Raw genomic sequence first — 115,343 nt, 5'->3', positions numbered from 1 at the left:
TCCCGACTCAACCTGCTGGAAAGTCAACAACCCTCTGGTTTTTAATAAGGAAATAAAAAGACGAATATTCAGCCGGACCCGAACTCCGGTATCGGAAAATAATGGCGGACAGGGGTAGTCCTTGCTTGGGTCCGGTGGATAGGGTGGATATATAGTATGAAACGGGCATTGGCCGCAGATTCCGCCAAGTTTTCGCCGGACGATGATGCAGTCTTGCGCTCCGGCCTCTACTTCATCATCACTGGATGAATGAAGCCTTCAGCATCAGCGTCACCGCCACACCGCTGGTCATCAGCCTCATGGAGGGGCAGTGCGAGGGCAGATTACTGACAAAAATTCATAAAAAGTGATGAGTGTCACATGATATGGCCACAAGCCTTGCTATGATGCGTGTGGGAGCGCTTGTCCAAAATGAATTTACTATGTGGTATTTGGAACATTCGTATGATGGAGTCTGAAATAGTGGTTGTCATAACAGAACAGCAGGAGATACAATGCCCCCAAGGTTGAGTACCGTGGGCTAGACTCTGTCCGGTTGTTTAGATTTATATAATTCGTCAATTTATGGGAGAAATACAATGGCTCTTACCGCCAATCAAGTACAGCAGGCTTATCTGGCCTATTTTGGGCGCCCTGCGGATGTTATCGGTCTGAACTACTGGGAAGGTCAAAGTCAGGCGGCCATGACTGCCGGTTTTGCAGCCAGTGCAGAATTCGCCAATATGTATGCAGGGATGAGCCCGGCTGCGCAAGTGGAACAGGTCTATCTGAATGTGCTTGGTCGCCAGGCTGATCCCGCCGGTTTGACCTACTGGGGTGTACAACTCACATCCGGTGCCCAGACAATCGGCAGTCTGGTCAGTGCCATCTATAACGCTGTGCTGAGCGAGGCCACAACCAGCACGGATTACGTCACGGTTGCCAACCGTTTGGCCTACGCCAATGCCTTCACGAGCGCCATGACCAACAGTACCCCTGATATCGTTGGTTACAGCGGATCATCAGCAGCATCCGCAGCACGTGCAGCGCTGACCAGCGCCGTTCCCAGTGGTTCCACGATAATGACCACCTTCAGCACAGTGGCTGCAGATGTGACCAGCGTGGTTGGTGCAGGCACACAAGCACAAGCGACGACATTCACGCTCACTACAGGTGTGGACACCATCACCCCATCGGGCAATAGCGTAATCAACGCAGCTCTGGATAACAATGCTGGAGCCCCTGCAACTACAGCGACACTGAGTGGTGCAGACTCGATTACTGCTACTGGCACGGGCAACACACTGAAGCTGACCGATGGCATTGCAACCGCATACGACACAATCCCTGTTGGCGCGACAATCTCCGGCGTTCAAACTATTACGCTGACGACTGCTGGTAATGCAGGCAATTTAGGTTCTACATCTTTTGATACGTCAGGCATTGCCGGTGTGACAACTGTGAGTGTGACTTCTGCAGGAACGCATGGCGATCAAATCAAGGCTGCAGCGACGACAAACATTACAGACATCTCTAATGGTACGGCGAACCAGGTAGTGACCGCAGGTGGCAACAATGTCACCGTAACTACGAGTGGTATCGTTGATGTCGGCTATACGAGTGGAAGCTTGGTTGGAGCAGCGGCTACAGCAGCAGCAGGTGCGGTTAACGTTACGGATACTGGTGCAGGTACTGCTGCGGTAGTGGCAACTGCTACAGTAACTGCTGGTACTGGCGCGATTACTGCTGGGACCGTTACAACTCCGGCTGGTCTAGGAGCTGCTGTATATATTCAGGCTGCCGGAGCTGTTACGGTTGCTTCTAAAGGTTATGTTACGGTGACTGGCGGTACAGCAGTTAGCGCGACTGCTTCTGGTGCAACATCCTACGCTACCCAGCAAGCGGATGTGACTGCATCGACCACAGCATCAGCGGCATCCGTCACGGCTACTACTGCCAAAACAAATGCTGGCTTGGTGCTGACGACAGCGGTAACTGGCTTGAACGCACTCAATACTACTCTGACGGATGCGGGAGCTACATCTACTCAGGCTACTGTGAATGCAGCAACTCTGGCTTCAGAAGTTGCTGGGTTCCTTACTCAGGCACAAAGGGCAACGATTGACAGTGCTTACTATACTGCGGCGAATGCTACCGGTGGAACTCAAGCGAAAGCTGATACTGCTGCAGTTGCCGCGTTGGCACCCATCGTTACGGCTGCAACCAATGCAAGTACATCTGCATCTAACGCGGCTACCTTGGCGCAAAATGCTGCCATTGCTGCTAGTAATGTTGTTACCACTGATGGTGCTGCTGCAAGCATTGTTTACACTGATACCACTAATACTGCACTGGCTAGTTTCTCAGCAACTGGAAACTATAAAGGCACTGTCGCTGTTACTGATGGTTCGACCCTCAGCAATACATTGACTTCTGTAACATTGAACAATGCAGGTGCTGCAACATTGATAGGCAATGCTTTGACCAATGTTTCGCTGTCCAATCAGGTTAATAACGTAACGATCCATAACACGACCATCGGCCACGCAGATACACTGACATTGAACACAGTGAACGGCAGCATCATCGCTGATGCAGCCGCCACCACGGTGAATATTGTCACGACCGATACGGCTGGCGACACCATCACTTTGACGGCAGGTCTCGCAACAGCTGTAAATATCTCCGGCACTGCTGGCGTGACTTTCACGGGTGATACGTTGGTGGCTGCTAATGCAGTTGTTACCGCTTCTGTTGGCGGCGACTCAATTACCTTGGCTGCTGGCCAGTCCTTTGTTGGTGGCGCTACTGGTGGTAACACCATCACAACTGCAGATGCAGCTGTTCAAACTGTTGCAGTGAATGCTGGAACTGGTGTAAATAACACGCTTTCCATCACAGCTGGTTCTGACTATGCGCTAGCACCTTCCAGTTCCACAACGGCACAATTGGCTTCTGCAGCCGAGTTTTCTAACTTTAATACCTTGGAAGTTACGGGAGCTATCGTAAACGTTGGAAACTTTACCAAATCAACCTTTACCGGTATCGATCTTGGTGCTGGCACAGAAATAATTAATGGATTGAATGCCACACAAGCCGGAAACGTAACTGCGCTGGGGAATGCTGTATTCACACTGGGTGTTACTGGCGCAACCAATCCTGGTCAGATCGATACTGTTCACGTTACTGCGAATGCGGGTGACAGCGGGGCAAGCACACTGACTCTTACACCAACATTGGCCGGTGTGGAAATTCTGCATCTGACTGCTGTTGATAACATTATTATTCCGTCTACGGCATTGATTACGGCTAATGATGGCGCCCTTACAAATATCAACATTGATGGGGCCGGTACAACCTCTATCACATTTGGAGTGTTTGCAGGTAACGTTAATACATCCATCAATGCAAGTGCCGCAACAGGTGCGGTGACGGTTGATGCATCTGCAGTTACAACCAATCCACTGAATATCACTGGCAGCACCACTGCGGCTAACACGATCACTGGTAATGCGGTTGCAGGGGACGTTCTGACCGGCGGTAATGCTGGCGATACCATTACAGCAGGTGCTGCTGCAACTATCACCGATGGCAATGGAACCAATACGATCGCTGGCAGCACCTTCGCTGACACCATCACTGTTGGCAATGGTGTTAATACCATCACGGCAGGTGCTGGTAGCACGATTACCGCAGGCAATGGTGACAACAGCATCACTGATGCTGGTATCACTGGTGTCAACACTGTTACGGTCGGCACAGGTTCCAACCTGATCGTTCTGGGCGGAGCAAGTACCGATACCACTGGTGTATACAACGTTACACTGGGAACGCATACCTCCACTACTGGGATTGATTCAATTTCGATTGGTAGTGCTGGTACCGCGTTCGCTACAGTGCCTAACTTGGTTGTTACGGGGGCTGTAGCGGGTGATCAAATTGTGTTTGCCAATGATACCAACGCCAATACAGTGCTTGCTGCAGTAACAGCAGGTTCAACGGCAGCCGCAACGATTACAGCAGTTGAATCTGCTGCGTCTGCAGCTGCTCATAATGTTGCGTACTCGGTTTTCGGTGGTAACACTTACGTGGCTGAGAGTTTGGCGACGGCAGTAGCAAGCGCGACCAATACAACAATGATTGAGTTGATTGGTACGCACACTGTTACAGCTGCGACGGGTCACGTTGTTATAGCCTAATCCCCCTCACCGGAGATGCCCACAGTTCACCGTGGGTTGAAACAAACACGAAAACCCCACCTTTCCAAAAGAGGGGTGGGGTTTTTCTCTAAAGGGATTAAGGGATTCTGATTAGTCCTTTTAGAGAAAAATATTCACAATAGGCATGATCCTTTGTACTATTTGTCGTATTCATACTGGAGAATAAGAACATGGGTGGAGCTACAGCAACAGCAACAGCATCAGATGTTGAAGACGCATATCTGGCTTACTTTGGCCGTCCTGCAGACCCGGAGGGCATGAACTATTGGCTTGGTAAGTCTATTGCAACCATGCAAGCTGGATTTGCTGCCAGCCAGGAATACCAGAATTTGTACGGAGGAATGACCAATAAACAGGTTGTGACCCAGGTTTACGCGAATCTGCTGGGGCGTGCCCCGGATGTTGGTGGGCTGGCCTATTGGGTGAACCAATTAAATACAGGTGCGGCAACGGTTAGTACGATTGTGATGCAAATGTGGGCGAATGCTCAAGGGGTTGATATTGCAACACTTGCTAATCGCTATGTTTATGCCATTCATTTTACGGAAGATCTGACTTCTCAATCACAGATAGAAGGTTACAGCGGAACGGCTGCAGCGAATGCAGCTCGTGTTGCGGTATCTCAGGTCCTCAACACGGCTTCATCCCTTGCCACTGCTGAATCCAATATGGCTCTGGATATACAAGCGGTGGACAAGGGAGAGTCACCTGTTGCACTGGCTGCGGCGAATGCGGCAGCAGCAGCAACTGCGGCGACTGCTGCGAGCAATCTGGCCTCCTACGGTTCAATTAACGGGGTGACGCAGACCAGTGCTGCCAATACATTTGCGCTGAGTAGCGGTGCCAACACTGTCAACATGGTGGTTGGATCTTCGGCGGTAACGGATACATTTACAGTAAATTCCGGCACTACTGGATTAATTATTAATGATTCCGGATCTGCGACAGGTGCGTTGACCATCGGCTGGGCGGGGACTCCTACAAGCCTTGCAACGGTGACCGTGAATGACTCCAGTGCGGCAGCGTTGACCCTTAACGCGGTCACTGACAACGCCATGACCAGCCTGACTCTGAATAATACTGGGACAAGCACACTGACCGCTTCAGGAATTACCTCTACGGCTCTGGCGACTTTGAATATCCAAGGGTCAGGAACAGTGATGGAAACTGCATTGAATTCATCCACAGCGGCCTTTACTGTGAACGACACTTCGTCTGTAGTTCAAACCGCCTCATTTTCTGACACTAGCCTGACCGATCTTACGTTGAACAACACTGGTGGCGCAACGTTAACCTTCGCAGAAAACGGCAGTTATGGTAACATTCAGGCCACAATCAACGCGACCAATTCAAGTTTGGTAGTAGTAGGTATGGCCGGAACGGTAAGTTCTGATGTTACCCACATCACCAACTTGGCTGCTACTGCGTCTCTCACGATTCAAGATAGCAATGGATCGGCTGGTGTTGATGTAGGTAATGTCACTACTACCCAGATTGGTGCGGCTGGGGCTAACATCCTTACCGTTAATATCGGCGGAGGTAGTACGGGTTACGCCCAAGCATATGTCAATAGCCTGACTGTAACTGGCGATGCAACGCTGACGATTAATACGGCTGTTGGATCCGGTAGTACAAATGCGAACGATATTATGTCACTGGTGGATGGTGGGGTGACGACGTTAAACATAACAGGGTCAGGTAGCTACGGTTTGGATATCGTTGCTATTACCGATACGGCGCTCACGACCATCAATATGGAAAGTATTGCTCCGGTGACTATTGGTGATGTTGCACTTGCTACTCTGAATATCACAGGTAGCACAACAGGATCCTACGACATTACTCTCACTGATACCCTTGCTGGTACCCTGACGATTGATGACTCAACTACGTCAACTGGTAATACTGATACGGTAGCGTTGGGTACTGGTTCAACAGTTACTGGCTTGACCGTCGATGACAGCAGTACTCAGGCTCTGACACTCACTGCCTTTACCGACAACTACCTGACCAATCTGACGCTGGACAACTCGGGTGGAGTTTTGCTGACCGCCTTGGGCGTGACAGACTCTTATGCGGGGGCTTTGACTGTTTCAGATGCTGGCTCAGGTGCCGTTACCCTAACTTCCCTGACGCTGAGCGGTGCGGGTAACCATACCGTTACTAATTCCGGAAATGGTACGCTGACGATTGGTACATTCAGTGATTCGACCGGCGCAAATACTCTGACGATAACCAACAGCGGAATATCGGGCAGTATTTTGGACTCGGCGGATACGACTACCGCGACCACAGTGACATTTGCTGGATCAAGCAGTGGGACGATCACTGAAACCAACATGACGGCCAACGCAGCAACGGCTATTAATCTGGTAAATGGCGTTACCGGCACCTTCGGTGATAGCAGTACCGCTGACATTACGGTTTCTGGTAGCACCGACAACTCAGTGATTAGTATTACCCTGAGCGGTGCCTCTGGCGCTAACACTGTTGCTGTAGGCACAGGGGCTGATTCGGTTACGTCAGGTGCTGCTGGATCTGGAGGAGTTGCAACCACTACTACCATCACTGATGGAACACATACTTCCACCACTGCCGCTCACGATACGTTCACCGCTTACGCGAGTAGCGGTACCATCGCTGCAAGCGGAGCAAGTTCCTCAGGTCTGTTTGTGGGTGAATCAATTCAGGGTGCTACTACTCCTTCGGCGGGTGTTGTAGCCAATGATAGAGTTATTTTCGGGGGTGACCCCACTGTATTAACAGTGGCTACTACCAGTACTACCGCCTACGCCAGTTTAAATGCATATCTTGATGCACTTGGTGTTTCTGGTACGACTGCACATACTGTATACAGTGATAACGCCGTTACTATTAATAGTTCTGTTTGTACGGTTTTAGTAGAAACTAACGCCACTTTTGCGGCAAATGCAGCAGTAACTGCGGGTGCGTTTACAGTAGTTCAACTTATTGGAACCGCTCATACCTTTACTGCTGGAACCACTGCTGGACATATCGTCATTACAGCCTGATATTTGTAAGGTTTACGGGGGATAACCGTCAAACTACCGGCAAAATCCCTTCCCACAATTCACCGTGGGTTGTATCAGATTTAGGCCCTGTCTCTCACAAGGAGGCGGGGTTTTTTCGACTTATGGCAGTCAAGACTGAGAGTTCAATATGGCAAAGATTACGATAGACAATACCGAATATGAATTCGATTCACTTTCAGATGAAGCCAAGGCACAATTATCCAGTCTGCAATTTGTGGATGCGGAAATGGAGCGATTGAAAGCGCAGATAGCGGTATTTCAGACAGCAAGGATGGCATATAGCAGGGCGTTGAAGGAAGCGTTGCCGACCATTCAGGGGGAAACGATTCAGTTTAATTGAGTGAAGTGGTAGGTACGCGGTCACTGAGCGGCGTTGTATTCAGGGAGGACTACCGTTATTTGGTGGAGACAAGCCGGTCCAAAGCAGGCCGGAAAAGAACTGTGACCAACCCTGACTTTAGCCAACCCGCAAAAAAACCCCGGCACTTAGCCGGGGTCGATGATGATGTGCCTATGTCTGAGTCACTCTGGTTTCGCTACTTTAAAATATAGCAACCCCATTTTCTTTGCAGATATGAAGTTTTGCGTTTTTTCCTGAAGAGTCGATGAATCTTGATTTCTCTCGGTTGGTGATGGCATTTCATATGACCTCCTGTGGATTGTTGATATGCGTCTGTTTTGAACGTATAGGGTTACCATCAAAGGAATCTGGCCCTATATGTCCGCAACTGACTTGAGATGATGCTGGCCGTTGTTTCTGGCCTGAGTTGTGTCCGTGATGGACTGATGGAGCCCTTGATCCCCCAAAAATGGGCGATCCAGTGCCTTGTTGTCCGTGATGGACGTGCGGACGATGAATCGTCCAATTTCTACCGGAGCCAACCGGTATGCGTAAATCAGCGGTGGGCCGCCAAGCCCGCCACTCCCACGGAACCCGCCAAGGTTCCAATCGATTTTGCTGCTCTCTGCACTCACCCTTTTCGGCGCTCAGGTGCCAACCTGAGGTGGTCTATTCGACCTCTCCCATGGATTTCGTCCATGAGATTTATTGCCTAATGGGCCCGCTTACGGTCTATCAGTGGACGACGGATCGTGACTCCGTTGCCGACAACGCTGCCAGCGCTGCCGAAACTGATCGAACGCTTTCGGTTAGGTTGTTTGTGTATCGCGACGACCAGAGTTCACCCGGATGGTCAAAGAACAATTTTCTGGCGCATCTCCAGAATTTCCAGGACCCGAAGGTGGTAAAGCGGTTCCTGTACGCCTTTGTTTCCGTTATATGGTGATTCGCAGGCATTCAGCCCTAGACCCAATTCATCGTCTCGCACATAGCACCATTTAACAGGTGCGTTGTCGGTTTAAGCTATCAATGCCGCAGGTGGGCTTCCAGGTGCGACCCTGTTCACCTCCTGCTGGCCCGATCCGTCCTGAGGCACTTGCCTCATCGAACCGACGCTGGCTTTTATCCAGCCTCATAGCCATCCCAGTGCGTACTGGTTATGCGGTTTCCACGCATCCCCAGACCCGGACTTGTACCGGGTATTCCACAACCAGGGCACCATAGCATTTCCTCCATGGTCCCGTTTCCCTACCGCACACCTCCTTCCGTTCGATAAGAACGGAGAAGACAGGGGCTGAAAGCAACGGTTTACTCTGCTCGCGCAGGATTACCCGGTACTCTCGCCCTCGCACCCACCGTGCCAGTTTCCCGGCAGTGGGCGCCAATGCAGAAATTCCGAAGTCTTGGCAGGACCTCGGCATGGGCTTGGCAGCCCTGACGCATTACGCGTCGTAGCAAAATCGAATGGCTGTGTCGGGTGGCGGCCCGACCGATGATCTCTGGAGTCAGAGAACACGGGTCGGGTCACCACCAAACAGGGAGCGGTGCCGCATTCGATTGCGCGTTGGTTCACCAGATATTGCGTTGCACGAAGGTGTAAGATTTGGGGGGAATTATTTTGTTGTCATCGTGGTCAAGGTGCCTCGGGGTCATGAAGCAGTGCCTGATCCCTCTCCGGTATTTTCTATCTGTTGTGAGATCTCTTCTCTCCCACCTTCATACCATGTCGCATTGGATTACGGCTATCAGGTTGATAAATCTGAATTGTTGTCATCGTATGGGCTCTTGATACGTTAAGTAGGTATCTGATTTATTTTGGGGAACACCCATGAAGATCTACGATGACATCACTCCGGCGCTGAAGGCTGTTTTGTTCCACTTCATTCGAGGCTATACCGTTTGGACCAGTTTCATCGTCCCCGCCGAGAAGGTGGGTGGCATCGCGGAGAAATGGGCCGAAGCCTATGGAACTCAACCCCACACCGCGAGAATCCCCTCGCTTTAGCCATGGGGAGGAAAGCGGGAATTTGATTTTGACTTAGATTCGCTTGTATTATACAAATAGCATCTATACGACCTTGTGGACGAATAGTTACTTTGTATCGACGATAGGCGGCGCACCGCTTGAAGTGGTTAAACAATATATCGAGCAGCAAAGGCACAAATGAAACGCACCGCCACGCCCACCTTTGTTCTCAGCATTCCCCTGGTTGTGAAACCCGGTGAAGACCGGATACTGATCGGGCGCATGGAGGCGGGTAGGCGTTTGTACAACGCCACTTTAGGCGAAGCACTTCGCCGCCATGGTTTGCTGAAACAGTCGAAAGACTGGCAATACACCCGAACAATCTCCGATAAGAAATTACGCGGCAGCGAGTTTCAGCGTCTCTCGAAAGAAGCAGGGTTCACGCCTGCGGCCATCATCACCTTTGCCCGTACCTGCAAAAATGAAGCGGGATGGAAAGACCGGCTTGGTTCTAACGTAACCCAGCGCATCGCGGAGCAGGTGTTCGCGGCCGTGCAGCAATACGCCTTTGGTAAACGCGGTCGCCCACGTTTTAAAGGTGCTTCCCGCCCCCTGCATTCGCTTGAGGCAACCACCAATGCGGCCAACATCATCTGGAAGCCTGAAACGGGCTGTATCGAGTTTGGCGACCTCACGCTACCGGCCTTGCTACCCTCCAAAACACAAGACCCGTATTTGCACCAAGCGCTCACCAATAAAACAAAGTATTGCCGCGTGCTGTGGCGCGTTGTTTCCGGCTCACGCCGCTGGTTTGTGCAACTCATGCAGGAAGGCATCGCCCCGGCCAAGCACGCCATTGCCGAAGGCTCGGTAGTCGGTCTGGACATCGGCCCGAGCACCATAGCGATAGTGGGCGATGATTCCGCCTCGCTGGTGAAATTCTGCGATACCGTCATTCAGCCATGGAAAGAAACGCGCCGCTTGCAGCGTGCCATGGACAGGTCTAAACGTGCCACGAACCCGCATTGCTTTAATGCGAACGGGACGTGGAAAAAAGGCCAGAAGTTCGCACCAAGCAAACGCTATACAGCAATCCGCACTGAGTATGCGGAAGTCGAACGCAAGTTGGCCGCCGAACGCAAACGCGCCCATGGTGAACTTGCCAACCAGATTCTCGGGCTGGGTAATGTTGTCCAGTCCGAAACCCTGTCTTACCTCGCCTTCCAGAAGAATTATGGCAAGAGCGTGAAAGTCAGAGCGCCAGGAATGTTTGTCGAACAATTGCGTCGCAAGGCTGAAAGTGCTGGCGGCAAGTTGATTGATTTGCACACCTGGTCGCTGAAAATGTCGCAGTACGACCACACCACCGGAGTTTTCACAAAGAAGCCGCTCAGTCAGCGGTGGCATGTGCTGGGGGATGGATCGGGAGTTGTGCAACGGGATGTGTATTCCGCATTCCTCGCACGCTGCGTTATGAGCAACACGCACCACCCATCCCATATTGAAACAATGTGGGCGGCTCAGAAACCTGTGCTGCTGCAAACGGGGTGGCTGCGTTCCGAACCTGCGAAGATCGAGCCTTCGGGCAAAATCACGGTGGCAACACCGTTAGAGCAGGTCGTTTGTGATAGAGGGTTTGCCGCTGGTCATGGCCTGGATGCTGTAGTCGCAAGACGAGAGCCAGGAGACCCCAGCGGGTTCGCCCTTAGAACCCCCTGTCTTTAGACATGGGGAGGTTTAGTAACTGGCATGATATACACTAATGACATTATACATGTCTAATAAGATAAAGTAAATGTATGGATGTACAATCCTTAAAAATAATCACGTCCCTCAAAACAGCGCGTACAGCGTTGGGTTGGACGCAGCAAGCACTTGCCGAGAAATCTGGCGTGGCGTTGGTCACGATAGCCCGGATGGAGTCTGGAATGATGTCACCTCGTTTATCTACATTGTCTAAGCTTAAGACAGTCCTCGCTGACGCTGGGGTCAGGATCGTTGACGAGTCGCCTGCGGGTGGTTTCAGTCTGTTTGTTGACGGCAAGGTTTTCGAGACAGAATCTGTGGTCACGAACAAATAATATCCTTTATCGACCTTGTCGCGTAGTTACACGACTAATTTTAGAAGTTTTGAATAATGGACATAGCTGCGCTTCTTTATTATAATATTAAGTATATTTCTATAATAAAGACGGTAATGGAGGCGCTAAATTATGAAACCCTTTAATTCAAGAGCTGGCAAAACTGTTCCGCAAGGGACGGGGTATCTTGCCTATGTGACAGCACCGCTGCCGCCTAATCCGCCAGTTTTATTTGATGCAGAGATGATAAGGATTCTTTCTGAGGCTGATCTTGCATTGGGGCAACTATCTGGTATCTCATCCTTGCTGCCCAATCCTGATCTTTTTGTGGCGATGTACGTCAAGAAGGAAGCTGTGCTGAGCTCGCAAATCGAGGGGATACAATGTACGCTTGACGAAGTGTTGCAGCACGAAAAGGACGCCGAGGGGGTGCGTACCAAGGCTATCGGTGAGGTTGTCAATTATGTGAACGCCATGAATTACGGTATCAAGCGCCTCGAAACCCTGCCGCTTTCATTACGCCTCATTCGCGAAATCCACGGACATCTGCTGCATGGTGTGCGAGGTGAGCATAAAGACCCAGGTGAATTTCGCCGTACCCAAAATTGGATCGGGCCACAAGGCTGCACTTTGGCTACTGCAACATTTGTTCCACCACCTGTGCCAGACATGATGGAATCGCTGGCAAACTTGGAATTGTTTTTACATGACAGGACGAGCATGCCGCTGACAGTTCAATGTGCGCTCATTCATGCTCAATTCGAGACCATACACCCCTTCCTCGATGGTAATGGGCGTGTTGGGAGATTGATGGTTTCATTGTTGCTTCATGAGCGAAGTGTGCTTAAACAACCTCTGCTCTATATTAGTCTCTTTTTGAAAGAGAATAGGGCAGAGTATTATGACCGGCTCATGGACGTTCGTAGGAATGGCAATTGGGAGGGCTGGGTCAAATTCTTTCTAACCGGGATCGCGCAAGTCAGTAATGAAGCAGCTGTTACCGCTCAGCGGATCGTCAAGTTTCGGGAGGAAACGATGATTAAAGCACGGGCATTTGGGAAAAACGAGTTAGCGCTGGTCGACTTGCTGTTCGAGTATCCAATCATCGACATCAGAACAGCAGAACGATTATTGGATTGCACCTATGTCACAGCATCAACCTCATTACAGAACCTTGCAAAGGATGGTTGTGTGAAAGAGGTAACGGGTCAGAAGCGGAATAGGCTTTACAAGTTTGTGGGCTACCTTGATCTTTTTGAGCCAGAAGCACGGATTGACCGTTTAGATCATGCCTAAAAGCGACAGCAACTTCAGACTTCCTGATCTAGCAGGATGTGAGTTTGGCACCTCATACCAATTTGTAAATCATTCTTGCACCTGATTCGGGATGACAAAAAGCGAGCTGCGTTAATTCTTCAAGGAGGCTCGCAATCGCCTTGTCATGAGCAGGATTTGCCATCCGATGAATTTTGATGGTCAGTGTCTGTGCGGCATCATCAGGCTCAATGTCACCAGAAGACACGAATAACTCCCGCACCAGCGCTCGCGCTTCGTCTTCCTTTTTCAAGTGACGTCGCAATATCGCTACCAGGGCGGTCTCAGCGCGGTAGGCGATCATTTTTACCACATCGGTCAGCATTTTATTCAACGGCAACAACTGAGTTACTCTCAACTCCTCGGGCAAACTGTCCAGCGTTACTTTTCGGGGCATATCCCGTCGCTCGGCACGAAGTCGTGCCAGTTCAATCTGCACGGTCTGAAGTGCTTCGACGGATTCGGCTTTTTTCTGAATATCCACGCTGTCCATCAGGGTGTGTCTGGTCAGTTCTGCCTGAAGTTTCCTCTCGGCTTGATGTGCTTTTTTGACCTGTTTGTCGAGTTCGCGCCATGTGGGGTTGATAGTCAATAAGGTGCCAGGAAGACTTTCCGCGCCATACTCAACAAGTCCATCAATATCATAGTGTTCCATCATGTAGCCGAAGAAGTTTTCCTGGCACCACCGGGAGAACATACGGCCCGCAATGACCCCATTTCCCAGATGCTGCGCGCTGGTGATGATGGCCGTCTGATGCCCCGTCAAGGTCAGACGACGCACTTCGGTGACCGGCATTGAGTCCTTGCCTGAAACCAGCAGGGTTTCCCGCATGGCCAGTTTCATTCGCGTACTGCCACCGCCCTGTGTCATGGCCTGCCCCTGAGGCGAAGCAATAAACTCTCTCAACACTTCGGGGTTCCCATCCAGACCTTCCGGCGCTGGCGTCAATGGTGGCTGACAGAATTCATCCTGACTCCGGTATGGCAGACCCTGCGCGGTCGTTTTCTCCCCCCGGTGGAAGCCCATTCTCTGCCCGGTGAATTACTGCATCGTTGCTCTGCACGCACAGCGACCAAGAGCACTCTTCTGCAGGATTCGATGACCCAGGTAATGCGCTGGCTGGCTCCTCTGAGCACGCTCACTGAGGATCAATAAATGAGGGGCCTCGTCACGCACAAGATGGCGCTAGCCAGGGGGGCCCTTCCGGCATAGGCTTCGCAACTCGGGCGTTGTGCCCGAATTCATGCGAAGGAAATTCATTCATGCCCATCCCAAACGAAACCAGTGCCCGGGATCGATGGTCCCGGCTACGCCTGCTGATCATCGGTCAACTGCTGGCCGCTCCTCCGCCACGCGGGGAATTGAAGTCACGCCTGCTCGATTTGAGTCGCCAGACCTGGCGTCATCCGATTCATGGGGGTGAGATACGTTTCGGCGTCTCCACCCTCGAACGCTGGCTGGCACGGGCACGGCAAAGCCCGGATCCTGCCACCTTCCTGGCCACCGTCCCGCGTCTTGATGCGGGCTCTGTCCGTGTCATCAGCGAACCCTTGGCTCAGGCCATACGCACCCAGTATGCGGATCGTCCCAAATGGAACATCCAGTTGCATTACGACAACCTCAGACTGGTGTTTGGTGCCAACGAGTTCCCATCCTACGCCACCGTATTACGCTTCTTCCGCGCCCAAGGGTTATGGCGGGTGCGTGATCCACGCGGTGGTCCCCAGCGCACTGCCGTCCCGGATGGGACCCGTGAAGTCCGCAGTTTCGAAGCCACCCATGTCGGGGCCCTGTTTCATCTGGATGGGCATCAAGGGTCTCTCAAGGTCCTGAACCGGCAGGGCGAATGGATCACCCCAATCGCTCTGGGCGTGATCGACGATCATTCGCGCCTGATCTGCCACCTGCAATGGTACGCCCACGAGAACACCGAGTGCCTGGTGCACTGCGTCTCCCAAGCCCTGCAGCGACGGGGTTCACCCAGAACGATTTATAGTGATAATGGCTCCGCCATGATCTCCGGCGAATTCACTGCCGGCCTGCATCATTTGGGCATTCTGGCGCTCAACACGCGCCCGCGCAGCGCCTGGATGAATGGCAAGCAGGAGACCCTCTGGAATCGGGTGGAAAGTCGTCTGATGGCCATGCTTGATGCGATTCCCAATCTGACCCTGGCTCAACTCAACGAAGCCTCCTTTGCCTGGGTCGAACACGAGTATCAAGTCAGCCCGCACCGGGAACTGAACGGTGCCACCCCCATGCAACGTTTCATTGCCAGTCCCAGTGTCCTGCGCGAGTGCCCGGATTCAGAAACCTTGCGGCGTCACTTTCGAATCGAGGTCACCCGGAAGCAACGCCAGAGCGATGGCACCGTGTCTCTCGATGGCAGGCGTTTCGAGATTCCCCAAGCCTTCGGGCATCTGCGCGAACTGACGCTACGCTACGCTCGCTGGGACCGTAACCAGGCCGACATCGTTGATCCCCGTAGCGGCGTCATTCAAGCCACCATCTATCCTCTGGACAAGACCCGCCATGGGGATGGGCGAAGACGCCAGATCATCCAGCCGACCCCGGATACACTTCTCAAGAGCGCGCAGAGTGCGGCCACGCCCTCTGATCCCCAAGCCCCCCTGATGCGCCATCTGCTGGCACAGTTTGCGGCCACCGGATTACCTCCTGCCTATCTGGAATTAGACGACGCCTCGCCCGCCCAGGAAACCCACCCATGAACCGCCTTCTGTTGACCCCGTTTGGTTTGAAATGGAATCCCTTCAATACCGAATTACCCACCGAAGCCCTCTATCTGTCCCCCAAGATCAATGACTTCTTCTGGTGCATCGAACAGGTCCATGTGCGGGAAGGCGGCTTCGCTCTGATCCAGGGAGACCCGGGTACCGGCAAGAGTGTGGCATTACGGGCCTTGGCCGAACGCCTGGAACGTCAAACCGATCTCACGGTAGGAATTCTGAATCACCCCCAGAGCAACCTCGGGGATTTCTACCGCGAACTGGCCGAGGTCTTCGGCGTCACGCTCAAACCCTGCAACCGCTGGGGCGGATTCAAGATCCTGCGGGAGCGCTGGATCAGTCACCTCGAAGCCACCCGGACCCGCTGTTGTCTGCTCATTGATGAGGCCCAGGAAATGAGCCCGAAGACCTTACTGGAGTTACGCCTGTTGGCTTCAGCACGGTTTGACTCACAACCCCTGTTGGCCGTCGTACTGGCGGGCGATGCCCGCCTGAACGAGGCTCTGACCCGGGAAGAACTGTTGCCGCTGGGTACCCGTATCCGGGTTCGCCTGACTCTGGACTACGCCACGCGGGAAGAATTGGCCGCTTGCCTGGATCACCTGCTCGACAGCGCCGGAGCTCCCACTCTGATGAGCCCGAGCCTCAAACATACCTTGTGCGAACGAGCCGGGGGAAACTATCGGCTCCTGACCAACCTGGCTGCACAACTCCTGGCTGTGGCCGCACAACGCCAACTACCCGTACTGGATGACAAACTCTACCTGGAGGTGTTTGCCTCCCCCAATTCCACCACCCACTCAACCCGGCGCAACTCCCGGGCCCGCTAATGACCCAAAGGAAAATCATGACCAAGAGAAAGTTGATCTTCACCTCGCGCCGTAACAAGCGTCCACCCACCGCCATCCTCGACATTGAACTTCCGGAACTCTCCAATGAGGCCGCAGCGGCGCTGGCCGATGTTCTGGTGCAGTTGTATCACCGCTTTGAAGCAGCCTACTACGCCCAGATCCTGAGCCATCATGCCGACCAACTCATTCCTCCAGAAAAGCCGTTCGCAGGGATGGCGCGCAGCGCCACCTCGCAAAACGCCGCTTTCGGCTATCGTCCCAATGTAACCGAAGAACTGTTCTGAACTTCGCACTCTCAGCCGGGCAGCCCCTCTGGGTCAGCCCGGCCCCCCCCTTCCTGAGGATGGGAACAAAATCCCTGGCTCCCGGAAAACCCTCAAACAATTTGCACCACTCAGCACCGCATAAGCACTGCGGTCGTTCACCACCCCATCGCAATCCCTCAACCCTCACATTTGCGTGACGGTCACAATATTGCTCAGTCAAATCCACCATCAGATTTATGCGGATTCTGACAGCCGTCTACAACCCATCACAGAGCGTGCAAATCAAACCATCAATCATCTTGATTCCGCTCAGGGGGCAGAGATCCAGATAGGTGACGAAGAGGTGCTGATTCGATTTACCAAGGAAGCCTTGCTGGCAGCAGGGCAGGGGATTACGTCGGGCTCCAAAAGGACTAACCTCGACGATTGATTTCTGGATTGCCCCGGTTCCCTTGTCATTATTGACTGTGCTACAATGTGGCCCACGAAGCATGATTAAGGGGTATCACCATGTCTGCCAATGCCGTTGTACGCGCCCGAATTGACGAACACATCAAGGAAGAGGCCTCCGTTGTCCTGGAGGCGATGGGGCTCACTGTGTCTGATGCTTTCCGTATCATGCTGACCCGAGTGGCCCACGACAAGGCTTTGCCGTTCGAGCCCTTGATTCCGAATGCCGAAACCATTGCCGCCATGAAGGAGGCGAGGCGCGGAAAATTGCAATCATTTAACTCCGTTGATGACCTGATGGCGGATCTGAATGCGGAAGATTGAGCAAACCGGACAGTTTAGGCGCGATTACAAGCGAGAGTGTTGTGCAGTACGAGGTGCGGACGCTTATCGTGAGGTTGATCCGGCATGGCTGGACGTTGTCTTATTGTTATTTGCCAGCTTTTGGCTGAGCTGTCGGCGCTCCAGCAACGCGAGACTCAGGCGTTCTTGCGTGGTGCGTTCTTCGTCATGCATAACCGCTTCTTTAATCGCATCATCTACGGCGCGGCGGATCTCAGCGTAGCTGAGCCCCTCGGCTTTAGCGGCCAGTACCTTAAGCGGGAACGGTTTAGGTACGAAACCGCCCAAACGCGAGCGAATTAGTTCGCCCGCCTGCGCCACTGTCGGGAGGTGATATTCGATCATGTCGTCGAAACGACGGAATAAGGCGTGGTCTAGAATTTCCGGATGGTTGGTTGCGGCGATGATGAGACTGTTCGACTCGTCGTGCTCGATCATCTGCAGAAAGCTGTTGAGCACACGCCTAATCTCGCCGACATCGTTGGCTAGCCCTCGCTGCGATCCGATCGCATCGAACTCATCAAAGAAATAGACCCCACGCACCTCGGCAATCGCATCGAAAACCTGACGCAGCTTCGCAGCGGTCTCGCCCATGAATTTGGTGATAAGCGCGTCCAACCGCACCAGGAACAAAGGAACGCCCAGCTCGCCGGCCAGCACCGATGCCGTCATCGTTTTGCCCGTACCGGGAGGCCCCACCAAAAGCAATTTGCGACGCGGCGACAGGCCATGCTCACGAATACGCGCGAACAGGCGCTGCTCCTTCAAGATGCGGTGCAGTTGCTCCGATGCCTGCACATCAAGCACCATGTCCGCAAGCCGATTCTTTGGGTAAGTTACACCGAGCAGATTGGCGAGTTCGCCGCGCGGTCGGGCAAGTGGAACCAGCTTGCCTGGTTCGCCCGGTACCACACGGGCCTTCGCTGCATCGATCATATCGCGCAGTTCTTCCGCCAGTTTTCCGTGCCCGACCTTGGCTTCGTGGGCGGCCACTTGCATGGCGACGGAATAAAACTGACCGTCATCCCGGCTGATATGGGACTTCACCAGAGCTTTCAATTGTTCCGCGCTAGCCATGCCGTCCCTCCCTTGAAGTATGTGCGGAAGCACGTCCGAGGAGACTCTCCCCGTCGATGCCAAGCAGCGAGCCCTTCATGCGGCCACCGTAATGCCGGCGGAATCGGTGCAGCGTGCAGGTCGAATTACTATCTCGACGTGCTGGTCGAGCGATACGAGCGCCTGCATTAGACGCTCAAGGGAAATGTTCTGGAGCTTATAGCGCCGAACCTGGGACACCTTGGGCTGCGTCATACCGATGATGGCGGCTACTTCGGTCTGGCTGAGGTCGCGCTGGTCGATTAGGTCATTGATCTTGACAGCGAGCACGGCCTTCGCGGACAACTCTTCTCCGCCGTCGATCCCCAGATCGACAAGCACGTTGTCCGTCCCTGTATGGTTTTCGCTGCTTCGCATCATGATCTCCGGCTTAACCCACGTGAGGCAACCATATATTTTGGCCGCGTTCAGAGCAATTGGCGCTCTTCTTTCTGTGAATTATATCCGTCCGGGTATAGCCTGACAAGCATAACGTGATTAAACATATGCAGGCGCGGACAACCTTGTTTTTTGCTTTTCTGGTCTTGTACAGATTGACCGCGAGGTATTCATCGAACTGCTCGTCGAACCGGTCAAGGGGGAATGCATTGATGACCTGCTGATCCTCAGTCAATATCAATCGCTCGATGATCTGCCGCTGGGTCGTCCCCTTATGCCGGGCCAGGCGTGCCAGTGCCAAGGCACACCCGGTAGATACCCAGGTATTGATCCGACGCTCACCGTTGCCGTCTACTCCCGCATAGGGACGCTTTGACCGGTATTGTGCCTGCCTTTGTGCGGAATCTTTGGCCATTTCCATCTCCGTTACTGCGTAACCGGTTTCTCTTGAACGGCTGGATGACCCTCCTGATGACCGTCATCCATGACCGTTGCTTGTCACCTCTTCCTGCGCTGCGTGGTGACATTGGGGGTGGCAAACACCTCGAGATAGAGTTTCTCGTCCAGTTGGGGCAGGTTTCTGCGGGCTCCCGCAGAGAGCAGTTCTGCGGCCATGCTGGTCAAGATTCGGTAGTTCCCGGCGGCATGGTCGCAGAGCGTATGACACAGACCCTGCGTCATCAGTCCGGGATTTCCCGCCTCGGTGAGCAAGTGTTCAAGGAACGATCCCAGTTCTTCCCGACTGGCATATTCCGTTACATAGCGACAGCGGATACGGCTGCCCAGGGGGATGAGGTCTTCACTCCTCAACCGTTCCGGGAGCCGGGCATCACCCGCCAGGATAATCCCCAGCAACGGCAATGAATCAAACTTGGCACTGGACATCAGACGCAGTTCACTCAGAACCTGGGGACCCATCTCCTGAGCCTCATCGATGATCAATATCGGGCGCTGACGGCAGGAGTCCAGATAGGTGAGCCAACGTTCCCGCAAGGCCTTGAATCCCCCCCAGCGATTGCTTGGGGTCAGGGTTACTCCGAAGATATCTCCCATTTCGCGATAGAAATCACCCAACTGGCTTTGTGGATGGCTGATGGTGCCCACAATGATGTCCGGCAGTTGCTCCAATCGACCGGCAATATGGCGCAGCAGAACACTCTTTCAGGTTCCGGGTTCACCGTGCACCATGGCAAAGCCTCCTTCCTGAATCAGTACATTCTCGATCCGCCAGCAGAAGTCGGCCATGCGTGGGGGGAGGTACAGTGCGCGTGTGGGAATCTCCTGCGAGAAGGGGTTCCATTTGAGCCCATACAGGGACAGGATTTGAGGGTTCATGGTTGCTCCTCCTCCGTGGGAAGGTAGGCCGGGGGCAAACCAGAAGCAGCGTACTCGGCCATCAACTCCCGCAGCAAGGGAGCCATGCCCGTGGCCGGGGCTGACGACAGGGAGGGCCCGGGGGATTCGAACCGACGCCGGTTCCCCGACGCATTGGCAGTGTTGTTCAGGGGGTGAATGGCACAGAGTATCTGATCATTGCGTGGATCCATCATGTCCACCCGACTGAGGTCCCAGCGGGCATAGCGCAGATGAACTGTCTCGAGGTTGCGATAGCGTGAAGGAATTTCAAAACGCTGTCCTTCCAGCATGAGGGTCCCATCACAGCGGCGTTGTTTTCTGGAAACTTTCAGGCGAAAGGCACATTCAAGTTCTTCAGCAGAGGGACTGGGTCTGCCGACCTGAGGAGCCTGCAAGTACCGTTCCATGGGAGTACAACGAATCTCACTGTGGAGAGTCCGGTTGTATTCCTGTTCTACCCAGGCCTGAGTGGCCAGATTCTCCCGTTGTTCGAGCCGTTCCTGTGCGGCCAGAGCTCCGGGGGTCTGTCGTTTGGGGCGGTGGGCGCGAAACAACCCGCGTGATCTGAGGAAGCGCCGGATGGTGGGATAGGAGGGAACTTCCAGAGTGTTTTCCCGGTTTTGGCTGATCAGGTTGTCATGGTGCAACTTGACGGTCCAGCCGGGATGTTCCTGATACTGACCTACCAGTTGTTCGCGGACTTCCAGGGCCAGACAGGGGAAGGTCCCAAAGTGACTGCCCGGACGATTCTTCAATACCCCGACGGGGTCGTCTTCCCGACGGGCACGGTAATACCAGCGCTCGATGGTGGACAGTCCGAATCGAACGGGGAGACCAGTCACGGGATGGGCCCAGGTTCTGCTGGCCAGTTCGTTGAGTTTGCCGGAGAGTTCTCCATCGGCTGGCGGGGATGCAAACAAGGGACCGATGATGGCAAAGCGCAACTGCGCCCAGCGATCACGGTGGTTTGGATCGTTCGGTTTCAAGGCCAATCTCCTGATGACGCGGTGCCGGTGGCAACCAAGCGTTGGAGATGAGGTTAATGAAGAACCCTGGATGTTAATAGATGCATCTTCTGCGTGTGTGACTCAACCCTCACTGATCATGATCATGGGGCCGATGGTGATCGGCTTCAGAAAGCGCAGACAGGCCACTGTTTGTTCCGTGTCCGATCCGCCAAAAGACTGGCAAAGTGACAGCGGGAATGCTGCCGGATCAGGGAGCGGCATGAAACGCCCACGGGCCTCCCGCCAGAACGAGGTGGAAGGGAATGTCTTGCGCCAGAATGAACGCCAGCGATGCAAGGTACGCAGAGACACTCCTGTGCTGGCCAATACCCTGGAGAACCAGGCATGGATGCGCCCCCGGCAGCAGGAAGCAAGAACCACCACCAAGCCAACATACACCTTGCGTCCAATGACCACTCCGGTCTGCACTCTCCCCGCTCGCATTCCTTCACCACCCCCTACTTCTTTACGGTGGCGTATTACGAGAAAAAATAGCCGGTGGATCGCGATTTAGTGCGGGAGACAACACCCCGGGGCTTTCTGGGATAGTACGCCCGATGCAACTTCTCGCCACAATGGGGGCAGCCCTTTGCCAGGGTCTCCTGTGCCAATTCGGCATCAAACTCCTGCAGGCGCGAAAAAAGAGTGGGATCGGAAAAAAGAATGTGAGACACTTTGGATAGTCTTTATTGGTTGGGAAACCAAAGACTCGCTCAAACGGGGGTTGGAAATCAACCCCCGTGAGGGCGTCACCCCCCTCAACCCTCATCCAAAATGATCACCAAACCCTGAAAATCCATCAAAATAACTGATCACACTCAGAGGTGGCTTCTCCATCATTGTCGATGAGGGTACTTTAGCGGGTTTGCTGCATACTCATGAAACCATGCTGACAAAAAAAGGTGATTGAATATAGATTTTCATCTTTGTGTCTGAGGCTAGAAGACGCGAGGATTAATTATCGGAGTAATTGATATAAGTCATCCAATGGATTACACTGCTCATATGTATCAGACTATTGCCGAGTTATCTGCTTTTTCGTCGGCGGCGCAGTCGCTCTTGTCAGAGGATGAGCGCCGTGAGTTGATCAGTTATCTGGCACAAGAACCAAAAGCGGGTGTACTCATACAGGGGACTGGGGGCGTGCGGAAATTACGCTGGGCCAAAGGCAATCGAGGGAAGAGTGCCGGGGTACGGGTGATTTACTATTTTTACGATGAACGGATTCCCCTGTATCTCTTGACGGTATTTGGTAAGAATGATCGTGCCAATTTGAGTCAGGCAGAACGCAACGGTCTGAAGAATTTAGTGGATCAACTGGTATCAGTTGCTTTTGGAGAATAATCATGGAGACTGCATTCGATAAAATCAGAATTGGCCTGGAGCAAGCTATCGGTCATGCGAGCGGGAAAGATGTTTCAGGCGTTGTGTTACATCGCATAGCAGTTCCTGATGTCAAAGCGATTCGCCAGATGACAGGGTTGACGCAAATGGAATTTGCAGCCCGTTGTCGTATCAGCCTATATACCCTACGTCACTGGGAACGCGGTGATCGTAAGCCACACGGACCTGCTGTTGCTTTGCTCAATCTCGTCGCTCAGGATCCGGTATTTGTTATGTCCAGTTTGGTCAATGCTCGATAAAATGTCATCAGCAACTTGAAATTGGGCCAAAAGCAGCAGTTTGAAATTGGAAGTCAAGTCGGCTAAGGGGGGGTGATATTTATTGTGACTGTCACATAATCCAGATTCACCGAACCCTCAACTTTCCGATTCTTTCAGTGATATCGTCGCTGTAACTTTATGATCATGTTTTGCGAGGTGGGGCTTTGCCCCATCCCTGCGAACTGCTTTTCCTCTGGGAGGGCATGGTCATGGCTACGGGCTATCGCTTCAAGTGCCTAAATTGCCACAAGTTATTCCGTCCTGATCCACGCAATCGTCGACACCAAAAGTACTGCTCGAGGAAGGTTATACCGGTAGCCTGACCCTGGTGCGTGACCATGTCCGCCAAACCCGCCCCGTCCAGCGTCCGGTCTACCTCAAACTCCATTTCAGCCCCGGTGAATGTGCCCAGGTCGACTGGGGTGAATTCTCCACCATCGCCGTCGGTAATACCCGCCGTCGCCTCTCCTTCTTCGTCATGGTCCTGGCCTACAGTCGCATGACCTACATCGAATTCACTGTCTCCCAAACCATGGAGCATTTCCTCGCCTGCCACGAACACGCTTTCCAGGCCTTTGGTGGGGTCCCTACCAGAATCATGGTGGATAACCTCAAGTCAGCCGTCCTCAGTCGCCTCGTCGGCGAGGCCCCTGTCCTCAACCCCAAGTACCTCGATTTCTCCCGCCACTACGGCTTCGATATCACGGCCTGTAATGTAGCAAAGGGAAATGAAAAGGGGCCGCGTCGAGTCCGGCGTTGGCTATGTCAAGAAGAATTTCCTCAATGGCCGTGAACTCAAGGATTTCCAACTCATCAACCCGGCCGCCAAACTCTGGCTCGATACCATCGCCAATGTCCGTTGTCATGGCGAGACACGACAACGCCCCCTGTGATCTGTTCATTGAAGAGAAACCACACCTACGCCCGCTCAATTCCAATCCTTACGACTATGCCCGCACCCTCAGTTTGGTGGCCAACAGTCAGTTCCGCTTTACCGTCGACACCAACCACTACTCCGTTCCCGCTGATTATGCACACCGCCGTCTGACCATCAAGGCCCATCCTGATCGCCTGTGTGCCTATTACGACGGACAACTCATCGCCCGTCATGTCCGCTGCTATGACCGGCATCAGGACATCGAACAACCGGATCACGCCAAGGTCCTGCTGAACCAGCGTCAGCATGCCCGTGAACAGCGCCTGGTCATGAACTTCCTGGCCCTTTCGCCCCATGCCCCTGCCTTCTACGAAGGATTACAGCACAAACAACTCAATACCCGTCACCACCTGCGTCTCATTCTGGCTCTCGCGGAAATCTATCCCAGTTGCGTATTCTGGTGAAGATGACCGGTGATTCTGGTTATCGTGACCGTGGTATCATGAAACTCACGAAATCCGGGTATCACCAACCGAATTCATCCCCATTGCTTCATGTTTTCGGGTGGGCAACCCTCAGAGTCGTTAAGCCCTGCTTAACCCGGTTGCTTTTTAATGGCAAGGATGCCCATAAAGAACCTTGCTGAGGCTGTGATGTCACTCTTGCATAACTTGGAAGATCCTGATCTGGAGAACACAGGGTCTCACACATCTGTCGCCATCCTGCTGGCCACCTATAATGGTGGGGCATTTCTGCGTGAACAGTTGGCTTCCTACGAGGCTCAGCACTATGGGAACTGGTATGTGTGGGCGTCGGATGATGGGTCTACGGACAGGACCCTGGAGATTCTGGCGGAGTATCAGGAACGTTGGGGGAAACGCATGACGGTGGTGGCGGGACCCCATCAGGGATTCGTGGCTAATTTCTTGTCTCTGGTGTGCTGCCCTGAAATCAATGCGGATTATTACGCTTATTCGGATCAGGATGACCTGTGGGAACCGGAAAAGTTGACCCGAGCCGTGGCTTGGTTGTCCATGGTACCCCCCTCTATTCCGGCTCTGTATTGTGCGCGCACGCGTCTGGTGGATGAGCAGGGGCGGGACCGTGGGTTTTCTCCCTTGATGCGCAGGCCTCCATCCTTTGCCAACGCCCTCATGCAGAATATTGCCGGGGGCAATACCATGGTGTTCAATGCTGCCGCCTGCGCCCTGCTCCGATCGGTGGAACCTGGGGTGGAAGTGGTCACCTTCGACTGGTGGACCTATCTGGTGGTAACGGGGTGCGGGGGGCAAGTACATTACGATCCCATTCCTACCTTACGCTACCGTCAGCATGGGCAGAATCTGGTGGGGGCCAGTATCAGTTGGTCGAAACGCTGGGCTCGTCTGGGCTTCATGTGGAAGCGACGCTATGTTCTTTGGACAGACATTCATGCGCGTGCATTGCAGAGTTTGGGGCCTTGCTTGACGCTTGAAAATGCTTTGATTCTCAGAACGTTTCTATGGGCCCGACAGCAAACCCTGGGCAAGCGCTTGCTGGGTTTGAAGCGCTCGGGGGTGTACCGACAGCACCTTGTCGGGCAATTGGGATTGTTCCTGGCAGCGCTGTTCAACCGGATATGAGCAGGGTTGCGGGTTGATTTTAGCGGGTAGGGGCTTTTAGAAGCCCATGCTTGAAGAAATAGCGAGCCATGCTGGACAGGTGCCATAGGGTGTAGCGCAGTTTCCTGCGGCTGTCCCGTTGTGCATTGTGAATGACGGAAGTTTGGGGGCAGAGTCTGACCTGCCAGTGCTGGGCCCAGAGGCGGACGCAGATGTCCACGTCTTCGTAATACAGAAAAAAATTCTCATCGAATCCCCGGATGGCACGAAAGGCATCCGCCCGAAACATCAGGAACATGCCGGCAGCCCAATCGATGGAGATTGGTGAGTTTTCCGGCGCGTGGATCCGTCCATCGCTCAAGCCAAATACTTTCTTCACCAATCCGGCCAGGGTGGGAAAGTGACGGGCGTTGTCTTCGGGGATTCCTTGGACCGTGGTGACCTGTGGGACGACCAGTCCGACTTGGGGGTCGCTCAAGCAGTCCAGAAGCGCCGGGAAGGGGTTGGTGGTGAGACGGATATCCGGGTTGAGGACGCAGAAAAAGTCGGCATCGCAGTGCTGGAAGGCAGCATTGTGGTTCTCACCAAACCCCTTGGGGTGAGGGTTGGTGAGAAGCGTGAAGGGGAGAAGGGCCGTGGGAGGAGGTTCGGGCAGGTTGGCTGTGAGACAGATCGCCACATCGGGGGCGTGCTGCGCCAAATCCCCCAGCAGGGTCTGGACCAGAGAGGCCTGACGGTGACTGACGATGGAGACGACGATCTTGGGGGGGCGCGGGTCGGTCATGGGAAGGATCAGCGTTCGGGACTTTGCGCCGAGATCGTGAGAAATTCGCTCCGCTCGGGGGTCTGGAACATCACCCGCAGATCAGCCAGCAGTGATTGAAGGAATAAGGGCAAGGGGAGAGAACCTGCTTGGGGGTCGTAAGGATCTTTTCCTTGCTCGATGCGATGGCTGGATTGGTACAGCCACCGACTGGGTAATTCCGGCAGGTGAACCGTCAGGTGGGTGAATCCTTGTTCTTTGAACAATTGGCTGAGGGTGGCCTGGGTGAAGAGGACGAGGTGACGGGGAGGCTCAAGTCCACGCCAGTGATGCCCGAATCGTTCATGACCGAAACTGTCCAGATTGGGGGTGGCTACCCAAAGACGTCCGCCGGGTTTGAGAATGCGGCACATTTCCCGCAGGGTGGCGCGGGGGTCGGGCACATGTTCGATGACATGGCTGAGGGTGACGTAATCGAAGTGATGTGCGGGGAGTCCCGTATCCGGAAGACCGCTGCAGTGTACCTTGGTGCCGCGGCGACGGGCGAATTCCACGGCTTGCGGGTCCATATCAGTTCCCCAGGCGTCCCACCCCAGGTGGGCGGCGAGGGCCAGGAAGTCGCCGTTCCCGCAACCGATGTCCGCCAGAACCTTGGGGGTCTGGGGAGAACAGGGCAAATGACGGACTTGCATGTCGGCTTTGTTTTTCAAGAGGGGCAGCAAGGGAATCAGCCAGCGTCCGAGCGGTGAATGGGGGGACAGGGAACTCCCATAGTGGGCGTTGAAGTAATCGTTCAACAGGGATTGTTTGAGACGCCCTAGCCAGGAGGTGCCGGAGGGCTCTGCCCCGTGGGTGTAATAATTCTGATAGGCCAAGGCGATGCTGGCCTGGTTGGGGATGGGATCGAGATAGGCGCAGTGGCATCGAGTACAACGGTATAGGGTCCAGCGTCCGGGCGCACTGAAAAAGATCCGGTCGGTCAGTCCCTCATGGAGTACGGTACGCTCCGGGGCATGACAAAGGGGACAAAGCGTGACGCTGTCCAGTTGTTCTTCTGGCCAGGGGGTCATGACTCCATTTCGCAGTTGGGATCGTCGGACATGGGCATGAATTCAGCGCCCATGGCGAACATGAGAGTCGAGCGTGCCCGCCTTGGCCTCATGACCCGCCATAAGTGGGAGGAAATGCTGGACGGCTTCTTTTGTGGCAGGGTCGATACGATTCAAGATCATCCTTGGTTCATCAGGGGGCTACAGTTCGAGTGTAAACGTCATCCCTAGGGTAAATCAATCACAATGAAGTAACTGTAAAAGAATAGGGTGATAATTTTTCTTTTCAGAACTCACTTGATCTCCACACTCCGTTGGGTGGCACTTGCTGTCTTTCACCGGTGAAAGAATCGTTTGCGCCAGTGGGGCGGGAGCAGTACCCAGGAATTCCAAAGGGTGGACAGGACCAGAAGACTGGCCAGGGCCAGGTAGAGGAAGGAGGCGTAGGGCAGAAGTTGCGTCAGGACGAAGGCCAGGGTGAGCAAGAAAGCGGGACCCAGACTATGACGCAGGGCATCCAGGCTACCTGCCGCCCAGAACAGCAGGAGAGCATCGACGCCAATGCGCAGGTTCCAGGCCCAGGCAGCACCCTCTGCCCCGAAGGCAGAAATCAGTCCCCACAGCGTCAGGCCATAGGGTAGGAGTTCCAGCAAGTGAAAGCGGGCAGGGAGGTCGGGACGGTTGCGACATTGCAGGTGGGTGAAGGGAATGAATGCCAAAGCATTGGCCCAGATGCCCAGCAGCAGGATGGTTCCGATGGGCCCTGTGGTTGGGGCCAATCGGGGGCCTAACCACAGGTCGAGGAAAGGTCTCATGCCCAGCAGGGCAAGGAGGATCGTGATCGTCATGAGTGCGGTGAGGAGACGGGTGTAGTTCAGGACGTACTGTCGAGCCTCGGGTTCCGATGCGGCGGTCAGGGTGGGGGTAAGCGCTTTTTGCAGACTGACGGGGAAAATCATCAAATAATTGACCAAATTGAAGGGTACGGTATAAGCAGTAACCGCTGTGATCCCGCTGAGGGCCCCGATGACGAAACGGTCGAATACGGTAAGCAGGGGACCGGCCAAGGCAGTGACCGTGACCCACCCTCCGTAGTGGAGCAGAGGTTTGATTTCCTGGGCGGCGAAGTGGGGGCGCCCGGTTAGCGGGATAAGGCGCTGACAGGCGAGTCCCAGGACGATGACACTGACGGCTCGACCCAGCAGGGCGGCGGGCACCAGGGCCGGGAGGGTGGGATGGTGGCTCAGGGCCAGGATCAGCGGGCATAACTGAAACAACAAATTACCGATGGCTTGTCCTGCGTTCATGGCAACGAAGGCTTGCCGACCCATGAGGGCCCCGGATAGAACGGACAGAACCGTGACCAAAGGCAGGGCCACCAGTACCCAGGGCAAGGTAGCCAGACATTCCTCACGCAAGGGGCCGACCAAGGAAAAGGTATCCGAAAAGTGAGTCCCCAGAGCATAGAGAATTCCGCCGCCCAAGCACCCGGCACCGAGGCTGAGCCCCAGTCCGGTCCAGAAAGTTCGTTGGCGGAGAATTCGGGCACCGGGGGGAAGGGCGGCAAAGCGGTTGGTGAGGGCGCGCCCAAAACCCAGGTCAAAGATCCCGAAATAACCCAGCAACAGCCAGAGAAGAGCCAGAACGCCATAACGCGCCTCGCCGATGGAGCGGATATAGAGGGGCACGGTGGCCACCATGACGAGGCCGGGGATGACCGTGCCGAGCGCGTTGATCAGGGTGGCGTGACCAATCCCGGCAGGTCTGGGGGAAGAGGGAGACATGACCGGGATTATAATCAAGTCATCGGTCGGTTGGGGGGCTAGTTTCCATGGATTCGGCAGAGAGGTTATCTCTCCGGTGCCTCTGTCTGTCGTTCCAGGTGTACCCAGTCCACGATGTCGCCTTCCGGTTGGTATCCGGGGACCAGTTGTTGGAGCAATGACCGGATCAGGTCTACATCGTTGGTATTGAGGGCTACCGTGAGGGAATCGAGCTTGCTGTTCAGTTCTGACCATCCCAGAAAATCTTCATGGGCCTTCATGATGCGTGGGTGGGTCGTGGGTTCGGGCTGGTTGCCGATGAGCAATTCTTCATAGAGTTTTTCTCCCGGGCGCAGGCCAGTCACATGAATTTCGATATCTCCCTCTGGATCCTCATGGTCACGCACCCGCAGACCGGACAGTTCCACCATGCGCCGCGCCAGGTCCATGATCCTGACAGGTTCTCCCATGTCCAACACGAACACATCTCCCCCCCGCGCCATGGCACCCGCCTGGATGACCAGTTGGGCGGCTTCGGGAATGGTCATGAAATAGCGGGTCACTTCCCCGTGGGTGAGGGTGATGGGTCCCCCGTCCTTGATTTGCTGGCGGAACAGGGGCACCACGGAACCGGAGGATCCCAGCACGTTGCCGAAACGCACCATGGAGAAGCGGGTGGCGGAGGATTCCACGGCCAAGGCCTGAAGGACCATTTCAGCCAGACGCTTGCTGGTTCCCATTACGTTGGTGGGGCGTACGGCCTTGTCCGTGCTGATCAATACAAAGTCCGACACGCCATTTTTCAGAGCAGCCAGCGCGGTGGTGAGGGTGCCCAGTACGTTGTTTTTGAGCCCTTCCGCCGGATTATGTTCCACCATGGGCACATGTTTGTAGGCGGCGGCGTGGTACACCGTGTGGGGCGACCAGGTGGAGAGGATTTCGTGCATGCGTCGGTTGTCCTGCACGGAGGCCAGCAGAGGCACCAATTTGAAGGTGGGTGCCCGGGGGAGCAGTTCCTGGTGTAATTCGTACAAGGCAAATTCGCTTTGTTCCAGCAGCAGCAGGATGGTCGGGTTCAGGGCAACGATCTGGCGGCACAGTTCACTCCCGATGGAGCCACCGGCGCCGGTTACGAGTACCACCTTGTCGTGGATATTTTTTCTGAGGAGGATAGGGTTGGGGGTCACGGGTTCCCGGCCCAGCAGATCTTCCAGATCCAGTTCGCGCAGGGCGGAGATGCTGACCCGTCCCTGGGCCAGGTCAGCCATGCGGGGCAGGGTGCGCACCGATACGCGGGAGCGGCGCATCAACTCCAGGATTTCATTACGCTGGTGTCGGTTGAGCGAAGGGATGGCCAACAGTACATCGTTGACTCTGAGGGTTTCCCGCAGGGCCGGCAGATCGCCAGGGGCATAGATACGGTGTCCGTCCAGCACGTTGCCCTGCAGACGGTGGTCGTCGTCGAGAAAACCCACCACGCGCATTTCATGGCTGTGGGCCAGAGCGCCTGCCAACTGGCGCCCCGAGGTTCCAGCCCCGTACACCAGCACTCTGGGCAAGGTGTCATGTTTCAGCAGGTTCTGGTATTCCCCGCCCAGCCAGAAGCGCGCCAAGGCCCGGGAAGCCCCCACAGTCAGCAGCAACAGTAGGGGTTGCATCAATCCCACGGTGCGCGGGATCCCGGGCACTTCGATGGCGGTAAAAATGGCCGCGAACATCAGGCCATAGACAAAGGAGGCGCGCGTGACCGCCATCAGGGCTGGCCATCCGGAATAGCGGAAAATGGCCCGGTAGAGGCCAAAAGCAATGAACACGGGCAGGGCCAGTGCAACGGAAGTGACCGCCGCTAGAAGAGGGGGGCCGGACAGGAAGACCCATTCGCCCAGACGCAGGTAATAGGCCAACCAGACTGTGAGCACGCAAAGACAGGCATCTACAGTCAGCACCAGCAAGCGTTTTGTCAGGCGCGGGAGGGACAGTACGGGATGGATAGCTTTCTGGAACGGCATGGGAATTGGTTTCAGTGGGTATGATTGCCCACGCTCGTGCCTTGCCGGGCAACCCGGATGGATTAGATTCTAGCACAGGAGTGATGGCCAACGGTGACCAGATAAAGCCATCAGCCGTTCGTTCTGCTCACTCCACAAATACCTCGATTCCCACTCAGAAGCGTCCTGTGATCAGGATACTTGTTTCGTCTGTCATGGTAATTTAATACGCAGGTGATAGATTTGTCTTGAAGGTTTTTTGATGGATTGCGTCAAGTGCTTTCACCAGAATACGCAGCTTGAAGTGGTTAAACAATATATCGAGCAGCAAAAGCACAAATGAAACGCACCGCCACGCCCACCTTTGTTCTCAGCATTCCCCTGGTTGTGAAACCCGGTGAAGACCGGATACTGATCGGGCGCATGGAGGCGGGTAGGCGTTTGTACAACGCCACTTTAGGCGAAGCACTTCGCCGCCATGGCTTGCTGAAGCAGTCCAAAGACTGGCAGCACACCCGCACCATCGCCGACAAGAAATTGCGCTCCGACGAGTTTAAGCGGCTCTCGAAAGAAGCAGGGTTCACGCCTGCGGCCATCATCACCTTTGCCCGTACCTGCAAAAATGAAGCGGGCTGGAAAGACCGGCTTGGTTCTAACGTAACCCAGCGCATCGCGGAGCAGGTGTTCGCGGCCATGCGGCAATACGCCTTCGGCAAACGCGGTCGCCCACGTTTTAAAGGTGCTTCCCGCCCCCTGCATTCGCTTGAGGCAACCACCAATGCGGCCAACATCATCTGGAAGCCTGAAACGGGCTGTATCGAGTTTGGCGACCTCACGCTACCGGCCTTGCTACCCTCCAAAACACAAGACCCGTATTTGCACCAAGCGCTCACCAATAAAACAAAGTATTGCCGCGTGCTGTGGCGCGTTGTTTCCGGCTCACGCCGCTGGTTTGTGCAACTCATGCAGGAAGGCATCGCCCCGGCAAAGCACGAGCAGGCTTGTGGCGAAATCGTTGGTCTGGACATCGGTCCGAGCACGGTTGCTGTGGTCGGCGACAACTCCGCATCGCTGGTGAAATTCTGCGACACCGTGGTTCAGCCATGGAAAGAAACCCGCCGCTTGCAACGTGCCATGGACAGGTCTAAGCGAGCCACGAACCCTCATTGTTTTAACGCGAACGGGACGTGGAAAAAAGGCCAGAAGTTCACACCATCGAAACGTTACACGGCAATCCGCACCGAGTATGCGGAAGTAGAACGCAAGCTGGCCGCCGAACGCAAACGCGCCCATGGTGAGCTTGCCAACCAGATTCTCGGACTGGGAAATGTCATCCAGTCCGAAACCCTGTCTTACCTCGCCTTCCAGAAGAATTATGGCAAGAGCGTGAAAGTCAGAGCACCCGGAATGTTTGTCGAACAATTGCGTCGCAAGGCTGAAAGTGCTGGCGGCAAGTTGATTGATTTGCACACCTGGTCGCTGAAAATGTCGCAGTACGACCACACCACCGGAGTTTGCACAAAGAAGCCGCTCAGTCAGCGGTGGCATGTGCTGGGGGATGGATCGGGAGTTGTGCAACGGGATGTTTATTCCGCATTCCTCGCACGCTGCGTTATGAGCAACACGCACCACCCATCCCATATCGAAACGATGTGGGCGGCTCAGAAACCTGTGCTGCTGCAAACGGGGTGGCTGCGTTCCGAACCTGCGAAGATCGAGCCTTCAGGCAAAATCACGGTGGCAACACCGTTAGAGCAGGTCGTTTGTGATAGAGGGTTTGCCGCTGGTCATGGCCTGGATGCTGTAGTCGAACTCGAAGAGCAACCCTTCGGGCCGAGACGAGAGCCAGGAGACCCCGGTGGGTTCGCCCTTAGAACCCCCTGCCTTTAGGCATGGGGAGGTTTAGGCCGTTGCTCTGTTTCTGGAGCCAGTCGAATCGAAGTAGCCATGCCACAACCTCCTTTTGAATACATGTATTAACTGTATCACATAATTACGCATGGAACCCACTGTGTGGGTAACTGACAGAAGCCGCATGAAAATATCAGCTCCTCTTGGCCTACTTGGCTTCCAATTTCAAACTGCTGCTTTTGGCCCAATTTCAAGTTGCTGATGACAGATAAGCAGTTTGTACTCGGTTTTTTATTTTGGTGGACATGTTGGGGATGAGCGGATTGTGCTATTCTGGTCAGCATGACTAGAATATCGAAAACACCCACCTTCCCGCTCAAGCCAAGGTCGTCAAAAACTCGCCCTGGCTACTGGTCGCTTCAGGATGCCAAGTCGCGCTTCAGCGAGTTGGTGCGGCTGGTGCGTTGCGAGGGGGCGCAGCACGTTACCGTTCATGGGCGCGATGAAGTTGTCGTCGTTGCCGCCGAAGAGTTCCAACGCCTCAAGGGCAGTCCCACCGGTCAGGCACTGATCGACGCCATGCAAGCCTCGCCGCACCGTGACATCGGGATCGAGCCTCGACGTTCACCTATGCCGGTGCGAGACGTGATTCTGTGACGGGTTGGCTTCTCGATACAAATATCCTGTCCGAACTGCGGCGTCCCCGGCCTGAGCCGAAGGTGGTGGCGTTTGTGGCTGCGCAACCGCTGGATCTTATGTTCGTCAGCGCGGTGACTCTGGCTGAACTCCGCTTTGGCATCGAATTGCTCACCGACGCCAATCACCGGGCTGAATTGAACGAGTGGTTGACCCATAAAGTGCGGCCAATGTTCGATCAGCGCATTCTTCCCGTGACCGAGGACATCATGTTCAAGTGGCGACTGCTGATTGAGGATGGGCGTAAATCTGGTTATACGTTCTCGCAACCTGACCTCATCATCGCTGTGACGGGGTTGCACCATGGCCTGACAGTGGTGACACGGGATACGGGTGACTACGCGAAGGCGCGAGTTTCGTTGTTCAACCCGTGGGAATGAAGCCGGTTGCATGTCCGGTGGCGAAAGCGAAGCAGAAGCCAGGGTCATGCTAGCCATGGCATGAGACTGATTGTCGACATGAACCTGTCGCTGCGTTCGAATAACATGTGTTGCATGTAACGACGAATGCAACTAAAATGTTGCATGTAACGACTCTGTGGGGATGAAATGGCAACACATGTGAATACACGAGTTCAGAGACACCGTGATACGTTGCGCATGGCTGGCCTGCGACCGATTCAAATTTGGGTGCCGGATACACGACGGCCAGACTTCGCTGAGGAATGCCGCCGTCAGTCCCGCCTCGTCGCTCAGACGGACATGGTCGATACAAATCTGCAACACTTCATGGATGAAGCCTTGGCGGACATGGAAGGCTGGACGGAATGATGCGGGGTGATTTTGTAACCATTGTCATGCAAGGCGACTTTGGTAAACCAAGACCCGCCTTGGTAATTCAGGCCGATCAATTTGGCGAGCACGCAACTGTTACGGTGTTACCGATGACAAGCACGCTGGTTGCTGCTCCTTTGCTACGTACCCCTATTCAGCCAAGTGCCGAGAATGGCTTGAATAAGCCTTCGCAAGTGATGATTGACAAAGCCATGACCGTGAAGCGGGACAAGTTGGGTCAGGCCTTTGGGCGCATCGATGGGGTGGTGATGACGGAAGTTGAGCGTTGCCTGGCCGTGTTCTTGGGGATCGCCAAGTGAGGTACCTCACCGTTTATGGGCGCGATGAAGGTGTCGTCATTACCGCCGTAAAGTACCATCGCCCGGCAACCGGGTAATGTCGATTGTCGGGCGATTTGTTTATCAGGAGGTCTTTTTGACCCCCGTATCCCACGCTGACAGGCAAGGGATAGTTTGCGTCATCCACAGGTAAATCAATGATGGACAAGGTCGGCTTTGTCTTGTTCAATACAACTGTCCCACTCCACAGTGTCCAATATGGTAACCAACACTGCAAAGCCAAAGACCGAAAGAATTTCTACCCAGACCAACATCTCATGTCCGAAGTATCCCATGATAACCCCCTATTTAAGGGTTCTTGAGCACACCGTTGCTCGGTATGTTCAGTTTGCCTGAAAATTTGATTTATGTCAATAAATTTGTTAAATTTCTCTCCCATCGGGGAGGGCGGCCATCCGGAGTGGCGGAAAATAGTTTGGTAGAGTCCAAAGGCAATGAACGGGGAGGGCCAATACGATGGAAGAGATCGCCGCCAGTCAGTACTATTCGGGTATCATCACTGCATCGAAAATTGTTTGCAACAGGAGTGGCGGACCCCCCTCTGTCAAGACGGAAATACGATGGGTTCAAGGGTAAAAAAATCATTGGTTTCAATTTCGGAGGGAAGATCATGACAGGAAGAACGAACATCAAGGGGTTACTGGGGCTGGTGTTGGGAAGCTGGATGGTGGTGGCCCAGGGGGCGGGACTGGATCCCGAATTGGACAAGGTGGTGCAACAGGGGAAAGATCTGTTCAGTCATGCGACCTTTGATGGGAATGGCGCGTTTTGTGAATCCTGCCATCGCAATGGCGGGGTGGGACCAGGACGTCGTCCCGACGGCCAAGCCATTCCCAGTCTGACCAATGCAGCGGCCATCTTTCCCCGTTACAAGGCGAAGGCGGGGCGGGTGTTTACGTTGCAGGACCAGATTCGGGGCTGTGTGGGCATGGCCCTCCAGGGCAAGGCGCCTGCTTATGGCAGTGACGAATTGACGGCCCTGACCGTGTATGTGACCAGTCTGGCGCAGGGCAAACCTTTGGATATGGGTGGAAAACCCCAGTGAGTCTGACGCATGGCGTGACGCTGACCCAGCAGGAACACTTTTGTTTCGAAATTCAATTCGGTACCGGAGGCCCTGCTTGGCTGGGCGATGAGTCTCCTCCTCTGGGGCAGGGTAAGGGCCCCACGCCGGCGCAATTGTTGGTGGCCGCCGTGTCCAACTGCCTGGCGGATGCCTTGTATTTCGCCCTGCACAAGTTCAATCCGACGGTGGAAGGCGCATTGAAGGTGCAGGGCGGGGCAGAGATCGGGCGCAATCCGGCAGGGCGCTTGCGCGTGCTGGAGATCCAGGTGGCGTTGCACCTGCCGCAGGAAGGGACGAAGTATGCCCATCTTGACCGTATCCTGGGTCAGTTTGAAGAATTTTGTACGGTAGGTCGCAGTGTGGCTCAGGGGATTCCGGTGCGGATGACCGTAGTGGATGCTGCGGGAGTCGTCTTGAATTCGCTCTTGGACAGGCCGACTTGCTCGCGTTGATGATGTTGTCGTCGCCCAATTTTGCTAGAATCCACGTATGGCACATAGGCAAGGAGAATCTCGTGGTTCAACTGCATTGTTATGTTCCTGAAGAACTTGCGCAACAAGCACATCGCAAAGCCACACAATCCGGCCTGAGCCTTTCTCGTTATCTGGCGGAACTGGTCAAACGCGACGCAGGTGCCTGCGCAGATTGGCCTGAAAGTTATTTTGATATCTTCGGAAAATGGGAAGGTGAGCCTCTGGAGCGCATGGCTCTATTGCCCTTGGAGGAGCGGCTGAAAATCAGATGATTTATCTGCTCGACACCAATGTCTGTATCCATCTGCTCAACGAAAAACATCCGATTATCCTGCAACATTTTCGCCAGCATATTCCTGCAGACATTGCGATGTGTAGCGTGGTCAAGGCAGAATTGCTCTATGGCGCAAGGCGAAGTCAACGGGTAGAAGCCAATCTGCAACTACTCAAAGCCTTTTTTGCCCCACTGCAAAGCCTGCCTTTTGATGATGAATGTGCCGAACACTATGGGCAAATTCACGCTGACCTATTGACCCAAGGCAAGCCTATCGGTCCGAACGACACTCTGATTGCCGCCATTGCGCGCGCTCACGATGCCACCCTGATTACCCACAACACAGGTGAATTCTGTCGCGTGGCGGGACTGCGAATGGAAGATTGGGAAGGATGACCGTAGTGGATGCTGCGGGAGTCGTCTTGAAGGCTGTTTGAATCGTGCGCCAGTTGGGGTGGGGGCTGGGGATCCTCTTGGGCAGCTTGCTGGCGGGCTTGCTGACCATGCCTGAGTGGTTGCCTGGGGTGATCCACCGGCAGGCGCAACACTGGGCAGAGGAGACCCATCACCGGTTGGAGATCGGCTCGCTCAAGGTGGAGATTTTTCCTTTTCGGATTCAGGCTCATGGGGTTCGGCTCTACGAAGCCGATGGGCAGACTCTCGTTCTGGGACTTGAGGATCTGGAAACGTCCCTTGACCTGAAGGCACGGATTCGTCCTTTTTCCTCGGAATTGAGAGGAGAAGGAGACTTGTCCGTACAGGGACTTGATCTGGCGCCCTGGATTCCGTCGTGCTCGGTTTCTCCCGGTGCTCTGACCACGCACTTTGCCTTTTGGGGTCCTAACTGGGGCGCATTGCAGAGAAAATTGAGCGGACTTCGCTTATCCGTTCCTCAGATCAAGGGGCGGGTCGCCGGCCTGGAGATCCTCCTGCAAGATGTCCAGTTGAGCGCCCCGAGTGTGCGCTATAACGGGGGGGCGGTGAATTTTGGAGTAATTCACCTGATGGGGCATGATGGGCAGATTCGCCCGGTGGGGGTATCTGAAGCGGCGTTTCCCTCTTTACCGCTGAGCAAACTCGAGGGAACCGTGGAAAAACTGGCCTGGCCTGTTTCCGTGCGGACTCCATTGCCCCTGTGGTTGGCGTTGCAGGTGGGGGCGCAGGGCCGTCTTCAAATTGCCGGTCCCGTGGACCTGAGGGCACAGGGGGCGCACTTGACCGTGCATGCCCAACATCTGGATTTACGACCGGTACAGCCCTGGTTGGCACGCTATGCACAGGTTCGGTTGGAAAGCGGGCAGTTATCCCTGGAGGGGGTGTTGGATGGGTCTTTCTCTTCGCCCCAGGTCTGGCAAGTGCGCTATCGAGGGCAGGCTCAGGCCGATGAGTTGGCGGTACGTGAAGGGCGCCGCGGTCAGTGGCTGTGGCGCAGCAAGACTCTGTTTACACAGGGGGAGGCCACCTTGAATCCCCTGCGTCTGCGCTTGGATCAGGTAGCGCTCAGCGATTTTTATGTCCGGCTCCACCTCTTGCCGGATGCTACCCTGAACTGGGTGAATTTGCTGAATCCCTTGCCCGTCTCTTCTCCCTCGGTGCCAAAATCCGCAGGATCTTCCCCGCCCGAGAGTTCATCGGTGGTTGCGCAGGCGGCGGTGGTGATCCGCAAAGTCACCTTGCAGGGGGGGACGATCCACTATCGGGACGACTATGTGCATCCCCCCTATAAAGCCAATCTCACCCGTCTGGGCGGAAAAATCGAGGGACTGTCCTCGGCGGAAAATACCACGGCCCGTCTGGAATTGCGTGGACGGGTTCATGATGCCCCGTTGTTGATTGAAGGACAGATCAATCCGCTGGCGCAGAATCTGTTTCTGGACATGACGGCTCAGGTGACTGGAATGGATCTGATGCAGTTCAGTCCCTATTCAGGAAAATATGTGGGGTATGACATCGAGCGGGGGAAATTGTCCTTCGATGCGCATTATTCGGTCCGGAACCATGACCTGCAAGCCACCAATCACCTGGTTTTGAATGAACTGACTTTTGGAAAACCGGTGGCCAGTCCCGGAATCACCCACTTTCCCGTGGCGTTGGCGGTTTCCCTGCTGCAGGATCCCCAGGGCAGGATCATGGTGAATCTGCCCATTGCCGGGTCGCTGGATGATCCCCAGTTTTCAGTGGGGGGGGTGCTGGCGCGTACGCTGGTTCAGGTGCTGGAAAAGGCAGTGGAATCGATTTTCGTCCACTGAGGGAGGATCAGGGAACCAGATGGTGCGTGATGGCATAATGGATCAACTCGGCGTTGGTGCGCATTTTCATTTTTTCCAGTAGACGGGCCCGGTAGACGCTCACCGTTTTAGCGCTCAGGATCATGATTTCGGCAATTTCACTCAATTTTTTCCCGGAAGCGATCAGACACAGGGTCTGGTATTCGCGGTGAGACAGGGTCTGATGGGGGAGATCCTGATTTTGATGAGTCAGGTTCTCCGCCAGTTGAACGGCCAGTTCGCTGCTGATGTACTTGCGTCCGGTGGAAACCTGGCGAATCGCAATCACCATCTGGCTCAGGGCATCCTGCTTGTTGATGTACCCGGAGGCACCCGCCTTGAGAGAACGGATGGCGTACTGATCCTCGGGATACATGCTGAGGATCAGGACCGGTAGGTTGGGTTTGAGGTCCTTAATCTTGATCAGTACGTCGATGCCATGTTCGCCGGGCATGCTGATGTCCAGCAAGACGACGCCATAGGCATTGTCCCGAATCAATTGCAGGGCTTCCGCCCCGTTTTGTGCTTCAGCCACCACTTCCATGTCTTCGGTGTCACGGAGGAGTTGGGTGATGCCTTTGCGAATGATGGCGTGATCGTCCACCACCAGAACTTTTATTTTTTCAGACATAAATCCTTGAGGCCGAAAGTTTGATGGGGTATGGGAGTAGCAGATTGAACATCCCAAGTATATAAGAAAACCTTAAGGTTATGCAAAAAAAGACAGTGCCTGGGCAGGGTCGGAACGGTGGGGGGGGAGTGTGAGAAAAATTTCGGTGACCAGCAAGGCGGATCCCTGACGCACATGCAGGGAACGGCGCGCCCAGGGGGGCAAGTCCAGGGGAAACCGGTCCAGTCGTACACGGAGGGGGTGGTTCAGGGAAAGTTTTTGGAAATGTAGGGGGGTACGCCGGATCCGGGCATCGGTAAAGAGGAACTCCCCGAGGGGGCGAGGATCACGGGCATCCAGAGTGGGCCAGGCGCGCGGTAAGTCCCTCAGGGGCAGGATGCTACGGGCAAACACCAAGGGCAACGCCCCGTTGCACAACAGGACTTCACGGCTCCAGACCTGTTGGTGACAGGAAATTTTGAGCAGACGCGCCTCGTCGGGAAAGGGAAAGCGGGTGCCGGTTTCCAGGATTTTGACCTGAAACCGGGGGCAGACGGCTTTGAGGGCGGACGTGAGGGAATCCGGCGTGGTCAGCCAGTTTCGATGGGCCTGGGACAGGTTTGAGCGCAAAGGACGAGCTGTCCATGTATCCCTGGGCCAGACAGGGGAGTTAGGGGGGGTCATGGGCGGATTATCCCACAGACATGCTATGCTCCGCCTGCAGGATGGGCGAGTGACTCGCCCGGAGGATCTCTTCAGGGGGGAAAGGATTATGTGGGATGTACCGGTGAATATGGGGTGTGTGGAAATTTCCAGGGCGGGGGGGCCGGAGGTTCTGGTTTGGAACCATCGTCCCGTGCCGCGCCCGGGATTGGGGGAGGTTTTGATTCGGGTGGAAGCGGCAGGGGTCAATCGCCCGGATTGTTTTCAACGCGCCGGGTTTTATCCCGCGCCGCCCGATGCTTCTGACCTGCCGGGATTGGAAGTGGCCGGGGAAGTGATGGCAGTGGGCGAAGGCGTGACCCTGTGGGAGGAAGGAGACCGGGTCTGTGCCCTGCTGGCCGGTGGAGGGTATGCCGAATATTGTGTGGCGCCGGCCTTGACCTGCCTGCCCTGGCCCCGGGACTTTACCGCAATCATGGCGGCGGCCCTGCCCGAGACTTTCTTTACTGTCTGGAGCAATGTGTTTGAACGAGCCGCGCTCAAACCCGGAGAAACCCTGCTGGTGCAGGGAGGGTCCAGTGGCATCGGGACCACCGCCATTCAGATGGCGCATCACCTGGGACATCGGGTTTTCGTCACGGCGGGGTCTGCCGAAAAATGTGCGGCCTGTGTGGACCTGGGGGCCGAGCGCGCCATCAATTACAAGGAAGAAGATTTCCTTGAGGTGATCCGGGAGGTCACGCAGGGTAGGGGGGTCGATGTCATTCTCGATATGGTGGGGGGAGATTATCTGCCCCGGGAAATCAAGGCGCTGGCAGAGGATGGACGGCTGGTACTGATTGCCTTCCTGCGGGGTTCCAAGGGACAACTGGATTTGGCCGACCTGATGCGCCGCCGTCTGACGGTTACGGGTTCCACCTTGCGTTCCCGTTCCACCGGGTTCAAGGGTGAAATTGCCCGGCAACTTCAGGCACGCATCTGGCCGCTGCTGGACCAGAAGCTCATCCAGCCGGTGATTCACCAGACTTTCCCCCTGCAACACGCATCCCTGGCCCATGAACTGATGGAATCCAGTGCCCATACCGGCAAGATCGTTCTGACCGTGAGACCTTCCTGATCCTCCCATGGACATGACGTTCTGGCTGGCTCTGGGACAGATCATCCTCATCAATCTGATCCTGAGCGGGGATAATGCAGCGGTCATTGCCCTGGCAGCCTGTCGGCTCGAGCCGGCCCAACGCAGCATCGCCCTGTGGTGGGGCAGTCTGGGCGCGGTGGGATTGCGCATTGGGTTGACATTATTGGCCACCTCCCTGTTGGCCTGGCCGGGGATTCAACTGTTGGGTGGCGCGGTGCTTCTGTGGGTGTCCTACGGGTTGGGGGCACCTGAAGCACCTTCGGAGATCGGAGAGTCCCCGGTGCAAGGGCGCTGGCGGGCCATTCGTACCATTCTGGTGGCCGATGTGTTCATGAGTCTGGATAATGTACTTTCCTTGGCGGGCGTGGCGCGCGGCGATCATCTGCTGCTCATTCTGGGCTTGCTCACCAGTTTGCCCCTGGTGGTGATGGGCAGTTCCCTGTTGCTGCGTCTCTTCGAACGATTTCCCTGGGTGGTGGTGCTGGGCGCTGCTCTGCTCGCCCAGGTGGGGGGAGCGATGTTGGCCAGCGATAGTCTCTGGCAGCGGCTGCCCTGGGGACCCTGGCCCCATGCTGCTCTGGTTTTTTCCCTCTTTTGTGCGTTTCTGGTGGGGTTGCTGCGCCTGCGTTCCTGAATGGGGAGCGCAGGGATTTGTTAGAATGCCTCTTTTGATGGGTTTTTCATCAATTTCTGGAGTTTATGGATGTCCTTCGATTCTTCCGCGATGCCTTGGGTGCGGATGCCAACGGTTCATGGCGAATTCAGCGCCCGGGTGTTTTCCGTGCAGGGCGAAGAACATCTGGTGCTCAAACGGGGGGATGTGGCCGGCACACCCGGTGTGCTGGTGCGGATTCACTCCGAATGTCTCACCGGGGATGCCCTGTTCTCCCGTCGTTGTGACTGTGGACCCCAGTTGGCGCGTTCCCTGGAATTGCTGGGGCAGGCCCAGGCCGGGGTGCTCGTGTATCTGCGCGGACAGGAAGGGCGCGGGATCGGGTTACGGGCCAAGTTGGCGGCCTATGCCTTGCAGGATCAGGGATTGGATACGGTGGACGCCAATCTGCATCTGGGCCTTCCCGTGGATGCCCGCAGTTATGAAGGCGTAGTGGAGATATTGACTACCCTGGGGGTGCGCCAACTGCGTTTGTTGACCAATAATCCGGACAAGATTCGCCAGTTGGAACAGCCGCCACTGGAAATCGTGGAACGGGTGGCCTTACAAGTGGCAGTGGACGAAGAACATCGTGCCTACCTGGAAACCAAGCGCCAGCGCCTGGGACATTGGCTCGATCTTTAAAATCAGAGCGGCATGAGCAGGCACACGGCCTGTGCTGCGACGCCTTCGCCCCGTCCGGTAAACCCCAGTTTTTCAGTGGTGGTGGCTTTCAAGTTGATTTGCGGGCGCGGCGTTTCGAGATCGGCGGCCAGATGGTCCAGCATCTGCGCCAGATAGGGTGCCACCCTGGGCGCTTGCAGGATCAGCGTGGCATCCAGATTGCCCAAACGATACCCGCCTTCCTTGACGCGTCGATAAACGTCGCGGAGCAGGACACGACTGTCGGCATTTTTCCAGCCTGGGTCGCTGTCCGGAAAATGATGTCCGATATCGCCCAGTGCCGCGGCACCCAGCAAGGCATCGCAAATGGCATGGAGCAGGACATCTGCATCGGAGTGCCCCTCCAGTCCCCGCTCGAAGGGGATGGTTACGCCGCCCAGGATGAGCGGACGTCCAGGCACCAGAGCGTGTACGTCAAATCCCTGACCGATGCGCATGGCAAACCTCCAGGATGGCTTGGGCCAATATCAGGTCGGCGGGCCAGGTGACCTTCAGATTGGTGATTTCTCCCATGACCAGACGAGGCTCGAGGCCCATGCCCTCCAGTGCGGAAGATTCGTCTGTGGCGGCGGGGTGAGCGCGCAGGGCTTCCAGCAGACTTCCCAGACGAAACATCTGGGGGGTCTGGGCTGCCCACAGTCCGGTACGATCCAGGGTGGTTGCCACGCAGTCGTGATCGTTCTGGCGCTTGAGGGTGTCGCTCAGGGGAATGGCCAACAGTCCGCCCACCGGGTCATCCTGCAGGGTCTGGATCAATCGGTCGAGTGTGGCGCGGGACAGGCAGGGGCGGGCGGCATCATGGACCAGCACCCAGGTGTCCGGCGGATGAAGGGACTGAAGGGATTGGAGGGCATTGAGCACGGTTTGGGCCCGGGTGGGGCCGGCGCAGGCCAGGGGTTGGACCCGCGTGGAAGAGAAGGGCCAAGCCAGACCGAGATCCTCGGGCAGGGCGGAGAGTACGGGATAAATCTTGAAAATGCGCGGGTGTGCATCAAAAATACGGAGTGTATGATGCAGAAGGGGAACCCCATCGAGCAGGGAGAATTGCTTTGGAACCGGACCACCAAACCGGCTTCCCGAACCGCCGGCGGGAATGATAACCACGCAAGGAGACATGATCGATCTTGAATAAAGGACAACACGGAATGGTAACACAAGCCCGGGTGATGACCCTGGGGCAGTGGCTGGGCGCACACCTGTGGCGTCGTCCGGAACGGCTGTTGCTATTGGTTCTGCTGGTGCTGGGTGGGGGTGTGTGGTTGCGCCACAGCGAGCATCCCCCCGATCCGGGCGAACAAACCCTGGAAGAGGCCCCCGTGCTTCCCCCGCTGACGGCCTTGGGCTCCCTGCCCGAGTTGGTGGTGGCAACCCGCCGGGCTCCCGGCAGCTACTGGACCGAGCCAGACGGGCGGACGCTGGGTATCGAGCATGATCTGGCCCTTGGGTTGGGGGCGTTTCTGGGAAAACCGGTGCATTTCCTGGTCCTGGATGATCAGGAGCAAGTCGTGCGCGCACTGCGCACGGGAAAGGCCCATTTTGCCGCCCTGCCCGAAGGGGGGAAGGAATCCACCGCCCAGGGCTTCCTGTTCACCCCTCCTTACTATCACAGCCGTTTTCAGATCGTCTTCAATGCCTCGCGCCAGTCTGCCCCGCACTCCCTGGCTGATCTCGTGAAGGATCCGCTGACTCTGGTTCATAACCCGCAAATGGAGGCCCAATTGCAAAATCTGCGTACCCAGGTGCCTGGGCTGCGCTGGAAATGGGCTCCGCGAGGTATGGGAGAAGAGGATTTGCTGCGCCAGGTTTATGAGGGACAGGTGGAGTATGCCGTGGGGGCCTCGGAGGAAATTGCTCTGGCCCAAAATGATTACCCTGATCTGGCGGTGGCTTTCGGCATTGGGCAGGAAATCCCTCTGGCATGGGCTTTTCCCGTCGGGTCATCCCTGTTGTACGAGGCGGCCCTGCATTTCATGGAAGGATTCCGGAATAGCGGAGGACTGGCCCAGGTGGTGGAACGTTATTATGGATCGGTGGGGGCGTTATCCCATGACGATGCCCTGGAATTTTTACAGAAGCGGGTGATTCGCCTGCCCAATCTAAGTCCGATATTCCGGGCGGCTGAACGTTTGTCGGGACTGGACTGGCGTTTGCTGGCTGCCTTGTCTTTTCAGGAATCGCGCTGGAACAATCAGGCCGTATCCCCCACCGGGGTGCGGGGATTGATGATGCTCACGGCAGATACGGCGGATCATCTGGGCGTGACGGATCGTCTCGACCCGAATCAGGCGGTGCCTGCTGCTGCGCGCTATCTGGCGCAGATCCGCAACGAACTTCCTCTGTCCATCGAGGAACCGGACCGGACCTGGATTGCTTTGGCGACCTACAATGTGGGGCAGGCCCATGTAGAAGATGCACGCCGACTGGCACGGCAAAAGGGACTGGATGACCGGACCTGGAATGCCCTGCGCCAGACCCTGCCGCTGCTGGCGGAACCACGGTATTACGAGAAGGTACGGTATGGGTTTGCACGGGGCGGAGAGCCCGTGCGGTTAGTGGAGAATGTACGGAGTTACTACGACGTTCTCGTGCATACCGAGCCGAATTCCCGCGTTTTTCCTGGGATGAGTCACGGCCCGATCAGATTTTCTCCGCCCATGTAGGGCTGCAGTACCGTCGGGATGCGCACGGCCCCGCTGGCGGTCTGATAGTTCTCCAAAACAGCCACCAGGGCACGTCCCACGGCAACCCCCGAACCATTGAGGGTGTGAACCAGTTCCGTGCGTCCCGCCTCATTGCGAAAACGGGCCTGCATGCGGCGTGCCTGGTAAGCCTCGCAGTTGCTGCAGGAAGAGATTTCGCGGTAGGTTTGTTGCGCCGGCAACCAGACTTCGAGGTCATAGGTCTTGCTGGAACCGGCACCCATGTCGCCGGTACACAGGACGATGACCCGGTAGGGGAGTTCGAGCAGTTGAAGGATGCGCTCGGCGTGGCCCGTCAGTTCTTCGAGGGCCTCATAGGAACGGTCGGGATGAACGATCTGGACCAGTTCCACCTTGTCGAATTGGTGCTGGCGAATCAAACCGCGAACATCCTTGCCATAGGCCCCGGCTTCGGAACGAAAACAGGGCGTATGGGCGGTGAGGCGCAGGGGCAGGTCGGTTTCCTTGAGGATTTCGTCCCGTACCAGATTGGTGAGGGGGACTTCGGCCGTGGGAATCAGATAGTGGGTTTCCTGTTCACCGCGCGGAACCGCAAACAGGTCGGCTTCGAAACGGGGCAACTGGCCGGTGCCGCGCAGCGTTTCAGCATTCACCAGATAGGGGACATAGGCTTCCGTGTAGCCATGGGTCTGGGTATGGGTATCAAGCATGAATTGGGCCAGAGCCCGGTGCAGCCGTGCCAAACCGCCCTTGAGAACCGAGAAACGGGCACCGGACAATTTGCTGGAAGCCTTGAAATCAAGTAACCCCAGGGTTTCGCCAATCTCCACATGGTCGCGTACCGGAAAATCAAAGACGGGGGGGGTGCCCACCTGGCGGAGTTCCACGTTGTCCTGTTCGTCACGGCCCACGGGAACGGATTCGTGGGGGAGGTTGGGCAACATCAAGAGCAGGGTTTCCAGGCGTTTTTGCAGGTCGGCCAGACGGGCTTCCAGTTCGCCCAACTGGCGGTTGACGGCAGCTGCCTGCTCCAGATGAACGGTGGCTTCCTCGCCGCGTGCCTTGCATTGACCGATGAGTTTGGCCAGTTGGTTGCGTTCGGATTGGAGGCTCTGGGTGCGTACCTGTACCTCTTTTCGTTCGCTTTCCAGTGCCTGAAACTGGGCGGGGTCGAAGGGGTAACCGCGCGTCCCCAGCCCTGCGGTGACGCGCTTCAGATCGTTACGCAACCATTGAATGTCCAGCATGAAAGTCTCCTGTAACTCAGTTGAGGGCCTGGCGTCGTTCCCGCAAGGCCTGGGCCAGGGTGCCGCTGTCGATGTATTCCAGTTCTCCACCCACCGGCACACCCCGGGCCAGACGGGACAGACGCAGTCCAAGCGGGCGCAGCAGGGTGGCAATGGCGTGGGCGGTGGCTTCCCCCTCTGCCGTCAGATTGGTGGCCAGGATCACTTCTTCCAGGGCGGAACCCTGAATGCGTGTCACCAGACGGGGTAAGTGAATATCCTGTGATCCAATTCCGTCCAACGGGGAAAGGTGTCCCATGAGCACGAAATAATGGCCCTGATAAGCCAGGGTTTGTTCCATCATCAGGAGATCGGTGGGTGTTTCCACCACGCACAACAGGTGCGGATCGCGGGACTCATCCTGACACAGTTCGCAGATCGGCGTGGTGGAATAATTGTTGCAGTGGCTGCATTGGGTGACCAGGTCCAGGGTATGCACTAGGGCGGCGAGCAATTGCTCGGCGCCGCTACGCTGGCGCTGAAGCAATTGATAGGCCATGCGCTGTGCCGTCCTAGGTCCGACGCCGGGCAATACGCGCAGGGCATCGATGAGCCGGGACAGGGGATGGGCGCGGGACATGGAGGATCAAAAGGGTAGTTTCATGCCTGGAGGCAGGCCCATGCCCCCGGTCAGTCCGGACATATGTTGCTGGGAGACCTCATCGATTTTTCGTTGCAGATCCTTGAGCGCCACCAGCAGCAGGTCTTCCAGCATTTCGCGGTCACCCATCAGGCTTTCCTGGATACTGACTTGGCGGACTTCATGGGTACAGGTGCTGCGAATTTTGAGAGCGCCCGCACCGGCACTGCCTTCCACCTCGATTTGGGCCAAGGTGTCCTGGGCGCGGCGCAGATTATCCTGCACCTTCTGAGCCTGTTTCATCAGGCCGGCAAGGCCACCTTTCATCATGATTTTTCTCCTTGGGGAAGGGGTTTGACGCTGGATTCTACCAGCGTCCCCCCCAGTACGTCACGAACCGCCTGGGTGAAGGGATCCTGAGCCAGAGTCTGAAGGGCTCGCTGGTGGGCCTGGGCCTGGGTTTGAGCTTCCTGTTGGGCGACGCTGGTGCCTTCCTCATCGCCCAACTCGATGGAAAGGCGCAGGTCACAATCCAGAACACTTTCCAGACCGGTTCGCAAATTTTCCTGGTAAGGCAGCAGATGGGCAAATTTACGCGCCAGGCGCAGACGGATCTGATGCTGGGTCATGCCCAACCATTCCACATGGCGGGCCAGTTCATGGGTCATGCCCATCAATTGCAGACGCTCCACCAGGCCGGCCCAGTCATCGATGGCCGGCGGGAGGCGCGCACGCTGCGGGGCTGCGGCAGGCGCAGGCGCCAAATCGGGTACGGTGGGGTGAGCAAAGGGGACGACGGGCGATGGCGCAGGGAGCGGCACGGGCGGTCCGGGTTGAAAGGCCAGGAGACGCAGCAATGCCATGCGAAACCCGGCCCGTTCATCGGGTGCAAAGGGCAAATCGCGGCGTGCCTGCACGGTAATCTGATACAGCAATTGCAGGGTGGAGGCAGGCCAGCGTTCCCGCCAGGCCCCCAGCTCCCGGGCACTGTCCTGCAGGGCCGGCGCTTTGGGAATGGCTTGCAGAAGCGCCAGATCATGAAACAGGACGGCCAGTTCCTGCAAGGCATGGTCGAAGGACAGACTATGTTCGGCCAGGGTGTCGGCGCAGGCGATCAACGTTTCTCCATCGCCCTCGGCCAGTGCGCGCACCAGATCCAGCAGGGCGCTGCGCTCGAGGGTGCCAAGCATGGCCCGGACCGGTTCCTGGCGCACTTCTCCGCCGCCAAAGGCGAGGGCCTGGTCAAGCAGGCTCAGGGCATCGCGCAGGCTGCCCTGAGCGGCAGCAGCCAACAAGGGCAAGGCCGAGGCTTCGAAAGACAACTGTTCCTGTTCGAGCACATGACGCAGACGGTCTGCAATCTGGGCGGGTGGCAAAGGGCGCAGAGAAAACTGCAGACAACGGGAGAGCACCGTGACGGGTACTTTCTGGGGGTCGGTGGTGGCCAGAATGAACTTGACGTGGGGAGGCGGTTCTTCCAGAGTTTTGAGCATGGCATTGAAGGCCGAGCGAGACAACATGTGGACTTCGTCGATGAGGTACACCTTGAAACGGCCCGCCACGGGCAGGTACTGGGTGTTTTCCAGCAACTCGCGCATTTCCTCGACGCGGGTGTTGGTGGCTGCATCCACCTCCAGCAGGTCGGGAAAGCGCCCTTCCTCGATGCCGATGCATGCCGGGCAGTGCCCGCAGGGAACATCGGTGGGGCCCTGTTCGCAGTTCAGGCCCCGTGCCATGAGGCGGGCCAGGGTGGTTTTGCCGACACCACGGGTTCCCGTGAGCAGATATGCCTGATGCAGGCGTCCGCTCCTGAGGGCATGGCGCAGGGCTTGCACGATCGTCTCCTGTCCCACCATGTCGTCGAAGGTGCGCGGACGCCACTTACGCGCCAGAACCTGGGAAGGGACGGGGGTGTTCACCTCAGAACCAGTGGGACACACGCAATTGCAGGAAATCGATGCCGGGGTTGGGGTTCTGTATGCCGGCATTGGACAGGTGTTGAAAGCGCACCATGACGTCCCAGTCATGCTGGGGGCCCAGGGTGACTCCGGCACCGATGTGATCGCCAAACTGAAAGTGGGTGCTCATGTTGTGACCCTCATAGATGTCGTGTTGACTGAGGTAATGTGCGCCGATCCCGCCCTCCAGGAAGGGAATGCAATTGCCCGAGGGGTTGGTGGGCGCGTAGCGAAAAACGGGGGTGATGCCATAGTCGTTGATTTCATGATTGCCGCCCGAGGCGGCATGGGGCGTCCAGTGTCCCACGCCGGCATCCCAATAGCCGCTCAGCGCCCAGGGCCGATCGCTGAACCAACGCTTGCCCCAGGAGCGGGAAAAGGAAATCCGCTCCATTTCCGTATGGTAACCGTAACCGGCTTCCAGCGAGACGGCATCTCGAATGGGCACGGTGGAAACCGGGTCTCCCCAGGAAGAGGGGGAGGTTTGGGCGGAAGGGTCTTGGGCTGCCATTGCGGAAAAAGATACGACCATCGGGAAGCCTGCCGTGATCAACGAAAACAGGCAGCGCGAAAAGAAACGCGTCATCGAAAAACTCGTCGTCAAGGTAAAAAAATGGGATGAGGTGGCGAGCCCGACCCCCGGCACTTGCAGGATGCGGCTGTGGCTGCTTCCTTCCGGACCTGACCCGATTCACCGCTCTGTAATGCGGGGAGACCCGCCAGAGGTCTATGATCCTCCAGAATGCGGAAAAATTCAAGGGGGTGGGCGGGTCTTTTCATTCAGTAGGGAAAAATAGCCTCGGGTTTGATCTTCAGGATCTCGCGTTTGAAGTCCTGCTGGATGCGTGCCAGGGCCGTCGCATCCTCCGCTTCGAAACGCAGGACGATCACCGGAGTGGTATTGCTAGAACGTGCCAGGCCAAAGCCATCGGCATACTCGATGCGAAGTCCGTCCAGGGTGATGCGTTCTTGGGCATCAGGAAAGTCTCCGTTTTCCTGAAGGGTTGCGATGATGAGAAAATTTTCGCCTTCCTGCAAACGAATCTGTAGTTCCGGCGTGGTGACGGCATCGGGCAGGGCATCGAGAACTGCGCCCGGGTCGCTGAATCGGCTCAGGATTTCGAGCAGGCGGGCGCCGGCATACATTCCGTCGTCAAATCCGAACCAGCGTTCCTTAAAGAAGGTATGGCCGCTCATCTCGCCTGCCAGCAACGCGCCGGATTCCTTCATCTTGGCTTTGATCAGGGAATGGCCGGTTTTCCAGAGAAGGGGTTTTCCGCCGAGGGAACGAATCCAGGAAAACAGGTTGCGCGTACATTTCACGTCGAAGATGATTTCGGCCCCCGGATTGCGGGACAGGACATCTTCGGCAAAGAGCATCAACTGGCGGTCAGGGTAAATGATATGCCCTTCCCGCGTGACCACGCCCAGACGGTCTCCGTCGCCGTCAAAGGCCAACCCCAACTCGCCTCGTCCCTGCTTCAGGGCCAGGATGAGGTCCTGCAGATTCTCGGGTTGAGAGGGGTCCGGGTGGTGATTGGGGAAATGGCCGTCGACGTCGCAGAACAGTTCCACCACGGTACAGCCCAGACGCCGGTAAAGTTCGGGACCAAAACGTCCGGGGATTCCGTTCCCACTGTCCACCACGATTTTCATGGGACGGGCCAGTCGCACCGTACTCGTGATCTGCCTCAGGTAGTCTTCGCTGATGTCGAGGGATTCCAATGATCCTGATCCGGACACCAGGCGCTGCTGGCACAGCCGCTCATGGAGGGACAGGATGGTGGGGCCGGACAGGGTCTCTCCGCCCAGCATCATCTTGAGACCATTGTATTCGGGGGGGTTATGGGAGCCGGTGACCATGACTCCGGAACCATGGGTGCGGGTATGAGCCGCGTAGTACAACATGGGGGTGGCAACCATGCCCACATCCACGACCCTCAAGCCCGCGCTTTGCAGTCCTTGAGCCAGTGCATCGCTCAAGGCTGGTCCGGAGAGACGTCCGTCGCGCCCGATGGCCATGCTGGTCAAACCCCGTTCCCGGGCTTCAGAACCAATAGCCTGACCGATGGCAGTAACGCCTGCAACGGTCAGGGTCTGGTCGACCACGCCCCGGATGTCGTAGGCCTTGAATATTTCTTTGGGCGGGCGCATGGCGGGTCCTTGTTGAGGGAAAAGGCTCATTCTGAGGGATTGTGACCGTTCTGTGAAGGGGGTAGAAAAGGGCGCAAATAATTCAGCAGGTGGGCGGGCATCCAGTCCGCTCTGGGCGGCAGGATCCCGGAAATGAATCCCACATGCCCCCCCCGGGCCTGGAAATCCAGCGTGACATCCGGCGGCAAGGCATGACGGGAAGGCAGTGCGTGGGGGGGCATGAAGGGATCGTCCCGCGCCTGCAGAAGCAGCGTGGGGCAGCGGATATGCGGCAACAGGGGCAGGCAACTGCTGCGTTTCCAATAGTCGCTGGCATCGCGAAAGCCATGCAGGGGGGCCATGCAATGGTCATCGAACTGACGCAGGGTACGTGCCGCCAGGGTTGCTTCGAGATCGAAGGACCCAGGGAATTGCGCATGTTTGGCCCGGGCCTTGGCTTTCAGGGTGGTCAGGAAATGACGGCCGTAGAACCGGTTCAGGCCCCGTGTCAAATGGTCGCCCACGCTGGTCAGATCAAAGGGAGTGGCCACGGCCACGCAGCGGTGGACCCATGGGCTGGCCCGGTCGCCCTGTTCTCCCAGCCATTTTAGAAGCATGTTGCCCCCCAGGGAAAACCCCGCTGCATAACGTGGCGTGTGGGGGTATTCGGTATGAATGCGCTGGAGAATCCAGTGGATTTCCGGGCTGTCTCCGGCATGGTAGAGACGGGGGCGAATATTGAGAAGAGAGCCACAGGCACGGAAATTAGGAGCCACCACACTCCATCCGAGGGCCTGTGCGGCATTGGCCAGGGCACGGATATAGGTTGATTCTGCACTGCCTTCCAGACCATGAAAGAGGGTCAGGACGGGCTGGTCCGGAGCGCCGCTGAGACGTTCGATCTGGAGGGTGTCCCCATCCGGGCTGGCCCAGATTTCCTGCCGCCAAAGAGGGCGGGGGACCGATACCCAACGGGCTCCGCAAACGGTCTGGACATGGGGGTTGCGGAGCCAGAAGGAAGGGGAAAAGGGGGAAGGAAAGAACTGGGCAGGAGAAAGATGCATCATGACGACCTGAGGGCGCTTAATGATAACCCTCAGAGTATACGTGGTGAGAACCGGCGAAAGGAAGGGAATTGGGGTAAAGTGCGCGAATGTCACGTCCTACCTCCATTCATGTCAATCTGGAACGTCTGTGCGAAAACTTTCGCTGCGCGCGACGTCTTCATGGAGGGTCCCTGCTGGCGGTGGTCAAGGCCAACGCCTATGGTCATGGCGCGGTGACCTGTGCCCGGGCCCTGGCTCCCCAGGCCGAGGGTTTTGCGGTGGCAACCCTGGAAGAGGGCGCGGAACTGCGCGCTGCAGGCATCACGCAACCCGTCGTTTTGCTGGAAGGCATTTTTTCTGCCGCAGACCTGGAGCAGGTTCGGCATCAAGCCCTGACGGCAGTCCTGCATCAACCCTGGCAGGTGCAACTCCAGTTGGAGCAGGAGGTCCCTCCAGTGGGCGGATTCTGGCTCAAGTTCGACAGCGGAATGCACCGTCTGGGGCTGAATGAATCCGATTTGCGTCGGGCGACGGACCAGTTGCGGCGCAAATTCCCTGGAGTGGCGGTCACGGTCATGACTCATTTTGCCCATGCCGATGGGGTAAATCCAGGGGTGCTGGATCCGGCGCTGACCCTTTTTCGTCAGGCGACTCAAGCCCTGTCGGTTCAAACCAGTCTGGCCAATTCCGGTGCCATTCTGGGCTATCCGGAAGCCCGGGGCGATTGGGGACGCCCTGGACTGATGCTCTATGGCCTCGATCCTGCCGCTCCCGGACAGCCGGTGCGGGCCGGACTTCGTCCCGTCATGTCCTTGCGTTCCCGGATCATGGTCGAGCGTTGGGTAAAAACGGGCGACAGTGTGGGCTATGGCGGACTGTTTCAGGCACGTCGCCCTTCCCGTATCGGGGTCATTCCCTGTGGTTATGCCGACGGTTATCCCCGCACGGCTCCCCAGGGGACGTGGGTGGGCGCAGGGGAGGACTTCGTGCCTCTGGCAGGACGGGTGTCCATGGACATGCTCACTGTGGACTTGACCGATGCCCCTCGGGTCACGGTGGGAACGGAAGTGGAGCTGTGGGGGGATCAGGTTTCGATCAGTACCCTGGCCCACTGTTGTGGCACGCTGGCCTATGAACTGGTGTGCAGGGCGCAACGTGCAGTGCGTTGCACAGAAGGTTAAATACTTCCTCGGAACAGAGGGACTCCAGGTCGTTTCTCCGCAAAGTCAGTGAATTCTGTTGCCCTATGATAGGGGCATGTGGAACGAACCTTCCTATCTCGAATCCCTGCTGGATGACGCCCTGGGCGACCTCTCCCGGTTGCTGGAGGAGTCGGATATCCGTGAGGTGATGGTCAATGCTCCAGATGACGTCTGGGTGGAACGGGCCGGGCAACTGGAGCCGGCGCCCCTTCGCTTCAGCGCAGCGGCCACGCGCACCGTGATTCATGTGTTGGCGGCCTTGTCCGCTCGTACCGAAGGCTTTGAACATACGCGCCCCTTGCTCGACATGGGCTTCCGCGACTGGCGTATTTCAGCGGTGCTTCCTCCGGTGGCGGTACAGGGTCCTGCACTCTGTCTGCGCAAGCATGGAGGGCGAATTTTCCCTCTCCAGCAGTTTACGGAAGGCGTTTCCACAGGAAGCGAAACGACTCCCCCGGTTTTTGAAATACCCCGTCAACCCGATGTCCATGGCCAATTGCTGCATTGGATTCGGGAGAGAAAAAATCTGCTGGTCAGTGGCGGTACCGGAACCGGAAAAACTGCTTTGCTCAATGCTCTGATTGCCCAGATTCCAGAAACCCAACGCCTGGTGGTGATCGAAGATACACGGGAACTCCGGGTGGAGCATCCCAACCGAGTAATTTTCGAAGCCCATCCTGCCGCTGGCGTCACCCTGCGCGATCTGGTGCGTCAAGCCCTGCGTTTTCGTCCGGATCGAATCATCATCGGCGAAGTGCGGGGCGCGGAGGCCTTTGATCTGTTACAGGCGATGAATACGGGGCATGAGGGGTGTCTGGGTACGCTCCACGCCAACAGCGCCGAGGAAGCCCTGCACCGTCTCGTTCAACTGGTATTGCAGGCGGGTATGGGCTGGACGGAAGAGGCCATTGCGCGACAGGTAGGACGAACCATCGGGGGCATCATCCAGTTGGGGCGGGTAGAAGGACGGCGGCGGATCGATCACATTCAACGAGTGGAGGGGTATGAGCATGGACGATATCAGGGTTACCCATAATTGGGCGAGGAATCGGCGGATCAAGGGATATGTTCAAGGGGTGCTCTGCGGACTCCTGTGCGCGGCGCCTCTGGCCATGGCGGTGTATACCCCCATGCCCTGGGAGGGTCCCATCTGTATGGTGGCCAGCAGTTTGAAAGGGCAGGTGGCGGTGGTGTTGTCCGTGGTGGCCACCATCATGATCGGGATCATGTTCATGTATGCGGAAACGGGAGGCGTGGTGGCGCGCATTGCCAGTTGGTTGCTGGGCATGTCCTGTGCGCTCTCCGTGGTCAGTATCATTACGGCCCTGTTCCCTGGGGTGGTGATGCCTGGGTGTCTGTAATGAGCACTTCCTGCCGTCGGTCTCCTTGCCATCGGTGTTTGTGGGAACCCTTGCTGATCGGAGGGGTGGAAAAACCGTTTGCCATCGTCAACGCCACCCTGGCCATTGCGCTGGTGGGAGATCTGCATTTTTATGGCTGGTTGCTCGTGGCGGCGCTTTTTCACGGAGTGATGCGACACCTGACGGCCAGTGACCCCTTTTTGCGTCAGATCTATGCCCGTTACAATTGGCAGGCTGACCGGTATGTTCCCTGGCCTCCTGTATCCGGTTTGCGGGGAAGGCGCCCTGTGGGGTGGGGCAGGGGTCTGGCATGTTGAACGTGGGATCTCTCGCCAGAAAAAACCGGGAGCGGGGTCTGGCTGAAATCCTGCCCTGGCTGATCCAACTTTCCCCTGGGGTGGTATTGAACAAGGATGGCGGGTTGCTGGCCTGTTTTTCCCTGCGCGGTTTGTGTGCAGAAAACCATGATTCCCACACCCTTGATCAGGCGGCGGAGGATCTGGAGCAGGCGCTACACGGGCTGGAAGGTCGCTGTACTCTCTGGTGTACGGTTTTGCGCCGTCCGGTGACGCCGTTTCAGCCCGGTCTCTTTACCCAGGAAGCCAGTCAATGTATCGACAGGATTTACGGGGAAGGACTGGCTCGCCATCATCATCTGGCGAATCGTCACTATCTGTCCGTGTTATGGGCTGCGCCGAAAACGGGGGCATCGCTTTTGCAAAGGGCGTATCTCTGGGTCCGAAGTCTGGGCCATGGTCGGGTACGAACCCGGGAATGGGAACAGTTGCAACAGCGCCAGAAACAGTTCGAGGAAATCCTCGTCCAGTTCATGCAAGCGGTTCCAGCGCTGGGCGCGCAGCGTCTGGAGGGCACTGCCCTGCTGCGGTTTTTGCAGGAAATGTGCAGTCCTTCTGCGCCCGGTGACTTGTCCCTGGCGCTCCCGCAGGGCGCTTATCTGGATGGGGCTCTGGGGGAAGATGAGGTGGTGGTGGGCGCAGAATATCTGCGTTGTACCAGTATCCACGGTGTGCGGTACGGTGCCGCACTGACCCTCAAGGCCTGGCCCGATCATACGTTTCCGGGCATGCTGGACAGTCTTCTCGAAGTGCCCGCCAGTGTGACCTTGTCTCAGGTTTTTCGTTTGGTGGACAAGGACCAGGCCCAGCGTTACATCAAGAATGTCCAGCGGTTCCATCTCAATCTCCAGAAGTCGCTTTTCAGTTATGTGCGTGAGGCCCTCTCCGGCGAGGAGAGCGTGGTGCGCGATACCGGACGGGCGGTTTCCGCTGCAGAGGCGCGTCAGGCATTGACGGACATGACAGCTCAACGCCGTCTTTACGGCTATGTCAATGTAACCGTTTTGGTGTGGAGTCCCACCCCCGATACCTTGGACGAGGCTGTGACCCAGGTAGCCCAGGCCATTCGGGGGGAAGGGTTTCTGGTTTTGCGGGAGCGGCTCCATCTCAATTCGGCCTGGTCTGGAACCTTGCCCGGACAATGGGGCGAATTGGTGCGATGGCATTTCATCAGCAGCAGCAACTGGGCGGATTTGTTTGCTTTGCGTACCGTACCGGGCGGGCAACAGGAGAACGTCTACCTGACCCAGCAACGGGGGATTTTTTCTCCTGCCTTGACGGTATTCCGTACGCGTTTTGGCGGTCCCTATGCATTCAACCTGCACCAGCAGGATCTGGCTCATACTTTCGTGGTGGGACCCTCCCGGGCGGGTAAATCGGTCTGGGTCAACTTCGTGATCAGTCAGTTTCAAAGGTATGCACCGGTGCATACGGTTATCTTTGACAAGGATCGCTCTTGCCGCATTCCTGCCCTGTTGCAGGGCGGGCGTTGTTTCGAGGTGGCCCAACAGGGGATGAGACTGAACCCCTTGAAAGGGATTCGGGACCCGGCGGAGCGGCTCTGGTTGTTGGGCTGGCTGGAGGGGTTGCTGAGTGCGCGCGGGCATCACTTGAGTTCCCCGGAACAACGGGTGCTACGCCAGGCACTGGAGGATCTCAGCCTCCGTGCCCCGGAACTGCATCGTCTGCGCAGTCTCAGCGGACTATTGCCCCGTCTTCTGGTGGAGGAACTGGAGCCCTGGCTGGCGGGAGGTCAATGGGGCGGGTATTTCGATCATGAAGACGACGACCTGCAGTGGGCTTCCCTAACCTGTTTCGAGATGGGGGAAGTGTTGCGCCATCCTGTGCTGGCCCGCTCTTTTCTGGAATACGCCTTTCGTCGCATCGATCAACGCTTCGCCCAACACGCGGGTATTCCCACACTGATCTACATCGAGGAAGCCTGGTTCATGCTGGCAGACCCATTTTTTGCCGGACGCATTCGTGACTGGCTGAAAACTCTGCCCAAAAAAATGGGTTTTGTCATTCTTGCCACCCAGTCTCTGGACGATCTGTCCGGATCGCAGATCTTTGCAACCATCGCCGACAACGTGCCGACCCGCATCTTTTTGCCCAATGCCCAGGCTCAGGTGCACCGGGAACTGTATCGGCACCAGTTCGGCTTGCTCGAAAGCCAGATCGATCTGTTGGCGCGGGCCCGCCCCAAGCGACATTATCTGCTTCATACCCCTCGGGAATGCGTCCTGCTCGAGGCCACCTTCGATGCGGACCTGTTGGCATGGCTACGTTCCGATGTCCAGGCCCAGCGTCTGTTCGATCGGCATGTACGCATCGGGGAGCAGGGAGTGGAAGGGCGGGAAGCATATTTTCAGGCGTTGGCACAGGAAGAGGGGGTAAAGCGTTCATGAGAGGATGGGTGGGGGGAATGGTGGGGTTGCTCTGGACGGGATCGCTCCAGGCCATGGGAATGGTGGTCTACGACCCCATCAACCATATCGAAACGGCCCTGACTGCCGCCAATGCCGTTCAGCAAACGGCCCAGCAGGTTCAGGCGTATCTGATTCAATTGCAGCAATTCGCGGCGCAAATGCAGAATTTGCAAACCTTGCCCCAGGCCGTGCTGGCGCAGGTAATGTTGCCCTATACCCAGCAGAGTGCGATGGCCCAGTCCCTGGCCCAGACACTGGCTTTAACAGGGCAACAGATCACTTCCCTGCAACAGACCCTGCTCGATCAGTCCCGTCAGATGAACGCGCTCCAGTTGACGCCCCAGGACTATCTGACCCGCGAAATCCAGTGGTCCCAGACTCAGGGGGCCGGACTGGGGGTGACCCTGCAGGGTGAAGTGGGTGTCCTGCAGGGGCTTTCCGGTTCCTATGCACAACTGCAGCAATTACAGGGACAGATCGGGACGACGGGGGGGATGCAACAGAGTTTTCAGACGGTGAATCAGCATCTCAACCTGTTGGCGGGACAGAATGCCCAATTGATGGGATTGATCGCCAGCGCACAGGCCAATGTTTCTGCTCAGCAGCAACAGGATGCCCTGGTGGATACAGCGGCGGCACAGACAGTGCAGCAACGTCTGCAGAATGACCACCTCAAAATCCGGCAATGGCACAATCAGTTGCAACAGAATGAAAATGGCCTGGGATGGGGAATCCTGACGGCGCCCGGACCCTGACGGGCCATGTTGTCTCTCGACCCCTCTCTCATTGACCAGATGGCCACAGCGCTTCTGGAGGGCGGACGTCAATTGCACGTCCGGATGAGTGGCGTGGCAGACAGTCTGTATGGTTCCTTGCTGGTTTTGACCTTCTCCTGGTCAACGGTGAACCTGTTGATCGAGTCGAGTGTGGGCGAGAGTTTGGGGGCAGTGTTGACGCACTTGATCCGCTTTATTTTTTTGGCGGGATTCACGCGCTGGTTTCTGGATTCCTATGATTTTGTCTTCTATGACGGTCTGTATCAGGGGTGCGTGACCCTCACCAGTGCCATTGCCGGACCGCAGGGACAAAGTCAGGGGTTTGCCACGGCCTGGAGCGTATTTGCCGATCTTATCGGGACGATCTGGGATGGGATGGTGTCCAGTCCCGGGCGCTATCTGGCGGGCGCCACCCCGTTGTCGAGCGCTTTCTGGACGGCTCTGGGCGGCTGGATGATCACCATGGCCTTTCTTTTCGTGGCCCTCTGTGTGTTTACCGTGGCACTGACTCTGGTGGCGGTGATTCATATCATGGGAAATTCCCTGGCAGGTCTGGCGCTGGCCCTCGGCCCGTTTTTCATTCCCTGGCTGTTGTGGGACAGTACCCGTGAATTATGTCTGGGGTGGATCCGTTTTCTCTTCGTTGCCTGTTTTTACCAGGTGGTGGCGGTGACGGTTCTGGTCATGGCCAAGCCGGTATTCATCCTGATCCAGCAATGGATGACGGCCCAATCCGGAGTCTGGACGCAGGCATCTCCAGCAGACAGTATGGCGCTGGCGCTGCTTCTGGTGGTCACCGCCAGCATTCTTGCCCATCTCATGAGTCACGTTCCTCAGATCGCGGCAGCCTTGATCGGGCACGGGCGGGTGGATACCGGCTTCGCCGGACAGACCCAGCGCTTCGTGCAGACCCGGATGGATCGGACCAATGACTGGCTGGCTCGGCAGATCAAAAGTTATGGCAAGGCGGAAGTGGAAAAGACCAAATCTTCATGAAACTGCGGCCCTACTTACTGACGGACCGGGAATGGAAACACCTGTGGATGGGGTTGCTCGAGCGGGCAGACTGGCCTGCGGAAACCCGGCGGGATTATCCTGCGCCAGAAGGATTGCGCCAGTGCTTTCGGGGCCAGTGTGCCTGGGTGCTGGCCATGGAAGCCTATGACCATCCTCTGCGCACGGCATTCGGGTTGGCCCTGGCGGTGGGCGAAGGCGTGCGCTGGGGCGGAGAAATATTGGGGCGTTGGTTTTAAGTCGGGTCAGGGAAGGATGCCAGGACCTGTTCCGGACCCAGAAGATTGAGACAATTCAGGTGCACCAGGGGGCAGGTGCGCTGGAAACAGGGGCTACAGGGCAACCCCAGACGCAAGACCCGGGCCTGTGCGCTGAGGGGAGGGGTGAACTGGGGGTTGGAAGAACCAAACAGGGCGACCAGAGGGCGCCCCAGGGCGGCAGCGACGTGCATCAAGCCGGAGTCGTTGGTCACCACCCGTTGTGCCAGGGCCATCAGGTCCACAGCCTCCTCCAGCGCGGTGATGCCGCAGAGATTCTGCACAGGGGCGGGGACCAGACGGACAATCTCTGCGCCTACCGGATGATCCTTGGCGGAACCCAGGATCCATATTTGCCAGCCCTGGGACATCCACTGTCGGGCGACCTGGGCAAAATGAGCTGCGGGCCAACGCTTGGCCGGGCCATATTCGGCACCGGGGCAGAGGATGGCGATGGGGTGGGCGCGGGATAAGTTCAGTCGTTCCAGGGTCCGGGATTGGCTCTCCGGATCCATGACCAGACGGGGATGGGGCAGAGGTTCGGGGCATTGGCCCTGCGGGTTGGCCAAAGACAGGAAGCGCTGCATCATGAGCGGCAGACGTTCGGGATTAAGGCGGCGCGCATCGTTCAGCAGCCAATGGCGCTGCTCTCCGATAAAACCGGTGCGTCGTGGAATTTTTGCAAACCAGGGGACCAGTGCCGATTTCCAGGAATTGGGCAGGACGATGGCTTGATCAAATCCCTCGGATCGCAGCGTGCGCCCCAGTCGCCAGCGCCCTGGCAGGTCCAGGCGGCCATGGGGGAACGGATGGTCGAGGAGGGCATCCACCTCGGGCATGCGCCGTAACACTCCATGGGTCCAACGGGGCCCCATCACCGTCAGGTGTACCTCTGGAGAAGTTGCGCGCAGGGCAGAGAAAAGGGGTTGAGCCAGGACGGCGTCGCCCACCCAGGCGGCGCCGACGATCAGGATTCGCTTCAATGGGCGGCAGGAGCCGGACCGCTCAGTTCATAGACCGTGCCGCAATAGGGACAGGCCATCCGTCCGGTGCGCGCCACATCCAGAAAAACGCGGGGATGGGCGTTCCACAGCGCATCCCTGGGCGGAGGGCAGTGGAAGGGAAGGTCGGCAGCGGTGATCTGTACCGGGGGACGGGTGGGCGAGGTGCTCATGCATTAGTCTCCAAGAAAGGTCAGCCAGTCCCGGTGCGAGGGCGCACGACCCTTGACGCAATCGAAATAGGCGGACTGTAATTTTTCTGTCAGGGGACCGCGGGTTCCTTGTCCAATGACCCGGCGGTCGATTTCGCGGATTGGGGTGACTTCGGCGGCCGTCCCGGTGAAAAAAACTTCGTCGGCCGTATAGAGTTCATCCCGGGAAATTCGCCGTTCCAGTACGGTGATTCCCATTTCCTGTGCCAGTTGAATGATGCTGTCCCGTGTGATCCCTTCCAGAGCGCTGGACAGGTCAGGGGTATACAGGACCCCGCGCTTGACCATGAACAGGTTTTCTCCGGAACCTTCGGCCACGAATCCTTCCACGTCGAGGAGCAGGGCTTCGTCGTAGCCATCAGCGGTGGCTTCATTGTTGGCCAGGATTGAATTCATGTAATTGCCGCTGGCCTTGGCCTTGCACAGGGTGATGTTGGGATGGTGGCGGGTGTAGGACGAGACCTTGACCCGAATGCCCTGCTGCAAGGCTTCTTCGCCCAGATAGGCGCCCCAGGGCCAGGCAGCAATGGCGACATGGGTTTTGGCCCCCCGGGGGGAGACCCCCATTTTTTCCGAACCCAAGTAGACCAATGGGCGGATATACCCCTCTTTCAGGTGGTTTTGGGCAACGACCTGACATTGGGCTTCCATCAGGGTTTCCAGCGTAAAGGGCACAGGGATTTGCAGGATATGGGCTGAACGGAGCAAGCGTTCGGTATGTTCGCGCAGACGAAAGAGTGCCGTTCCTTCTGCTGTCTGGTAGGCCCGTACCCCCTCGAAAACCGCCATGCCATAGTGCAGGGAATGGGTGAGAACGTGGGTATTGGCAGTACGCCAAGGGATATATTGACCATCTAGCCAGAGGGTACCATCCCGGTCGGACATGGACATGAAAATGACTCCTGACACTGTAAAAGTATTCATTCTATCGGATGTCTTCTCCCGGCTCCAGAGGGACTGCTTTATAATGCGTCTCATGATCAGTCATCGGGCTTTACTTTACCATTCCCGCCGCGCTCTGCTTTGGTTGACGGTGGGGGTAGTCCTGCTATGCCTGCTTGCCTGGGGGGGGATGCAGTGGATCGTGTTGCATGACGTGGGGCGTTTTCGGCCTCAAGCCATGGCCCTGCTCACCAATGCCACAGGAAATCGGGTGGAAGTGGGGCGGCTTTCCGCGGGGGCATTCCACTGGATGCCCACCTTGGTGCTGGATCGTGTCGTCGTGTTTACGCCGCAAAACCAGCCTGGGATCACCATCAAACGGGTGCAGGCGCGCATCAATGTGCTGGATTTCCTGCGCGGTCAGGTGAATTTCGATCACTTGCAAATCGAGGAACCCCACCTGACTTTACGCCGCAGCCCGGAGGGACAGATGTTTCTGTCGGGGATTCTTTTGCCCTCGCCCGGACAAGGTCCCAGTCCCTTTCTCGAATGGTTGACACGGCAGGGGCAGATTCATGTCAGCGGCGGTGAACTGGTTTGGCAGGATGACCTTCGCCAAGCTCCCCCTCTGCGCCTGCAGAATATCCAGTTGGATTTGAGCAATGGCGGCGGCGTGCATCGCTGGGAAGTGACCGTGACGCCGCCCCACGACCTTGCCAGTCCGCTCCACATGGAGGGCCGGGTCCGTGGAATGGATCTGGGGCGTTGGTCGGATTGGCAGGGACGAGTACAACTGGATGCCGTCCGGGTGGACTGGGTTGCCCTCTTGCCTTGGGTGGAAGTATTGAACGGGGTTCAGCAGGCGCGGGGGGGGCTGCATGTGGTGGGCGAACTGACTCCGGCACACGGTTGGGATCTGCATTCCGATCTGGATTTGCATCCTCTGGTCTGGCATATTCCGGGTGCGGAACAATCCCTTCTGGTCAATCGGTTACAGGGGGAACTGACGATGCGCTGGCAGGGTGGTGTGCGCGCCTGGGCGCTGCATCAAGTCCGGTTGAGTGGGCCCTCCTTCGTGCATTGGGTGCGTCCTCTGGAGGTGAGTTTTCATACGGAGGGCGAGAACAATCAGATGGAGGCTTCCTGGGTGGATCTGGCGGTGCTGCACCCCTTTGTCAAGGTGTTGCCCCTCACCCCTCAGCAACAAAAAATCTGGCAAGATCTGTCCCCCAGCGGAGAGTTGGAAGGCCTTCGTCTCACTTGGAAAGAAGGCGGAGTCCTCTCCGATTCCCTGGGATTCCAGGGAACCTTGCATCACGTGTCGGTGCATGCCTGGCATGGCTTGCCTGCCCTGCAGGCCTTTTCCGGGCAGATAACCGGTGATGCGCGGGGCGGACAGGTCAAGGGAACGGGGTTGGGCGCTCAGTGGGACCTGCCTGATCTGTTCGTGGCCCCCCTCAAGGTGAATTCCTTTCGGGTGGATACCCAATGGCAGCGTCAGAAGGACCACCTGACCCTGACGATCCAGCAATTGCAGGTGAGCAATGATGATTTGGCCGGTGCGGTGGAAGGCAGTCTCGAAATGGGCCCTCAAGGGCCTGGGCAGGCTCATCTGAGCGGCAGTTTGACCCATGCGCGACCGGATGCGGTATGGCAGTATCTGCCGCGGATGATCCCCCCTCCGACGCGCCTCTGGCTTCATCAGGCGCTGCAGGGAGGTGAAGCCAATCCGGTGCGGTTTTCTGTGGCCGGTGATCTGTCCCGTTTCCCCTTCGTGGGGGATCAGGGCGGTACTTTTCGGGTGGACGCCCAACTTCATGACGTCAACCTGCACTTCGATCCGGCTTGGCCGGCCCTCACCCATTTGGATGGAACGCTTCAGATCCGGGGGGGCGAATTGCTCGTGCTGACCCAGTCAGGGGAAGTGCTCGGCACGCACCTCGGTGCCGTACAGGCCCGTCTTCCCGATATGACGGCACAAAATTCCGGGTTGACGATTTCGGGTCAGGCGCAGGGACCGGTGTCCGCCGGTTTGACTTTTATCCAGCGCAGTCCTCTGAATGCCCTGCTCGACCGGGCTCTGGAGGGTTGGTCAGGAAAAGGGGAGGGGCACTTGATCCTGCAACTGGAGATTCCCTTGGACCAGCCTGAAAAAACCAAGGTCCTGGGAGATTACGAATTTCTGGGAGCGGATCTGACGGAAGGGACGTTGGGTATCCCCCCCTTGACGAGAGTTAGAGGACATCTCCTTTTTACCGAAGGAGATCTGAATTCCCGGGATTTGACGGCTCGTGTTCTGGGGGGGGCTGCGGCGCTGGCGTTTCGTACGGACAAGCGCGGGGTCCTGCATCTCAAAGCCAGTGGACAGGGCGACTGGTCTCGGTTACAGGCCGTGTATGACGAGCCCATTCTGAAAGATGTGACGGGGCAGGAACCCTGGCAGGGAGAGTTTGCCTTTGGTCATGGAGGGGTGGACGCACAACTTCAGACGCAGGGAAACTATCTGGGGGAACCCTTTGCTTTTCAACTTTCCTCCAAACCCGATCAGGGGGTTGACCTGAAATTTGTAGGATCGACTTCTCGGAAAGCACTCCGGCGGCATTTCTCCCCATTCTGGACTCAGGGTCTGGAAGGGCCGGTGAATTGGGAAGGCCATGTGCGTCTGCACGACAAACATGTGCGTGCCGAGGTGCGGGGCGATGCCCTGTGGTTGGGGGGGCGCACCACCTTTGTGGCGATCCGGGGCATTCATCATACCCTGCGGGCTTCCTTCGCCGGACATATCGAGGCGACTGCCCTGAAAAAATGGACGGCCCTGGCTCCACTGGAGGCCTTGCAAGGAAAAACCGACTGGTCGGGACGGCTGGAAAAGAAAGAAAACGAAGATCCTCAACTGTGGATCAATACCTCTTTGGAGGGGATGGCGCTGAATCTTCCACAACCGTTGCAGAAGGATGCGGCAACGGCTCGACCTCTGGAAATCCATGCCCAACTGTTTGGGGCGGGACGGGAAGTGGAGGGGCGTCTGGGGGACCAACTGGCTTTTCAGGCGCTGTATCGTGCCACGAAAACAGAACCAGAAGCGGGAGAGACCTGGCAACTGGAGCGGGGACGGTTGTGGCTGGGAAAAGCGGGAACCCATCTTCCTCTGGACCCTGGTTTTTCCGTGGAGGGAGCCTGGCCCTTGCTGGATCTGGGAGCTTGGCAGCGTTATCTGGACCGTTGGAGCCAGAAAGCGGGGGCGGCTCCGATCAGCGAGAGCAAAGTGGGTCATGTCAATGTGACGTTTGGGACCGTGTCCTGGGCCGGACGACTCTGGCCGGACGTGGGCATCGACGCACGGGTCGAAGGAAAACAGTGGCTGATCCGGACCCGGGGGCGTAGTATAGCCGGGGATTTGATCAGGGTGCAGGGGGAACCGGGACGTTTGGAGGGGCATTTGGTCCATCTCGTCATTCCAGCGAGTTCTCATCCTGATGCCCCCGCCGGGGCAGAAAATCATACTCCGGCGCTGGCCGCACAGATGCCCACCATGGACCTGCAGGTGGAGCATCTGACCCTGCCGGGAGGTTTGGAGGGGCATGCCCATCTGGTGGGCACTCAGGAGGGCGCAGGGGTCTGGCATCTGCAGACCCTGACGCTGGTTTCTCAGGAAACCCAGATACAGATGGAGGGGGTCTGGCAAGATCAGCCCAAGCCGCAAAACCACTACCAATGGGACGTCAAAACAGAGGATTTGGGAAATTTTCTGACCGGATTGGGGTATCCCGGACTGGTGGCTCGTGGGAATGGTGAGGGACATGGGCATATCCAATGGCCCGGCGCGCTGGAAGACTTCAGTTTGACGGGGGTGTCGGGGCATGCGTCCCTGAATCTCAAAGACGGGCAATTCTCCAAAGTGCAAACGGGGGGGCTGGGTCGTCTGATCAGTTTGTTCAGCCTGCAAACCTTGCCACGCCGAATCACCCTGGATTTCAACGATGTCTTTTCGGCGGGGTTTGCCTTTGATCATCTGACCGCAGACCTCGCTCTGGACCATTCCCGGCTGGATACGCGAGATTTCGAAATGGCCGGGCCCGCAGCCCACGTCAAGTTGTTTGGGAAGGTGGATCTGGCCAATGAAACCAGCGATCTGACTGCCCAGGTGGCTCCGTCGGTAGAGGACAGTGTGACTTTGGCTTCCACCGTGGTGGGGGGGCCGGTGGTGGGTGCGGCTTCCTGGGTGTTGCAAAAGATTCTGGGTAACCCCTTTGATCAGGCGTTAAGTTATGCCTACACGATTCAAGGACCTTGGGACGATCCTCGGATACAATCCGTGGGTCATCCTTAGAATGACATGTTTGTCCATAGGGAGAATGAATGATGAAGCGGATTCTTGAGGTGGCGGGAGAGTCCATCGATTCCGGGTTTGGCAAAGCGCGTCCCCTGCCGGGCAGTTTTCGGGTGGCGGCGTTACAGATGGCTTCGGGGCCCCATCTTGATGCCAACCTGTGTGAGGCAGAGCGGCTGATCAAGATGGCGGCCGACGCTGGGGCCTCTCTGGTGGCTTTGCCCGAGTTTTTTGCCTTGATGGGGATGCGGGATTCGGACAAAATCGCCATTGCAGAACCCTTTGGGCGGGGATCGGTCCAGGAATTTTTGGCGCGCAGCGCACGGCGCTTCGGAGTCTGGCTTGTGGGTGGAACGGTTCCGCTCAAGGGGCATGACGACCGGCGCATCCGGAACAGTTGTCTGGTTTACGATACAGAGGGTCATTGTGTGGCACGCTACGACAAGATCCATTTGTTTGAGTTTCAACGGGCTCAGGAACGTTATGACGAGGCGCAAACCATCGAGCCGGGCGACGAGGTGGTGACCTTTGAGTCTCCTTTTGGCAAGATCGGGTTATCGGTCTGCTACGATCTGCGTTTTCCGGAACTGTACCGCGCCATGGGTGAAGTGGACCTGATTTTCATTCCGTCGGCCTTCACGGAAACCACCGGACGGGCTCATTGGGAACCCCTGGTGCGGGCTCGTGCCATCGAGAATTTGGCCTACGTGGTGGCTCCGGCCCAGGGCGGCTACCATATGAACGGACGAGAAACCCATGGAGCCAGCATGATCGTCGATCCCTGGGGCGTGGTTCTGGATCAGTTGCCCCGGGGTTCGGGGGTGGTGATGGCAGGCGTCAATCCCGTCCATCAGGCGGATCTGCGCAGTCAGTTGCCTGCCTTGTCCCGACGCCGGATTCCCTGGGAAAAAGGATTGGTTTGATTTTATGGTGGCACCGCATTTCATCTCGTACAGGAATATTTAGGATTATGTCCATGGACCCCATTTCCATTGCTAAAGCAACTTTGCTGGCACCGTTCGCCCTTGAAGAAGAAGATTTGTCCCGTACCCTGGGTTCGATGCTGACCCACGACGTGGATTATGCCGATCTGTATTTTCAGTATTCCCGTTCTGAGGGCTGGAGTCTGGAGGAGGGCGCGGTCAAGTCGGGTTCCTTCCATATCGAGCAGGGGGTGGGCATTCGTGCCATCAGCGGAGAAAAGACCGCTTTTGCCTATTCCGATGACATTCACGGTGAAGCACTGCAACAGGCGGCTCGAGCCACGCGGGCCATCGGACGTTCCGGTCAGGAGGCAACCTGCCCCCTATTGCGGGCAAAACCACACCCGGCGGCACCCCTCTATGCCCCCCAGGATCCTTTGTCGACCTTGCCTGACGAAGCCAAGGTACGGCTTCTGGAGCGTTTGGAGGGGATGGCGCGCCGGATCGATCCCCGTGTTGTCCAGGTCATGGCTTCCCTGGCAGGGGAATACGAAGTGGTATTGGTGGCGCGCAGTGATGGGGGATTCCAGGCTGACGTTCGTCCTCTGGTGCGGGTTTCCCTGCAGGTGATCGCCGAGCAGGGGGGGGTGCGTGAACAGGGATCGGCGGGGGGAGGAGGGCGTTGTGGCTACGATTATTTCAGTGACACCCTTCTGGAAGGGTACGCCCATCAAGCCGTGCAGCAGGCTCTGCTCAATCTGGAAGCCCGCCCCGCGCCGGCGGGCACCATGACGGTGGTCCTGGGCTCGGGTTGGCCGGGAATTCTCCTGCATGAGGCCATTGGGCACGGATTGGAAGGGGATTTCAACCGCAAGGGAACCTCGGCATTCAGTGGGCGAATCGGTCAACGGGTGGCGGCGGCAGGGGTGACGGTGGTGGATGACGGGACCTTGCCGGGGCGACGGGGTTCCCTGCAGTGGGATGACGAAGGTCAGCCGGGACAATGTACCCCGTTGATCGAGGATGGGATATTGCGGGGGTATCTGCAAGATGGTTTGAATGCCCGGTTGATGAAGATGGCGCCCACCGGAAACGGACGACGGGAGTCTTTTGCCCATCTGCCTCTGCCGCGCATGACCAATACCTATATGCGCAATGGAAATCGTCCGCCCGAGGAGATCATTGCCTCCATGGACCGGGGAATCTATGCGGTGAATTTTGGCGGTGGGCAAGTGGACATCACCAGTGGCAAATTTGTTTTTTCCATGTCCGAGGCCTGGTGGGTGGAAAACGGGAAATGCCTGTACCCGGTCAAAGGCGCAACCTTGATTGGAAATGGACCGGATGTGCTCACCCGGGTCTCCATGATTGGTCATGATCTGGCTCTGGATCCGGGGGTGGGGGTTTGTGGCAAAGAGGGACAGAGCGTTCCCGTGGGCGTTGGTCAACCGACCTTGCGCATCGATGGTCTGACGGTGGGTGGGACGATCTGACCCCCCCTTTGGTAGAATGTTGCTTTTGGCCAGTCGGGAATTCGGGAAATGAAGGATATTTTGCCAGAGAATGACGATGTAAGGGTTCAGGGCATCGAGGAATTGGTGACCCCGGATAAGGTGTTGCAGGAGACCCCCAGCACCACCGCTGCTGGCCAGCTGGTCTTCGATACCCGTCAGCAGATCCATTGCATTCTCCATGGGGTGGATGACCGCCTGCTGGTGATCGTGGGGCCCTGTTCAATTCATGATCCAAAGGCCGCACTGGAATATGCCCAGGGGTTGATCCCCCTGATTCAGCACTGGAAGCAGGAATTGCTCCTCGTGATGCGGGTGTATTTCGAGAAGCCGCGCACCACGGTGGGGTGGAAGGGGTTGATCAACGACCCCGCACTGGATGGCAGTTTCAAGATCAATGAAGGGTTGCGGGTGGCCCGTCGTCTGTTGTTGACCATCAATGAAATGGGGGTTCCCGCCGGAACTGAATTTCTGGATTTGATCACTCCGCAGTATCTGGCGGATTTGATCAGTTGGGGGGCCATCGGGGCGCGTACCACGGAAAGTCAGGTGCATCGTGAGCTGGCTTCGGGGTTGTCCTGTCCCGTGGGGTTCAAGAATGGAACCGATGGAAATCTGCGGATCGCAGTGGATGCCATTCGGGCGGCTCAGCAGCCCCATCATTTTCTGTCGGTGACTAAGGCGGGGCGTTCGGCCATTGTGGCGACGCGAGGAAACGAAGATTGTCACGTGATTCTGCGGGGCGGAAAATTGCCCAATTATCAGGCACACCATGTGGAGGAGGCTGCCAGCCAGTTGGCTCAGGAAGGGTTGAGCGCGCGTATCATGATCGATCTCAGTCATGCCAACAGCGCCAAAAACCCGGAAAATCAGGTACAAGTGGGGCACGATGTGGCGCTGCAGTTGCGTCAGGGCGAACAACGCATCATGGGGGTCATGATCGAGAGTCACTTGCGCGCAGGACGTCAAGATCTGATTCCGGGGAAACCGTTGACCTACGGTCAGAGTATTACCGATGGATGTTTGGCCATGCCACAAACCGCGCACATTCTGGAAGAACTGGGCATGGCCGTGCGGGCCCGGCGAGCCCGGGAAAACGAGGAGGAATGAACGATGGAAGATGAATTTCATGTTCATGGTGCCCATGAACACGAAGTGGAACATGCGGCCACCCATGGGCAGGGAGGAACGGTGGCGCTGGCCCAGCAGGTGGCAATTTTCACGGCGATTCTGGCGGCGATTGGTGCGGTGGTGAGTTATCTGGGCGGGAATACGCAGAATGAATCGCTCATGCACAAGAATGAAGCAGTACTCTACAAAGCCCATGCCAGTGACCAGTGGAGTTTCTATCAGGCCAAAAGTACCAAGGCGCATCTGATGACTTTGGCGTCCCAACTGGCCCCGGAAGACAAGCGGCAGGGTTATGCCCAGGATTTGAAGCGTTATGAGACGGAAAAGAAGGAGATCAAGGCACGGGCCGAGGCTTTTGAGGCACAATCCCGATACGAGAACGAGTTGGCCGACAAGTATTTTCATCCACACCATGCTCTGGCGCTGGCCATGACTTTCATACAAATTGCCATCGCCCTGGCCTCGGTGACTGCGCTGACGCAGCGGCGCTGGTTGCTCTGGCCCGCCGGTCTGGGCGCGTTGGTGGGCTGTGGGCTGGCAGTTTGGGCTTATCTCTAAGGACAGGTAATGAAAACGGTATTTCTGGAATTTGAACAACCCATTGGAGAATTGGAAGCCAAAATCGAGGAACTGCGTTTCATGCAGGAAGATTCGGCGGTGGATATCTCCCAGGAAATCGAACGGTTGCAAAAAAAGAGTCAGACCCTGACCAAGGATATCTATGCGGGCCTCAAGGCTTGGCAGGTGGCGCAGGTGGCCCGCCACAGTCAGCGCCCCTACACTCTGGATTACATTGAGGCGCTGTTTACGGGGTTTGAAGAGTTGCATGGCGACCGGAGTTTTTCCGATGATCCGGCCATCGTCTGTGGGGTGGCCCGTTTTGGTGAACGCCCTGTGGTGGTGATTGGTCATCAAAAGGGGCGCGATACCAAGGACCGCATCTACCGGAATTTTGGGCAGGCTCGCCCGGAGGGTTACCGGAAGGCACTGCGTTTGATGCGTCTGGCGGAGAAGTTCCACTTGCCGATTTTTACCTTTATCGATACGCCCGGCGCTTATCCGGGGATTGGTGCCGAGGAAAGGGGGCAGTCGGAGGCCATTGGGCGCAATTTGCTGGAAATGGCGGCCCTGCAGACGCCGATCCTCTGTACGGTGATTGGGGAAGGAGGGTCGGGCGGTGCATTGGCGGTGGGGGTAGGGGATGCCACCCTGATGCTTCAGTACGGAATCTATTCGGTGATTTCTCCAGAGGGTTGTGCTGCCATCCTGTGGAAAACGCCGGAAAAAACCAGCGATGCAGCGGAAGCTCTGGGCATTACTTCCGCCCGTCTAAAATCGCTGGGTCTGGTGGATAAAGTGGTGGCAGAACCGCTGGGGGGGGCGCACCGGGATCCCGTGACCATGATGCAGAACCTGCGTCGTGCCCTGCAGGATACCTTGAAGTCCCTGGATGCCTTGACCCTGGATGAATTGTTGGCGCGACGTTATGATCGTCTCATGGGGTATGGAAAGTTCAAGGAAAACCACTGATTCTCTGTCCCAGCAGGTGTCCCGACAGTTGACCGGATTCCTGCAACCGGGGCACCGTTTGGTGGTGGCCCTGAGTGGCGGACTGGATTCGGTCGTGTTGCTGCATGTACTGCGCGGACTCCGGTCTGACCTGGACTTTCGTTTGAGTGCGGTGCACGTCAATCATCAACTTCAATCTGCCGCCAATGACTGGGCGGCGTTCTGTGCACGGTTATGCCGACAGTGGCAAATCCCCTGCGCGGAATTTGTCGTGACGGTGATCCGGCAGGGGGGGGAAAGCCTGGAGGCGGTGGCCCGTGCCCGGCGTTATGAAGTCCTTGCCCGTCAGGAGGCAGAGTGGGTGGCATTGGCCCATCACCAGGACGATCAGGCGGAAACCGTCTTGTTGCAGTTGCTGCGGGGTGCCGGACTGCCGGGGTTGCAGGCCATGCCCGCGCAGCGTTTGCTGGCCCCGGAGGGACCCTGTCTGGTGCGCCCTTTGTTGGGGGTTTCCCGCGCCGTCTTGCACCGTTACGCCGTGGCGCAGGATCTGGAATGGGTCGAGGACCCCTCCAATCGAGATCCACGGCATGCGCGGAATTTTTTGCGCCAACGCGTGGGTCCCTTGCTGGATGAGGCTTTTCCGGCCTGGCGCGCCACGTTGAGTCGGAGTGCGCGCCATCTGGCACAGGCGCAGGCAGTCCTTGAGGACCTGTCCGCCCAGGATGGGCAGCAGGTTTCCGATGAGCAGGGTTTGAAGGTCGCGGCATTGCACTCCCTGACGGAGGCTCGTGCGCTCCATCTCCTGCGCTGGTGGATTCGGCAACAGGGGGCACCGGCCTGCTCGGAACGGCGTTTGCAGGAGATTTTGCGCCAGGGCAAGGCGCGGTCCGATCACCACCCGGAAATTCATTGGGCCGGTTGGACCTTGGTGCGACGTCAAGGGTACTGGAGAATTTCGCCACCAGTAGGGCAGGATTCTTCCTGATTCCTCCGGGGGGGCAGTAGTATTTTCCAATTCAGGTATGAGCCTGAAGCAGTGACGGACTTGGTGATTTGATAGTGCGGGTTGGTCGGGTTTAAAAGTTAAGTTTAATGGAATTATGCTAATCGGTTTTGAGTTTATTTTCTAATGATTTTAGCCTCAAGAATTGGTGCTTTTTCGGTGTCGTTTTCCGATCAGTTACGCCCGGCGTTTTTGTTTTTGAAAGCTTGCAAATAATTCACTCTTGGCGCGTTGCATTTCCTGTGCCGCCGCCAAGTCTGTTTTGGACTTCGCCTGCGCCTGCAATGCGTCCAGAGTGATGCCCTCTTTGAGCGTGACTAAATCCTTCACACTTAACAGCACCAAGCATTCCAGCGGGGTCTTCACATCCTCGTCTTTATAGCGTTTGATGATCTTGCCCTTGGGGCTGATGATCTCGGTCGCAAACATGCACGGGCGGTGAAAATTGAGCCATGGATTAAACGTTTCCTGATAGAACGCATTGATGGGTTGAGCGTACTTTTGGGGGATATGTTCGAAGCCCATGTGCTTGCGCACCACACTGGCATTCTTGCTCTCGGCCAGCGCGTTATCGTTGCTGTGGCGCGAGCGTGATTTGGTTTGCTCGATCCGCAGTTTCTCAAGGATCGCAGCCACCGGGCCATTGATGTACTCAGAGCCGTTGTCCGAGTGGAACCCTCTAATTACAAAAGGAAACTGTTCGATGACCAGTTCCAGTACGGGTAACAAAAATGCCTCGCTAATACCCTGCACGCACGCCTCGACTTGCCATTGGCTCACAGAGTCAACGCAGGTGATGTGATACACGCCCTTGATGCCGTCAAGATCGCCCTGGTGGACGGTGTCGATACGCACAAAACCGACTCTCCCGTTGGGGCGTGGCACTTTGCGTACACCGATGTGATTGCACACCGGATTAGTCTTGGCGAAAACTACCCGCAAGGCTTGATAGCCCGTGCTTTTGCGCAGGTTGTACAGGTGCGAAACCGACAGGCCGACCAGCCGCTCATAGCGCGCGTCGCCATAGACGCCGTAAGCGCGCTGCAAGAGGTGCGCAATGGCCGGGCCGCACACGTCTTCATTGGCCTTGTCCATCTCGGCGAGCAGCGCGATATCGATAGCCGTGTATTTGCGCGCAAAGGGGGCAGCAGGCGCACGGTAGCGTTTGGACAGGGGTACGGTAGCCAAACGGTTTGTGTGCCACTGGGTGACCAAGCGGGTGACTTGCGCGCGGCTGTAGCCGCTGGTGACTTGCAGGTACTTCAGCAGCACACCTTTCTCTCGCTTACCCTGCCCGGGATAGTCAAAGCGCTTGAGCACGCGGCTGATGTGTTCATAGCGTTCGCTGTCGTCACCAGACTTGGTGAATTCAACCTGGAGGCAGCCACTGAGAAATTGCTCAATCTGCTCAATCGTGCAAAGCCGTGTTTCGTTCATGTTGATCATCATCCTTGCAATGATCAACCCACTTCTTCAATCGACCTCAGATTATTCGCTTCAGGCTCATTCCTCGTTGGAAATACAGCCATCCTTCAGGCTCATACCACATTGGATAAGGCTGCAGTCTGCGTTTTCTTCGGGCCCATGATAGAATGGAAAGGTTTTTACCCTATACTTTTTTGGAGCCCCGCATGTCCCTCGAGAGAACCCTGTCTATTTTGAAACCAGACGCCGTTGCCAAGAACGTGATCGGTGAGATTTATTCTCGCTTTGAAAAGGCCGGTCTCAAGGTGATTGCTGCCCGTATGGCCTGGCTGTCCCAAAGTGAAGCTGAAGGTTTTTATGCCGTCCACCGCGAACGTCCTTTTTTTAAGGATCTGGTTTCGTTCATGACTTCGGGACCGGTAATGATTCAGGTATTGGAAGGTGAGAATGCGGTCCTCACCCATCGGGATCTGATGGGTGCCACCGATCCCAAAAAAGCGGCTCCAGGCACGATTCGTGCGGATTTTGCTGAAAGCATCGATGCTAATGCCGTCCATGGTTCTGATGGTGCGGAGACTGCTGCGGTTGAAATCGCTTACTTTTTCCCGTCCTCCCAGATTCATTCCCGTTGATTTGATGAACGATGACCATCAACCTGTTGGGTTTGAATCGCACTGAACTCACCCAGTTTTTAACCGGATTGGGTGAGAAGCCTTTTCGTGCCCGGCAGGTGATGCGTTGGATTCATCAGGAAGGCGTGGCAGATTTTGGTCAGATGACCGATCTGTCCAAAACGGCCCGTCAACGTTTGGCAGAACATGCCCATGTGGACGTGCCTGCCTTGGTTTCCGAGCAAACTGCCGAGGATGGAACGCGCAAGTGGGTGCTCTCACTGGGACCCGGGAATGCCATTGAAACGGTTTTCATTCCCGAAGCCCGCCGTGGGACTCTGTGCATTTCCTCACAGGTGGGTTGTGCCCTGGAATGCTCTTTCTGTTCCACCGGGCGGCAAGGATTCAATCGCAACCTGACGACGGCCGAGATCATTGGGCAGGTGTGGTGGGCCAATCAGGCTCTGGGCGCCAATGAGTCGAACGAACGGGTCATCAGCAACGTGGTTCTGATGGGCATGGGTGAACCTTTGCTCAATTATGACGCGGTGGTGACGGCCCTGGATATTTTACTGGATGATTTTGGCTACGGTTTATCACGGCGCCGTGTGACCCTGTCCACCTCCGGCGTGATTCCGGCTCTGGATCGTTTGAGCGAACGAGTTCCCGTGGCGCTGGCGGTTTCCCTCCATGCCCCCACCGATGAATTGCGCGATCAACTGGTGCCGATCAACCGGAAATATCCTCTTGCCGCTTTGATGGCAGTTTGTGGACGCTATCTGAAGACAGCGCCCCGTGATTTTATTACCTTTGAATATGTGATGCTGGCGGGGGTCAACGATTCTGACCGGCAGGCACGGCAATTGATCGATTGTGTACGAGAGGTTCCCTGTAAATTTAATCTGATTCCCTTCAACCCCTTCCCGGGGTCCGGGTATCGACGCTCTGCGCCGGACAGAATCGCCCGTTTTAGAGATATCCTCATGGCATCGGGACTGATCGTGACGGTGCGCAGGACGCGCGGAGATGACATCGATGCTGCCTGTGGCCAATTGGCAGGGAAAGTGGTGGATCGCAGTCGGCGGCACGAGAAACGCGAGGAAGAACGGATATGAATGAGGAAACGGGCGAGCAATCCAGCGTAGGTCAACGTCTTATTGCATTGCGCGAGCAGAAGGGGCTCACGCTTCAGGACATGGTGCAACGACTGCGTTTTTCTCCGCACCAGTTGCAGTTGCTGGAAGCCGGCGACTATGACGCATTACCCGATATCATGTTTGTGCGTGCTCTGGTGCGCACCTATGCCCGTCAGTTGGGCGAACCTCCTGAAGTCTTGCTGGCCCAACTCGAGCGGGAACGACAGGATGCACGACCCCCCCATCTCACGCCGTTGTTTTCTCCCTCTGTTCCGCCCAAAAAGCACCGATCCTGGGGCCCGGAAATTTCGACTTTCTGGAAACAGGTGCCGCGCGCGTTCTCCATGGGCGTGTTGCTGATCATGGTCATCCTGGGGGTGGCCGGCATGGTGGGTTGGAAAACCGGCGTTTTTTCGGGAAAGAATCTTCTGGAAGTGGTGACCGTGGTGCATTCCTCTGCCCCTCGATCCTCGTTTTCCAATGCGCTTCCTCCCCTGGAATCCGCGCCGGTTTTGTCTGAACCGGCGCGCCCCCTTCCCGCCGGGAACGGCTCTGAAGAAAACAGGATGCCCCTGTTGTCCGACGCCCCACCCGTGTACCCTGCACCCCTTCAGGGATCGGTGACGGAGAAGCCATGAGCAGCGGCAGTATGCAGGGGGTCATCCCGCGTCGTCATTCCCGTCCGGTTCAGGTGGGGGGGCTATGGATCGGTGGGGATGCGCCTATCGTTGTGCAATCCATGACCAATACCGATACTGCGGATTTTGAGGCGACCCTTCACCAGATTCAGGCCCTGGCCCAGGCGGGTTCGGAATTGGTACGGGTGACTGTGAATACGGCGGAAGCCGCCCGTCAGGTCCCTGAATTGCGCCAGGCCCTCGACCGATCGGGGTATGACGTTCCTCTGGTGGGAGACTTCCACTTCAACGGACATAAATTGTTGAGCGAATTTCCCCACTGTGCCCGGGCACTGGCTAAATACCGCATCAATCCTGGCAATGTCGGGCAGGGCTCCCGACGCGACGAACAGTTTGCACGTTTGATCGAACTTGCGCGATCCTACGATAAACCAATTCGGATTGGCGTGAACTGGGGTAGCCTGGACCCTCAGGTCATGGCCCGTTGCATGGATGAAAACGCCCGTTTGGCGGAGCCCCATCCGGTTTCCTGGGTCATGCGTCAGGCGCTGGTGACTTCGGCGCTGGAAAGTGCTGCACAGGCGGTGGATTGGGGGTTGGCACCCGAGCGCATCACCCTGTCCTGCAAAGTGAGTGGAGTGCAGGATCTGATTGCCGTTTATCGGGATCTGGCCCGGCAGTGTGACTACCCGTTGCATCTCGGTTTGACGGAGGCCGGCCTGGGGAGCAAGGGGATCGTGGCGTCCACGGCAGCTATGGCCGTGCTGCTGCAGGAAGGGATTGGGGATACCCTGAGGGTGTCATTGACGCCGGAGCCCGGCGGTGATCGTACCTTGGAAGTGCGGGTGGCCCAGGAAATTCTTCAGACCCAGGGATTACGCGCCTTTACGCCGCAGGTGATAGCCTGTCCCGGATGTGGGCGAACCACCAGCACCTATTTCCAGTCCCTGGCTCAACAAATCGAGGGTTACCTGCGCCGTCAAATGCCTCTTTGGCGACATCGATATCCTGGGGTGGAGCATCTGCAGGTGGCAGTGATGGGCTGTGTGGTCAATGGTCCCGGCGAAAGCAAGTTGGCCAATATTGGCATCAGTCTTCCCGGTTCGGGCGAGCGTCCGGTGGCCCCCGTCTACGTGGACGGAGAAAAGACCGTAACGCTCAAGGGCGAGCGGATTGCAGAAGAATTTCAAGCGCTGGTAGAAACTTATGTGGCCCGGCGTTACGGAGTGGGAACATGAAAGGTGAACAATTTCAGGCCGTCCGGGGGATGAACGATGTCATCCCCGGGGTGAGCGAGCAGTGGGCATTTCTCGAGGAAGAAATTCGTCAGTGGTTGCGTGCTTACGCTTATCGGGAAGTCCGGTTTCCTGTGGTGGAACCCACCGCTCTCTTCGTTCGTTCCATTGGGACGGCGACGGATATCGTGGAAAAAGAGATGTACAGTTTCGTGGATTCACTCAATGGGGAAGCCTTGACCTTGCGGCCCGAAGGAACGGCTTCCTGCGCCCGACTGGTCATACAACATCATCTGTTGTATGACGGACCTCAACGACTTTGGTACATGGGTCCCATGTTTCGCCATGAACGTCCCCAGAAAGGACGTTACCGGCAGTTTCATCAATGTGGCGTGGAAGCGATGGGCTTTGCCGGCCCCGAGGTGGATGCCGAACTGATCCTCATGACTGCCCGGTTATGGCAGCGTCTGGGACTGAAAGAGGTTTCCCTGCATCTCAATACCATTGGTTCCAGCGCTACCCGGGCGCGTTATCGTACGCGTTTGCAAACCTATTTTTCGGCCCACACGGACCGCCTGGACGAGGATTCACGACGTCGTCTCGGTACCAATCCCTTGCGTATTCTGGACAGCAAGAATCCGGCCATGACCGACCTGATCGAGAATGCTCCCCGTCTCATGGACGATCTGGACGAGGAATCCCGTATTCATTTCGAGAAATTGCAAAGGTTATTGCAGCAGAATGGCGTTGAATATCAAATCGATACGCGCCTGGTGCGCGGATTGGACTATTACAATGCCACGGTGTTTGAATGGATGACTCCCTTGCTGGGGGCACAGAGTACCATTTGCGGTGGGGGACGGTACGATGGACTGCTGGAGCAGTTGGGCGGGAAGCCCGCTCCGGCCTGTGGTTTTGCCCTTGGAATGGAGCGGCTCCTGGCGTTGCTGGAACAGCAACCGCATTGGGCACAGCGGTTCGGGGTCCATCCTGAGGTGTATGTCATGCACCAGCACCAGGAAGCCTGGGCTCTATGCGTGGCCGAGACATTGCGTTCCTCCGGGCTGGCCGTGCACTTTCACGCGGGGGGAGGAACTTTCAAATCCCAGATCAAACGTGCCGATGCCAGTGGTGCGGGTTGGGCCATCATTCTGGGCGAAGAGGAGGCAGCACACCAGAAGGTTTCGCTCAAACCGCTCCGTGGTCAGGGTGACCAGTTGACACTGGATGTCATGGAAGCGATCCAACAAATCAAGTCGAGTGAGTGAAGCCATGTACGATCTAGAAGAACAGGAACAAATCGATTCCCTGAAAGCCTGGTGGCGTCAGTTTGGCAAGTGGGTGATGGCGGGAACCGTGGCAGCTTTGCTGGGGGTGGGCGGATACAATGGCTGGCTCTGGTATGGACAACGGCAAGAAGCAGAAGCCGGACGTGCTTTTGAAGCCGTACGGGTAGCTGCCCGCACGGGGGAGGTTGCCCCCACGCTGGGAGCCGCCCGCGCATTGCAGTCTCAGCAGCCCGCCAGTGCACTGGCCACCCGGGGCGCTTTGATTGCCGCTGCGATTTGCCACGCCCATGGCAAGGACGGGGATGCCCAGGGGGAGTTGGAATGGGTCATCGAGCATTCTCGGGAACTGGCACTGGTTGACCTGGCCCGGTATCGTCTGGCGGGTCTGCTGGCTGACCAGAAAAAATTCGAACAGGCCTTGCGTTTGTTGGACGATAATCGTGCTCCGGACTTTGCGGCACTGACCCTGGATCTGCGTGGCGATATCCTGTTGGCCTTGAACCGGTTGGCCGAGGCCCGTGCTGCCTATGGAAGCGCCATGGAAAAATCGCAGCCAATGAATGCATTGCATCAACTGGCACAAAACAAATGGGAAGCCCTGGGAGGGGGACGATGAAGAAAATCCAATGGCTGGGCATTGCCCTGGCTGCTCTGAGCGCCGGTTGTGCGGACAAGTTGCCCATCACCTCCATGCTGCCTCTGAAACCCACGGTGGAGGTGGAGGTGGACTGGAAACTTTCCCTGGGTGAAACGGAAGAGGGTTTTCTGGTGCCACTTTTGCATGATCACATGCTCTATGTAGCCGGAGAGAAGGGTGAATTGAGGGCAGTGGACCCGGAGAACGGGAAAACCCAGTGGGATTTGAAAACCGGTGAATCCTTTGCGTCGGGTATTGGCGTGGGAGAGCACGAGATTTTGTTGAGCAACAAGAAGGGAGAAGTGCTGGCCTGGTTGCCCACAGGGCAGTTTTTATGGCGCACCTCCATTGACAGCGAATTGCTGGCTGCCCCGCAAGGAGCCGATGGCATGGTGGTGGTGCGGACGGCAGAAGGCAAAGTGATGGGGCTGAGTGAAGCGGAGGGCAAGGTTCTGTGGACCCAGGCCCGTCCCATGCCGGCCCTGGTATTGCGGGGTGTGGGCGGGATGACCCTGGGGCATGGCGTGGCGCTGGTCAGCATGCCGGGGGGAAAGTTGATGTCTTTAAACCTGTCCGACGGCACCATTCAGTGGGAGTCGTTGGTTTCTTCACCCCATGGGGCAACGGAGCTGGAACGGATGAATGATGTGTTGGGAGACCCCCTGGTGGGCGATGGTATGGTATGTACGGCCAGTTATCAGGGACGGGCCGCGTGCCTGGACAGCGAACATGGCCAGTTGGTCTGGTCCCGAGATGTGAATGCTTTGGGTCCCGTGGTCGAAGCGGGCTCCCAGTTGGTGCTAACGACGGCTAAATCCGATGTTATGGCGCTGGATCGCAGTTCTGGAGGAGTGATGTGGAAAATGAGTGATCTTGAGGGACGTTATCTGTCTCCGCCCACCGTGACGGCTTCCTATGTCGTGCTGGGAGATGCGGAGGGCGTGGTGCATTTCATCAGCCGGGAGAATGGCGCCGAGGTAGGACGATTGGCCACTGACAAGACCCCCATCGTTCAGGCTCCCGTTTATCTGGGGAATGAGCGGGTACTGGTGGTGAATCGTACGGGTAAAATGTTTGCGTTGACAGCCCATGCAACCCATTGATTTTCACCCCCTGACCACCGTGGTTATCGTGGGACGACCCAATGTGGGTAAGTCCACCCTGTTCAATCGTCTGACCCGCAGTCGGGATGCCCTGGTGGCGGATCTGCCGGGTTTGACCCGGGATCGTCACTATGGACGTGCCCTATGGGAAGAACGACCCTATCTGGTGATCGATACAGGGGGCTTCGAACCCGTGGCAAAGGACGGTATCCTGCGCGAAATGGCGCGCCAGACGGAGCAGGCGCTGGATGAGGCGGATCGGGTCATTTTTTTGACCGATGGACGCAGCGGGTTGACTCCCGGGGATCGCACCATTGCCGAACGCCTGCGCCAAAGGGGGAAACACGTGACCCTGGCGGTGAACAAGGTGGAAGGTATGGCGCGCGCCGTTGTTACCGCCGAATTTCATGAACTGGGGTTGGGCGATCCCTTGGCCATCTCCTCTTCCCATGGTGAAGGGATCGGGGATCTCATGGACGAGGTTTTGGGAGGGATTCCGGTTCCCGAATCCTCCACTTCTTCCGAGAAGCGTCCGGATCGTCCGCGCATCGCCATTGTGGGACGGCCCAATGTAGGGAAATCCACCCTCGTTAATCGATTGCTGGGAGAAGAGAGAGTCATTGCCTTTGACCAACCGGGCACGACACGGGACAGCATCGAGGTGGATTTTGAGGAAAACGGACGGCTTTATACCCTGATCGATACTGCGGGGTTGCGCCGCCGGGGCAAGGTCTTTGAAGCCGTGGAAAAGTTTTCTGTGTTCAAGACCATGCAGTCCATCGAGGAAGCCAATGTCGTGGTTCTGACCCTGGATGCGCGCCAGGACATCTCGGATCAGGATGCACATATTGCGGGACATGTGCTGACCACAGGGCGAGCGGTGGTATTGGCGGTGAATAAATGGGAGGGACTGGATGCTCATCGGCGCGACAGGCTGCGCCAGGATATTGCGCGCAAATTGGGTTTCCTTGATTTTGCCCACCATCTGTTCATTTCTGCGCTGGACGGAATGGGGGTCAATGGGTTGTTGCCGGCGGTGGATGCCGCCTACCAAGCCGCCATGGCTCGTTTGCCTACGCCACGCCTGACCCGTACGCTAATGGCGGCAGTGCAAAAGCACCAACCTGCCAAGGCGGGGCCGTTTCGTCCGAAACTGCGTTATGCCCACCAGGGGGGGCATAATCCGCCCATCGTGGTGATCCATGGATCTGCGGTTGCTCATATCCAGGATAACTATCGTCGTTACCTGGAAAATACTTTTCGGGAAGCCTTTGAATTGCGTGGGACTCCACTGCGGGTCGAGTTTCGGCAGGGAAATAACCCCTTTGCGGATCGCAAACCCAAGCCCCTGACCGAATCCGAGGAAAACAGCCTGCGCCGTCAACGGCGGCGTGGACGTAAATTATTTGGGAAACGTTGAAAGGAAAAACCGTGATTACGATACAACTGCCTGATGGTTCCCAGCGTACCTTCCCGACTCCCTTGACCGTGGCGGAAGTGGCCAAAAGCATTGGGTCAGGGCTGGCCAAGGCGGCCCTGGCCGGCAAGGTGGACGGACGTCTGGTGGATACCTCGACCTTGATCGAACAGGACGTCACCCTGGCATTGGTGACGGCAAAAGATCCAGAGGGGGTGGATATTCTGCGTCATTCCACTGCCCATCTACTGGCGCATGCCGTCAAGGAACTCTATCCTGAAGCGCAGGTGACCATCGGTCCGGTGATCGAGAATGGGTTTTATTATGATTTCTCCTATCTGCGTCCCTTTACGCCGGAGGATCTCGAGCGTATTGAAAAGCGTATGGAAGAGATTGTGCGCCGGGATCTGCCCGTACAACGGGAACTAATGGCACGGGGCGAGGCGGTTCGATTTTTTGAAGAACTGGGAGAAAAATACAAGGCAGAGATCATTGCGGCCATTCCCACGGATGAGCCCATTTCCCTCTACCGACAGGACAATTTTGTTGATTTGTGTCGCGGTCCCCATGTGCCTTCCACGGGTAAACTCAAGGTATTCAAATTGACCCGTGTGGCTGGTGCGTATTGGCGGGGAGATGCAAAGAATGAAATGCTGACCCGGGTATACGGAACGGCCTGGGCAACCCGTGAGGATCAGGAGACCTATCTGCATCGACTGGCAGAAGCCGAACGACGGGATCATCGGCGCCTGGGTCGGGAACTGGACTTGTTTCACCTGCAGGAAGAGGCACCGGGAATGATCTTCTGGCATCCCAAGGGGTGGGCCCTGTGGCAGGAGATCGAGCAGTATATGCGCCGTATCTACCGGGAAAATGGGTATCAGGAAGTACGTTGTCCGCAGATCCTGGATCGGGCCCTGTGGGAAAAATCAGGACATTGGGGGCATTTTCAGCAAAATATGTTTACCACCCTGTCAGAAGAGCGGGAATTTGCCATCAAGCCGATGAACTGTCCGGGGCATGTCCAGATTTTTAATCAGGGGGTGCGTAGTTACCGGGAATTGCCGGTTCGTTATGGAGAATTCGGTTCCTGTCACCGCAATGAACCCTCGGGTGCCTTGCATGGCGTCATGCGGGTGCGCGGGTTCACTCAGGATGACGGACATATTTTTTGTACCGAGGATCAGATACTGGAAGAAGTATCCGCCTTCATCCAGTTGTTGCGCCGGGTTTATGCGGATTTTGGATTCACTGAAATCCAGTACAAATTGGCGACCCGGCCCACTTCGCGGGTGGGCTCCGAAGCCATTTGGGATAAAGCGGAAGATGCACTGCGCACTGCGCTGGAGCATAACGCAGTGGATTTTCAAACCCTGCCCGGGGAAGGGGCCTTCTATGGTCCCAAGATCGAATTTCATTTGAGCGACAGTCTGGGGCGTACCTGGCAGTGTGGTACCATCCAGGCAGATTTTTCCATGCCGGAACGGTTGGGCGCGACCTTTGTGGCAGCCGACAACAGCCGTCAGACCCCTGTCATGTTGCATCGTGCCATTCTGGGTTCTCTGGAACGGTTCATAGGAATTTTGATCGAGCACTATGCGGGGGCTCTACCCCTGTGGTTGTCACCTGTACAGGCCGTGGTGGCAAATATCAGCGAAGCCCAGCGGGGAGCTGTGGAAAATGTGGCACAGCAATTGCGCGAAGAAGGGGTGCGGGTGGAGATGGACTTGCGTAACGAGAAAATCAGTTATAAAATACGGACGCACAGTTTACAGAAGATCCCTTATCAACTGGTGATGGGAGATCGGGAAGTTGAATCTGGTCAGGTGTCGGTGCGCTTACGGGGAGGAAAAGACCTGGGCGCACAGCCTGTGGAAGTTGTCGTGTCCCGCATGAAGGCTGAAATTCTGGCCAAGAGCGAACTCACTGACTGAAGTGGAAGGATAGGGATCAAGATCGGGTCAGGTCTTGGTCAATTATTGTTTTTTTGGGAGAAATGGCGATCGCTCAGGATAAGGAAGTCCGGATCAACGGGGAAATCACCGTCGCAGAAGTGCGGTTGGTGGGGGTAGATGGAGAACAACTGGGGATCATGCGTCTGAATGACGCATTGCGTCAGGCGGAAGAAACTGACGTTGATCTGGTGGAAATTGCCCCGACGGCAAACCCACCGGTCTGTCGCCTGATGGATTTTGGCAAGTTCAAGTATCGTGAAAGCAAGCGACAGCACGAAGCCAAGGTCAAACAGAAACAGATTCAAGTCAAGGAAATCAAATTCCGTCCCGGCACTGATGATGGAGATTACGCCATCAAGGTGCGCAACCTGATTCGCTTTTTGTCCGAGGGTGACAAAACCAAGGTGACCTTGCGGTTTCGCGGTCGCGAGATGACGCACCAGGAATTGGGATACAACCTGCTCAAACGGGTAGAAGCCGATCTGGCAGCCCATGGAGTCGTGGAGCAGTTTCCCAAGATGGAAGGGCGTCAGATGGTAATGGTGCTGGCTCCCCGCAAAAAGGCTGAAGTAGTCGCCAAAGCCGGCAAGGAAAATAATAAAGTCGAAGCTACGTCGACGGAAGTAGATGCGTAGCAAGCAGTGCCCACAAGGCGCGGCGGGTCATCAAGTATCAGGCGCGTAGCCTGTTCACCCGACGCGGATTACTATAACGATTGGAGCTTTCCATGCCCAAAATGAAAACCAAAAGCGGAGCTGCAAAACGCTTCCGCGTGCGAGGGAGTGGCAGTATCAAGCGCTCTCAGGCATTCAAACGCCACATCCTGACCAAAAAAACCACCAAGACAAAGCGTCAATTGCGTGGGACGGCAGAAATTCATTCCACCAACATGGGCTCGGTCAAAGCCATGTTGCCCTACGCTTAAGGAGAACCGTCCATGCCACGAGTTAAACGGGGAGTAACGGCCCACGCACGTCACAAGAAAATTCTGGATCAGGCCAAGGGGTACCGCGGTCGGCGCAAGAATGTCTATCGGATTGCCAAAGAAGCGGTGATGAAGGCCGGACAGTATGCCTATCGGGATCGCCGGCGCCGCAAGCGTGATTTTCGTGTTTTGTGGATTGCCCGGATCAATGCGGCAGCACGGGAATGCGGCATGACCTACAGCGTATTCATGAATGGCCTGAAGAAAGCCTGTATCGAGATCGATCGTAAGGTGTTGGCCGATCTGGCGGTTTTCGACAAACCGGCTTTTAGCCAAATGGTGGAAACGGCTCGTACCGTTTTGTCTGCCTGACGTTGAATCCAACCCCCGGGGTTCTCCCCGGGGGTTTTTCTATTCCGGGATCGTTCATGCAAGTTTTGATGTCATTGCAGGAGGAGGCGCTGGCCCTTTTTGCCCGTCTCGACACCCCCCATGCGCTGGAAGAAGCCAAGGCCCGTTATTTAGGTAAAACCGGTGCGTTGACGGAACGCCTCAAGGGATTGAGCGTGCTTCCTCACGAAGAACGCAAGTCTGCGGGGGCTGCGATCAATCAGGTCAAAGGTATACTGGAAAGGGCGTTGCAGCAACGCCGCGAGGCGCTGGTACAAGCCCAGCAGGAACGGGAATTGCGTGCCTCGGCTCTGGATGTGACACTGCCGGGACGGCAACACGGAAGGGGAGCGACTCATCCGGTGACACGTACCCTGGAGCGCATCGAAACCTTGTTTCGAAGTCTTGGCTTCGAGGTGGCAGAGGGACCGGAAGTTGAAAGCGACGACTATAACTTTACTGCGCTCAATATCCCTGCCGATCATCCGGCGCGGGCCATGCACGATACCTTCTATTTGGCACCGGGGGTGGTGTTGCGAACCCATACTTCTCCCGTTCAGGTTCGTTATCTGAAATCCCATGGGTTGCCGGTGCGTATCATTGCTCCAGGGCGAGTGTTTCGCTGTGATTCCGATGTCACTCATACCCCCATGTTTCACCAGGTGGAAGGGCTCTGGGTTGCGGAAGAAGGGGTTTCTCTGGCAGCCCTCAAAGGATTGCTGAGTGAGTTCATGCGCCATTTCTTTGAACAGGAAGACTTGCCCACTCGTTTCCGTCCTTCGTTTTTCCCTTTTACCGAACCTTCGGCCGAAATGGATATCGGCTGCGTCATCTGTCAGGGTCACGGATGCCGGGTATGCAGTCATACAGGGTGGCTGGAGGTGCTGGGGTGCGGGTTGGTTCATCCCAATGTTCTGGAACCCTTGGGGATCGACAGCGAGCGGTATGTGGGACTGGCCTTTGGCCTGGGCGTCGAACGCCTGGCCATGATCCGGTACGGGGTGGATGACTTGCGTACTTTTTACGAGAACGATCTGCGTTTTCTGAAGCACTTTCAATAGGAGATGCGCGGTGAAATTTTCTGAAGCATGGCTGAGAACCTGGGTAGATCCAGACCTCGATGCCGCCGAGTTGGCCCATGTCCTGACCATGGGGGGGCTGGAAGTGGAGGCCCTGAGCCCCTGCGCGCCTCCTTTTGATCAAGTGGTAGTGGGCCAGATTCTGACGGTGGAGAAGCATCCTCAGGCCGATCGGCTGAATTGTCTGACGGTGGACGTGGGCACTTCTGAGCCCCTGCCCATCGTTTGTGGTGCACCCAATGTAGCGGTGGGGATGAAAGCCCCTTGTGCTCTGGTGGGTGCGGTCCTTCCCGGCGATTTGACCATCAAGGCGGCCAAGGTGCGGGGAATCGAATCCCAGGGCATGATGTGTTCGGCTCGGGAATTGGGTTTGAACGAAGAAAGCGAGGGCTTGCTTGCGCTCGATGCGCAGGCCCCGGTGGGACAATCCCTTCGTGTCTGGCTGGATCTGGATGATCAGCAATTTACCCTCAAACTAACTCCCAACCGGGCAGATTGTTTGAGTATGCGGGGGGTGGCCAGAGAAGTGGCCGCATTGACTCAATGTTCGCTCACGCCCCCAATTTTCATTTCCAGAGAGGCAAATCCCGAATTTGGTACGCGTACCGTCCAGATTGATGCAAGGGAAGGATGCGCACGCTATGGTGGACGGGTGATCCATCTCGAACAGCCAGACCAACCCACCCCGGACTGGATGGTGCGTCGTCTGGAACGCGCTGGCCTGCGTGCCAAGGCGCTGGTGGTGGATGTGACCAACTACGTCATGCTGGAATTGGGACAACCCCTTCATGCCTTTGCCGATGCTGCACTGACCGGAAATCTCACCGTGCGTTGGGCGCGGGAAGGAGAATCCCTCACCGTACTTTCCGGCCAAACTCTTGCATTGACTGCGGATCTATTGGTGGTAGCCGATGAAGCGGGGCCCCAGGCTCTGGCAGGACTCATGGGGGGGCAGAATTCTGCAGTTTCTGCACAAACCCAGGACATTTTTCTCGAGGCGGCCTGGTTTTCTCCCGGGGCACTGGCAGGGCGTGCCCGTCGCCTGGGGTTGGCCTCAGAAGCCGCTTTCCGGTTTGAACGGGGCGTAGATGCCAGTCTTACCCAGGAAGCCCTGGAACGGGCTACCCAACTGTTGTTGGACTATGCCGGCGGAGGGCAGGCGGGTCCCATTCTCGATCTCGTTCACCCCGAAAAGTTGCCCCGGCGACTTCCGGTGCGGGTTCGTCCTGATCGTGTGCGCCGTTTATTGGGCTTTGAAGTCGCGGTGGACACGATGCGACAAATCCTGACCCGGTTAGGCGTTGGCCTGGAAGGAAACGATGTGGGTTGGACCGCTACGGCACCTACCTGGCGCGTGGATCTGGAACGGGAAGTGGATTATGTGGAAGAAATAGCCCGCTGTGTGGGCTACGACCAGATCCCGATGCAGGTGCCCAGGGCGCCTTTGAGGGCACTCCACCTGCCGGAACGTGAACGCTCCCGGCAGACTGTCGCCCAGCGTTTGCAGGCGCGCGGATTTCAAGAGGTCATCACCTACAGTTTTGTTCCGTCAGAAGGGGAGCAGCGTCTGGCCATGCAACCCTCGATCCTCAATTTGCTCAATCCCCTGTCGCAGGATCTGGCCGTCATGCGTTCCACCTTGTCGGTGGGCTTGATGGAAACCCTGGTATTCAACCTCAAACGCAAACAGGAACAGGTGCGGATTTTTGAGTGGGGACGGTGTTTTCTTCCTGCCCGGGATACGGACGGTCTTTGCGCTCAGCCCTTGCGTTTAGGTGGTTTGTGGTACGGAACCCGTTTTCCTGAACAGTGGGGGATCGAGAGCGAGTCCGCCGATTTTTTCGATCTCAAGGGGGTTGTGGAAGAACTTCTGCCGTCTGGCGCAAGTTTCGTTTCAACCCAACATCCTGCCTTGCATCCCGGACGTTCTGCCGAGGTTTGGTGGAATGGGCAAAGTATCGGGTGGTTGGGGGAGTTACACCCCCGCTTGGGTCCCTCCTATGACCTTTCCCGCATGCCTTTGTTGTTTGAGTTAGAATGGATCCCCTTGACCCGGGAATCATGGCCCGAGTATGGTCCTACACCGCGTTTTCAGCCTGTACGGCGTGATCTGGCCTTGGTGGTGGAAGAAAGTATCCCGGCCATGACTCTGTGGGATGCCCTGCGTGCAGCGGCTCCGAAAAATGTGGCAGACATCCTGTTGTTCGATGTTTATCAAGGGGCTGGAGTGGAGGAAGGAAAGAAAAGTTTGGCATTTTGTGTGAAAATCCAAGATACGGAACGCTCTTCCACCGAAGGGGAATTGGAACAGATTTGCCAGGAATTGATAGGGGTCGCAGAACGACGTTTCGGTGCGGTCTTGAGATAGGGAGCAGGATATGACATTGACCAAAGCAGAACTCGCAGAACAGTTGTTTGAGCGGGTGGGTTTGAACAAACGGGAAGCCAAAGCGTTTGTGGAGTCCTTCTTTGAAGAAATCCGTCTCTCACTGGAAGCGGGTAAGGAAGTAAAACTTTCGGGTTTCGGTAACTTTCAGGTACGCACCAAACCCCAGCGACCGGGACGCAATCCCAAGACCGGCGAAGAGATTCCGATTACTGCGCGGCGCGTGGTGACTTTTCACGCCAGCCAGAAATTGAAGTCCATGGTAGAGGAACGCCGTGGTAAGGCTTCAACGCGCTGAACGCGATCTTCCGCCCATCCCTCCCAAGCATTACTTTACCATTGGGGAGGTGAGCCAGTTATGCGATATCAAACCCCATGTCCTGCGTTACTGGGAACAGGAGTTTCTGCAACTTCGCCAGGTCAAACGGCGTGGGAATCGCCGCTATTATCAGCCCCGTGAAGTGGAACTGATCCGGCATATCCGTTCTTTGCTCTATGAACGAGGTTTTACCATCACGGGTGCGCGTCATGAACTGTCTCATCTGGGGAAAGATGGGCGGCAGTCGGTTTCCCGTCTCCCTGAGGAAAAAGAAGTCACTCCCTCTGAAGAAATGAATACCCCCCAGACATTGGTTCCAGATCACCCTGATGAACCGAGTCTTTGTGAAGGCCCTTTCATTCATAAAATGCCCATGGGCGAAACACTGCGCGCGGAATTGAACGAAATCCTACTTCTCCTTTCGCGCTGACTGTGTCATAATAACAAGTTCGGGGCGTAGCGCAGCCTGGTAGCGTACCTGCATGGGGTGCAGGTGGTCGGAGGTTCGAATCCTCTCGCCCCGACCAGTCAAATCAGATGGTTATAGCACAGAATGGCATATGCTATTGCTATTGCATTAAGTTACTACTCTGTCATCAAGGCGGTTTATCGGTTGCGTTTTTGTCAACAAGGTTGCGTATCTCGTGAGGGTGAAGCAGCTTGTGCTGGTCTGTGTCATCGGCAAAAGCATTGCACTCAGCCATCTGCTTCCAGGTATTTTGGAAGTTACTGTAGTCAAAAGCAGCCGACCATGCCTGGGTGCGAGTCATTGAACGGACGAATGGAATTGGATCGGTATTTCTGGATAGCGCTTTGAGGGGTAGCAAATAGTCTTCGCGATATGCCGTCGGGATAATGATTCGACAAGCAGATACTTGAGTCAGATAGGCATTCATGACTAGTCTGGCGGTTCGACCATTACCATCCTCAAAGGGATGTACCTCAGTTACAACAAACATCGCCATCAATGCTCGGGCCAATGGATCTTCCAGTAGCGCAATGCGTTTGAATCCTTCACGCAGGGTACCCTGTACCAATTCCGGATAAACAAATAATGTGGAGCCTGCTTGATTGAGTTTTTCTTTCCATTGCCCTGGATTTTTATCTGGGCGGCTGGATAACACCCTATGGTTGGCGAGTTTCAGCCATTCCAAAAATTCATCCTCATTGCCCGGCGGGTTTGACCGGAAAGGTTGTCGAGTGATGGCCTGATAAGTACCGAGCACATCATGCGAATCCTCAGAACGTTTCTCGATTATCTTGCCTTCAAAAATAATTTCGCTGGCCTCTTCCACCGTGAAGGTTGTGCCTTCAATGTAGTTGGAGAAATAGGCTTCAAAGAAGGAGAAGTTGGTAGTGTTCAATCCGGGTGTTGTTGGATCGGGCACATGAGGGAAGGATTGTCGAAGCTCTGTAAACAGCGCATCGAATATTATCAGGCGATCAGGGTCGTACGGCTTTCCTGCAGCACGAGCGAGTGCATCGACAGCACCCAAGCGCCCAGCATTGCCGGTTCGCATCAATGTTGAGACGATGCTGTTCAGGGCTTTGAACTGGGCATCCATTCCCAGTATCTCTGCCAATTGACGGGTAGCATCTCGCAGGTCGTTGACCTTGTGCTCGCCGCGCAGTGTGCAAAGCCGACTAAGTTGCGACTCGACCCAAGCACGTCCCATCGTTCGTATTGCGGCATCTCGACCCGTATTAAGATTTTCCAGAAGACGGCGAGCTTCGGACGAAACAAACAGCTTGCCGTAGGGTGTGTCATTCAGTGCAGCTTCCCTCCCTGAAATTGGGCCGGGACCAGGGATGATCATCAATGTCAGGCCGGGCAATTCAATGCGTCGTGCCCGATTGCCTTGAACCAGAAAAATACGCCCCTCTGGATCGGGCTTGCCTTCCTGGGCAGAACGATAGCCAAGAACCGATCCGGGATAAAGGTGCTCGGCAATTTGGCGCCAGTTGGGCCGTACGATTTGCTCAAGCGGTGATTCCAGATCACTGGTGTAGATGCCTCGATGAATTGCCCGCAATTTTCCAGCGCGAGCCAATCTGGAAACGCGTTGTGCGTTCGCCTGATCTTCGGCGGAACTGAAAATCAGGGTCGCAAGAGTGTCAATATTTTTGCGCATCGAGAGATAGACCAAGGATTTATGTCAACAATAATGCGCCAACTGTTAATTTATGTCAATATAATAGCAAATAGATTGATTTACATGCCCAACCACCAATGCCAACAGCCCCAGAGGCAGCAATTTTGCGAGGTGGCGCTGTGCGCCATCCCTGCCGACTGTTTTCCCGCGCAACCCGAACATGGGTTCGAGATAACCACCGTAGAGGCTCCCATACTGATTTCATATTAAAATTCAAAACAACCGTGCAAATTAATTATATGCATGGTAAATTACACGGATGAATCCTCGTTATGTACAGAAGAAACTCCTGACTTTTCTGGCCCAGTTTCCTGCAGTGGTGCTCATTGGGCCGCGCCAGGCAGGCAAGACCACATTGGCATTAGCCGAAATGGCACGACGCGGTGATGCTATTTATCTTGATTTGGAGCTGCCCTCGGCTCAGCGGCAGATGGATGATCCTGAAAGTTTTCTTCTTGCCCAGCGCAATCGGCTGGTTATCCTGGATGAGGTACAGCGCTTACCTGAATTGTTTGCGGTGCTGCGTGGGGTCATTGATATTCGTCGCCGGGACGGTGAAGCGTCGGGGCAATTCCTGTTGCTTGGCTCTGCTACTGGCGTGTTGCTGCAGCAGGCCAGTGAGAGTTTGGCTGGGCGGGTTGCGCAACTGGAACTCACGCCCTTCCATGCCTGTGAAGTGTTGCCCACGGATGCGCCGGGACCCGCACTTAACTCGCTTTGGGTGCGTGGTGGCTTTCCTTTATCCTGGTTGGCACATGATGAAACGAGCAGTCTGCGCTGGCGCGAGGCATTTATCGCTACCTATTTGGAGCGGGACATTCCAGCGCTGGGTCCGAAGATCCCGACCACAACGCTGCGTCGTCTGTGGACCATGCTGGCTCATTTGCAGGGTGGTTTGCTCAACCAGTCGCAACTCGCTGCATCGCTTGCCGTGAGTGGCCAGACGGTGTCGCGTTACATTGATGTGTTGTGCGATTTAATGTTGATCCGTCGCCTGCCCGCTTGGCATGGCAATGTGGGCAAGCGGCTGGTGCGCGCGCCCAAGGTTTATGTGCGTGACAGCGGCATTACCCATGCATTGCTTGGCTTGGAGCGTTTGGAGTCGATACTGAGTCACCCGGTAGCCGGGCCAAGTTGGGAAGGGTTTGTCATCGAACAACTTATCGCCGCCGCGCCCCAAGCCGAGGCCAGTTTCTACCGAACTTCGCATGGTGCCGAGGCTGATCTGGTGATGAGCTTTCGCAATGGTGAAACTTGGGTGATTGAAATCAAGCGTTCATCAGCACCTGCAGTGTCGAAAGGTTTTCATCTGGCCGCTGCCGACGTCGGTGCCACGCGTAAGCTTTTGGTCGCGCCAGTGGGCGCAACCTATCCTGTGCGCGACGGAATAGAAGTGATGAATCCCCTCACAGCAGCTACGCAGCTGACGAGTTTTTGTGACGCGTTCTCTTGATGGGAATCAAGTGGATCTGCGCCCACCTCTACGCCACTTTGCGCTAACAAAATATTGTGGAGTCGTTGACTTTGATGATGCAAAGCATTAGAATTCGCCTGTCTCATTCTCCAGGGAGAAATCTTGGACAGTTGCTCTAGTATCTTGACCGCGTCAGCTAAATCAGCGAAAGCGTAGGCACTGTCTTCAAGACTCCCGCCACCGTCTCGCTGATGCAGCGGGACGGTGTATCCTCGGCATACCCTTGTTTGTTTAAAACGGGTTGCCCTGAACACCTCCTCACGGTCGTAAATCATATGTCGTGTCTTACCGATGCCGCCGGGGCAGTTTGGTTGCGCTCAGTTGCTCGGTTCTTTGCACGACGTTTCCGATCAACGCATTGCTTGTCCGTCCTGCATGGCGGACGCATTTGTGCGAGGTGTCATCATGACTTTCAATCTGAACAAGGTAATACATTTTTTCACCGGCCGTATTCCTTCGAATCTGATCCGGTTTTCCGAAGTGCACAGGACTTTTCCAGAACTTCGCGCTGGCCAGACCAGCCAGGACATTGGTGGGGGTAGTGCTTTATTCGGTGTTTTGGTCCCGATGCACATGGACAGTGACCGTCCGTTCTAGAAAACCGGTCTTGGGGGCGACAACTTGTCGCTTCCAAGCACACAAAAACCCCATGGAATTCTCCCCATGTCTACAAAGCAATGTAAGTCAGCGGCGACAGTTGTCACCGGCAGTGCCCACGCTGACCACATCCGTGGCTCTTTTGGTGCTATCGTTTACCTTGAGTTGGGGCGCGCTTTCGGTCGTGTCCTGTGCTTGTTGCTCTGCCTCATTTCCCTTCAGTCCCACGCCGAACTCTGGAGTTTTGGGGGGGACGATGGCAAGGAGGAACACGCGCCGCCCTGGGTGGTTCAGGGGGATGAAACTTTCATCGACCAATACCATGGTTCCTTTCCTTCTGCCCGTCCCAGCGGACCGAACAGTTTTCTGTCCACTCCCGAGAATTCTTTCTCGAATATTCTTGGTCTGCAACTGGGTTTTGATCTAGGGAACCAGGGAGAATTCTGGTTTCGTGAGGAAACCATACGCGGAATACCCCTCAGCAATGCAGGGGGATTGGGGGCATTGACCAATAACGACATGCAGCGCTACATGACCAATACCTTCGTGACCTACCTCGCCTTGGGGTTTTACACGCGGGTAGTCAACTTTGGTGGAGAAAGCGATTCCTTGCCCATGGCCAGCCATCAGTTCGATCGGGCGGTGGATTCCCACCGTTTAACCTGGACCATCGGAAAAGTGGATGTGCTGTCCTATTTTGACGGTAATGCTTACGCCCACAAGAGCGACGACCAGTTTCTCAACTGGTGCTTCATGACCTCCTGTGCCTACGATTATGCAGCAGATTCTCGAGGGTATACCTGGGGTGCTTCAAGCGAACTGACCTGGGATCGCTGGTCTGCGCGTTTCGGCTGGTTTGCCATGCCCGTCCTGCCCAATCAACTGGCCCTTGATCCGGCCATGGGCGAACATTTTGGAGTCAATGGAGAAATTGAACGGCGTTGGGACACAGGGGCTCTCAAATTGCTGATGTACCAGGGGCGCATGCAATTGGCCAATTTTGGTTCCTACCTCAACCAAACCGGGATCTTCATTGCGAATCAGCCCAGATACAATGCCATACGGGGAGGGGGAGGACTCAATCTGCAACAGGCTTTGGCTCCTGGGGTGGGTTTGTTTGCCCGCGCCTTCTGGACGGGGGGAAGCAACGAGTCCATGGCGTTCACGGAAGTGGACCGTAGTTTCAGCGCGGGTCTTTCCCTGGATGGACAGAACTGGGGGCGCAGCAGGGATGGCATTGGGCTGGGCTGGGCGCTCAACCAGATCAGCGGTGCACGCCAGGCCTTTTTGACGGCGGGCAATTATGATTTGTTCATCGGCGATGGCTACCTGATGTATGCGCCTGAGTACGTGCTGGAAACTTACTACAAGTGGGGCATCGTGGACGGTGTTCACCTGACGGCAGACTGGCAACACGTTGCCAATCCCGCGTACAATCAACTACGCGGTCCGATCGATGTATACGGACTGCGTTTGCATATCGACTTTTGATCCCACAAGATTGTCACTTGTCCGGGATCTGCGCGGCAAGTAACCTTCTTTCCTGCTGCAACCGAAAAAACTGGGGACGAGAGTTTCCACGTGTTCCGCCATGGGTATGTTCGCCAGCGTACAGAAAGTTCGAACATGAAAGTGAATGATGACAACTGGATCTTTACCAACCCATTGTCAGGAGTTCATCATGAACAAAAATCAAGTCAAAGAAACCGTTGTGGGTATCAGGTTTGCCGGAGCTCTTATTCTGGTCATGGGGTTGCTTACGCCCGTTTTCTCCTATGCGGTGGATTCTTCCACCGATACTGCCGGTCAATATCTGGATGATGCGACCATCACCACCAAAGTGAAGGCAAGTTTTGCTGAGGACAAAGGAATAAAAGGGCGCGACATCAGCGTTCGCACCGATCACGGTGTTGTGGATTTGACTGGAACCGTCAGTAGCGCGAAAGAGTCCGCATGGGCCACGACACTTGCGACACACGTGGAATCGGTGAAGGCAGTACACAATAATTTAAAAGTTGATTCGAAGTAAAGCAGGCTAGAAAAAAATGCCTGGGTTGACGAATCTTGGCGTGCCCGTTCCAAAGTCGGGCATGTTTACGGATCTCGATGTTTATTTGTTCAAGCAAGGCGATCATTTTCGTCTATATGAAAAACTTGGTTCGCGCTGTATTACCCTTGAAGACGTAAAAGGTACCTGGTTTTCCGTATGGGCACCGAATGCGGTGAGTGTCTCGGTGATCGGCGAGTTCAATTATTGGGATGCCACCGTCCATGCGCTATGTCTCCGTGATGATGGATCGGGGATTTGGGAAGGATTCATTGCGGATGTCACAGTCGGAGCGACGTATAAGTACAGTATCCTTTCCCGCGATGGAAAAACAGCCGACAAGGGTGATCCATTTGCGCTCTACTGGGAAAAACCGCCTTTAACTGCTTCCCGTGTTTGGGAATTGGATCATGCCTGGAATGATGCTGACTGGATGCGGGTGCGCGGAGAGAAAAACCGGCTGAACGCGCCTTTTTCCATTTACGAAGTACATTTGGGTTCCTGGCGGCGCGTTCCCGAAGAGGGCAACCGTTCTCTCACCTATCGTGAGATGGCAGAGTGGTTGCCGCGTTACCTTGTGGAATTGAATTTCACCCATGTGGAATTCATGCCGGTGACAGAACACCCTTTTTACGGTTCCTGGGGCTACGAGACCATCGGCTATTTTGCACCAACGGCGCGTTACGGTCCACCAGAGGATTTCATGTTACTGGTAGATACCTTGCATCAGCAGGGCATTGGCGTGATTCTGGACTGGGTGCCCGCACATTTTCCTGCCGATGCTCATGGCCTCGGTCATTTTGATGGGACTTTTCTGTATGAGCATGCCGATCCGCGTCAGGGCTATCAACCGGACTGGCATAGTTCATTGTTCAATTATGGTCGAAATGAGGTACGTGCATTTCTCACCAGCAGTGCCCTGTTCTGGCTTGATAAATATCATATTGACGGACTGCGCATCGATGCAGTGACATCAATGCTTTATCTGGATTATGGCCGCAAGGAAGGTGAGTGGATTCCTAACCGCAATGGTGGACGGGAGAATCTGGATGCAGTCACTTTCTTGCGTAACCTGAATGATGCGATTTATCGTGATTATCCGGATACCCAGACGTTTGCCGAAGAGTCCACTGCCTGGCCCATGGTTTCCCGTCCCGCCAATTTTGGTGGTCTGGGTTTCGGTCTGAAATGGAATATGGGGTGGATGCATGACACTCTGGAATATTTTTCAGAAAATCCGATCAACCGAAAATACCACCATACACAAATCATTTTTAGTATTTGGTATGCATTTTCAGAAAACTTCGTCTTGCCTTTGTCCCATGACGAAGTAGTTTACGGCAAAGGTTCGCTGATTGGAAAAATGTCCTGTGATGAATGGCAGAAGTTTGCCAATCTGCGCTTGTTATATGGCTATATGTGGGGGCATCCGGGCAAAAAACTGTTGTTCATGGGCTGCGAATTTGGACAGAAGAGTGAGTGGCAGCACGAAGAAAGTCTGGACTGGTCTGTACTGCAATATCCGTTGCACGCCGGATTGCGGCGCTGGGTCGAAGATCTCAACCGTTTTTACCGCAGTGAAGCGGCACTCTATCAGCAAGATTTCAGCCGCGATGGTTTTCAATGGATAGAGTGTAACAGTGCGGAAAAAAGTGTGGTGAGTTTCCTGCGCCGTGGCTATGGCGCTGGCGATGTGCTGTTGGTGGTTTGCAATTTTACCCCCGTCATCCGTGAAAATTACCTGGTCGGCGTGCCTGGCGGTGGTTACTGGCACGAAGTGCTCAACAGCGATAGTGAACTTTATGGTGGCAGCGGCGTGGGGAATTTGGGGGGCGTTGAAGCCGGTCCCGTTTCTGCAGGCGAAATGTACCATTCGCTGATGCTGCGTCTGCCTCCCCTGGCTGTTCTCTTCTTTAAACCAGGGGATGGGTCATGATGGACGGACACAAACTTGACGGCAGGCGGCGTGTGATCATCGATAACGTACAACCGGAAATCGAGTTCGGGCGCTTTCCAGTCAAGCGGGTCATCGGTCAGGCGTTGGTGGTGGAGGCCGATGCCTTCACCGACAGTCATGATGCTGTGAATTGTGTGTTGCGCTACCGACATGACAAGGATCCTGACTGGCATGAGATTTTTATGTGTCCCTTGGGGAATGATCGTTGGCACGCATCGTTCCCGCTCAAGGAATTGGGTCAATATGTCTACACAATCACCGCTTGGATCGACCATTTTTTTTCCTGGCGGCATGACTTCGTGCTTCGCAATGACGCTCAGGATATTGCTCAGACACTTCTGGTCGGTGCAAGGTTGGTGGAAGAGGCTGCGACGCGTGCCATGGGTAAACATCAGGGGCAACTCCAAAGGTTTGCCGGAAAAATGCGGACGGTCTCACCGGATGCAGGTGCCCTTCTGGCTCGTTCTGAGACTTTGGCCAGCCTGATGCAGCACTATTCCGACCGGAGCCTGGCATCGGACTATCCCCATCTGCCCAGCGTATGGTCTGAGCCGGTAAAAGCACGATACAGCACATGGTATGAGTTTTTTCCTCGTTCCTGTGTCGGCAATGACCAAGAGCACGGGAGTTTCTCTGAATGTCAAAAGCGGTTGCCCTATATCGCAGACATGGGATTCGATGTGCTGTATTTGCCCCCCATTCATCCGATCGGTTTGACTCATCGAAAGGGCCAAAATAATACGTTGGGAGCCAGTGACACGGATGTAGGCAGCCCGTGGGCGATCGGTGCGGAGGAGGGGGGGCACACCTCGATTCATCCGCAACTTGGCACGCTGGAAGACTTTCGGCGCCTGGTGATAAAAGCGCGAGAACTGGGTATGGATATTGCGCTGGATATGGCTTTTCAGTGTTCCCCCGATCATCCTTATGTGCGAGAGCATCCGGAATGGTTTCGCCATCGTGCGGATGGCAGTATCCAGTATGCTGAAAATCCACCTAAAAAATACGAAGACATTATTCCATTTAATTTTGAAACCGATGCCTGGCAAGGGTTATGGCAGGAACTTCTGGATGTGGTTCTGTTCTGGATCAAGCAAGGGGTTTACCTATTCCGGGTGGATAATCCGCACACCAAACCCTTCCTGTTTTGGGAATGGCTGATTGGCGAAGTCAAGCGCGTACACCCTGAAACGATTTTTTTGGCGGAAGCCTTTACCCGGCCGAAAATTGCCTACCATCTTGCCAAGACAGGCTTCAGTCAGTCCTATACTTATTTCACCTGGCGCAATTCAAAACGAGAACTTGAGACGTATTTCACCGAACTCACCCAAACCGAAGTACGCGACTATTTCCGACCAAATCTGTGGCCAAATTCGCCCGATATTCTGGCTGAATTTTTGCAGTTCGGTGGTCGTCCGGCGTTTATGCTGCGTCTGGTGCTGGCGAGTACGCTGGGCGCAAATTATGGTATCTATGGCCCGGCTTACGAGTTGATGGAAGCTTCGCCCCGCGCTCCAGGTGAAGAAGAATACCTCGATTCCGAGAAATATCAAGTGCGGCGCTGGGCGCTTGATCGTACAGACAGCCTGAGAGATTTCGTCACGCGGGTGAACCGTATCCGCAGGGAAAACGTAGCGCTGCAACAGGATCACCATTTGCAGTTTTTTGAGGTAAATAATGACAATCTGCTGTGTTATGCAAAAACCACACCGGATAACGCTGAAATCATTCTGGTGGTGGTCAATCTGGATCCGCATCATACCCAATCCGGCTGGATTACCTTGCCGCTGGACAGGCTTGGGCTGGAGGCGGATCGCTCTTATCAGGCCCAGGATCTGCTGACGGCTGCGTGCTATTTGTGGAATGGCGCGCTCAACTACGTTGAAATCAATCCTCAGGTGGCGCCTGCACATATTTTCAAATTGCGTCGGCACGTACATACCGAACATGACTTTGACTACTTCCTGTGAGCGCGCGCTATGAATGAGACCAAGGCCAATGACTCTCCCCTGTCCGTGGACAACCCGGAATGGATGGAAGACCCGCTCTGGTATAAGGATGCTGTTATTTACGAACTGCACATCAAGGCTTTTTTTGATAGTGACGATAATGGCACGGGAGATTTCGCCGGGTTGATTCGGAAACTTGATTATCTTCAGAATTTAGGGGTAAATACACTCTGGTTATTACCCTTTTACCCTTCGCCCATGCGCGATGACGGGTATGACATATCCGATTATCGCAATATCCATCCCATGTACGGCACGATGACCAATTTCAGGCAGTTCGTGAAAGAAGCGCACCATCGTGGTCTCAAGGTCATCACGGAATTGGTCATCAATCACACTTCCGATCAGCACCCCTGGTTTCAAGCTGCCCGTCGGGCACCCGCCGGGTCGAACAAACGGAATTTTTACGTATGGAGCGATACGGACCAGAAATTTCCAGAGACGCGCATCATCTTCAGTGATACCGAGAAATCCAACTGGGCCTGGGATGATGAAGCACAAGCCTATTACTGGCATCGATTCTTTCACCACCAACCCGATCTCAATTTCAACAATCCCAGGGTGGTGAAAGAGGTCATTAAACTGATGCGTTTTTGGTTGGATCTGGGGGTGGACGGATTGCGTCTGGATGCGGTTCCCTATCTGTGCGTGCAAGAAGGAACACAAAACGAAAATCTGCCGGGTACGCATGCCGTGATCAAACAAATGCGTGAGGTGCTCGATGCGCATTACACCAACCGCGTCTTTCTCGCTGAAGTCAATCAGTGGCCGGAAGATGTACGAGACTACTTCAGTGATGGTGATGAATGTCACATGGCTTATCATTTTCCCCTCATGCCGCGAATGTACATCGCCATCGCTCAGGAAGACCGTCATCCTATCGTTGACATCATCCGGCAAACCCCGAGTATTCCAGAAACCTGTCAATGGACCATTTTTCTGCGTAACCACGACGAGCTTACCCTGGAAATGGTCACGGACAAAGAACGTGACTACATGTATCAGATATACATCGGCGATTCCCACGCGCGCCTGAACATCGGCATTCGATGCCGACTGGCACCCCTGATGGGGAATGAAATAGATAAAATCAAATTGATGAATAATTTGTTGCTGTCCATGCCAGGCTCTCCCTGCCTCTATTACGGGGACGAAATTGGCATGGGGGACAATTTTTTTCTGGGAGATCGTAACGGTCTGCGCACACCTATGCAATGGAGTCCGGATCGCAATGCCGGTTTCTCCCGCGCTGATCCGCAGCGCCTGTACCTGCCGCCCATCATGGACCTGGAGTATGGCTTCGGAGCCGTGAATGTGGAGGCACAGTTGCGGGAACGGGGTTCGCTGTTGAACTGGATGCGGCGTGTGCTGGCACTGCGCAAAAACCATCGGGCATTTGGGCGCGGGACACTGGTTTTTTTACACCCCGTCAATCGCAAGATACTCGCCTATTTAAGGTCATACGAGAATGACATCATTTTGTGCGTCAGCAACCTGTCACGTAACGCGCAAGCAGTGGAACTCGATCTTTCGGCTTATAAGGGATATGTACCGGTGGAACTAATGGGCCGAGCGGTTTTTCCGCCCATTGGTCAATTACCCTACCTCCTCACATTGTCCGGATATAATTATTATTGGTTTCTGCTGACCAGAGACGAAGAGGTTTCGGTAGAGCATGTAGAACAATTGCTTCCCGATGAATTGCCGACCCTGGTATTGTTCAAAGGCTTGCAGAGTTTCTTTCGCGAGCGGGTCGAACACTGGCATGTTGCCATGGCAGAGACGGTTCGTGCCCAACTTGAAGAAGACGTATTGCCACATTTTATTGCAACGCAACGGTGGTATGGGTCCAAAGGCGAAGGGGTGCGACGGGTGGTCATCGATGATTATGCCCGGTGGGAGAATGCGAAATCCCTCTCGTTGATAACCCTGTTTCGTATTGAAGGGGCAGTGGAAGAACCTCTGGTTTATTTTATCCCCCTCTCGCTGGCATGGGAAAATGGCGACGAGGAGCGTTTGCACGCTATGATGTCTGCCACCGTAGCCAAAGTTCGACATCAGGCAAAAGTTGGAATCCTGTGCGATGCGTTTGCGGACCCGGAATTCTGCAGGTTTCTGGTGCAGGCCATGGGCGCGCGTCAAACGCTGCCTTGTGAACAAGGTGTCATAAACTTCTCGACGACCCAAGCATTCTCGGTACTCGCAGGCGAGGTATCTTCTGCTCAACTATCCGTTCGACAGCCCAGCACACAGGGCAGCAATACCGTTGTCGTGCTGGATGAAAAGTTTTTCCTGAAAGGCTATCGGCATTTGCAAATCGGGACGCAACCCGAGTTTGAAATCGGGCGTTTTTTAACTGATGTGGCCAACTTCCCCAATACGATACCGGTACTCGGCATCATCGAGTATCAAGGCAGCAATGGCAACAACATGACACTTGCCTTGTTACAAAGTTATATCGAAAACCAGGGTGACTGCTGGAGTTACACGCTGGACTACCTGAATCGATTCCTGGAAGACGCGCACACCGCAGTTGAACCGGCCAAAATAATGGCGCAGACGCATCATAGTGCCTATCTGATTCTGATGCGCACGCTGGGTCAGCGTACGGGTGAACTGCACAATGCACTGGGTAAAGTGACCGGGGATTTGGCTTTCGACCCCGAACCGATTTCAGCTACCGATCTTGCGGACTGGGTATTGCAGTTGCAAGCAGAAGCCGTAACCACGCTGGATCTGCTGGAACTTCATGCAGAAAATCTGTCAGGAAATGCTCAAGAAACCGCAAAAACCTTGCTCACGCAGCGAAAAGAACTTGCTGACCGTATTCAAGCCTGTGTTATTGAACCGATCAAGGCAGTCAAAACACGCTACCACGGTGATTTGCATCTGGGGCAGGTCCTGCTCACCCAGAATGATTTCATGTTCATCGATTTTGAGGGAGAACCTGCCCGTCCCCTCGCCGAACGTCTCCATAAGCACTCGCCCTTGAGGGATGTGGCCGGTATGCTGCGATCCTTCGACTATGTCGCTCACACCGCACTGGTGAATGTCCGTGCAGATCAACCCGAAGATTTGGCGATGTTTGAAGCCTTGCTCAACGACTGGGAAGCCGAAGCCGGGCGTGTTTTTCTCGCGGCTTACGATGAAGCGGTGCAGGATTCCAGCCTGTTCTCAGAGCAGTCCTCGACGCACGGCTTGCTGGACCTGTTTTTGCTAGAAAAGGCACTTTACGAAGTACGCTACGAACTTGACAATCGCCCGGATTGGGTAATCATTCCATTGCTTGGAATCCTGGCGCTCGTACACAGGGATATACCGCAGTAGGTGATCACAACTCACTGCCGGATAGACGTTTTTTATGAGCAACCGTGTTTGACACGAATATTTCAACAGTGAGAACTCACCATGAACAAACCCATATCGTCAGTCTGGCCAGGTCGTCCCTATCCACGCGGCGCACATTGGGACGGCGAGGGTGTGAATTTCGCTATTTTTTCCGAGCATGGCGAAAAGGTGGAGTTGTGTCTGTTCGATCCGAAGGGAAAGAGCGAAATTCAGCGTATCGAATTGAAAGAGCGCAGCGATTTCGTCTGGCACTGCTATCTGCCCGAACTTCGTCCCGGCGCGCTTTATGGTTTCAGGGTGCATGGACCTTACCGTCCAGAGGATGGGCATCGGTTCAATCCGAACAAACTGTTGATAGAACCCTATGCGAAGGATATCGTGGGGACACCAATCTGGAACGATGCACATTTTGGTTACAGCATCGGCAGCAAACAAGAGGATCTTTCTTTTAGTCGCCGAGACAACGCCAGTTTCATGCCGAAGTGCCGGGTCATTGATCAGACCTTCCTGTGGGGGAATGATCAATCTCCGGACATTCAATGGCAGGATATGGTGATTTACGAGTTGCATGTCAAGGGATTTACCATGCAACATCCAGATATTCCCGCCCAGTTCCGTGGTACCTACGCCGGGTTGGCGATGGGGCCGGCCATCGAACATCTCAAACGTCTGGGCGTGACAACGGTTGAACTGATGCCGATCCATACCTTCTTCGACGATCGCCATTTGGTGGAACAAGGGATGCGAAATTACTGGGGATATAATTCGATCGGTTTCCTGGCTCCGGATGCCCGTTATTCGGCGAGCGGCAATGTCAGCGAATTTAAAACCATGGTGAAGACGCTCCATAAGGCGGGCATCGAGATCATTCTGGATGTGGTCTACAACCACACCGTCGAAGGAAATCAAATGGGTCCGACCCTGTCCTTACGGGGTATCGACAATGTTTCTTATTATCGCCTGATGGCTGATAACCCTCGCTATTACAAGGATTATACCGGCTGTGGTAATACTCTGGACATGCAGCAATCCTGCGTGCTCCAGTTGATCATGGATAGCCTGCGCTATTGGGTGCTGGAGATGCATGTGGACGGTTTCCGTTTCGATCTGGCTTCTGCACTGGCCAGAGATTTGCATGAAGTCAACCAACTGGGAACCTTCTTCGATACCATCCGTCAGGATCCGGTGCTGAGCACCATCAAACTGATTGCCGAACCCTGGGATCTGGGCGAAGGGGGATATCAAGTGGGAAATTTCCCGATGGGCTGGGCGGAATGGAACGACAAGTATCGTGACAGCATTCGCTCTTACTGGAAAGGCGATGGCGGACTGCTGGGAGAGTTGGCTCAACGATTGACGGGATCCAGCGACCTGTATGAACGTAGCGGACGCAAACCCCATGCCAGCATTAACTTCATTTGTGCACACGATGGTTTTACCTTGCATGATCTGGTGACCTACGACACCAAACATAACGAGGCCAATCAGGAAGACAACCACGATGGGAACGATAATAATCATTCCTGGAATTGCGGCATCGAGGGAGAAACCGACAATCCCGAAATCAATGCCTTGCGCGCCCGCCAGAAACGCAATTTTCTCGCCACCCTATTGTTTTCACAGGGAGTTCCCATGCTGGTTGCCGGGGACGAGATGGGCCGTACCCAGCAAGGCAATAACAACGCCTACTGCCAGGATAATGCAATTAATTGGCTATCGTGGGAACTTAAGCCACAGGATCAGGATTTGCTCGAATTCACCCGGAGCATTATCAGTTTGCGCCTCAAGCACCCCCTGCTGCGACGGCGCTATTTTTTTCAGGGACGCTCCATTCGCGGCGGTGATGTAAAAGATATTCTTTGGCTTAAACCGGATAGCACAGAGATGAGTGATGATGACTGGAACCAGCCATTTTCACGTTGTCTGGGCTTGCACCTGATCGGCGACTCCTTGTTTGAAACCGACGAACAGGGGCAGCGTCTGATCGACGACAATCTGTTGTTGCTGATCAATGCGTATCATGAGGACATTGCTTTTACACTGCCAGAGTTTGGTGAGCATTCCTGTTGGGAGGTGTTGCTCGATACTTTTGAGCGCAGGGGCAAACCCGAAATTTCCCACCATTCAGTCGGACAAAACTGTTCTGTACATGGACGGAGTCTAATGCTCCTGAAACAAAGCAAGACGCAATGAGAAGCTCTCATGACATGCCTTTCGGGGCCCATCTGCTGCCAGGTGGAAATATACGTTTTCGCCTATGGGCACCTGCGGTACGACAGGTTGAGTTGATCCTGAAACAGGACGATGGAAAAAAAACCATTTTGCCGATGCACTCCCTTGCAGACGGTTGGTTTCAAATCGAGACTTCGCCACCACAGGCGCAACCTGGAACCTTCTATCATTATCGATTGGATGATGCGTTGGATATCCCTGATCCGGCATCGCGTGCCAATCCTCAGGACATACACGGCCCCAGCCAGGTGGTCGATGCCACTGCTTTTATCTGGCAGGACGATGCCTGGCAGGGGCGCCCCTGGCATGAAGCGGTCATCTACGAACTGCATCTGGGTACATTCACGAGCGCAGGTACCTTCGCGGCTGCCTTGCAGCATCTGGACTACCTGGTGGAACTGGGGATTACTGCCATCGAGTTGATGCCCGTTGCAGATTTTCCGGGAGCACGGAACTGGGGTTACGATGGAGTGCTGCTGTTTGCGCCCGACCACAGTTATGGCACGCCAGAAGACCTGAAGACACTGGTGCAGGCCGCTCATGCACGTGGATTGATGGTATTGCTGGATGTGGTGTACAACCACTTCGGACCGGAGGGCAATTATCTTCATGCTTATGCCCCGCAATTCTTTAGTGATCGCCATCATACGCCGTGGGGCGCGGCCATCAATTTTGATGGCAAGGACAGCCGCACGGTCCGCGATTTTTTCATTCATAACGCATTGTACTGGCTCGAGGAATACCATTTCGACGGGTTGCGGCTCGATGCAGTGCACGCCATTGCCGACAACAGCCGACCGGATATCGTGACTGAACTGGCTGCGGTTGTACAGGCAGGACCTGGAAGCACCCGGCAAGTGCACCTGATACTGGAAAACGATGCCAATATTGCCAGTTATTTACAACAAGGAACCCTTGCCGCCCAGTGGAATGACGATTGCCACCACGCCTTGCATCTATTGCTGACTGGTGAATCGGATGGCTACTATGCGGATTATGCTGATCAGCCAACCCGTCATCTGGCCCGTTGTCTGGCGGAAGGCTTTGCTTTTCAGGGCGAGCCTTCTGCTTTTCGTGCCGGGCAACTGCGTGGCGAACCAAGCCGACACTTGCCGCTCAGTGCGTTCATCAACTTCACCCAGACCCACGACCAGATAGGCAATCGCGCTTACGGCGAACGTATGGCCCGGTTGGCCCCAGAAAAATCGCTGCAAGTGGCGCTGGCTATATTACTGCTGGCCCCATCCCCACCGATGCTATTCATGGGCGAAGAATTCGCTGCGGCAACGCCCTTTCAGTTTTTCTGCGATTTCCAGGGTGAATTGGCCAGTACGGTCACTGAGGGGCGACGACGCGAATTTTCCGGTTTTCGTGCCTTTACCGACCCCGCTGCGCTGGCGAGTATTCCAGATCCCAACGATTTGGCCACCTTCGAAGGGTGCAAACTTGATTGGGACTGCTTGAATCAATCCCGGCATCAGGCTTGGCTGGAATATTACCAACGTTTACTGGCATTGCGACGTACACAGATCATGCCACACTTGCCGGGTATTCATGGGGGTGCTGGATTTGAACTGATTGGAGCGACGGGGCTGATCGTGCGTTGGGGTTTGGGGGATGGCACGCAACTGACGTTGTTGACCAATCTGGGGGATGAACCAATGGAAGGCCCCTTGCATCTTGACGGCGCTCCACTCTACCTGAGCCAAGTCGATCTGTCTGGTTTCCTTTCTGCCGGGCGTATGCCCCCCTGGTGCGCGGCTTGGTTTATCAAGGAAACCCAACTATGAATTCCAAGGATGCGCTCGTACAACTGGCCGAGTTGCAGGGTATCGCGCCGCACTATCAAGACCTGAAGGGTGATCTCTGTCACACCAAGCCAGCCACGCAACGCGCTTTGCTCACTGCGATGGGGGTGAAGCTGGATGGCGATTTGCCTACCATTCTGGCTGAACATGAGGCGCGGTCATGGCGTAACTTGCTACCGCCCGTATGGGTCGTGCGAGCGGCGACAAAGACCGTTGCGGTACCGGTTGCATTTCCTTCTACGTGCAGGTCTGACTTATATCGGTGGCAGTTGACGCAGGAAGATGGCATGCGTGAAGAGGGAGAGTTCCGGCCGGTGAATCTTGAAGCCACGGGCAGTCATCAGATCGATGACGAGCAGTATCAGCGTGGCTTGCTACAGTTGCCTAACTGTCCGAAACCAGGCTATCACCGGCTAACCGTGCGTACCCCCGAGGGGGTGGAAACCTGCATGTCTTTGATCGTTGTACCTGCTACCTGCTACCAGCCCACAGTACTCGCCGATGGGGGGCGAATCCATGGAGCCGCTCTGCAACTTTACGGCGTCCGCTCGCAGCGTAATTGGGGTATCGGCGACTTTACCGACTTGCGCATGATGGTTGAACTGGCCAGTGAGGCAGGCATGGATATTATCGGTCTCAATCCACTGCATGCTTTATTTCCAGGCAATCCGGCCCATGCCAGCCCGTACAGTCCATCCAGTCGTCTGTTCCTCAATATCTTGTATCTGGACCTGGAAGCGGTAGAAGATTTTACCGAATGTGATGAAGCCCGCTCCATGGTTGAGGACGAAAGGTTTCAGGCCCGCTTACGTGCGTTACGCTCTGAGGAACTGGTGGATTATTCCCAAGTCATGGAGGCCAAGCAGACGATACTTGACTGCCTGTATCGGCACTTCAGAGAACGGCACCTGAAAGAGAATAGCGAACGTGGACAGCAGTTCCGAGAATTTCAGTGGAATGGATTGGAAAGCCTGCGGCGCTATGCACTGTTTGAAGCGTTACAGGCACATTTTCAGAAGCAGGATGCCAGTACTATAGGGGGTTGGCCGGTATGGCCAGAAGCCTACCGCGACCCGGCAGCGCAGGCGGTTGCTGCTTTCACGCAGGATCATTTGGAACAGATCGAGTATTACGAATATCAGCAGTGGCTGGCGCACCTGCAACTTGATGCGGTTAAAAAAACTTCGCTGGCCCTGGGGTTGGGGGTTGGATTATATGGGGACCTGGCGGTAGGCGTGAATCGCGGTGGCGCGGAAGTGTGGGCCAACCAGGACGATTATGCGCTCAGTGCCAGCATCGGCACACCGTCGGATGAATCCAACCTGAACGGTCAGGATTGGGAATTGCCCCCCTGGATACCGGAACGCTTGCGTGCGGCAGCTTATGCGCCTTTTGTTCAGATGCTGCGCGCCAATATGCGCCATGTGGGTGCGTTGCGTATCGACCATGTCATGGGACTGATGCGGTTATTTTGGATTCCACAGGACGATGTTGCCGTGGCCGGTACCTATGTGAATTATCCCTTCGATGACCTGCTCGGTATCTTGATGCTGGAAAGCCAGCGGAACTGTTGTCTGGTCATCGGGGAAGATCTGGGTAGCGTGCCGGATCATTTGCGCGAACGACTGCAAGATGTGGGCATATTGTGCTATCGCGTACTGTTTTTTTCCCGTGACGAGCAAGGGGGGTTCATACCCCCCGCTGATTATCCCGTGCAGTCTCTGGTAACGGTGACTACTCATGATTTGCCTACCCTCTACGGCTTTTGGCATGGGCAGGATATTGACACACGTACAATGCTAGGGCTTTTTCCCGGCGAAAACATGCAGCAGGAACAGGTGATGGCACGGGTGCATGACCGTGCTGCATTGCTCATGGCTCTCGAACGCGAGGGGTTGCTGGAGGAGGGGGGCAACCTGCATCCGGGGGGCAATCCGGACATGTCGCCGGAATTGGTGGGCGCGGTACATCGTTTTCTGGCCAGAACACCGGCGCAGGTAATGATGATTTGGCTCGAGGATGTTTTTGGTCAGATGGATCAGGTCAATTTGCCCGGTAGCACCCGTGATGCCTATCCAAATTGGCGACGGCGCTTGACCATCAATCTGGAAGAATGGCGCGACGACTTGCGGTTGAGACGCATTGTCGAGTTCATTGCTATCGAACGAACCAACGCCGGAAAGGCCACATCACAGCAGACCGACCTGCCACAAACACGCAGTCCACGTATTCCATTGTCTACCTATCGCCTGCAATTCAATCGCGCTTTCACTTTCAATCAGGCCCGTAAAATCGTACCCTTCCTGAGCGCGCTGGGCATCTCACACCTGTATGCTTCACCCTACCTCAAGGCGCGACCGGGAAGTCTGCACGGTTACGATATCATCGATCACAACCAGTTGAATCCCGAGATCGGCACGTACCCGGAGTTTGAGTTGCTCTGCGCTACCCTTGCCGAACACGGCATGGGGCAAGTGCTCGATGTGGTTCCCAATCACATGGGTGTGCAGGGCGGAGACAATGCCTGGTGGCTGGATGTTCTGGAGAATGGTCAAGCATCTGTTTATGCCGGATTTTTCGATATTGACTGGGCACCGATCAAGACTGAATTGCGCGGCAAGGTGGTATTACCGGTATTGGCTAACCATTATGGGACGGTGCTGGAGAATGCCGAATTAAAATTGTGCTTTGATGCAGGCCGTGGCGAATTCACGATTTATTATTACGAGCACCGCTTTCCGGTAGATCCCTCCGAGTATCCACAAATCCTGACGTATCGCATGGATACCTTGGGCGCACGGTTGGGGCAAGACAATTCATTATGGATGGAATACCAGAGCCTGGTTACTGCCTTCCGGAATCTTCCTTCCCGTGCCGAGGGTTTGCTCGAGCGTCAGGTGGAGCGCAGACGAGACAAGGAAGTTCATAAACGTCACCTTGGCGGTCTCGTTAATGGTTCTGCGGATATCGCCTGGTTTATCGAAGAAAACCTGAAATTCTATAACGGTACGGCAGGCGAATCCTCCGGTTTCGACCGATTTCACAATTTGATTGAAGCACAAGCTTACCGACTGGCATTCTGGCAAGTGGCTTCGGATGAGATCAATTACCGGCGATTTTTTGATATCAATGATCTGGCCGGGTTGCGTATGGAGAACGACGAGGTTTTCGATGCTACCCACCAACTATTGCTGCGGTTGGTTCAGGAAGGAAAACTGGATGGCTTGCGCCTGGATCACCCGGACGGACTGTATGACCCGAAGGCCTATTTTTTCAAGTTGGTTGAGCAATGCAAACGCATCGGTTATGCGCCTTATGTGGTGGTGGAAAAAGTTCTGGCGAACCATGAGGATTTGCGTGCCGACTGGCCGGTACATGGGACTACGGGATATGAATTCACTAATCTGGTCAATGGGTTGTTTGTGGTGACCAGCGCCGCCGAGCGTATGAAGCGCCTTTACAATAACTTCATCGGGGAACATGTGGATTTTGATGATCTGCTCTACGAGTCCAAGAGGCTCGTCATCAAGACTGCGCTGTCCGGGGAGTTGAATGTATTGGCCAACCTGCTCTCTAAAATCGCTGAAGCCGACCGTCATACCTGTGATTACACGTTGAATGGATTGCGTATGGCTCTGGCTGAAATGGTTGCCTGTTTTCCGGTGTACCGTGGTTACATTAATGCCCGTGAGGTTATGGCAGAAGACCTCATTAATGTCGAGCAGGCTACCGTAGAGGCCAAACGCAGAAGCAAAGCAGCGGACACCACCATCTTTGATTTTCTACATGATGTACTCACTCTTGTTGCAGTCGAGGGAAAATTGCCCGCGTACTCTGACCAGGTGCTTGCATTTGCCATGAAATTCCAGCAATTTACCAGTCCGGTCAAAGCGAAAGGACTGGAGGATACCAGTTCTTATCTCTATAACCGCTTGCTGTCGCTCAACGAAGTTGGTGGCGATCCGAGTCGATTTGGAGTGACCCTTACTGCATTCCACCGAGCCAATCGGTTGCGGGCAAAGAATTGGCCCCATGGGATGTTGACCACTTCCACGCACGATACCAAGCGTAGCGAGGATGTGCGTGCCCGCCTCAATGTGTTGTCTGAAATGCCGGCTGCCTGGCGGCTCGCCCTGCGCCATTGGCGCTCTGCCAACCGCAGTCTCAAACGTCTGGTGGATGGGCGGTTGATACCCACACCTAACGATGAATATTTCATCTATCAGACCCTGTTGGGGATCTGGCCCTCAGGTAAGCCGGATGCAAAGGAAATCGCCGACTTGGGTGTTCGGTTGGCGGAATATTTGATCAAGGCGGTGCGTGAGGCCAAAGTTCATACCAGTTGGATAAATCCCAATACGGTCTTTGAGGATGCCCTATTGGGATTTGCGGATGCGCTGGTAAATTCGCCCGTGAAAAGTTCGTTCATGACGGATTTTCTGCCTTTTCAGCGGCTGATTGCACGGATGGGCGTGTTCAACAGTCTGTCACAGACCTTGATCAAGTTGACTGTGCCAGGCGTGCCGGATATTTATCAGGGTTGCGAATTATTGAATTTCAGTTTGGTAGATCCGGACAATCGGAGACCCGTCGACTTCGGCATCCGCCAAAGGATGCTCGATGCGTTGCAGAAACTCGAAAGCAAAACGTCGCAGCAACGCACTGCAGGGGTACGTGCGTTATGTGATGGTTTGGAAGATGGGCAGGCCAAATTGCTGATCATAAGATCAGCGCTGGCATTACGGAAGCGCTGGCCAGATGTGTTTCAGAAAGGGAAATATTTGCGTCTGCCCGTCAAGGGAGAACATGCGGTTCATTTGTGCGCTTATGCCCGTATTGATGGCAGGCACATGGTTATTACGCTGGCGCCGCGTTTCTTCGCACAATTGCCGAGCGCTGCCGATACACTCCCTCTGGGAGAAAAGATTTGGGGGAATACAACAGTGGACCTGCCTTTTCATCGACAGGATAACCGATATACCTGTGTCTTCACAGGGAAGGTATTGAAGCCGCATCAGTGGCGGTCTGGTTGGTGTCTGACCATCGCAGAATTGCTGGCGGACTTTCCTGTGGGGTTGATCACCGTTGAGAGCGTGCCTGCGTAATAACTCCCCATTGCCGGGCCGTGGCAGTTATGTGTGTTAACGCACAGCCTCTATATTAAAACAGAGGTTAAATGGATCCGTTAAGTTTTGTATTTTCCGGGTAAACCCAATGGAATGTCGGGCACATCTGCGAGTACGATTGGTCGGTTTGCCATGGTAGGGAGGGATTGTGATGTTGAAAGTTATGGCTTCAGGAGTGGTGTTGACGCTGGTCGTGGTTCTGAGCGGCGCTTATGTTCTGGTGCAAAGCGGGCTTATTCCGGCTAATGCCGATGCAAAACCCGGTGGCCTCGAGACGTGGATGGCTCATACCTCTTTGAAAGCAACCCTGCGCCACGATGCCCCGAAAGAACAAAATCCGGTGGCATTGACTGATAAGAACCTCATGGCGGGCGTTTATCTATTCGCTCAAAACTGTGCAGTTTGTCACGGTACTGCAAAGGGGGTTGCACCGGCATCGCCCATAGCGAAAGGACTTTATCAAAAACCCCCGCAACTTGCGATCGATGGGGTTGAAGATGATCCGGAAGGCTATTCATTCTGGAAAATCAAGCACGGTATTCGTCTGACGGGCATGCCTTCATTTCGGGACTCACTCAGCGACCGACAGATCTGGACGCTTGCGCTTTTTTTGAAGCATATGGACCAGTTGCCGCCTGCGGTTCAGCAGACGTGGGTACATGTGCATAATTGGCCCGTGCTGTGACTCCTGTGAATCGGCGGTCCTGCGGAAATGGAAATTGTTTCAATTGCGGGATGATGTTCGTTACAACGATCATGTTTTGCTTTTAACTCTATAAGGATAAAAATGATGAGAAATTTTCACTACATAAAATCAAATCAAATACTGCGCAGAATTGGCGTGATCATGGGCGCTGCCATTCTGGTGGCGGGTTGTGCGAGCACTCCACCGCCTACAGCGCAGATGGCTATTTCCAAAACCGCAGTCAGTAACGCAAGCAGCGCTGGAGGAACCGAGTATGCACCGCTTCAAATCAAGTCTGCGAAAGAGAAACTGGATGCTGCGGAGCAGGCAATGGTAGCGAAAAATTATGTGCTTGCAAAGCAATTGGCAGAAGAAGCGCAAGTCGACGCCGAACTGGCTGTCGCGGTGGCGCGTTCAAATCAGGCAAAGAAAGCAGCGGACGCAGTGCAGGAGGATAGTCGCGCGCTGCACCAGGAAATAGATCGCAATGCCCAATAATCACCCATGGAGTTCATCATGCAAAAAAACCGATATTTCCCGCTGACCTTGATTGCCGCCGCCACGATTCTTTCTGGTTGTAGTTCAATGTCGCAAAATTCAAATCTCTCGGAAGCACAGAGCAGTTATGAACGTGCGCGAGCCAACCCTCAGGTCACCAGTTTGGCGCCGGCTGAATTGAAGGATGCCAGCGAGTCCCTGACCAAGGCGGACAATGCCTTGAGCACAGGGGAAAGTTCTTCCACGGTGGATCACCTGGCTTACATAGCCAAACGGAAAACGGAAATTGCGTTGGAAACCGCCAAACGGAAAGCGGATGAACTGGCAGTTAGAAACGCCACTGCTCAACGCGAAAAGGCCCAGTTGGCGGCAAGAACAGCTGAAGCTGATCGTGATCAAGTCCTTATTGCTCAACAGACAGAACAACTCAAGGAGTTGAATGCCAAGGAAACCAAACGCGGCATGGTGGTGACACTCGGCGATTTATTGTTCAGTACTGACAAGGCGCAGGTGTCTTCCGGCGGCAAGCACAATGTGCAAAAACTGGCCGGTTTTCTCAACCAATATCCGAAGTACAAGGTATTGGTTGAAGGCTATACGGACAGTACCGGCAGCGACAGTTATAATCAGGAACTGTCCGAGCGACGTGCCAATGCTGTACGGGCAGCCCTGCTCGAAGAGGGAATCAGCAGTGACCGCGTCACTACCCATGGATACGGTAAAGCGTACCCAGTTGCCAGCAACGATGCCGCTGCGGGTCGTCAATTGAATCGGCGCGTGGAAATCATTTTCTCCGATTCCAATGGCAATATTGCCCCACGTTAGGAGCCGACGAAAAAATATGAACTACTCTATCTAACTAAGCCCTAAGCCACTGACGCGCTCATTAAGGGATGAAGATGAAAATCAAGATAAGGGATTACCAGATAGGGGAGGGCGAAAAGGTTGACCTCAAGAAGTGGCCAACGCAGGTGAAACCCGTTTATTCGTCGAAGGATCAGTACCAAAAGCTTCTTGGAGAACAGGTGGAGGAACTGAGCAGGCGGCAACAGCTCCTCTATGCATCCAATCGCTATGCGGTGTTGCTGATTTTTCAGGCGATGGACGCTGCGGGCAAGGATGGCGCCATCCGCCATGTCATGTCCGGTGTCAATCCCCAAGGGTGTCAAGTGTTCAGTTTCAAGCATCCCAGTGCTGCGGAACTGGAGCACGACTTTCTGTGGCGTACTTCCCAGTGCTTGCCTGAACGGGGTCGCATCGGTATTTTCAACCGATCTTATTACGAAGAGGTGTTGATCGTTCGCGTACACCCGGAGATTCTTCGCAGTCAGGGGCTACCCGATGGGTTAACCGACGAGGAAACCCTCTGGCAGGAGCGATATCATTCCATCGTGGATTTGGAGAGCCATCTCCATCGTAACGGTACACGGATCATCAAGTTTTTCCTTCATCTTTCGGAGGAAGAGCAGAGGAAACGCTTTATCGATCGCATCGATGACCCAGAAAAAAACTGGAAATTCAGCCTTGCCGACATTGAAGAGAGAAAATTCTGGAAACAATACATGCATGCTTATGAGGCGTGCTTGAGCGCAACAAGTACAAAGATTGCACCGTGGTATGTGGTCCCTGCCGATGATAAGGAAAATGCTCGGCTGATTATTTCGCGGATCATTCTCGATACCTTCAAGGCGCTTGAAATGAGTTACCCAAAGACCGACGAAAAGCGGCGGCAAGAATTGTTGTCGATCCGCCAGCATCTGATGGAGTGAGATTAAAACTCCACGGTCTTCACTTTCCCTGTCACTTTACCAGAACTGTCGCCAGTCCCAATAGCATCCCCATGCTCACTATGTTTGTGGCGGTGGTCAGAAAAATACTTGAAGCAGTGGCGGGGTCGGCACCGAGTCGTTTCAGGATGAGAGGTACGACGGCACCACAGATACCGCTGATGAAACAACTGCCGATCATGGCCAAGAAGACGACTGAACTGAGCATGGGGGCACTCTGCAAATGTTGGGTGGTGGCAACTCCATACATGCCCGTTGCCGCTACCAGTCCAACGAGCGCACCATTCAGCAAACCGAGCAGAGCCTCTTTCCTGACCAGCGCTCTTTCCTTGCCCGATTCCAGATCGCCCAGAGCAATCCCCCGTAAGGTGATGGCCAAAGCTTGGCTGCCGGTGTTGCACGCCTGGTCGGCCAGCACTGGCAGGAACATGGTGAGGATCAGCAACCGGCTGATGGTTTCCTGGAAGTGGCCCACCACAGCGGCGGCGGCGAAGGCCGTGAGCAGGTTGATCTGGAGCCAGGGGTGACGGAGCCTCAGGCTCCGGACCCAGCGTGTGGCGGTGCGCTCCTCCTTTTCGACACCCACCATGGCGCCAGGTTGGAGGCTCAACTCGATTGACCGCTTTTGCTCCGCCACGATTTCATCGTAGAGGCGCTTGACCTCGTCACTTTGACGATGGATCAATGCGCGGCTTGCCTCCACTTCCTGAATCTTTTGTTCCAGTGTTTTGCTGTAGTTCTTTGCTTCCACGTGTAACAGGCGCACTTCCAGCATGTTATTGACGCGTGCCAGGACGTCGGCAAGGTCAAATGGCTTGCTGATGAAATCCTTCGCT

The 115,343-nt window shown here is 55.7% G+C and carries 103 protein-coding genes, 1 tRNA gene, 1 other RNA gene and 2 pseudogenes (2 of these 107 cut by a window edge); 78 read left to right on the top strand and 29 right to left on the bottom strand.

Features of this window, described 5'->3' with window-relative positions; all coding sequences use genetic code 11:
- The 9 genes and pseudogenes from HO274_RS05005 to HO274_RS04970 form a co-directional block, all read left to right on the top strand.
- On the top strand, window positions 1-118 hold the 3' end of the coding sequence (locus HO274_RS05005) for a glycosyltransferase family 2 protein (RefSeq protein ID WP_084190117.1). Its footprint begins 1,826 nt before the window's first position; the window shows 118 of its 1,944 coding nt (coding positions 1,827-1,944); its start codon lies beyond the left edge, outside the window; its stop codon occupies window positions 116-118.
- A 460-nt stretch (window positions 119-578) separates the two neighbouring features.
- Window positions 579-4,178, top strand: a complete 3,600-nt coding sequence (locus tag HO274_RS05000; protein ID WP_273121884.1) for a DUF4214 domain-containing protein — start codon at window positions 579-581, stop codon at window positions 4,176-4,178.
- 191 nt (window positions 4,179-4,369) lie between these two features.
- On the top strand, window positions 4,370-7,231 hold the full coding sequence (locus tag HO274_RS04995) for a DUF4214 domain-containing protein (RefSeq protein ID WP_273121882.1): 2,862 nt from the start codon (window positions 4,370-4,372) through the stop codon (window positions 7,229-7,231).
- Between the two features lie 148 nt (window positions 7,232-7,379).
- Complete coding sequence (locus tag HO274_RS04990; RefSeq protein ID WP_273121881.1) at window positions 7,380-7,592, top strand: DUF6447 family protein; 213 nt, start codon at window positions 7,380-7,382, stop codon at window positions 7,590-7,592.
- 1,828 nt (window positions 7,593-9,420) lie between these two features.
- A complete protein-coding gene (locus tag HO274_RS04985) occupies window positions 9,421-9,597 on the top strand; it encodes a hypothetical protein (protein ID WP_273121879.1) in 177 nt (58 codons plus the stop codon).
- A 70-nt stretch (window positions 9,598-9,667) separates the two neighbouring features.
- Window positions 9,668-9,760, top strand: a pseudogene (locus HO274_RS04980) (transposase); the annotation flags it as partial.
- A complete protein-coding gene (locus HO274_RS04975; protein WP_273121878.1) occupies window positions 9,757-11,283 on the top strand; it encodes a transposase in 1,527 nt (508 codons plus the stop codon). The pseudogene HO274_RS04980 and the gene HO274_RS04975, both read left to right, overlap by 4 nt.
- 74 nt (window positions 11,284-11,357) lie before the next feature.
- Entirely contained in the window at window positions 11,358-11,639 is a 282-nt protein-coding gene (locus tag HO274_RS13525) for a helix-turn-helix domain-containing protein (protein WP_420537378.1), read from the top strand.
- A 132-nt stretch (window positions 11,640-11,771) separates the two neighbouring features.
- Window positions 11,772-12,935: a Fic family protein gene (locus tag HO274_RS04970; protein WP_062188633.1), complete on the top strand. Its 1,164-nt coding sequence runs from the start codon at window positions 11,772-11,774 to the stop codon at window positions 12,933-12,935.
- A 52-nt stretch (window positions 12,936-12,987) separates the two neighbouring features.
- On the opposite strand, the gene HO274_RS04965 is transcribed toward HO274_RS04970, so the two are convergent.
- Window positions 12,988-13,863, bottom strand: coding sequence for a putative transposase (locus tag HO274_RS04965; protein WP_273121877.1), 876 nt, complete (start codon window positions 13,861-13,863; stop codon window positions 12,988-12,990).
- 353 nt (window positions 13,864-14,216) lie between these two features.
- On the opposite strand from HO274_RS04965, the gene HO274_RS04960 reads away from it, so the two are divergent.
- The 5 genes from HO274_RS04960 (at window position 14,217) to HO274_RS04940 (ending at window position 17,592) form a co-directional block, all read left to right on the top strand.
- Window positions 14,217-15,683 carry a DDE-type integrase/transposase/recombinase gene (locus tag HO274_RS04960; protein ID WP_273121876.1) on the top strand — a complete coding sequence of 489 codons (1,467 nt, stop codon included), beginning with the start codon at window positions 14,217-14,219 and terminating at the stop codon, window positions 15,681-15,683.
- Complete coding sequence (locus HO274_RS04955; RefSeq protein ID WP_273121874.1) at window positions 15,680-16,531, top strand: ExeA family protein; 852 nt, start codon at window positions 15,680-15,682, stop codon at window positions 16,529-16,531. The genes HO274_RS04960 and HO274_RS04955 overlap by 4 nt, the downstream gene beginning before the upstream one ends.
- 17 nt (window positions 16,532-16,548) lie before the next feature.
- Complete coding sequence (locus HO274_RS04950; RefSeq protein WP_273120760.1) at window positions 16,549-16,836, top strand: hypothetical protein; 288 nt, start codon at window positions 16,549-16,551, stop codon at window positions 16,834-16,836.
- A gap of 190 nt (window positions 16,837-17,026) precedes the next feature.
- A complete protein-coding gene (locus HO274_RS04945; protein ID WP_273121873.1) occupies window positions 17,027-17,248 on the top strand; it encodes a hypothetical protein in 222 nt (73 codons plus the stop codon).
- A gap of 80 nt (window positions 17,249-17,328) precedes the next feature.
- Complete coding sequence (locus HO274_RS04940; protein ID WP_031598138.1) at window positions 17,329-17,592, top strand: type II toxin-antitoxin system RelB/DinJ family antitoxin; 264 nt, start codon at window positions 17,329-17,331, stop codon at window positions 17,590-17,592.
- 63 nt (window positions 17,593-17,655) lie between these two features.
- On the opposite strand, the gene HO274_RS04935 is transcribed toward HO274_RS04940, so the two are convergent.
- The 6 genes and pseudogenes from HO274_RS04935 to HO274_RS04905 form a co-directional block, all read right to left on the bottom strand.
- A complete protein-coding gene (locus tag HO274_RS04935) occupies window positions 17,656-18,687 on the bottom strand; it encodes an AAA family ATPase (RefSeq protein ID WP_273121871.1) in 1,032 nt (343 codons plus the stop codon).
- 75 nt (window positions 18,688-18,762) lie between these two features.
- On the bottom strand, window positions 18,763-19,083 hold the full coding sequence (locus tag HO274_RS04930; protein ID WP_323492809.1) for a helix-turn-helix domain-containing protein: 321 nt from the start codon (window positions 19,081-19,083) through the stop codon (window positions 18,763-18,765).
- Between the two features lie 13 nt (window positions 19,084-19,096).
- Window positions 19,097-19,519: a hypothetical protein gene (locus tag HO274_RS04925; protein ID WP_273121867.1), complete on the bottom strand. Its 423-nt coding sequence runs from the start codon at window positions 19,517-19,519 to the stop codon at window positions 19,097-19,099.
- Window positions 19,520-19,602: 83 nt separating this feature from the next.
- Window positions 19,603-20,439: pseudogene (locus HO274_RS04920) on the bottom strand (ExeA family protein).
- On the bottom strand, window positions 20,436-21,446 hold the full coding sequence (locus HO274_RS04910) for a hypothetical protein (RefSeq protein WP_273121863.1): 1,011 nt from the start codon (window positions 21,444-21,446) through the stop codon (window positions 20,436-20,438). Before HO274_RS04910 ends, HO274_RS04920 begins: the two are co-directional and overlap by 4 nt.
- A 102-nt stretch (window positions 21,447-21,548) precedes the next feature.
- Window positions 21,549-21,911, bottom strand: a complete 363-nt coding sequence (locus HO274_RS04905; protein ID WP_273121862.1) for a hypothetical protein — start codon at window positions 21,909-21,911, stop codon at window positions 21,549-21,551.
- A gap of 561 nt (window positions 21,912-22,472) precedes the next feature.
- Between HO274_RS04905 and HO274_RS04900 the strand changes: the two genes are divergently transcribed.
- The 5 genes from HO274_RS04900 to HO274_RS04880 all read left to right on the top strand — a co-directional run bounded on the left by HO274_RS04900 (window position 22,473) and on the right by HO274_RS04880 (window position 25,630).
- Complete coding sequence (locus HO274_RS04900) at window positions 22,473-22,811, top strand: type II toxin-antitoxin system RelE/ParE family toxin (RefSeq protein ID WP_273121861.1); 339 nt, start codon at window positions 22,473-22,475, stop codon at window positions 22,809-22,811.
- 2 nt (window positions 22,812-22,813) lie between these two features.
- Entirely contained in the window at window positions 22,814-23,110 is a 297-nt protein-coding gene (locus HO274_RS04895; RefSeq protein ID WP_273121860.1) for a helix-turn-helix domain-containing protein, read from the top strand.
- 349 nt (window positions 23,111-23,459) lie between these two features.
- The gene (gene istA, locus HO274_RS04890) at window positions 23,460-23,924 is read left to right on the top strand and encodes an IS21 family transposase (RefSeq protein ID WP_420537377.1); all 465 of its coding nucleotides are present in this window, start codon (window positions 23,460-23,462) and stop codon (window positions 23,922-23,924) included.
- A gap of 71 nt (window positions 23,925-23,995) precedes the next feature.
- Window positions 23,996-24,472, top strand: coding sequence for a Mu transposase domain-containing protein (locus HO274_RS04885; protein WP_273121858.1), 477 nt, complete (start codon window positions 23,996-23,998; stop codon window positions 24,470-24,472).
- A gap of 189 nt (window positions 24,473-24,661) precedes the next feature.
- Window positions 24,662-25,630: a glycosyltransferase family 2 protein gene (locus HO274_RS04880; RefSeq protein ID WP_273121856.1), complete on the top strand. Its 969-nt coding sequence runs from the start codon at window positions 24,662-24,664 to the stop codon at window positions 25,628-25,630.
- A gap of 19 nt (window positions 25,631-25,649) precedes the next feature.
- On the opposite strand, the gene HO274_RS04875 is transcribed toward HO274_RS04880, so the two are convergent.
- The 4 genes from HO274_RS04875 to HO274_RS04860 form a co-directional block, all read right to left on the bottom strand.
- Window positions 25,650-26,393, bottom strand: a complete 744-nt coding sequence (locus HO274_RS04875) for a glycosyltransferase (protein WP_273121854.1) — start codon at window positions 26,391-26,393, stop codon at window positions 25,650-25,652.
- Window positions 26,394-26,401: 8 nt separating this feature from the next.
- Window positions 26,402-27,442 (bottom strand): class I SAM-dependent methyltransferase, encoded by a 1,041-nt coding sequence (locus tag HO274_RS04870; protein WP_273121852.1) that lies wholly within the window; start codon window positions 27,440-27,442, stop codon window positions 26,402-26,404.
- Between the two features lie 314 nt (window positions 27,443-27,756).
- Window positions 27,757-29,205: a flippase gene (locus HO274_RS04865; RefSeq protein WP_051862726.1), complete on the bottom strand. Its 1,449-nt coding sequence runs from the start codon at window positions 29,203-29,205 to the stop codon at window positions 27,757-27,759.
- A gap of 65 nt (window positions 29,206-29,270) precedes the next feature.
- Window positions 29,271-31,193, bottom strand: coding sequence for a polysaccharide biosynthesis protein (locus HO274_RS04860; protein WP_273121850.1), 1,923 nt, complete (start codon window positions 31,191-31,193; stop codon window positions 29,271-29,273).
- 318 nt (window positions 31,194-31,511) lie between these two features.
- Here HO274_RS04860 and HO274_RS04855 point away from each other — a divergent pair, with 318 nt between their 5' ends.
- The 10 genes from HO274_RS04855 (at window position 31,512) to HO274_RS04810 (ending at window position 38,913) form a co-directional block, all read left to right on the top strand.
- Window positions 31,512-33,062 (top strand): transposase, encoded by a 1,551-nt coding sequence (locus HO274_RS04855; protein ID WP_273121848.1) that lies wholly within the window; start codon window positions 31,512-31,514, stop codon window positions 33,060-33,062.
- A 303-nt stretch (window positions 33,063-33,365) separates the two neighbouring features.
- Window positions 33,366-33,680: a type II toxin-antitoxin system prevent-host-death family antitoxin gene (locus tag HO274_RS04850; protein ID WP_031599223.1), complete on the top strand. Its 315-nt coding sequence runs from the start codon at window positions 33,366-33,368 to the stop codon at window positions 33,678-33,680.
- Window positions 33,677-34,099: a type II toxin-antitoxin system VapC family toxin gene (locus tag HO274_RS04845; protein ID WP_031599221.1), complete on the top strand. Its 423-nt coding sequence runs from the start codon at window positions 33,677-33,679 to the stop codon at window positions 34,097-34,099. Before HO274_RS04850 ends, HO274_RS04845 begins: the two co-directional genes overlap by 4 nt.
- 168 nt (window positions 34,100-34,267) lie before the next feature.
- Complete coding sequence (locus HO274_RS04840) at window positions 34,268-34,489, top strand: antitoxin MazE family protein (RefSeq protein ID WP_273121846.1); 222 nt, start codon at window positions 34,268-34,270, stop codon at window positions 34,487-34,489.
- A complete protein-coding gene (locus HO274_RS04835; RefSeq protein ID WP_031596839.1) occupies window positions 34,486-34,812 on the top strand; it encodes a type II toxin-antitoxin system PemK/MazF family toxin in 327 nt (108 codons plus the stop codon). Before HO274_RS04840 ends, HO274_RS04835 begins: the two co-directional genes overlap by 4 nt.
- Before the next feature lie 649 nt (window positions 34,813-35,461).
- Window positions 35,462-35,896 carry a c-type cytochrome gene (locus HO274_RS04830; protein ID WP_273121843.1) on the top strand — a complete coding sequence of 145 codons (435 nt, stop codon included), beginning with the start codon at window positions 35,462-35,464 and terminating at the stop codon, window positions 35,894-35,896.
- Window positions 35,893-36,369: an OsmC family protein gene (locus tag HO274_RS04825; RefSeq protein WP_273121841.1), complete on the top strand. Its 477-nt coding sequence runs from the start codon at window positions 35,893-35,895 to the stop codon at window positions 36,367-36,369. Before HO274_RS04830 ends, HO274_RS04825 begins: the two co-directional genes overlap by 4 nt.
- A 62-nt stretch (window positions 36,370-36,431) precedes the next feature.
- On the top strand, window positions 36,432-36,662 hold the full coding sequence (locus tag HO274_RS04820) for a hypothetical protein (RefSeq protein ID WP_273121839.1): 231 nt from the start codon (window positions 36,432-36,434) through the stop codon (window positions 36,660-36,662).
- Complete coding sequence (gene vapC / locus HO274_RS04815) at window positions 36,662-37,060, top strand: type II toxin-antitoxin system tRNA(fMet)-specific endonuclease VapC (protein WP_420537391.1); 399 nt, start codon at window positions 36,662-36,664, stop codon at window positions 37,058-37,060. The genes HO274_RS04820 and vapC overlap by 1 nt, the downstream gene beginning before the upstream one ends.
- A gap of 44 nt (window positions 37,061-37,104) precedes the next feature.
- Complete coding sequence (locus HO274_RS04810) at window positions 37,105-38,913, top strand: DUF748 domain-containing protein (protein ID WP_273121835.1); 1,809 nt, start codon at window positions 37,105-37,107, stop codon at window positions 38,911-38,913.
- A 7-nt stretch (window positions 38,914-38,920) separates the two neighbouring features.
- Here HO274_RS04810 and HO274_RS04805 read toward each other — a convergent pair whose 3' ends face one another.
- On the bottom strand, window positions 38,921-39,562 hold the full coding sequence (locus HO274_RS04805; RefSeq protein ID WP_273121834.1) for a response regulator: 642 nt from the start codon (window positions 39,560-39,562) through the stop codon (window positions 38,921-38,923).
- Window positions 39,563-39,640: 78 nt separating this feature from the next.
- The gene (locus tag HO274_RS04800) at window positions 39,641-40,225 is read right to left on the bottom strand and encodes a chorismate--pyruvate lyase family protein (RefSeq protein WP_273121832.1); all 585 of its coding nucleotides are present in this window, start codon (window positions 40,223-40,225) and stop codon (window positions 39,641-39,643) included.
- 109 nt (window positions 40,226-40,334) lie between these two features.
- On the opposite strand from HO274_RS04800, the gene HO274_RS04795 reads away from it, so the two are divergent.
- The 3 genes from HO274_RS04795 to ribA all read left to right on the top strand — a co-directional run bounded on the left by HO274_RS04795 (window position 40,335) and on the right by ribA (window position 42,639).
- The gene (locus HO274_RS04795) at window positions 40,335-41,321 is read left to right on the top strand and encodes an NAD(P)H-quinone oxidoreductase (protein WP_031596847.1); all 987 of its coding nucleotides are present in this window, start codon (window positions 40,335-40,337) and stop codon (window positions 41,319-41,321) included.
- Between the two features lie 7 nt (window positions 41,322-41,328).
- Window positions 41,329-41,976: a YjbE family putative metal transport protein gene (locus HO274_RS04790; protein WP_031596848.1), complete on the top strand. Its 648-nt coding sequence runs from the start codon at window positions 41,329-41,331 to the stop codon at window positions 41,974-41,976.
- A gap of 69 nt (window positions 41,977-42,045) precedes the next feature.
- A complete protein-coding gene (gene ribA, locus HO274_RS04785) occupies window positions 42,046-42,639 on the top strand; it encodes a GTP cyclohydrolase II (RefSeq protein ID WP_035417296.1) in 594 nt (197 codons plus the stop codon).
- Window positions 42,640-42,641: 2 nt separating this feature from the next.
- Here ribA and ispF read toward each other — a convergent pair whose 3' ends face one another.
- Entirely contained in the window at window positions 42,642-43,115 is a 474-nt protein-coding gene (gene ispF / locus HO274_RS04780; protein WP_273121830.1) for a 2-C-methyl-D-erythritol 2,4-cyclodiphosphate synthase, read from the bottom strand.
- The gene (gene ispD / locus HO274_RS04775; protein WP_273121828.1) at window positions 43,093-43,794 is read right to left on the bottom strand and encodes a 2-C-methyl-D-erythritol 4-phosphate cytidylyltransferase; all 702 of its coding nucleotides are present in this window, start codon (window positions 43,792-43,794) and stop codon (window positions 43,093-43,095) included. Before ispD ends, ispF begins: the two co-directional genes overlap by 23 nt.
- Before the next feature lie 29 nt (window positions 43,795-43,823).
- Here ispD and mltF point away from each other — a divergent pair, with 29 nt between their 5' ends.
- Complete coding sequence (gene mltF / locus HO274_RS04770) at window positions 43,824-45,338, top strand: membrane-bound lytic murein transglycosylase MltF (RefSeq protein WP_273121826.1); 1,515 nt, start codon at window positions 43,824-43,826, stop codon at window positions 45,336-45,338.
- Here mltF and serS read toward each other — a convergent pair.
- The 8 genes from serS to HO274_RS04730 all read right to left on the bottom strand — a co-directional run bounded on the left by serS (window position 45,305) and on the right by HO274_RS04730 (window position 52,455).
- Window positions 45,305-46,585: a serine--tRNA ligase gene (serS, locus tag HO274_RS04765; RefSeq protein ID WP_031596856.1), complete on the bottom strand. Its 1,281-nt coding sequence runs from the start codon at window positions 46,583-46,585 to the stop codon at window positions 45,305-45,307. The genes mltF and serS overlap by 34 nt on opposite strands.
- 16 nt (window positions 46,586-46,601) lie before the next feature.
- Window positions 46,602-47,204: a recombination mediator RecR gene (recR, locus tag HO274_RS04760; RefSeq protein WP_031596859.1), complete on the bottom strand. Its 603-nt coding sequence runs from the start codon at window positions 47,202-47,204 to the stop codon at window positions 46,602-46,604.
- 6 nt (window positions 47,205-47,210) lie between these two features.
- On the bottom strand, window positions 47,211-47,534 hold the full coding sequence (locus tag HO274_RS04755; RefSeq protein ID WP_031596861.1) for a YbaB/EbfC family nucleoid-associated protein: 324 nt from the start codon (window positions 47,532-47,534) through the stop codon (window positions 47,211-47,213).
- Entirely contained in the window at window positions 47,531-49,123 is a 1,593-nt protein-coding gene (gene dnaX / locus HO274_RS04750; protein WP_273121822.1) for a DNA polymerase III subunit gamma/tau, read from the bottom strand. The genes HO274_RS04755 and dnaX overlap by 4 nt, the downstream gene beginning before the upstream one ends.
- Window position 49,124: 1 nt before the next feature.
- Window positions 49,125-49,748, bottom strand: a complete 624-nt coding sequence (locus tag HO274_RS04745) for an acyloxyacyl hydrolase (RefSeq protein WP_273121820.1) — start codon at window positions 49,746-49,748, stop codon at window positions 49,125-49,127.
- Window positions 49,749-49,784: 36 nt separating this feature from the next.
- Window positions 49,785-49,883: signal recognition particle sRNA small type (gene ffs / locus HO274_RS04740), an RNA gene on the bottom strand.
- Window positions 49,884-49,942: 59 nt separating this feature from the next.
- Complete coding sequence (locus HO274_RS04735) at window positions 49,943-51,316, bottom strand: phosphomannomutase/phosphoglucomutase (RefSeq protein WP_062187734.1); 1,374 nt, start codon at window positions 51,314-51,316, stop codon at window positions 49,943-49,945.
- A gap of 26 nt (window positions 51,317-51,342) precedes the next feature.
- Window positions 51,343-52,455, bottom strand: a complete 1,113-nt coding sequence (locus HO274_RS04730; protein WP_273121817.1) for a YheT family hydrolase — start codon at window positions 52,453-52,455, stop codon at window positions 51,343-51,345.
- Here HO274_RS04730 and alr point away from each other — a divergent pair.
- The 8 genes from alr (at window position 52,449) to HO274_RS04690 (ending at window position 59,718) form a co-directional block, all read left to right on the top strand.
- Window positions 52,449-53,522 (top strand): alanine racemase, encoded by a 1,074-nt coding sequence (alr, locus tag HO274_RS04725; RefSeq protein ID WP_273121815.1) that lies wholly within the window; start codon window positions 52,449-52,451, stop codon window positions 53,520-53,522. The two genes, HO274_RS04730 and alr, sit on opposite strands and share 7 nt — an antisense overlap.
- Window positions 53,523-53,598: 76 nt before the next feature.
- Window positions 53,599-54,579: a TadA family conjugal transfer-associated ATPase gene (locus HO274_RS04720; protein ID WP_273121813.1), complete on the top strand. Its 981-nt coding sequence runs from the start codon at window positions 53,599-53,601 to the stop codon at window positions 54,577-54,579.
- Window positions 54,554-54,904, top strand: a complete 351-nt coding sequence (locus tag HO274_RS04715) for a TrbC/VirB2 family type IV secretion system protein (RefSeq protein ID WP_273121811.1) — start codon at window positions 54,554-54,556, stop codon at window positions 54,902-54,904. Before HO274_RS04720 ends, HO274_RS04715 begins: the two co-directional genes overlap by 26 nt.
- Complete coding sequence (locus HO274_RS04710) at window positions 54,904-55,221, top strand: VirB3 family type IV secretion system protein (RefSeq protein WP_031596872.1); 318 nt, start codon at window positions 54,904-54,906, stop codon at window positions 55,219-55,221. Before HO274_RS04715 ends, HO274_RS04710 begins: the two co-directional genes overlap by 1 nt.
- Window positions 55,215-57,668, top strand: coding sequence for a VirB4 family type IV secretion system protein (locus HO274_RS04705; RefSeq protein ID WP_273121809.1), 2,454 nt, complete (start codon window positions 55,215-55,217; stop codon window positions 57,666-57,668). The genes HO274_RS04710 and HO274_RS04705 overlap by 7 nt, the downstream gene beginning before the upstream one ends.
- Window positions 57,665-58,444 (top strand): TrbJ/VirB5 family protein, encoded by a 780-nt coding sequence (locus tag HO274_RS04700; protein ID WP_031596874.1) that lies wholly within the window; start codon window positions 57,665-57,667, stop codon window positions 58,442-58,444. The genes HO274_RS04705 and HO274_RS04700 overlap by 4 nt, the downstream gene beginning before the upstream one ends.
- A 6-nt stretch (window positions 58,445-58,450) precedes the next feature.
- Window positions 58,451-59,461, top strand: coding sequence for a type IV secretion system protein (locus HO274_RS04695; protein ID WP_031596875.1), 1,011 nt, complete (start codon window positions 58,451-58,453; stop codon window positions 59,459-59,461).
- Window positions 59,458-59,718 carry a hypothetical protein gene (locus HO274_RS04690; RefSeq protein WP_031596876.1) on the top strand — a complete coding sequence of 87 codons (261 nt, stop codon included), beginning with the start codon at window positions 59,458-59,460 and terminating at the stop codon, window positions 59,716-59,718. Before HO274_RS04695 ends, HO274_RS04690 begins: the two co-directional genes overlap by 4 nt.
- On the opposite strand, the gene waaF is transcribed toward HO274_RS04690, so the two are convergent.
- The 3 genes from waaF to HO274_RS04675 are packed head-to-tail and all read right to left on the bottom strand — an operon-like array spanning window position 59,715 to window position 61,840.
- Complete coding sequence (waaF, locus tag HO274_RS04685) at window positions 59,715-60,719, bottom strand: lipopolysaccharide heptosyltransferase II (protein ID WP_273121806.1); 1,005 nt, start codon at window positions 60,717-60,719, stop codon at window positions 59,715-59,717. The two genes, HO274_RS04690 and waaF, sit on opposite strands and share 4 nt — an antisense overlap.
- Window positions 60,716-60,910, bottom strand: coding sequence for a zinc-finger domain-containing protein (locus HO274_RS04680; RefSeq protein WP_031596878.1), 195 nt, complete (start codon window positions 60,908-60,910; stop codon window positions 60,716-60,718). Before HO274_RS04680 ends, waaF begins: the two co-directional genes overlap by 4 nt.
- Before the next feature lie 3 nt (window positions 60,911-60,913).
- Window positions 60,914-61,840: a branched-chain amino acid transaminase gene (locus tag HO274_RS04675; protein WP_273121804.1), complete on the bottom strand. Its 927-nt coding sequence runs from the start codon at window positions 61,838-61,840 to the stop codon at window positions 60,914-60,916.
- A 76-nt stretch (window positions 61,841-61,916) separates the two neighbouring features.
- Between HO274_RS04675 and HO274_RS04670 the strand changes: the two genes are divergently transcribed.
- The 7 genes from HO274_RS04670 to tilS are packed head-to-tail and all read left to right on the top strand — an operon-like array spanning window position 61,917 to window position 72,223.
- A complete protein-coding gene (locus tag HO274_RS04670; RefSeq protein ID WP_273121803.1) occupies window positions 61,917-66,161 on the top strand; it encodes a YhdP family phospholipid transporter in 4,245 nt (1,414 codons plus the stop codon).
- Between the two features lie 29 nt (window positions 66,162-66,190).
- Window positions 66,191-67,084, top strand: a complete 894-nt coding sequence (locus HO274_RS04665) for a carbon-nitrogen hydrolase family protein (RefSeq protein WP_197456359.1) — start codon at window positions 66,191-66,193, stop codon at window positions 67,082-67,084.
- Window positions 67,085-67,137: 53 nt separating this feature from the next.
- The gene (gene tldD, locus HO274_RS04660; protein ID WP_273121802.1) at window positions 67,138-68,577 is read left to right on the top strand and encodes a metalloprotease TldD; all 1,440 of its coding nucleotides are present in this window, start codon (window positions 67,138-67,140) and stop codon (window positions 68,575-68,577) included.
- Between the two features lie 57 nt (window positions 68,578-68,634).
- Window positions 68,635-69,705: a 3-deoxy-7-phosphoheptulonate synthase gene (locus tag HO274_RS04655; protein WP_150112406.1), complete on the top strand. Its 1,071-nt coding sequence runs from the start codon at window positions 68,635-68,637 to the stop codon at window positions 69,703-69,705.
- A gap of 3 nt (window positions 69,706-69,708) precedes the next feature.
- Complete coding sequence (locus tag HO274_RS04650) at window positions 69,709-70,284, top strand: DUF4337 domain-containing protein (RefSeq protein ID WP_031596886.1); 576 nt, start codon at window positions 69,709-69,711, stop codon at window positions 70,282-70,284.
- A 9-nt stretch (window positions 70,285-70,293) separates the two neighbouring features.
- On the top strand, window positions 70,294-71,256 hold the full coding sequence (locus tag HO274_RS04645; RefSeq protein WP_031596887.1) for an acetyl-CoA carboxylase carboxyltransferase subunit alpha: 963 nt from the start codon (window positions 70,294-70,296) through the stop codon (window positions 71,254-71,256).
- On the top strand, window positions 71,231-72,223 hold the full coding sequence (gene tilS, locus HO274_RS04640; protein ID WP_273121798.1) for a tRNA lysidine(34) synthetase TilS: 993 nt from the start codon (window positions 71,231-71,233) through the stop codon (window positions 72,221-72,223). Before HO274_RS04645 ends, tilS begins: the two co-directional genes overlap by 26 nt.
- Before the next feature lie 195 nt (window positions 72,224-72,418).
- Here tilS and HO274_RS04635 read toward each other — a convergent pair whose 3' ends face one another.
- Window positions 72,419-73,678 carry an integrase catalytic domain-containing protein gene (locus tag HO274_RS04635; protein ID WP_273121796.1) on the bottom strand — a complete coding sequence of 420 codons (1,260 nt, stop codon included), beginning with the start codon at window positions 73,676-73,678 and terminating at the stop codon, window positions 72,419-72,421.
- A gap of 194 nt (window positions 73,679-73,872) precedes the next feature.
- Here HO274_RS04635 and ndk point away from each other — a divergent pair, with 194 nt between their 5' ends.
- The 17 genes from ndk to HO274_RS04550 all read left to right on the top strand — a co-directional run bounded on the left by ndk (window position 73,873) and on the right by HO274_RS04550 (window position 89,313).
- Window positions 73,873-74,298: a nucleoside-diphosphate kinase gene (ndk, locus tag HO274_RS04630; RefSeq protein ID WP_031596889.1), complete on the top strand. Its 426-nt coding sequence runs from the start codon at window positions 73,873-73,875 to the stop codon at window positions 74,296-74,298.
- An 11-nt stretch (window positions 74,299-74,309) separates the two neighbouring features.
- Complete coding sequence (rlmN, locus tag HO274_RS04625; RefSeq protein ID WP_273121793.1) at window positions 74,310-75,392, top strand: dual-specificity RNA methyltransferase RlmN; 1,083 nt, start codon at window positions 74,310-74,312, stop codon at window positions 75,390-75,392.
- Window positions 75,389-76,051: a helix-turn-helix domain-containing protein gene (locus HO274_RS04620; protein ID WP_273121792.1), complete on the top strand. Its 663-nt coding sequence runs from the start codon at window positions 75,389-75,391 to the stop codon at window positions 76,049-76,051. Before rlmN ends, HO274_RS04620 begins: the two co-directional genes overlap by 4 nt.
- On the top strand, window positions 76,048-77,289 hold the full coding sequence (gene ispG, locus HO274_RS04615) for a flavodoxin-dependent (E)-4-hydroxy-3-methylbut-2-enyl-diphosphate synthase (protein WP_273121791.1): 1,242 nt from the start codon (window positions 76,048-76,050) through the stop codon (window positions 77,287-77,289). Before HO274_RS04620 ends, ispG begins: the two co-directional genes overlap by 4 nt.
- Complete coding sequence (hisS, locus tag HO274_RS04610; protein ID WP_273121790.1) at window positions 77,286-78,554, top strand: histidine--tRNA ligase; 1,269 nt, start codon at window positions 77,286-77,288, stop codon at window positions 78,552-78,554. The genes ispG and hisS overlap by 4 nt, the downstream gene beginning before the upstream one ends.
- A gap of 4 nt (window positions 78,555-78,558) precedes the next feature.
- Window positions 78,559-79,191 carry a YfgM family protein gene (locus HO274_RS04605; RefSeq protein ID WP_273121788.1) on the top strand — a complete coding sequence of 211 codons (633 nt, stop codon included), beginning with the start codon at window positions 78,559-78,561 and terminating at the stop codon, window positions 79,189-79,191.
- On the top strand, window positions 79,188-80,315 hold the full coding sequence (bamB, locus tag HO274_RS04600) for an outer membrane protein assembly factor BamB (RefSeq protein ID WP_031596896.1): 1,128 nt from the start codon (window positions 79,188-79,190) through the stop codon (window positions 80,313-80,315). The genes HO274_RS04605 and bamB overlap by 4 nt, the downstream gene beginning before the upstream one ends.
- On the top strand, window positions 80,302-81,735 hold the full coding sequence (gene der / locus HO274_RS04595; protein ID WP_273121785.1) for a ribosome biogenesis GTPase Der: 1,434 nt from the start codon (window positions 80,302-80,304) through the stop codon (window positions 81,733-81,735). Before bamB ends, der begins: the two co-directional genes overlap by 14 nt.
- Window positions 81,736-81,746: 11 nt before the next feature.
- Window positions 81,747-83,666: a threonine--tRNA ligase gene (gene thrS / locus HO274_RS04590; RefSeq protein ID WP_031596898.1), complete on the top strand. Its 1,920-nt coding sequence runs from the start codon at window positions 81,747-81,749 to the stop codon at window positions 83,664-83,666.
- Between the two features lie 62 nt (window positions 83,667-83,728).
- Window positions 83,729-84,322 (top strand): translation initiation factor IF-3, encoded by a 594-nt coding sequence (gene infC / locus HO274_RS04585; protein WP_082783237.1) that lies wholly within the window; start codon window positions 83,729-83,731, stop codon window positions 84,320-84,322.
- Between the two features lie 92 nt (window positions 84,323-84,414).
- The gene (gene rpmI, locus HO274_RS04580; RefSeq protein WP_031596900.1) at window positions 84,415-84,612 is read left to right on the top strand and encodes a 50S ribosomal protein L35; all 198 of its coding nucleotides are present in this window, start codon (window positions 84,415-84,417) and stop codon (window positions 84,610-84,612) included.
- A 12-nt stretch (window positions 84,613-84,624) separates the two neighbouring features.
- Window positions 84,625-84,984: a 50S ribosomal protein L20 gene (gene rplT, locus HO274_RS04575; RefSeq protein ID WP_031596901.1), complete on the top strand. Its 360-nt coding sequence runs from the start codon at window positions 84,625-84,627 to the stop codon at window positions 84,982-84,984.
- A 56-nt stretch (window positions 84,985-85,040) separates the two neighbouring features.
- On the top strand, window positions 85,041-86,063 hold the full coding sequence (gene pheS / locus HO274_RS04570; RefSeq protein ID WP_031596903.1) for a phenylalanine--tRNA ligase subunit alpha: 1,023 nt from the start codon (window positions 85,041-85,043) through the stop codon (window positions 86,061-86,063).
- A gap of 10 nt (window positions 86,064-86,073) precedes the next feature.
- Window positions 86,074-88,449, top strand: a complete 2,376-nt coding sequence (gene pheT, locus HO274_RS04565; RefSeq protein WP_273121782.1) for a phenylalanine--tRNA ligase subunit beta — start codon at window positions 86,074-86,076, stop codon at window positions 88,447-88,449.
- 10 nt (window positions 88,450-88,459) lie between these two features.
- The gene (locus HO274_RS04560) at window positions 88,460-88,765 is read left to right on the top strand and encodes an integration host factor subunit alpha (RefSeq protein WP_273121780.1); all 306 of its coding nucleotides are present in this window, start codon (window positions 88,460-88,462) and stop codon (window positions 88,763-88,765) included.
- Window positions 88,743-89,216 carry a MerR family transcriptional regulator gene (locus HO274_RS04555; protein ID WP_273121778.1) on the top strand — a complete coding sequence of 158 codons (474 nt, stop codon included), beginning with the start codon at window positions 88,743-88,745 and terminating at the stop codon, window positions 89,214-89,216. Before HO274_RS04560 ends, HO274_RS04555 begins: the two co-directional genes overlap by 23 nt.
- A gap of 20 nt (window positions 89,217-89,236) precedes the next feature.
- Window positions 89,237-89,313 (top strand) — tRNA-Pro (locus HO274_RS04550).
- Window positions 89,314-89,382: 69 nt separating this feature from the next.
- Here HO274_RS04550 and HO274_RS13520 read toward each other — a convergent pair.
- Window positions 89,383-90,012, bottom strand: a complete 630-nt coding sequence (locus HO274_RS13520) for a Fic family protein (RefSeq protein ID WP_420537390.1) — start codon at window positions 90,010-90,012, stop codon at window positions 89,383-89,385.
- A 1,186-nt stretch (window positions 90,013-91,198) separates the two neighbouring features.
- Here HO274_RS13520 and HO274_RS04540 point away from each other — a divergent pair.
- The 13 genes from HO274_RS04540 to HO274_RS04480 all read left to right on the top strand — a co-directional run bounded on the left by HO274_RS04540 (window position 91,199) and on the right by HO274_RS04480 (window position 114,489).
- The gene (locus tag HO274_RS04540) at window positions 91,199-92,392 is read left to right on the top strand and encodes an ATP-binding protein (protein ID WP_273121774.1); all 1,194 of its coding nucleotides are present in this window, start codon (window positions 91,199-91,201) and stop codon (window positions 92,390-92,392) included.
- 684 nt (window positions 92,393-93,076) lie between these two features.
- On the top strand, window positions 93,077-94,501 hold the full coding sequence (locus HO274_RS04535; protein WP_273121772.1) for a carbohydrate porin: 1,425 nt from the start codon (window positions 93,077-93,079) through the stop codon (window positions 94,499-94,501).
- A 190-nt stretch (window positions 94,502-94,691) separates the two neighbouring features.
- On the top strand, window positions 94,692-95,039 hold the full coding sequence (locus tag HO274_RS04530) for a BON domain-containing protein (protein WP_273121770.1): 348 nt from the start codon (window positions 94,692-94,694) through the stop codon (window positions 95,037-95,039).
- 16 nt (window positions 95,040-95,055) lie between these two features.
- Window positions 95,056-96,993 carry a 1,4-alpha-glucan branching protein GlgB gene (gene glgB / locus HO274_RS04525; protein WP_273121769.1) on the top strand — a complete coding sequence of 646 codons (1,938 nt, stop codon included), beginning with the start codon at window positions 95,056-95,058 and terminating at the stop codon, window positions 96,991-96,993.
- A complete protein-coding gene (locus HO274_RS04520; RefSeq protein ID WP_273121768.1) occupies window positions 96,990-98,984 on the top strand; it encodes an alpha-1,4-glucan--maltose-1-phosphate maltosyltransferase in 1,995 nt (664 codons plus the stop codon). The genes glgB and HO274_RS04520 overlap by 4 nt, the downstream gene beginning before the upstream one ends.
- 9 nt (window positions 98,985-98,993) lie before the next feature.
- Window positions 98,994-102,350 (top strand): maltose alpha-D-glucosyltransferase, encoded by a 3,357-nt coding sequence (gene treS, locus HO274_RS04515; protein ID WP_273121767.1) that lies wholly within the window; start codon window positions 98,994-98,996, stop codon window positions 102,348-102,350.
- A gap of 81 nt (window positions 102,351-102,431) precedes the next feature.
- Window positions 102,432-104,564 (top strand): glycogen debranching protein GlgX, encoded by a 2,133-nt coding sequence (gene glgX, locus HO274_RS04510; protein WP_273121766.1) that lies wholly within the window; start codon window positions 102,432-102,434, stop codon window positions 104,562-104,564.
- Window positions 104,565-104,578: 14 nt separating this feature from the next.
- Window positions 104,579-106,393 (top strand): malto-oligosyltrehalose trehalohydrolase, encoded by a 1,815-nt coding sequence (gene treZ, locus HO274_RS04505; protein WP_273121764.1) that lies wholly within the window; start codon window positions 104,579-104,581, stop codon window positions 106,391-106,393.
- Window positions 106,390-111,516: a malto-oligosyltrehalose synthase gene (locus HO274_RS04500; protein WP_273121762.1), complete on the top strand. Its 5,127-nt coding sequence runs from the start codon at window positions 106,390-106,392 to the stop codon at window positions 111,514-111,516. Before treZ ends, HO274_RS04500 begins: the two co-directional genes overlap by 4 nt.
- Window positions 111,517-111,688: 172 nt before the next feature.
- Entirely contained in the window at window positions 111,689-112,222 is a 534-nt protein-coding gene (locus tag HO274_RS04495) for a c-type cytochrome (RefSeq protein ID WP_051862068.1), read from the top strand.
- A 102-nt stretch (window positions 112,223-112,324) separates the two neighbouring features.
- On the top strand, window positions 112,325-112,720 hold the full coding sequence (locus HO274_RS04490) for a DUF4398 domain-containing protein (RefSeq protein ID WP_273121759.1): 396 nt from the start codon (window positions 112,325-112,327) through the stop codon (window positions 112,718-112,720).
- An 18-nt stretch (window positions 112,721-112,738) separates the two neighbouring features.
- Window positions 112,739-113,545 (top strand): OmpA family protein, encoded by an 807-nt coding sequence (locus HO274_RS04485; RefSeq protein ID WP_031596385.1) that lies wholly within the window; start codon window positions 112,739-112,741, stop codon window positions 113,543-113,545.
- A 74-nt stretch (window positions 113,546-113,619) separates the two neighbouring features.
- Window positions 113,620-114,489 (top strand): ADP-polyphosphate phosphotransferase, encoded by an 870-nt coding sequence (locus HO274_RS04480; RefSeq protein WP_031596384.1) that lies wholly within the window; start codon window positions 113,620-113,622, stop codon window positions 114,487-114,489.
- Window positions 114,490-114,520: 31 nt separating this feature from the next.
- Here HO274_RS04480 and HO274_RS04475 read toward each other — a convergent pair whose 3' ends face one another.
- Window positions 114,521-115,343, bottom strand: the 3' portion of a protein-coding gene (locus tag HO274_RS04475; RefSeq protein ID WP_273121757.1) for a magnesium transporter. 53 nt of this gene lie beyond the right edge of the window; 823 of the gene's 876 nt are visible here — the last part of the coding sequence; the start codon falls outside the window, past its right edge — the gene reads right to left on this strand; the stop codon is at window positions 114,521-114,523.

Source organism: Ferrovum myxofaciens (genome assembly GCF_013181415.1).
Classification (GTDB): Bacteria; Pseudomonadota; Gammaproteobacteria; order Burkholderiales; family Ferrovaceae; genus Ferrovum; species Ferrovum myxofaciens.
This window is presented reverse-complemented; position numbering and strand designations above follow the sequence as displayed.

Bases quoted from the DNA above. Each gene is read 5' to 3' on its own strand.
- HO274_RS04925 (WP_273121867.1), bottom strand. From the start codon at position 19,519: ATGGCCAAAGATTCCGCACAAAGGCAGGCACAATACCGGTCAAAGCGT.
- HO274_RS04675 (WP_273121804.1), bottom strand. From the start codon at position 61,840: ATGTCCATGTCCGACCGGGATGGTACCCTCTGGCTAGATGGTCAATAT.
- pheS (WP_031596903.1), top strand. From the start codon at position 85,041: ATGCAAGTTTTGATGTCATTGCAGGAGGAGGCGCTGGCCCTTTTTGCC.
- HO274_RS04875 (WP_273121854.1), bottom strand. From the start codon at position 26,393: ATGACCGACCCGCGCCCCCCCAAGATCGTCGTCTCCATCGTCAGTCAC.
- HO274_RS05000 (WP_273121884.1), top strand. From the start codon at position 579: ATGGCTCTTACCGCCAATCAAGTACAGCAGGCTTATCTGGCCTATTTT.
- HO274_RS04990 (WP_273121881.1), top strand. From the start codon at position 7,380: ATGGCAAAGATTACGATAGACAATACCGAATATGAATTCGATTCACTT.
- HO274_RS04830 (WP_273121843.1), top strand. From the start codon at position 35,462: ATGACAGGAAGAACGAACATCAAGGGGTTACTGGGGCTGGTGTTGGGA.
- mltF (WP_273121826.1), top strand. From the start codon at position 43,824: ATGGTAACACAAGCCCGGGTGATGACCCTGGGGCAGTGGCTGGGCGCA.
- ndk (WP_031596889.1), top strand. From the start codon at position 73,873: ATGTCCCTCGAGAGAACCCTGTCTATTTTGAAACCAGACGCCGTTGCC.
- HO274_RS04855 (WP_273121848.1), top strand. From the start codon at position 31,512: ATGAAACGCACCGCCACGCCCACCTTTGTTCTCAGCATTCCCCTGGTT.
- alr (WP_273121815.1), top strand. From the start codon at position 52,449: ATGTCACGTCCTACCTCCATTCATGTCAATCTGGAACGTCTGTGCGAA.
- HO274_RS04735 (WP_062187734.1), bottom strand. From the start codon at position 51,316: ATGCGCCCGCCCAAAGAAATATTCAAGGCCTACGACATCCGGGGCGTG.
- ribA (WP_035417296.1), top strand. From the start codon at position 42,046: ATGTCCTTCGATTCTTCCGCGATGCCTTGGGTGCGGATGCCAACGGTT.
- HO274_RS04800 (WP_273121832.1), bottom strand. From the start codon at position 40,225: ATGACCCCCCCTAACTCCCCTGTCTGGCCCAGGGATACATGGACAGCT.
- HO274_RS04495 (WP_051862068.1), top strand. From the start codon at position 111,689: ATGTTGAAAGTTATGGCTTCAGGAGTGGTGTTGACGCTGGTCGTGGTT.
- HO274_RS04705 (WP_273121809.1), top strand. From the start codon at position 55,215: ATGTTGAACGTGGGATCTCTCGCCAGAAAAAACCGGGAGCGGGGTCTG.
- HO274_RS13525 (WP_420537378.1), top strand. From the start codon at position 11,358: ATGGATGTACAATCCTTAAAAATAATCACGTCCCTCAAAACAGCGCGT.
- treZ (WP_273121764.1), top strand. From the start codon at position 104,579: ATGCCTTTCGGGGCCCATCTGCTGCCAGGTGGAAATATACGTTTTCGC.
- HO274_RS04620 (WP_273121792.1), top strand. From the start codon at position 75,389: ATGAATGAGGAAACGGGCGAGCAATCCAGCGTAGGTCAACGTCTTATT.
- infC (WP_082783237.1), top strand. From the start codon at position 83,729: ATGGCGATCGCTCAGGATAAGGAAGTCCGGATCAACGGGGAAATCACC.
- HO274_RS04880 (WP_273121856.1), top strand. From the start codon at position 24,662: ATGTCACTCTTGCATAACTTGGAAGATCCTGATCTGGAGAACACAGGG.
- HO274_RS04490 (WP_273121759.1), top strand. From the start codon at position 112,325: ATGATGAGAAATTTTCACTACATAAAATCAAATCAAATACTGCGCAGA.
- HO274_RS04745 (WP_273121820.1), bottom strand. From the start codon at position 49,748: ATGACGCGTTTCTTTTCGCGCTGCCTGTTTTCGTTGATCACGGCAGGC.
- rlmN (WP_273121793.1), top strand. From the start codon at position 74,310: ATGACCATCAACCTGTTGGGTTTGAATCGCACTGAACTCACCCAGTTT.
- HO274_RS04900 (WP_273121861.1), top strand. From the start codon at position 22,473: ATGTATCAGACTATTGCCGAGTTATCTGCTTTTTCGTCGGCGGCGCAG.
- HO274_RS04960 (WP_273121876.1), top strand. From the start codon at position 14,217: ATGCCCATCCCAAACGAAACCAGTGCCCGGGATCGATGGTCCCGGCTA.
- HO274_RS04995 (WP_273121882.1), top strand. From the start codon at position 4,370: ATGGGTGGAGCTACAGCAACAGCAACAGCATCAGATGTTGAAGACGCA.
- rpmI (WP_031596900.1), top strand. From the start codon at position 84,415: ATGCCCAAAATGAAAACCAAAAGCGGAGCTGCAAAACGCTTCCGCGTG.
- ispF (WP_273121830.1), bottom strand. From the start codon at position 43,115: ATGCGCATCGGTCAGGGATTTGACGTACACGCTCTGGTGCCTGGACGT.
- HO274_RS04670 (WP_273121803.1), top strand. From the start codon at position 61,917: ATGCGTCTCATGATCAGTCATCGGGCTTTACTTTACCATTCCCGCCGC.
- HO274_RS04520 (WP_273121768.1), top strand. From the start codon at position 96,990: ATGATGGACGGACACAAACTTGACGGCAGGCGGCGTGTGATCATCGAT.
- glgX (WP_273121766.1), top strand. From the start codon at position 102,432: ATGAACAAACCCATATCGTCAGTCTGGCCAGGTCGTCCCTATCCACGC.
- HO274_RS04690 (WP_031596876.1), top strand. From the start codon at position 59,458: ATGAAACTGCGGCCCTACTTACTGACGGACCGGGAATGGAAACACCTG.
- HO274_RS04650 (WP_031596886.1), top strand. From the start codon at position 69,709: ATGGAAGATGAATTTCATGTTCATGGTGCCCATGAACACGAAGTGGAA.
- HO274_RS04860 (WP_273121850.1), bottom strand. From the start codon at position 31,193: ATGCCGTTCCAGAAAGCTATCCATCCCGTACTGTCCCTCCCGCGCCTG.
- HO274_RS04485 (WP_031596385.1), top strand. From the start codon at position 112,739: ATGCAAAAAAACCGATATTTCCCGCTGACCTTGATTGCCGCCGCCACG.
- bamB (WP_031596896.1), top strand. From the start codon at position 79,188: ATGAAGAAAATCCAATGGCTGGGCATTGCCCTGGCTGCTCTGAGCGCC.
- hisS (WP_273121790.1), top strand. From the start codon at position 77,286: ATGAAAGGTGAACAATTTCAGGCCGTCCGGGGGATGAACGATGTCATC.
- treS (WP_273121767.1), top strand. From the start codon at position 98,994: ATGAATGAGACCAAGGCCAATGACTCTCCCCTGTCCGTGGACAACCCG.
- HO274_RS04645 (WP_031596887.1), top strand. From the start codon at position 70,294: ATGAAAACGGTATTTCTGGAATTTGAACAACCCATTGGAGAATTGGAA.
- glgB (WP_273121769.1), top strand. From the start codon at position 95,056: ATGCCTGGGTTGACGAATCTTGGCGTGCCCGTTCCAAAGTCGGGCATG.
- HO274_RS04865 (WP_051862726.1), bottom strand. From the start codon at position 29,205: ATGTCTCCCTCTTCCCCCAGACCTGCCGGGATTGGTCACGCCACCCTG.
- HO274_RS04840 (WP_273121846.1), top strand. From the start codon at position 34,268: ATGGCAACACATGTGAATACACGAGTTCAGAGACACCGTGATACGTTG.
- HO274_RS04835 (WP_031596839.1), top strand. From the start codon at position 34,486: ATGATGCGGGGTGATTTTGTAACCATTGTCATGCAAGGCGACTTTGGT.
- HO274_RS04500 (WP_273121762.1), top strand. From the start codon at position 106,390: ATGAATTCCAAGGATGCGCTCGTACAACTGGCCGAGTTGCAGGGTATC.
- HO274_RS04805 (WP_273121834.1), bottom strand. From the start codon at position 39,562: ATGTCTGAAAAAATAAAAGTTCTGGTGGTGGACGATCACGCCATCATT.
- ispD (WP_273121828.1), bottom strand. From the start codon at position 43,794: ATGTCTCCTTGCGTGGTTATCATTCCCGCCGGCGGTTCGGGAAGCCGG.
- HO274_RS04885 (WP_273121858.1), top strand. From the start codon at position 23,996: ATGGCGAGACACGACAACGCCCCCTGTGATCTGTTCATTGAAGAGAAA.
- HO274_RS04970 (WP_062188633.1), top strand. From the start codon at position 11,772: ATGAAACCCTTTAATTCAAGAGCTGGCAAAACTGTTCCGCAAGGGACG.
- HO274_RS04930 (WP_323492809.1), bottom strand. From the start codon at position 19,083: ATGCGAAGCAGCGAAAACCATACAGGGACGGACAACGTGCTTGTCGAT.
- rplT (WP_031596901.1), top strand. From the start codon at position 84,625: ATGCCACGAGTTAAACGGGGAGTAACGGCCCACGCACGTCACAAGAAA.
- HO274_RS04905 (WP_273121862.1), bottom strand. From the start codon at position 21,911: ATGCGAGCGGGGAGAGTGCAGACCGGAGTGGTCATTGGACGCAAGGTG.
- HO274_RS04720 (WP_273121813.1), top strand. From the start codon at position 53,599: ATGTGGAACGAACCTTCCTATCTCGAATCCCTGCTGGATGACGCCCTG.
- HO274_RS04700 (WP_031596874.1), top strand. From the start codon at position 57,665: ATGAGAGGATGGGTGGGGGGAATGGTGGGGTTGCTCTGGACGGGATCG.
- HO274_RS04850 (WP_031599223.1), top strand. From the start codon at position 33,366: ATGACTAGAATATCGAAAACACCCACCTTCCCGCTCAAGCCAAGGTCG.
- HO274_RS04870 (WP_273121852.1), bottom strand. From the start codon at position 27,442: ATGACCCCCTGGCCAGAAGAACAACTGGACAGCGTCACGCTTTGTCCC.
- ispG (WP_273121791.1), top strand. From the start codon at position 76,048: ATGAGCAGCGGCAGTATGCAGGGGGTCATCCCGCGTCGTCATTCCCGT.
- recR (WP_031596859.1), bottom strand. From the start codon at position 47,204: ATGTCCCGCGCCCATCCCCTGTCCCGGCTCATCGATGCCCTGCGCGTA.
- HO274_RS04530 (WP_273121770.1), top strand. From the start codon at position 94,692: ATGAACAAAAATCAAGTCAAAGAAACCGTTGTGGGTATCAGGTTTGCC.
- HO274_RS04895 (WP_273121860.1), top strand. From the start codon at position 22,814: ATGGAGACTGCATTCGATAAAATCAGAATTGGCCTGGAGCAAGCTATC.
- HO274_RS04635 (WP_273121796.1), bottom strand. From the start codon at position 73,678: ATGAACGAAACACGGCTTTGCACGATTGAGCAGATTGAGCAATTTCTC.
- tilS (WP_273121798.1), top strand. From the start codon at position 71,231: ATGGAAAGTTCAAGGAAAACCACTGATTCTCTGTCCCAGCAGGTGTCC.
- HO274_RS04940 (WP_031598138.1), top strand. From the start codon at position 17,329: ATGTCTGCCAATGCCGTTGTACGCGCCCGAATTGACGAACACATCAAG.
- HO274_RS04935 (WP_273121871.1), bottom strand. From the start codon at position 18,687: ATGGCTAGCGCGGAACAATTGAAAGCTCTGGTGAAGTCCCATATCAGC.
- serS (WP_031596856.1), bottom strand. From the start codon at position 46,585: ATGCTGGACATTCAATGGTTGCGTAACGATCTGAAGCGCGTCACCGCA.
- HO274_RS04605 (WP_273121788.1), top strand. From the start codon at position 78,559: ATGTACGATCTAGAAGAACAGGAACAAATCGATTCCCTGAAAGCCTGG.
- der (WP_273121785.1), top strand. From the start codon at position 80,302: ATGCAACCCATTGATTTTCACCCCCTGACCACCGTGGTTATCGTGGGA.
- HO274_RS04665 (WP_197456359.1), top strand. From the start codon at position 66,191: ATGATGAAGCGGATTCTTGAGGTGGCGGGAGAGTCCATCGATTCCGGG.
- HO274_RS04790 (WP_031596848.1), top strand. From the start codon at position 41,329: ATGGACATGACGTTCTGGCTGGCTCTGGGACAGATCATCCTCATCAAT.
- HO274_RS04540 (WP_273121774.1), top strand. From the start codon at position 91,199: ATGAATCCTCGTTATGTACAGAAGAAACTCCTGACTTTTCTGGCCCAG.
- tldD (WP_273121802.1), top strand. From the start codon at position 67,138: ATGGACCCCATTTCCATTGCTAAAGCAACTTTGCTGGCACCGTTCGCC.
- HO274_RS04715 (WP_273121811.1), top strand. From the start codon at position 54,554: ATGGACGATATCAGGGTTACCCATAATTGGGCGAGGAATCGGCGGATC.
- HO274_RS04975 (WP_273121878.1), top strand. From the start codon at position 9,757: ATGAAACGCACCGCCACGCCCACCTTTGTTCTCAGCATTCCCCTGGTT.
- HO274_RS04695 (WP_031596875.1), top strand. From the start codon at position 58,451: ATGTTGTCTCTCGACCCCTCTCTCATTGACCAGATGGCCACAGCGCTT.
- HO274_RS04680 (WP_031596878.1), bottom strand. From the start codon at position 60,910: ATGAGCACCTCGCCCACCCGTCCCCCGGTACAGATCACCGCTGCCGAC.
- HO274_RS04480 (WP_031596384.1), top strand. From the start codon at position 113,620: ATGAAAATCAAGATAAGGGATTACCAGATAGGGGAGGGCGAAAAGGTT.
- HO274_RS04950 (WP_273120760.1), top strand. From the start codon at position 16,549: ATGACCAAGAGAAAGTTGATCTTCACCTCGCGCCGTAACAAGCGTCCA.
- HO274_RS04535 (WP_273121772.1), top strand. From the start codon at position 93,077: ATGTCTACAAAGCAATGTAAGTCAGCGGCGACAGTTGTCACCGGCAGT.
- HO274_RS04710 (WP_031596872.1), top strand. From the start codon at position 54,904: ATGAGCACTTCCTGCCGTCGGTCTCCTTGCCATCGGTGTTTGTGGGAA.
- HO274_RS04795 (WP_031596847.1), top strand. From the start codon at position 40,335: ATGGGGTGTGTGGAAATTTCCAGGGCGGGGGGGCCGGAGGTTCTGGTT.
- HO274_RS04955 (WP_273121874.1), top strand. From the start codon at position 15,680: ATGAACCGCCTTCTGTTGACCCCGTTTGGTTTGAAATGGAATCCCTTC.
- HO274_RS04985 (WP_273121879.1), top strand. From the start codon at position 9,421: ATGAAGATCTACGATGACATCACTCCGGCGCTGAAGGCTGTTTTGTTC.
- HO274_RS04755 (WP_031596861.1), bottom strand. From the start codon at position 47,534: ATGATGAAAGGTGGCCTTGCCGGCCTGATGAAACAGGCTCAGAAGGTG.
- HO274_RS04560 (WP_273121780.1), top strand. From the start codon at position 88,460: ATGACATTGACCAAAGCAGAACTCGCAGAACAGTTGTTTGAGCGGGTG.